General features: G+C 68.1%; 120 protein-coding genes, 1 tRNA gene, 1 pseudogene and 2 riboswitches (1 of these 124 cut by a window edge). Of the genes and pseudogenes, 58 read left to right on the forward strand and 64 right to left on the reverse strand.

The genetic code is table 11. The features are described from left to right. The 10 genes from DFQ14_RS06855 to DFQ14_RS21815 all read left to right on the forward strand — a co-directional run. A protein-coding gene (locus DFQ14_RS06855; RefSeq protein WP_114452265.1) for a hypothetical protein crosses the window boundary here: on the forward strand, nt 1-176 show its 3' portion. The gene continues 13 nt to the left of window position 1, outside the view; the window shows 176 of its 189 coding nt (coding positions 14-189); its start codon lies off the left edge, out of view; its stop codon occupies nt 174-176. A gap of 95 nt (nt 177-271) precedes the next feature. Further along, the gene (locus DFQ14_RS06860; RefSeq protein ID WP_114452266.1) at nt 272-796 is read left to right on the forward strand and encodes a hypothetical protein; all 525 of its coding nucleotides are present in this window, start codon (nt 272-274) and stop codon (nt 794-796) included. Further along, nucleotides 796-1,161, forward strand: a complete 366-nt coding sequence (locus DFQ14_RS06865; RefSeq protein WP_114452267.1) for a WhiB family transcriptional regulator — start codon at nt 796-798, stop codon at nt 1,159-1,161. The genes DFQ14_RS06860 and DFQ14_RS06865 overlap by 1 nt, the downstream gene beginning before the upstream one ends. After that, nucleotides 1,158-2,150 (forward strand): hypothetical protein, encoded by a 993-nt coding sequence (locus DFQ14_RS06870; RefSeq protein ID WP_114452268.1) that lies wholly within the window; start codon nt 1,158-1,160, stop codon nt 2,148-2,150. The genes DFQ14_RS06865 and DFQ14_RS06870 overlap by 4 nt, the downstream gene beginning before the upstream one ends. After that, complete coding sequence (locus DFQ14_RS21810; protein ID WP_158546666.1) at nt 2,147-2,317, forward strand: hypothetical protein; 171 nt, start codon at nt 2,147-2,149, stop codon at nt 2,315-2,317. The genes DFQ14_RS06870 and DFQ14_RS21810 overlap by 4 nt, the downstream gene beginning before the upstream one ends. Then, complete coding sequence (locus DFQ14_RS06875; RefSeq protein WP_114452269.1) at nt 2,298-2,726, forward strand: hypothetical protein; 429 nt, start codon at nt 2,298-2,300, stop codon at nt 2,724-2,726. The genes DFQ14_RS21810 and DFQ14_RS06875 overlap by 20 nt, the downstream gene beginning before the upstream one ends. Then, nucleotides 2,726-3,244: a hypothetical protein gene (locus DFQ14_RS06880; RefSeq protein ID WP_141921354.1), complete on the forward strand. Its 519-nt coding sequence runs from the start codon at nt 2,726-2,728 to the stop codon at nt 3,242-3,244. The genes DFQ14_RS06875 and DFQ14_RS06880 overlap by 1 nt, the downstream gene beginning before the upstream one ends. Before the next feature lie 18 nt (nt 3,245-3,262). Beyond that, a complete protein-coding gene (locus DFQ14_RS06885) occupies nt 3,263-3,670 on the forward strand; it encodes a hypothetical protein (protein ID WP_114452271.1) in 408 nt (135 codons plus the stop codon). A gap of 1 nt (nt 3,671) precedes the next feature. Continuing rightward, nucleotides 3,672-4,904, forward strand: a complete 1,233-nt coding sequence (locus DFQ14_RS06890) for a hypothetical protein (RefSeq protein WP_114452272.1) — start codon at nt 3,672-3,674, stop codon at nt 4,902-4,904. Nucleotides 4,905-4,980: 76 nt separating this feature from the next. After that, nucleotides 4,981-6,783, forward strand: coding sequence for a hypothetical protein (locus DFQ14_RS21815; protein ID WP_158546667.1), 1,803 nt, complete (start codon nt 4,981-4,983; stop codon nt 6,781-6,783). A 5-nt stretch (nt 6,784-6,788) separates the two neighbouring features. On the opposite strand, the gene DFQ14_RS06900 is transcribed toward DFQ14_RS21815, so the two are convergent. Continuing rightward, nucleotides 6,789-7,082: a hypothetical protein gene (locus tag DFQ14_RS06900; RefSeq protein ID WP_114452273.1), complete on the reverse strand. Its 294-nt coding sequence runs from the start codon at nt 7,080-7,082 to the stop codon at nt 6,789-6,791. A 188-nt stretch (nt 7,083-7,270) separates the two neighbouring features. Here DFQ14_RS06900 and DFQ14_RS21820 point away from each other — a divergent pair, with 188 nt between their 5' ends. From DFQ14_RS21820 to DFQ14_RS21830, 3 genes are read left to right on the forward strand one after another with little or no spacing between them, the layout of a single operon-like run. Continuing rightward, nucleotides 7,271-7,465: a hypothetical protein gene (locus tag DFQ14_RS21820; protein ID WP_158546668.1), complete on the forward strand. Its 195-nt coding sequence runs from the start codon at nt 7,271-7,273 to the stop codon at nt 7,463-7,465. Continuing rightward, the gene (locus DFQ14_RS21825) at nt 7,462-7,671 is read left to right on the forward strand and encodes a hypothetical protein (RefSeq protein WP_218956397.1); all 210 of its coding nucleotides are present in this window, start codon (nt 7,462-7,464) and stop codon (nt 7,669-7,671) included. Before DFQ14_RS21820 ends, DFQ14_RS21825 begins: the two co-directional genes overlap by 4 nt. Next, nucleotides 7,671-8,252, forward strand: coding sequence for a GGDEF domain-containing protein (locus DFQ14_RS21830; protein WP_158546670.1), 582 nt, complete (start codon nt 7,671-7,673; stop codon nt 8,250-8,252). Before DFQ14_RS21825 ends, DFQ14_RS21830 begins: the two co-directional genes overlap by 1 nt. On the opposite strand, the gene DFQ14_RS22620 is transcribed toward DFQ14_RS21830, so the two are convergent. Continuing rightward, nucleotides 8,155-8,979: an MFS transporter gene (locus DFQ14_RS22620; RefSeq protein ID WP_114452275.1), complete on the reverse strand. Its 825-nt coding sequence runs from the start codon at nt 8,977-8,979 to the stop codon at nt 8,155-8,157. The genes DFQ14_RS21830 and DFQ14_RS22620 overlap by 98 nt on opposite strands. 404 nt (nt 8,980-9,383) lie before the next feature. Between DFQ14_RS22620 and DFQ14_RS06915 the strand changes: the two genes are divergently transcribed. After that, nucleotides 9,384-9,803 carry a hypothetical protein gene (locus tag DFQ14_RS06915; protein WP_141921353.1) on the forward strand — a complete coding sequence of 140 codons (420 nt, stop codon included), beginning with the start codon at nt 9,384-9,386 and terminating at the stop codon, nt 9,801-9,803. Between the two features lie 223 nt (nt 9,804-10,026). Here DFQ14_RS06915 and DFQ14_RS22005 read toward each other — a convergent pair whose 3' ends face one another. The 6 genes from DFQ14_RS22005 to DFQ14_RS21835 form a co-directional block, all read right to left on the reverse strand. Then, on the reverse strand, nt 10,027-10,197 hold the full coding sequence (locus tag DFQ14_RS22005; protein WP_170206359.1) for a glycoside hydrolase family 18 protein: 171 nt from the start codon (nt 10,195-10,197) through the stop codon (nt 10,027-10,029). 244 nt (nt 10,198-10,441) lie between these two features. Further along, complete coding sequence (locus tag DFQ14_RS06925; protein WP_114452278.1) at nt 10,442-11,023, reverse strand: hypothetical protein; 582 nt, start codon at nt 11,021-11,023, stop codon at nt 10,442-10,444. 1 nt (nt 11,024) lies between these two features. Continuing rightward, nucleotides 11,025-11,663 carry a hypothetical protein gene (locus tag DFQ14_RS06930; RefSeq protein WP_141921351.1) on the reverse strand — a complete coding sequence of 213 codons (639 nt, stop codon included), beginning with the start codon at nt 11,661-11,663 and terminating at the stop codon, nt 11,025-11,027. A 5-nt stretch (nt 11,664-11,668) separates the two neighbouring features. Continuing rightward, entirely contained in the window at nt 11,669-13,015 is a 1,347-nt protein-coding gene (locus DFQ14_RS06935) for a putative T7SS-secreted protein (RefSeq protein ID WP_114452280.1), read from the reverse strand. 97 nt (nt 13,016-13,112) lie between these two features. After that, the gene (locus DFQ14_RS06940) at nt 13,113-13,493 is read right to left on the reverse strand and encodes a hypothetical protein (RefSeq protein ID WP_141921350.1); all 381 of its coding nucleotides are present in this window, start codon (nt 13,491-13,493) and stop codon (nt 13,113-13,115) included. 122 nt (nt 13,494-13,615) lie between these two features. After that, a complete protein-coding gene (locus DFQ14_RS21835) occupies nt 13,616-13,759 on the reverse strand; it encodes a hypothetical protein (protein WP_158546671.1) in 144 nt (47 codons plus the stop codon). A 664-nt stretch (nt 13,760-14,423) separates the two neighbouring features. On the opposite strand from DFQ14_RS21835, the gene DFQ14_RS06950 reads away from it, so the two are divergent. Both DFQ14_RS06950 and DFQ14_RS06955 read left to right on the forward strand, forming a co-directional pair. After that, entirely contained in the window at nt 14,424-14,759 is a 336-nt protein-coding gene (locus tag DFQ14_RS06950) for a hypothetical protein (protein ID WP_141921349.1), read from the forward strand. Beyond that, on the forward strand, nt 14,743-15,009 hold the full coding sequence (locus tag DFQ14_RS06955; protein WP_114452284.1) for a hypothetical protein: 267 nt from the start codon (nt 14,743-14,745) through the stop codon (nt 15,007-15,009). Before DFQ14_RS06950 ends, DFQ14_RS06955 begins: the two co-directional genes overlap by 17 nt. Before the next feature lie 113 nt (nt 15,010-15,122). Here DFQ14_RS06955 and DFQ14_RS22240 read toward each other — a convergent pair. Further along, a pseudogene (locus DFQ14_RS22240) lies at nt 15,123-15,230 on the reverse strand (IS5/IS1182 family transposase); the annotation flags it as partial. A gap of 428 nt (nt 15,231-15,658) precedes the next feature. On the opposite strand from DFQ14_RS22240, the gene DFQ14_RS06965 reads away from it, so the two are divergent. Genes DFQ14_RS06965 through DFQ14_RS06980 form a run of 4 tightly spaced genes read left to right on the forward strand, consistent with a single transcriptional unit; the run spans nt 15,659 to nt 19,294 of the window. Continuing rightward, a complete protein-coding gene (locus tag DFQ14_RS06965) occupies nt 15,659-16,024 on the forward strand; it encodes a hypothetical protein (RefSeq protein ID WP_114452286.1) in 366 nt (121 codons plus the stop codon). Beyond that, nucleotides 16,021-17,328 (forward strand): WXG100 family type VII secretion target, encoded by a 1,308-nt coding sequence (locus DFQ14_RS06970; protein WP_114452287.1) that lies wholly within the window; start codon nt 16,021-16,023, stop codon nt 17,326-17,328. The genes DFQ14_RS06965 and DFQ14_RS06970 overlap by 4 nt, the downstream gene beginning before the upstream one ends. 12 nt (nt 17,329-17,340) lie before the next feature. Continuing rightward, complete coding sequence (locus DFQ14_RS06975; RefSeq protein ID WP_114452288.1) at nt 17,341-18,012, forward strand: hypothetical protein; 672 nt, start codon at nt 17,341-17,343, stop codon at nt 18,010-18,012. A 28-nt stretch (nt 18,013-18,040) separates the two neighbouring features. Further along, the gene (locus DFQ14_RS06980; RefSeq protein ID WP_147275566.1) at nt 18,041-19,294 is read left to right on the forward strand and encodes a hypothetical protein; all 1,254 of its coding nucleotides are present in this window, start codon (nt 18,041-18,043) and stop codon (nt 19,292-19,294) included. 76 nt (nt 19,295-19,370) lie between these two features. On the opposite strand, the gene DFQ14_RS06985 is transcribed toward DFQ14_RS06980, so the two are convergent. Further along, nucleotides 19,371-20,456 carry an L-dopachrome tautomerase-related protein gene (locus DFQ14_RS06985; protein ID WP_114452290.1) on the reverse strand — a complete coding sequence of 362 codons (1,086 nt, stop codon included), beginning with the start codon at nt 20,454-20,456 and terminating at the stop codon, nt 19,371-19,373. 244 nt (nt 20,457-20,700) lie between these two features. Between DFQ14_RS06985 and DFQ14_RS21840 the strand changes: the two genes are divergently transcribed. Next, a complete protein-coding gene (locus DFQ14_RS21840; RefSeq protein WP_158546672.1) occupies nt 20,701-20,847 on the forward strand; it encodes a hypothetical protein in 147 nt (48 codons plus the stop codon). A gap of 102 nt (nt 20,848-20,949) precedes the next feature. Here DFQ14_RS21840 and DFQ14_RS06990 read toward each other — a convergent pair whose 3' ends face one another. Beyond that, the gene (locus tag DFQ14_RS06990; RefSeq protein WP_158546673.1) at nt 20,950-22,182 is read right to left on the reverse strand and encodes an FUSC family protein; all 1,233 of its coding nucleotides are present in this window, start codon (nt 22,180-22,182) and stop codon (nt 20,950-20,952) included. A 370-nt stretch (nt 22,183-22,552) separates the two neighbouring features. On the opposite strand from DFQ14_RS06990, the gene DFQ14_RS06995 reads away from it, so the two are divergent. Next, entirely contained in the window at nt 22,553-22,801 is a 249-nt protein-coding gene (locus DFQ14_RS06995) for a hypothetical protein (protein WP_114452292.1), read from the forward strand. Between the two features lie 419 nt (nt 22,802-23,220). Next, nucleotides 23,221-24,558: an MFS transporter gene (locus DFQ14_RS07000; protein ID WP_114452293.1), complete on the forward strand. Its 1,338-nt coding sequence runs from the start codon at nt 23,221-23,223 to the stop codon at nt 24,556-24,558. 455 nt (nt 24,559-25,013) lie between these two features. On the opposite strand, the gene DFQ14_RS07010 is transcribed toward DFQ14_RS07000, so the two are convergent. From DFQ14_RS07010 to DFQ14_RS07025, 4 genes are all read right to left on the reverse strand, one after another. Continuing rightward, entirely contained in the window at nt 25,014-25,937 is a 924-nt protein-coding gene (locus DFQ14_RS07010; RefSeq protein ID WP_246195687.1) for a heme o synthase, read from the reverse strand. A gap of 8 nt (nt 25,938-25,945) precedes the next feature. After that, nucleotides 25,946-26,353: a DUF3817 domain-containing protein gene (locus DFQ14_RS07015; RefSeq protein WP_114452295.1), complete on the reverse strand. Its 408-nt coding sequence runs from the start codon at nt 26,351-26,353 to the stop codon at nt 25,946-25,948. 293 nt (nt 26,354-26,646) lie between these two features. Further along, entirely contained in the window at nt 26,647-27,795 is a 1,149-nt protein-coding gene (locus DFQ14_RS07020) for an LLM class flavin-dependent oxidoreductase (protein WP_246195686.1), read from the reverse strand. 15 nt (nt 27,796-27,810) lie between these two features. Continuing rightward, nucleotides 27,811-29,205, reverse strand: coding sequence for a GNAT family N-acetyltransferase (locus tag DFQ14_RS07025; RefSeq protein WP_246195685.1), 1,395 nt, complete (start codon nt 29,203-29,205; stop codon nt 27,811-27,813). Between the two features lie 320 nt (nt 29,206-29,525). Here DFQ14_RS07025 and DFQ14_RS07030 point away from each other — a divergent pair, with 320 nt between their 5' ends. The 5 genes from DFQ14_RS07030 (at nt 29,526) to DFQ14_RS07050 (ending at nt 34,722) form a co-directional block, all read left to right on the forward strand. After that, nucleotides 29,526-30,557: a hypothetical protein gene (locus DFQ14_RS07030; RefSeq protein WP_114452297.1), complete on the forward strand. Its 1,032-nt coding sequence runs from the start codon at nt 29,526-29,528 to the stop codon at nt 30,555-30,557. A gap of 40 nt (nt 30,558-30,597) precedes the next feature. After that, a complete protein-coding gene (locus DFQ14_RS07035; protein ID WP_114452298.1) occupies nt 30,598-31,458 on the forward strand; it encodes a hypothetical protein in 861 nt (286 codons plus the stop codon). Between the two features lie 176 nt (nt 31,459-31,634). Next, nucleotides 31,635-32,582, forward strand: coding sequence for a coiled-coil domain-containing protein (locus DFQ14_RS07040; protein ID WP_114452299.1), 948 nt, complete (start codon nt 31,635-31,637; stop codon nt 32,580-32,582). A 248-nt stretch (nt 32,583-32,830) separates the two neighbouring features. Further along, nucleotides 32,831-33,316: a hypothetical protein gene (locus DFQ14_RS07045; RefSeq protein WP_141921347.1), complete on the forward strand. Its 486-nt coding sequence runs from the start codon at nt 32,831-32,833 to the stop codon at nt 33,314-33,316. A gap of 290 nt (nt 33,317-33,606) precedes the next feature. Next, the gene (locus DFQ14_RS07050) at nt 33,607-34,722 is read left to right on the forward strand and encodes a polysaccharide pyruvyl transferase family protein (protein WP_114452471.1); all 1,116 of its coding nucleotides are present in this window, start codon (nt 33,607-33,609) and stop codon (nt 34,720-34,722) included. Between the two features lie 36 nt (nt 34,723-34,758). On the opposite strand, the gene thiD is transcribed toward DFQ14_RS07050, so the two are convergent. Continuing rightward, entirely contained in the window at nt 34,759-35,664 is a 906-nt protein-coding gene (gene thiD, locus DFQ14_RS07055; RefSeq protein ID WP_114452472.1) for a bifunctional hydroxymethylpyrimidine kinase/phosphomethylpyrimidine kinase, read from the reverse strand. Nucleotides 35,665-35,669: 5 nt separating this feature from the next. Beyond that, nucleotides 35,670-35,783, reverse strand: a riboswitch (TPP riboswitch). Between the two features lie 215 nt (nt 35,784-35,998). Here thiD and DFQ14_RS07060 point away from each other — a divergent pair. Beyond that, nucleotides 35,999-36,268 (forward strand): hypothetical protein, encoded by a 270-nt coding sequence (locus DFQ14_RS07060; protein WP_114452301.1) that lies wholly within the window; start codon nt 35,999-36,001, stop codon nt 36,266-36,268. Nucleotides 36,269-36,434: 166 nt separating this feature from the next. Beyond that, on the forward strand, nt 36,435-37,184 hold the full coding sequence (locus DFQ14_RS07065) for a hypothetical protein (RefSeq protein WP_114452302.1): 750 nt from the start codon (nt 36,435-36,437) through the stop codon (nt 37,182-37,184). A 51-nt stretch (nt 37,185-37,235) separates the two neighbouring features. Here the strand turns inward: DFQ14_RS07065 and DFQ14_RS07070 are convergent, their stop codons facing one another. After that, complete coding sequence (locus DFQ14_RS07070) at nt 37,236-37,634, reverse strand: hypothetical protein (RefSeq protein ID WP_114452303.1); 399 nt, start codon at nt 37,632-37,634, stop codon at nt 37,236-37,238. A 255-nt stretch (nt 37,635-37,889) separates the two neighbouring features. Between DFQ14_RS07070 and DFQ14_RS07075 the strand changes: the two genes are divergently transcribed. The 3 genes from DFQ14_RS07075 (at nt 37,890) to DFQ14_RS07085 (ending at nt 40,509) form a co-directional block, all read left to right on the forward strand. Next, entirely contained in the window at nt 37,890-39,440 is a 1,551-nt protein-coding gene (locus tag DFQ14_RS07075) for an AMP-binding protein (protein ID WP_246195684.1), read from the forward strand. Between the two features lie 192 nt (nt 39,441-39,632). Next, nucleotides 39,633-40,283: an oligoribonuclease gene (orn, locus tag DFQ14_RS07080; protein ID WP_114452305.1), complete on the forward strand. Its 651-nt coding sequence runs from the start codon at nt 39,633-39,635 to the stop codon at nt 40,281-40,283. A gap of 153 nt (nt 40,284-40,436) precedes the next feature. Next, nucleotides 40,437-40,509, forward strand: a tRNA-His gene (locus DFQ14_RS07085). 64 nt (nt 40,510-40,573) lie between these two features. On the opposite strand, the gene DFQ14_RS07090 is transcribed toward DFQ14_RS07085, so the two are convergent. The 6 genes from DFQ14_RS07090 to hrpA all read right to left on the reverse strand — a co-directional run bounded on the left by DFQ14_RS07090 (nt 40,574) and on the right by hrpA (nt 50,178). After that, nucleotides 40,574-41,605, reverse strand: coding sequence for a uroporphyrinogen decarboxylase/cobalamine-independent methonine synthase family protein (locus tag DFQ14_RS07090; RefSeq protein WP_114452306.1), 1,032 nt, complete (start codon nt 41,603-41,605; stop codon nt 40,574-40,576). 25 nt (nt 41,606-41,630) lie between these two features. Then, nucleotides 41,631-42,719, reverse strand: a complete 1,089-nt coding sequence (gene mnmA, locus DFQ14_RS07095; RefSeq protein WP_114452307.1) for a tRNA 2-thiouridine(34) synthase MnmA — start codon at nt 42,717-42,719, stop codon at nt 41,631-41,633. Nucleotides 42,720-42,722: 3 nt separating this feature from the next. Beyond that, on the reverse strand, nt 42,723-43,958 hold the full coding sequence (locus tag DFQ14_RS07100; protein ID WP_114452308.1) for a cysteine desulfurase family protein: 1,236 nt from the start codon (nt 43,956-43,958) through the stop codon (nt 42,723-42,725). A 229-nt stretch (nt 43,959-44,187) separates the two neighbouring features. Continuing rightward, complete coding sequence (locus DFQ14_RS07105; protein WP_114452309.1) at nt 44,188-45,147, reverse strand: electron transfer flavoprotein subunit alpha/FixB family protein; 960 nt, start codon at nt 45,145-45,147, stop codon at nt 44,188-44,190. 41 nt (nt 45,148-45,188) lie between these two features. Then, nucleotides 45,189-45,971 (reverse strand): electron transfer flavoprotein subunit beta/FixA family protein, encoded by a 783-nt coding sequence (locus tag DFQ14_RS07110; RefSeq protein ID WP_114452310.1) that lies wholly within the window; start codon nt 45,969-45,971, stop codon nt 45,189-45,191. Nucleotides 45,972-46,203: 232 nt separating this feature from the next. After that, complete coding sequence (gene hrpA, locus DFQ14_RS07115) at nt 46,204-50,178, reverse strand: ATP-dependent RNA helicase HrpA (protein ID WP_114452311.1); 3,975 nt, start codon at nt 50,176-50,178, stop codon at nt 46,204-46,206. A gap of 267 nt (nt 50,179-50,445) precedes the next feature. Here hrpA and DFQ14_RS07120 point away from each other — a divergent pair, with 267 nt between their 5' ends. Beyond that, a complete protein-coding gene (locus DFQ14_RS07120) occupies nt 50,446-51,879 on the forward strand; it encodes an ATP-binding protein (RefSeq protein WP_114452312.1) in 1,434 nt (477 codons plus the stop codon). 37 nt (nt 51,880-51,916) lie between these two features. Here the strand turns inward: DFQ14_RS07120 and DFQ14_RS07125 are convergent, their stop codons facing one another. The 4 genes from DFQ14_RS07125 to glgP all read right to left on the reverse strand — a co-directional run bounded on the left by DFQ14_RS07125 (nt 51,917) and on the right by glgP (nt 57,524). Next, entirely contained in the window at nt 51,917-53,095 is a 1,179-nt protein-coding gene (locus tag DFQ14_RS07125; protein WP_114452313.1) for a THUMP-like domain-containing protein, read from the reverse strand. Between the two features lie 42 nt (nt 53,096-53,137). Continuing rightward, the gene (locus tag DFQ14_RS07130) at nt 53,138-53,920 is read right to left on the reverse strand and encodes an enoyl-CoA hydratase/isomerase family protein (protein WP_114452314.1); all 783 of its coding nucleotides are present in this window, start codon (nt 53,918-53,920) and stop codon (nt 53,138-53,140) included. A gap of 97 nt (nt 53,921-54,017) precedes the next feature. Next, nucleotides 54,018-54,806 (reverse strand): ABC transporter ATP-binding protein, encoded by a 789-nt coding sequence (locus DFQ14_RS07135; RefSeq protein WP_246195683.1) that lies wholly within the window; start codon nt 54,804-54,806, stop codon nt 54,018-54,020. A 165-nt stretch (nt 54,807-54,971) separates the two neighbouring features. After that, a complete protein-coding gene (gene glgP, locus DFQ14_RS07140; protein WP_114452315.1) occupies nt 54,972-57,524 on the reverse strand; it encodes an alpha-glucan family phosphorylase in 2,553 nt (850 codons plus the stop codon). A 100-nt stretch (nt 57,525-57,624) separates the two neighbouring features. Here glgP and DFQ14_RS07145 point away from each other — a divergent pair, with 100 nt between their 5' ends. Both DFQ14_RS07145 and DFQ14_RS07150 read left to right on the forward strand, forming a co-directional pair. Then, nucleotides 57,625-58,986 carry a neutral zinc metallopeptidase gene (locus DFQ14_RS07145; RefSeq protein ID WP_141921346.1) on the forward strand — a complete coding sequence of 454 codons (1,362 nt, stop codon included), beginning with the start codon at nt 57,625-57,627 and terminating at the stop codon, nt 58,984-58,986. A gap of 116 nt (nt 58,987-59,102) precedes the next feature. Next, nucleotides 59,103-60,563, forward strand: a complete 1,461-nt coding sequence (locus tag DFQ14_RS07150) for a neutral zinc metallopeptidase (RefSeq protein ID WP_246195682.1) — start codon at nt 59,103-59,105, stop codon at nt 60,561-60,563. Between the two features lie 64 nt (nt 60,564-60,627). On the opposite strand, the gene DFQ14_RS07155 is transcribed toward DFQ14_RS07150, so the two are convergent. Further along, nucleotides 60,628-61,542, reverse strand: a complete 915-nt coding sequence (locus tag DFQ14_RS07155) for a tetratricopeptide repeat protein (protein WP_114452475.1) — start codon at nt 61,540-61,542, stop codon at nt 60,628-60,630. A gap of 356 nt (nt 61,543-61,898) precedes the next feature. On the opposite strand from DFQ14_RS07155, the gene DFQ14_RS07160 reads away from it, so the two are divergent. After that, nucleotides 61,899-62,156 (forward strand): hypothetical protein, encoded by a 258-nt coding sequence (locus DFQ14_RS07160; RefSeq protein WP_246195681.1) that lies wholly within the window; start codon nt 61,899-61,901, stop codon nt 62,154-62,156. A gap of 124 nt (nt 62,157-62,280) precedes the next feature. Here DFQ14_RS07160 and DFQ14_RS07165 read toward each other — a convergent pair whose 3' ends face one another. Next, nucleotides 62,281-62,583, reverse strand: coding sequence for an MTH1187 family thiamine-binding protein (locus DFQ14_RS07165; RefSeq protein ID WP_114452477.1), 303 nt, complete (start codon nt 62,581-62,583; stop codon nt 62,281-62,283). 154 nt (nt 62,584-62,737) lie between these two features. Between DFQ14_RS07165 and DFQ14_RS07170 the strand changes: the two genes are divergently transcribed. Then, complete coding sequence (locus DFQ14_RS07170; protein WP_114452317.1) at nt 62,738-63,238, forward strand: MarR family winged helix-turn-helix transcriptional regulator; 501 nt, start codon at nt 62,738-62,740, stop codon at nt 63,236-63,238. 54 nt (nt 63,239-63,292) lie between these two features. Here DFQ14_RS07170 and DFQ14_RS07175 read toward each other — a convergent pair whose 3' ends face one another. Further along, entirely contained in the window at nt 63,293-63,652 is a 360-nt protein-coding gene (locus tag DFQ14_RS07175; RefSeq protein ID WP_114452318.1) for a DUF3817 domain-containing protein, read from the reverse strand. Between the two features lie 89 nt (nt 63,653-63,741). On the opposite strand from DFQ14_RS07175, the gene DFQ14_RS07180 reads away from it, so the two are divergent. From DFQ14_RS07180 to DFQ14_RS07190, 3 genes are all read left to right on the forward strand, one after another. Then, entirely contained in the window at nt 63,742-64,797 is a 1,056-nt protein-coding gene (locus DFQ14_RS07180) for a class I mannose-6-phosphate isomerase (protein WP_114452319.1), read from the forward strand. A gap of 116 nt (nt 64,798-64,913) precedes the next feature. Then, nucleotides 64,914-65,348 (forward strand): TipAS antibiotic-recognition domain-containing protein, encoded by a 435-nt coding sequence (locus DFQ14_RS07185; protein ID WP_114452320.1) that lies wholly within the window; start codon nt 64,914-64,916, stop codon nt 65,346-65,348. Between the two features lie 217 nt (nt 65,349-65,565). Further along, nucleotides 65,566-66,879, forward strand: a complete 1,314-nt coding sequence (locus DFQ14_RS07190) for a DNA polymerase IV (protein WP_246195711.1) — start codon at nt 65,566-65,568, stop codon at nt 66,877-66,879. Nucleotides 66,880-66,963: 84 nt separating this feature from the next. Here the strand turns inward: DFQ14_RS07190 and DFQ14_RS07195 are convergent, their stop codons facing one another. Further along, entirely contained in the window at nt 66,964-67,767 is an 804-nt protein-coding gene (locus tag DFQ14_RS07195) for a hypothetical protein (protein ID WP_114452321.1), read from the reverse strand. Nucleotides 67,768-67,908: 141 nt separating this feature from the next. Here DFQ14_RS07195 and DFQ14_RS07200 point away from each other — a divergent pair, with 141 nt between their 5' ends. Together DFQ14_RS07200 and DFQ14_RS07205 are read left to right on the forward strand one after the other, a co-directional pair. Continuing rightward, a complete protein-coding gene (locus DFQ14_RS07200; protein ID WP_114452322.1) occupies nt 67,909-68,163 on the forward strand; it encodes a type II toxin-antitoxin system Phd/YefM family antitoxin in 255 nt (84 codons plus the stop codon). Next, complete coding sequence (locus tag DFQ14_RS07205) at nt 68,156-68,557, forward strand: type II toxin-antitoxin system VapC family toxin (RefSeq protein WP_114452323.1); 402 nt, start codon at nt 68,156-68,158, stop codon at nt 68,555-68,557. The genes DFQ14_RS07200 and DFQ14_RS07205 overlap by 8 nt, the downstream gene beginning before the upstream one ends. A gap of 27 nt (nt 68,558-68,584) precedes the next feature. Here the strand turns inward: DFQ14_RS07205 and DFQ14_RS07210 are convergent, their stop codons facing one another. Continuing rightward, on the reverse strand, nt 68,585-69,772 hold the full coding sequence (locus tag DFQ14_RS07210) for an acetyl-CoA C-acetyltransferase (protein WP_114452324.1): 1,188 nt from the start codon (nt 69,770-69,772) through the stop codon (nt 68,585-68,587). Between the two features lie 215 nt (nt 69,773-69,987). Between DFQ14_RS07210 and mce the strand changes: the two genes are divergently transcribed. Both mce and DFQ14_RS07220 read left to right on the forward strand, forming a co-directional pair. Next, complete coding sequence (gene mce, locus DFQ14_RS07215) at nt 69,988-70,428, forward strand: methylmalonyl-CoA epimerase (protein WP_114452325.1); 441 nt, start codon at nt 69,988-69,990, stop codon at nt 70,426-70,428. A 259-nt stretch (nt 70,429-70,687) separates the two neighbouring features. Beyond that, complete coding sequence (locus DFQ14_RS07220) at nt 70,688-72,088, forward strand: M protein (protein WP_114452326.1); 1,401 nt, start codon at nt 70,688-70,690, stop codon at nt 72,086-72,088. Nucleotides 72,089-72,130: 42 nt separating this feature from the next. On the opposite strand, the gene DFQ14_RS07225 is transcribed toward DFQ14_RS07220, so the two are convergent. The 13 genes from DFQ14_RS07225 to nucS all read right to left on the reverse strand — a co-directional run bounded on the left by DFQ14_RS07225 (nt 72,131) and on the right by nucS (nt 83,213). Beyond that, nucleotides 72,131-72,949 carry an alpha/beta fold hydrolase gene (locus tag DFQ14_RS07225; RefSeq protein WP_114452327.1) on the reverse strand — a complete coding sequence of 273 codons (819 nt, stop codon included), beginning with the start codon at nt 72,947-72,949 and terminating at the stop codon, nt 72,131-72,133. Nucleotides 72,950-73,063: 114 nt separating this feature from the next. Beyond that, nucleotides 73,064-73,813 (reverse strand): alpha/beta hydrolase, encoded by a 750-nt coding sequence (locus DFQ14_RS07230; RefSeq protein WP_114452328.1) that lies wholly within the window; start codon nt 73,811-73,813, stop codon nt 73,064-73,066. Then, on the reverse strand, nt 73,813-74,130 hold the full coding sequence (locus DFQ14_RS07235; RefSeq protein ID WP_179951514.1) for a hypothetical protein: 318 nt from the start codon (nt 74,128-74,130) through the stop codon (nt 73,813-73,815). The genes DFQ14_RS07230 and DFQ14_RS07235 overlap by 1 nt, the downstream gene beginning before the upstream one ends. 46 nt (nt 74,131-74,176) lie before the next feature. Continuing rightward, nucleotides 74,177-75,172: a DUF3558 domain-containing protein gene (locus DFQ14_RS07240; protein ID WP_114452329.1), complete on the reverse strand. Its 996-nt coding sequence runs from the start codon at nt 75,170-75,172 to the stop codon at nt 74,177-74,179. A gap of 78 nt (nt 75,173-75,250) precedes the next feature. Beyond that, the gene (dhaM, locus tag DFQ14_RS07245) at nt 75,251-75,982 is read right to left on the reverse strand and encodes a dihydroxyacetone kinase phosphoryl donor subunit DhaM (RefSeq protein WP_114452330.1); all 732 of its coding nucleotides are present in this window, start codon (nt 75,980-75,982) and stop codon (nt 75,251-75,253) included. Further along, a complete protein-coding gene (gene dhaL, locus DFQ14_RS07250; RefSeq protein WP_114452331.1) occupies nt 75,979-76,617 on the reverse strand; it encodes a dihydroxyacetone kinase subunit DhaL in 639 nt (212 codons plus the stop codon). The genes dhaM and dhaL overlap by 4 nt, the downstream gene beginning before the upstream one ends. Nucleotides 76,618-76,665: 48 nt before the next feature. Then, nucleotides 76,666-77,661 carry a dihydroxyacetone kinase subunit DhaK gene (gene dhaK, locus DFQ14_RS07255; protein ID WP_114452332.1) on the reverse strand — a complete coding sequence of 332 codons (996 nt, stop codon included), beginning with the start codon at nt 77,659-77,661 and terminating at the stop codon, nt 76,666-76,668. Between the two features lie 225 nt (nt 77,662-77,886). Continuing rightward, entirely contained in the window at nt 77,887-79,419 is a 1,533-nt protein-coding gene (locus tag DFQ14_RS07260) for an aldehyde dehydrogenase family protein (RefSeq protein WP_114452333.1), read from the reverse strand. Nucleotides 79,420-79,604: 185 nt separating this feature from the next. Further along, the gene (locus tag DFQ14_RS07265; RefSeq protein ID WP_179951515.1) at nt 79,605-79,904 is read right to left on the reverse strand and encodes a hypothetical protein; all 300 of its coding nucleotides are present in this window, start codon (nt 79,902-79,904) and stop codon (nt 79,605-79,607) included. Between the two features lie 28 nt (nt 79,905-79,932). After that, the gene (locus DFQ14_RS07270) at nt 79,933-81,612 is read right to left on the reverse strand and encodes a sodium:solute symporter family protein (protein ID WP_114452334.1); all 1,680 of its coding nucleotides are present in this window, start codon (nt 81,610-81,612) and stop codon (nt 79,933-79,935) included. A 452-nt stretch (nt 81,613-82,064) separates the two neighbouring features. After that, entirely contained in the window at nt 82,065-82,244 is a 180-nt protein-coding gene (locus DFQ14_RS22625; protein WP_114452335.1) for a type II toxin-antitoxin system PemK/MazF family toxin, read from the reverse strand. Further along, the gene (locus DFQ14_RS07280) at nt 82,174-82,380 is read right to left on the reverse strand and encodes a hypothetical protein (protein ID WP_246195680.1); all 207 of its coding nucleotides are present in this window, start codon (nt 82,378-82,380) and stop codon (nt 82,174-82,176) included. Before DFQ14_RS07280 ends, DFQ14_RS22625 begins: the two co-directional genes overlap by 71 nt. A gap of 173 nt (nt 82,381-82,553) precedes the next feature. Next, nucleotides 82,554-83,213 carry an endonuclease NucS gene (nucS, locus tag DFQ14_RS07285; protein ID WP_114452482.1) on the reverse strand — a complete coding sequence of 220 codons (660 nt, stop codon included), beginning with the start codon at nt 83,211-83,213 and terminating at the stop codon, nt 82,554-82,556. 149 nt (nt 83,214-83,362) lie between these two features. On the opposite strand from nucS, the gene DFQ14_RS07290 reads away from it, so the two are divergent. The 4 genes from DFQ14_RS07290 (at nt 83,363) to metX (ending at nt 88,174) form a co-directional block, all read left to right on the forward strand. Further along, nucleotides 83,363-84,778, forward strand: a complete 1,416-nt coding sequence (locus tag DFQ14_RS07290) for an amino acid permease (RefSeq protein WP_114452336.1) — start codon at nt 83,363-83,365, stop codon at nt 84,776-84,778. Between the two features lie 46 nt (nt 84,779-84,824). Beyond that, on the forward strand, nt 84,825-85,358 hold the full coding sequence (locus tag DFQ14_RS07295) for an NUDIX domain-containing protein (RefSeq protein WP_114452337.1): 534 nt from the start codon (nt 84,825-84,827) through the stop codon (nt 85,356-85,358). Between the two features lie 347 nt (nt 85,359-85,705). Beyond that, on the forward strand, nt 85,706-87,034 hold the full coding sequence (locus DFQ14_RS07300; RefSeq protein WP_114452338.1) for a bifunctional o-acetylhomoserine/o-acetylserine sulfhydrylase: 1,329 nt from the start codon (nt 85,706-85,708) through the stop codon (nt 87,032-87,034). Nucleotides 87,035-87,037: 3 nt separating this feature from the next. Next, nucleotides 87,038-88,174 (forward strand): homoserine O-acetyltransferase MetX, encoded by a 1,137-nt coding sequence (metX, locus tag DFQ14_RS07305; RefSeq protein WP_114452339.1) that lies wholly within the window; start codon nt 87,038-87,040, stop codon nt 88,172-88,174. Between the two features lie 146 nt (nt 88,175-88,320). On the opposite strand, the gene DFQ14_RS07310 is transcribed toward metX, so the two are convergent. Next, a complete protein-coding gene (locus tag DFQ14_RS07310; RefSeq protein WP_246195679.1) occupies nt 88,321-89,469 on the reverse strand; it encodes an FAD-dependent monooxygenase in 1,149 nt (382 codons plus the stop codon). 112 nt (nt 89,470-89,581) lie between these two features. Here DFQ14_RS07310 and DFQ14_RS07315 point away from each other — a divergent pair, with 112 nt between their 5' ends. Continuing rightward, on the forward strand, nt 89,582-90,142 hold the full coding sequence (locus DFQ14_RS07315; protein WP_114452483.1) for a TetR/AcrR family transcriptional regulator: 561 nt from the start codon (nt 89,582-89,584) through the stop codon (nt 90,140-90,142). Between the two features lie 134 nt (nt 90,143-90,276). Here the strand turns inward: DFQ14_RS07315 and DFQ14_RS07320 are convergent, their stop codons facing one another. Then, complete coding sequence (locus DFQ14_RS07320; protein WP_114452341.1) at nt 90,277-90,603, reverse strand: hypothetical protein; 327 nt, start codon at nt 90,601-90,603, stop codon at nt 90,277-90,279. Between the two features lie 343 nt (nt 90,604-90,946). Here DFQ14_RS07320 and DFQ14_RS07325 point away from each other — a divergent pair, with 343 nt between their 5' ends. Together DFQ14_RS07325 and DFQ14_RS07330 are read left to right on the forward strand one after the other, a co-directional pair. Further along, complete coding sequence (locus DFQ14_RS07325; protein WP_114452342.1) at nt 90,947-91,423, forward strand: nitroreductase family deazaflavin-dependent oxidoreductase; 477 nt, start codon at nt 90,947-90,949, stop codon at nt 91,421-91,423. Nucleotides 91,424-91,565: 142 nt separating this feature from the next. Continuing rightward, a complete protein-coding gene (locus DFQ14_RS07330; RefSeq protein ID WP_114452343.1) occupies nt 91,566-91,931 on the forward strand; it encodes a nuclear transport factor 2 family protein in 366 nt (121 codons plus the stop codon). 167 nt (nt 91,932-92,098) lie between these two features. On the opposite strand, the gene DFQ14_RS07335 is transcribed toward DFQ14_RS07330, so the two are convergent. From DFQ14_RS07335 to DFQ14_RS07345, 3 genes are all read right to left on the reverse strand, one after another. Continuing rightward, entirely contained in the window at nt 92,099-92,788 is a 690-nt protein-coding gene (locus DFQ14_RS07335) for a pentapeptide repeat-containing protein (RefSeq protein ID WP_114452344.1), read from the reverse strand. A gap of 48 nt (nt 92,789-92,836) precedes the next feature. Further along, complete coding sequence (locus DFQ14_RS07340; protein WP_114452345.1) at nt 92,837-93,121, reverse strand: type II toxin-antitoxin system Phd/YefM family antitoxin; 285 nt, start codon at nt 93,119-93,121, stop codon at nt 92,837-92,839. Nucleotides 93,122-93,230: 109 nt separating this feature from the next. Next, a complete protein-coding gene (locus DFQ14_RS07345) occupies nt 93,231-94,100 on the reverse strand; it encodes an LLM class F420-dependent oxidoreductase (protein ID WP_114452346.1) in 870 nt (289 codons plus the stop codon). 159 nt (nt 94,101-94,259) lie between these two features. Then, a riboswitch (cobalamin riboswitch) is annotated at nt 94,260-94,438 on the forward strand. A 66-nt stretch (nt 94,439-94,504) separates the two neighbouring features. Here DFQ14_RS07345 and DFQ14_RS07350 point away from each other — a divergent pair. From DFQ14_RS07350 to DFQ14_RS07360, 3 genes are read left to right on the forward strand one after another with little or no spacing between them, the layout of a single operon-like run. Continuing rightward, entirely contained in the window at nt 94,505-95,533 is a 1,029-nt protein-coding gene (locus DFQ14_RS07350; protein WP_114452347.1) for an ABC transporter substrate-binding protein, read from the forward strand. An 8-nt stretch (nt 95,534-95,541) separates the two neighbouring features. Continuing rightward, nucleotides 95,542-96,567 carry a FecCD family ABC transporter permease gene (locus DFQ14_RS07355; protein ID WP_114452348.1) on the forward strand — a complete coding sequence of 342 codons (1,026 nt, stop codon included), beginning with the start codon at nt 95,542-95,544 and terminating at the stop codon, nt 96,565-96,567. Between the two features lie 22 nt (nt 96,568-96,589). Further along, a complete protein-coding gene (locus DFQ14_RS07360) occupies nt 96,590-97,390 on the forward strand; it encodes an ABC transporter ATP-binding protein (RefSeq protein WP_114452349.1) in 801 nt (266 codons plus the stop codon). 21 nt (nt 97,391-97,411) lie between these two features. Here DFQ14_RS07360 and DFQ14_RS07365 read toward each other — a convergent pair whose 3' ends face one another. After that, nucleotides 97,412-98,029, reverse strand: coding sequence for a DUF5701 family protein (locus DFQ14_RS07365; protein ID WP_246195678.1), 618 nt, complete (start codon nt 98,027-98,029; stop codon nt 97,412-97,414). A 202-nt stretch (nt 98,030-98,231) separates the two neighbouring features. On the opposite strand from DFQ14_RS07365, the gene DFQ14_RS07370 reads away from it, so the two are divergent. Beyond that, a complete protein-coding gene (locus DFQ14_RS07370) occupies nt 98,232-98,885 on the forward strand; it encodes a LysE family translocator (protein WP_114452350.1) in 654 nt (217 codons plus the stop codon). A 49-nt stretch (nt 98,886-98,934) separates the two neighbouring features. Here the strand turns inward: DFQ14_RS07370 and DFQ14_RS07375 are convergent, their stop codons facing one another. Further along, nucleotides 98,935-99,354: a hypothetical protein gene (locus DFQ14_RS07375; protein WP_114452351.1), complete on the reverse strand. Its 420-nt coding sequence runs from the start codon at nt 99,352-99,354 to the stop codon at nt 98,935-98,937. Nucleotides 99,355-99,532: 178 nt separating this feature from the next. Here DFQ14_RS07375 and DFQ14_RS07380 point away from each other — a divergent pair, with 178 nt between their 5' ends. Then, nucleotides 99,533-100,003, forward strand: a complete 471-nt coding sequence (locus tag DFQ14_RS07380) for a QcrA and Rieske domain-containing protein (protein WP_114452352.1) — start codon at nt 99,533-99,535, stop codon at nt 100,001-100,003. A 105-nt stretch (nt 100,004-100,108) separates the two neighbouring features. On the opposite strand, the gene murA is transcribed toward DFQ14_RS07380, so the two are convergent. Next, the gene (gene murA, locus DFQ14_RS07385; RefSeq protein ID WP_114452485.1) at nt 100,109-101,365 is read right to left on the reverse strand and encodes a UDP-N-acetylglucosamine 1-carboxyvinyltransferase; all 1,257 of its coding nucleotides are present in this window, start codon (nt 101,363-101,365) and stop codon (nt 100,109-100,111) included. A 120-nt stretch (nt 101,366-101,485) separates the two neighbouring features. Between murA and DFQ14_RS07390 the strand changes: the two genes are divergently transcribed. Then, nucleotides 101,486-102,058 carry a cob(I)yrinic acid a,c-diamide adenosyltransferase gene (locus DFQ14_RS07390; protein ID WP_114452353.1) on the forward strand — a complete coding sequence of 191 codons (573 nt, stop codon included), beginning with the start codon at nt 101,486-101,488 and terminating at the stop codon, nt 102,056-102,058. A 74-nt stretch (nt 102,059-102,132) separates the two neighbouring features. On the opposite strand, the gene DFQ14_RS07395 is transcribed toward DFQ14_RS07390, so the two are convergent. The 11 genes from DFQ14_RS07395 to atpB all read right to left on the reverse strand — a co-directional run bounded on the left by DFQ14_RS07395 (nt 102,133) and on the right by atpB (nt 110,931). Next, nucleotides 102,133-102,603 carry a GNAT family N-acetyltransferase gene (locus DFQ14_RS07395; protein WP_114452486.1) on the reverse strand — a complete coding sequence of 157 codons (471 nt, stop codon included), beginning with the start codon at nt 102,601-102,603 and terminating at the stop codon, nt 102,133-102,135. A gap of 9 nt (nt 102,604-102,612) precedes the next feature. After that, a complete protein-coding gene (locus DFQ14_RS07400; RefSeq protein WP_246195677.1) occupies nt 102,613-103,125 on the reverse strand; it encodes a GNAT family N-acetyltransferase in 513 nt (170 codons plus the stop codon). An 88-nt stretch (nt 103,126-103,213) separates the two neighbouring features. Beyond that, complete coding sequence (locus DFQ14_RS07405; RefSeq protein WP_114452354.1) at nt 103,214-103,666, reverse strand: DUF2550 domain-containing protein; 453 nt, start codon at nt 103,664-103,666, stop codon at nt 103,214-103,216. Between the two features lie 12 nt (nt 103,667-103,678). After that, nucleotides 103,679-104,044: a F0F1 ATP synthase subunit epsilon gene (locus DFQ14_RS07410; RefSeq protein ID WP_114452355.1), complete on the reverse strand. Its 366-nt coding sequence runs from the start codon at nt 104,042-104,044 to the stop codon at nt 103,679-103,681. A gap of 226 nt (nt 104,045-104,270) precedes the next feature. After that, complete coding sequence (gene atpD / locus DFQ14_RS07415; RefSeq protein ID WP_114452356.1) at nt 104,271-105,704, reverse strand: F0F1 ATP synthase subunit beta; 1,434 nt, start codon at nt 105,702-105,704, stop codon at nt 104,271-104,273. A gap of 1 nt (nt 105,705) precedes the next feature. Beyond that, nucleotides 105,706-106,629 (reverse strand): F0F1 ATP synthase subunit gamma, encoded by a 924-nt coding sequence (locus DFQ14_RS07420; RefSeq protein ID WP_114452357.1) that lies wholly within the window; start codon nt 106,627-106,629, stop codon nt 105,706-105,708. A 10-nt stretch (nt 106,630-106,639) separates the two neighbouring features. Next, nucleotides 106,640-108,292 (reverse strand): F0F1 ATP synthase subunit alpha, encoded by a 1,653-nt coding sequence (gene atpA / locus DFQ14_RS07425; protein WP_114452358.1) that lies wholly within the window; start codon nt 108,290-108,292, stop codon nt 106,640-106,642. A gap of 61 nt (nt 108,293-108,353) precedes the next feature. Beyond that, nucleotides 108,354-109,184 (reverse strand): F0F1 ATP synthase subunit delta, encoded by an 831-nt coding sequence (locus tag DFQ14_RS07430; protein ID WP_114452359.1) that lies wholly within the window; start codon nt 109,182-109,184, stop codon nt 108,354-108,356. Nucleotides 109,185-109,303: 119 nt separating this feature from the next. Further along, a complete protein-coding gene (locus DFQ14_RS07435) occupies nt 109,304-109,861 on the reverse strand; it encodes a F0F1 ATP synthase subunit B (protein WP_114452488.1) in 558 nt (185 codons plus the stop codon). Between the two features lie 30 nt (nt 109,862-109,891). Then, nucleotides 109,892-110,098 carry an ATP synthase F0 subunit C gene (atpE, locus tag DFQ14_RS07440; RefSeq protein ID WP_114452360.1) on the reverse strand — a complete coding sequence of 69 codons (207 nt, stop codon included), beginning with the start codon at nt 110,096-110,098 and terminating at the stop codon, nt 109,892-109,894. A 50-nt stretch (nt 110,099-110,148) separates the two neighbouring features. After that, nucleotides 110,149-110,931, reverse strand: coding sequence for a F0F1 ATP synthase subunit A (gene atpB, locus DFQ14_RS07445; protein WP_114452361.1), 783 nt, complete (start codon nt 110,929-110,931; stop codon nt 110,149-110,151). Nucleotides 110,932-110,995: the final 64 nt, after the last annotated feature.

Here is a 110,995-nt window from a genome sequence, read left to right on the forward strand (position 1 = left end):
AAAAGTGGATCTGCCCGCAGTGCGGCGAGGAAGCGCTGAACAAGCGCCCGACCTCGGTCACGCCGTATCAGCGCTCGCTGGGCATGCCGGAGTGGAGTCACCACGACGGTGAGGCCCTGTGCCCGGTCATGGGGTCTGAGGGCTATCTGCCCGCCGAGCCCGTCCGTGAACGCTGACCTCTTCCGGTTCGGGGTGGTGCGAAGCCGCCACACACCCGCCACCCCGAGCACCTCCACCCCCTGATTCACCACACCCCCTTTGGGAGATTCCTGTGCACACCGATGCCGCTTTCACTCCTGGCGAGCGCTACGACCGCGACCACGCCAGCGACGGCGAGTCCCGCTACGGCGCCTACCTGCGCCGCACCCTCGCCGCCGACGGCAAGCCCACCAGCAACCCGTTGGAGTTCGCCGCCGCCGCGTGGCGCACCGCCCGGCCGCCGGTGATGAGCCCGGGCTACGTCACCGCGCACCCCGACGTGTCCGCCACCGAGGCTTCTTGGGACTACGACGGCCGTCTGTCGATCCGGGCCGAGGTCATCACCGAGGTTCCCCGCGAGCTCGCCCGGTCCCTGCGGGGCAGCTGGTCCGGCTGGGGCCAGTACCGGCCGGCCGCCGGCGCCGTGCTGCGGTTCTGGATCCCCATCCCGGCCGACGTGCTGCCCGAACCGGTCTACACCGCCACGGCCGCACCGGACACCACCGCAGCCAAACACGCCGTCGACAGCGTCTGCACCCGTCTCAATGCCGCTTTGTCCGATGTGTTCGCCCACCTCGCCCGGAAGGAGGTCGCCTGATGCCGCGCCGGATCACCCACTTTCAGCAGGACCAGCTCGACCGCGTGGCCCGCTTCGCCGATGCCGACGGAGACCGGCTGCAGCTGCGGGTCGCCGACACGGCCGAGCGCAACTGCCGCGACGTGCCCACCGAGGTGTTCTTCCCGGCCACGGACGAATACAGCGACCAGCAGGCCCGGTTGACCGAGCGCCTCCGGATCCAGCAGCAGTGCCGCGGCTGCCCGGTCGCTGATGAGTGCCTGGCCGGCGCGCTGCTGCGCGGCGAGCGCTTCGGCGGCTGGGGCGGAGTCGCCCAACCGGACTTCCAAGCCATCGGCCGCCTCTTCCGCACCCGGCACAAGCGCAGGCAGGAGGAGGCGGCATGAGCGAGATCGCCCACATGGCCGACTACCGCCGCCTGGACTCCGGCCTCTACGCCCCCTGCGAGACCACACCACCGGCCGAGGCCGAGCCGATTCGGAACCCGCCCGAACAGCCCGAACAGGCCGGTGTGGCCGACCCGGTTCCCGAGGTCGATGGGCGTACCGAGCGGGTGCGGGCACTCGAGATCGAGGTGGCCGAGCGCGAGGAGATCGCCGCGCTGCAGGCCCAGCGCGCCGAAACCCACGTGGAATCGGCGACCACGCAGGTGCTGCGGCAGCAGTCGGCCGATGCCGAGGACAAACGCCGCGAACTGGCCAACCCGGCCCGCATCGCCCTGCGGGACGGGCGAGCCCAGTTCTGGATCACCGTGTCGGCCTTCCTCGCGGCGCTGATCGCGCTGGGCTGGTCGACGGCCAACGTGCAGGCCACCGCCGCGATGGGCGCGCCTGCCGGCTCGCCGGGCTGGTGGCTGGCCTGGGGCGTGGAACCACTGATCAGCGCCGCGCTGCTGACGGTGATGGGCGCCAAGGCCTACCTGGCCACCCGCCAGGTCACCATCACCGACCGCTGGGTCGATCTCGCCCAATGGGTGCCGCTGGGCTACACCATCGCGCTGAACTGCTGGATGAGCCTGCCCGCCCCGGTGCTGACCCACCCGGCCACCGAACTCGTGCGCGGGTTGCTCGTGCACAGCGTCGGCCCGGCCGTGGTGGTGCTGCTCGTGCACGCGCTGCCGGTGCTGTGGCAGGCCTTCATCAGGCTGCACAGCCGCTCGGCAGCAGGCTTTCAGAACCCTTCCGAACAGCCACGACCGGACATCGACCACCAGCGCGCCCAGCAGCTGCTCGACATCGTGCGCCCCGCCTACCAAGCAGGCGAAATCACCGGCGGTGTCTCGACGATCAGCCGATACCTGCGAGCCCGCGGCCACCGGGTCGGCACCCCGATGTCGATGTGGTTGCGCGACGCCCTCAAACAGGAGGCCGCATGAGCGGCAAACCGATCGCGGCCGGTGCCTGGCGCTGCGAAGGCCACTGGCAAGCCGACAACCAAATGGACATCTGGCAGTGCCTCGACGAGGTCGTCCTCGATGCGCTGCGTGAGCCCGGCGAGCTCGATGATGAGGAGGGATCCGGCGATGGCCACGACCAGACGTGAGCCCCAGCGGGTGCGGCGTGCTCGACGCCGAGCGGCGTATCACGCCGACCGCGCCCGCAAGGCCACCACACCGGCGCAGCGCTACCGGGTTGCCGAGGACGCCTTGGTCAGCGCGGTGGCCCACGCGCCGCAGCCGGCCGGCACGGCCCGCACGGTGCACGGCGAGGTGGCCGAGCACGCCCGCAAGGTCCTCGAGCGCCTTGAACTCGGCTCGGCCAGCGCGGCCCTGGCCGAGCATCACCTGTCCCGATCGGGCACCGAGCGGCAGCGGCTGGCGGCCGCGTTGATGTGTCTGCGCGGTCTGATCGCCCGCTTGCCGGATACCGAGCGTGATCGCTTGTACGAGCACTACGCGCGCCATCTCGACGAGGAGGCGCACCGCATCAGCACACAGAGAGGTGATTGGTGATGCCCATCCCGGATCCCTGGGCCGATCCGGACTCGACGCGGGCACCCGCGCACGAGCACGCGCACGCCCACGCGCGCGAGGCAGTCCCCCAACCCACGGAATCCGCCGACACTGCCGGTGAGGTCGTGCCGTTTCCCGGCATCACGACCTCGCAGGACACGGACAGTGACTCCACCGGGCAGATGGCGCCGACAGAACAGGTCCCGCTTGCGAAACGGTCTGGGTGGAACTCGGCCGCAGCGGTGTGGGCCGTCGAGGCCCGTGAGACCGCTGCCGCTGCCATGGACGGCTCGGTGTGGCGGGCACGGCCGCCGTCGCTGCGTGATCTCCACGCCCGTGTCCAGCGCGCCGAGTGGGCCGGCGACATTCCCGCACTGCGCGCCGTCGGCCAGTGGTTCGGTTATCTGTCACTGGCGATCACCGCCATCGGCTACGCGCTGCTGTGGATCGCGCGGAGGCCGTTCCGGCTCGTGTTGACCGTCTTGATCACCGTCCTGGTCGTCGTCCTGGCGATCTGAGCACAAAGGAGGGAAGTCATGTCCTGGGCCATCATGATCGTCGCGTTCGGCCTGCTGTGGGTGATCTGGAAGCGCAAGAAAGCCAGCCCTTGGTGGCTGAAGGCATCGCTGGTGTTCATCGGCGGCGCCAGCCTCGCCGAAACCTCGCTCGGCGCGTGGCTGGCGGCGCGGCTGACCGACATTGCCGGTCTAATTCCCGCCCCCAACGCGTATGTGATCGGCGGAGCCACGCTGATCCTGCTGGTGCTGACCATCTACGACATCGGCGTGGACCGGAAGGCGGACAAGACCTCGCTGATCTGTCTGACGATTCTGCCGGTGCTGTTCCTCGCCGGAATCGGCCCGCTCGCCGAGGCCGGCTCCGGCCTGTCCGAGGCCATCGCCCAGGTCGGTGCGAACAGCATCGGCCGGTTGATCGGGGGCTGACATGGGTGCCGACCTGATCATCGCGATGGTCCTGGCGGCGGGAGCCACGCACGCCTGGGAACAGGGCAAGCGCCGCTCCGCTGCCGCGTGGGCCGAGGCTCGCCGCCGAGCTGAACAGCGGGGCGCTGCTCGGGAACGTGCTCGTCAGGAGCGAGCCCGAGCTCGCAGCCGACGCTTCGACCACGCTCGCACCGCCGGGCCTCGGGATCCACTGTGGTGGGCCTACGCCACCGGGTGGCTGGTGGTCGGCTCGGTCGCAGCCGTTGGTGCGGGCCTGGCCGGTGCCTATTCGGGCGCTGTCACCGGTGCTCGTGGTGGCTACAGGGCAGGCCGCGAGAGCGCGAAGAAGGGCCGGTCCTACCGGGAGACGTGGCGACAGTGGCGCACCCGCGACTGGATCGACACCGAGCGGTGCGCTCGCTGCGGCGGCTACGTGTCGGTCGATGACCTCGTCGCCGCTTCGGAGTTCGGCTGGGTGTGCCCGGACTGCGTGCCCGGCTCAGCTGCCGAGCAGCCCTCGGCTTCGGTCGAGGACGAGCCCACCGTGCGGGCCGAGACCAACGGGCACAAACGGCGATCCCGCGAACGAACCCGAGAGTGGACGGCCGGACAGTCGCCGCGCTGCATGCAGTGCGGCAGCCCCGCCAAAGACGACTGGGTGCTGTGCGTCCTGTGCGCGCGGCTGCGCTACGAGCAGCGGCGGGCACAGAACAAGCCCCGGATGCGGTGCTGCCAATGGTGCGCCCGCGAAGTCGAGGCGGACCTGCTGGACGCCGACGGATGGTGCCGGCGATGCGCCGAACTGCACGAGGCCGGCGCCATGGACGACACGAACGAGCACCCTCACCGGATCCACGTCGATGCCGAACGGCTCGACGACCAGGAAGAAACCACGAAGGAGGACCCCATGCCCGAACTGCCCGCTGCTGCTCCGGTCGCTGCCACCGGTGAGGGCTACACCGACACCGTCCAGTCCCTGTCGTCGCTGGCGAAGCTGCTGGCCAAAGCGCACGAGGAAGTCGCCAACCTCGGCGACATGCTCACCGCCAACAGCCTCGATGCGGAAACACTGGGTCAGATCAACGAGCTGGCCGACCTGCTCGACACCGCCGCACCGATGGCCGACACGTTGCACAAGCACGTCGAGTCTCGCCATGCCCCGGTTGCCGACGCCATGGCCGGCGCTGGCGGATCAAGCAACGTCGCCACGAAGTCCTGGTACGACCAGTACTGATCTGCCTGGTGCGTGTCCCGCCCCAGCATCTGTTGGGGCGGGGTGCGGACCAGGGCAGCTCACCAAGGGAGTTCTGATGGTCGCGAAGACCCCACCGAAGCCGGACACCGAAGCATCTCCCGCCACCATCGAGGAGTCGACCGGCACCGAAGCGTTGCGCCAGGTGCGGACCGAAACCGTGCGGCTCGGCAAGCGCTGGCGTCGGCAGGTTCTGCCGCTGGCCGTACTCGGAGGCACCCACGGCATCGGCGCCGCCTCGGCATCTCTGGCCGGGTCTGCCGCGCTGGTGCCGGTCGCTGCCGGCTGGGCCGGTGCCGCCGGGGCCTACGGCTACGCGCACCGGAACGCCTCCCGCTGGGACCGGGCGTATGCCGGGCTGGCCGCGGTGGGCTCGGCCGGATGGCAGGCAGCGCTCGCCTTGACCGGTGCCGACGGCATCACCGCGAGCCTGCTGTGGGCCTGCGGCTGCGCCCTGTCGGTGCCCTACTGGGTGCGCCACGCCGAGCCGGACCCGGACGTGACTGCCGAGCTCGCCACCCCCGCACCGCGTACGGCGCTGCCGGTCGCTCCGGGAACCGCCGACATGCGGGTCCGGCTGTGGGACGAGCACATGGCCGCCCACGGCAAATCCCTGCCCGGTTCGACGATCAGCGACATCGCCGCATTCGACTACGGCTGGAAAGCCGCCATCACCCTGGCGATCGGCGAGCACTGGCACACCATCATGAGCGCCCGCAAAGCGATCCTGTCGGTCTACAACCTCCCCGACGGGCGCGTGTTCGTCGAACCCATCCCGGGCGCCTCGGTGCGCACAGCCCGGATCACCGTGCTCACCAGCGACCCACTGCAGTCGGTGCGGCGCTGGCAAGCTCCGAGCCTGGATCCCGCCACCGGAACGTTTCCCATCATGACCACCGCCGACGGGGAGCTGCTGCACTTCCGGTTCTTCTGGCCCGGTGGGGGCGGCACCCACGCTCTGGTGTCCGGCGTGAACGGCTCCGGCAAAACCAAGGTGCTCGATCTGATCCTCGGCGAGGCCGTCGCCTCGGACCGGATCGTGCCGATGGTCGTCGACGGCGGCGAGGGCGCCTCGCTGCCGCAGTGGAAAGACCGTTCCGAGCTGTTCGCCGAAACTCCGCAGGATGCCCGCACGGTGCTGCGCTATGCGCTACGGCTGATGGACCGGCGCCGTCCGGTGCTGAAACGCCAGGGCGGTGGCTCCATCGAACCGAGCCCGCACCTGCCGCTGATCTGCATCGTCATCGACGAGGCCCACAAGCTGCTGATGGACGACGAGGACGAGGGCGTCAACAACAAGGACATCAAGCGCATGTGCGAGAAGTTGACGCAGGAAGGCCGCAAGTTCGGGATCTCCCTGGTGCTGGCCACACAGGTACCGTCGGCCACCCAGCTCGGCGGGTCGACGGTGCTGCGCGACCAGCTCAAGGGAGGCACCGTCATCGGCCTGCGCGTCGCCGAGCGCACCTCGGGCAACATGATCTCCTCCGGCGCCCCGATGCCGGAAGGGCTGCACGAGCTACCCGCGGAATTCGCCGACGGCACCCCGACCCGCGGACTGGGATATGTGCTGACCTCACGGATGATCCGCGCCCGATCGCTGCTGCTGGAAGACCCCAGCTCGGTGCAGGCGACCGAAACCCGACTGGACCCGGACAGCGCGGCCGAATCGGTGCCCACACTGGACGGACGCAGCGACCTCGGCAACGAGGAATCCACAACTCCCGCGTCCGATGCAGACGAGGCCGGCGACCTCATCCAGAAGGCACTCGCCGACGGCATTGCCTCCACCGACATCGCGGGATTGATGAACGCCACCGGGCTCACCCTCGGCCAGATCCGGCGGGCGGTGAAGCAGTGAGGACCTCAAATCTTGCGGTAGATGTCGTCGACCGTCTTGCGCAGCTTGGCTGCGTCCCGGTCGGCGACTCCGGAGCGCCCGCTGATGACCAGCAGCAGTACGTAGCGCCGGTACAGCTTGTCGGCATCCCCGGTCGACTGGTTGAGCCAGTCGCGGAACTCGTGGACGAACAAATCCACCGCGGCGAACTCGCTGGGCGGGCCGACGATCTGGCAAGCAGCACGCAGCGCGATCAGCCGGTCCATGTCCCTGTCGGTCACACCGGGCAGATTGGTCACCGAGTTGGTGTCGAGATCCATGCCGCTGACCCTACCCAGCACCGAAAGCCGCTGGGCCGTCCAGAACTACCCGACGACTGTCGCCACACCCCCGCACTGACCCCGATTTTCCGGCCGCACGCCGGTCGGATGGCAAGACGACCTGAGTCCTCTCGAAGCCGCCAAGCACCCGAGGGCGCAGGTCTCCACCCCGAACCGAAAGGAAACCCATGTCCCGCAGGACATCCCACCGCACAGACCCACCGGCACTGCACTTTCCGAACCCGCCGTGCTCGCTGTGCCGCCGCGAGACCGTCGAGCTCGCCGGCCGGTTCCGCTGCCGCGACTGCGGCTGCTCCTGGGACGCCGACACCGCCCACCTGTTCCGCGGCCAGTGGGACACCACCGAAGGAGAGGTGGCGTGATGCGGCTCCGACTCACCGGCGGCTGCGCCGAGACCGCCCGGCTCGCCGAGGACCTGCAGGCGCTGCTGGCCACCGGCACTGCCCGGGCTCGCTACGCGGTGTGCGAGGTCAGCGGCTTCTACCCCAACCGCGGCAACACCGACCAGGGCCGCGTGTACCTCGAGCTCGACGTCGAACCCACCGACGAGGGTGGAGGTGCGCGATGATGCTGGATGCCAGCGCTGTGCTCACCGCCGCGGCCATGGCCGGCTCCGGCGGTTTCCTCGCCGCCGGACTCCGGGTGCGGCAACTGAGCCGTCACCTGCGCACGGATGCGTTGACCGGGTTGGCCAACCGCACCGGGCTGCAGCGGGCCTTCACCCGCACCCGTGCTCGTCCTGGAGAGTGCCTGGCCGCGCTGATGATCGACCTCGACGACTTCAAGACTGTCAACGACACCCACGGGCACCGCATCGGCGACCAGGTGCTCGTCGAAGTCGCCCGCAGGCTGCGCCGCCACCAACAGCGGGGGCGGCCGGCGGTGCGGATCTCCGGCGACGAGTTCGTGCTCTACCTCGGGCGCCGGCCCAACACCCCGCAGTCGTGGATCCATGCCCACCACACCGCCCGGCAGGTGGCCGCGGATCTCGCCGCACCCATGCCGCTCGACGGTCCGGTGTTGACGGTCACCGCCAGCGTCGGGGTCGGTATCACCACCAGCAGCCGGCTTGAAGACCTGCTCGAACCGGCCGATCAGGCCATGTACCGGCAGAAGACCCCGAGCCGCCCGGGCACGGAGGTGGCGTGATGGCCCGCGAGTACGGCATCCACCCCTCCACCGTGTGCCAGATCGCCCGCGGGCGACGTCGCAAGCGCGCCACCTGAGCAGCCGCGATCACCACGGCCGGCCGGTGCCTCGGCCCTCGCGTGCGGCACCGGCCGACCGGTTCTACCGAGCCCCGTTGACGTTGGCACGTACGTGTCAACGATTCCGCCATCCAATTCCTGGGGAGGTGAGCAGTCTGTCCACGCAGCACACCAGCATCACGCTGCCGTTGATCAGCGCGCTGGAAGCCATCTGGCGGGCTATTCAGCAGCGGCATCCCGAAGTGCCCGAGGTGGTGCTCACCCTCGGCACACCGAAAGGCGCCGTCACGCTCGGACACTTCGCCGCCCGACGGTGGCAGCAGGCCACCGGCACTCAACTGCCGGAGTCGTTCATCGGCGGCGAAGGTGGCCGCGTCCACCAGCAGCGCCCAGCCCGAACCGAGGGTGGCCACCAGCACGCCGGCGGCGCTGATGGAGACCACCTTGTTCACGTTCGTCGTCAACCCCAGCAGCGCGTTGGCCTGCCGCAGCACGCCGGCGGGCACCAGGCTCGGCACCAGCCCCGTGGCCGCCGGCGTGAACACCGCCGTCCCCACCCCGGCAGTGGCCTGCAGAACCACCAGCATCCCGATCCCGGCCGTACCGGTCACCAGCAGCACCCCACTGGCGACCTGAGCCGCACACCGCAGGAGATCGGCGGCCACCATCACCCACCGCCGGTCCCAACGATCCCCCGCAGCGCGCGCCAACGAGTACCAACACAGCCACCGGCACCCGGTTGGCCAGCAACACCAGCCCGAGATCCGCCGCCGAGCCGGTCACCTCCAGCACCGCGAACGCGATCGTCAACGGCACCAGACTGTCCCCGAACGTCGACAGCGCCTGACCAGCGAAATACCGCCGAAACCCCTGGTGAAGCAAGGGTGTCGACCAATCATCATCCGGCGTCCACCCTGGACGTCGGTGAGGATCTCTCGCCGCAATCACCTTGACCATCAAACGGGGCAATGGCGGGCAGTGGAAGAGCTCCCAATCCCATAGTCACCACAAAGATATAGCAAACTCAGCTATTAGTAGCGAAATCCGCTAGTAATGTTCTAGAGTGCTGACCATGGCACTACGAAACCTCATCGACGACCTGAGCTGGCTGGCCTACCCCAAGGCAACACCGGACAACGTCAACCCGCCCGAGCTTGCCGACGACGCCGAAAGCGATTTCGCCGACAGGCGAGAGAGGCTTGCTCAACAGATACAAGCTGCCTGGGAAGGCGGGGACATCGATCCGCTGATTGGACAGCTCAGCGAAGCTCGAGCACGCCGCGACGCAGCGGACCGCGAGATCCGTCTGCTGATGGCCTACGGGCGAGAGTTCACCGGCACTCGTCCCGACTACACGTGGGAGAGCCTGGCGGCTGCTGCCGGGCTGCCCTACTCCACAGCCCGCAACGCTTTCGATGAAGACGACATCGCCACGGTCTCCGAGATCCTCGGTACTGAACCTCGTCGCCGCACCCCTCGGAAGCAATCATGAGCCACACGCACGCAGAACTACGCCTACTGCACCAGATGCGGCGTCCGATACACCGCCCCATGGCGTCTGCCACCGCGAGAACCAAAACAACGCCAGCGCCCCTGGAGGCCTTGCAAGGGACGTTGAATGGGTGAGCCTGTGCAGCCACGCACAAGCTTACCTACTGCGAGCCCCACCTGTCCTTGTCGCGACAGGGGATCTCCATACTTACGGCAGATCACACTCATTCGGAAGTGGCAGGCGTGAATCCCCGCTCGCACAGAGTATCGATGTCAGTACCACCATCGCCGTACACCACGGTGTCGGACTCCCAGTACAGCTCCACACCATCGAGCCCACGGTTGCGGACCATCCAGTCATAGTTGCGTAGCGCTATACGAGTCTCGTCGTTCATAGCACCGAAGATAGCGTGTAAGGATTCTGCAGCGAGCAGAAACGACATTCGCTTGATGGGATCGATCACCACAACCTGCGCCCCGCTCGGTCAACACTCCGGCAAGGAACGCTCAGCCGCCTCTCGGGCATGGCCGTAGGCATGAGCCTGGTTAAGTCAGCGGCGACAGCAGTGCATAGAACAATCGAAGAAGCAGGTCACAGCGCTGCGTACAGTGTCGACAATCCTCCTCAGAGGCCTTTCCTCAGGGGTTGCCCTGTTGTTCGCTGAGGCGGGTTCGTTCGGCCGGGGCGAGGTCGAAGTCGACGCGGGATTCATCCGGCCAATGCAACGTTGTCTTGGCGATCTTCAGCTTGGGACGTTGATGCCCGGTCGCTCGCCACAGCACCTCGGGCCGGTGGTCGCCGTTGGTGCCCAGCAATACGGCCTGGGAGCGTGACCATGCCAGCCACAGCAGGTCGTGTTCGGCGTCGCGCACCGCGTCGGCGAACGACAGTGCCACGCACGAGGGAGATTTGCCGTGGACGGTGGTCTTGGCCTTGTTGCGGGGTAGGATCTGGATGCCGATGTCGTCCAGCATGCCGAGGACGACGATGACGGGGAAGGCGAGGATCGCCAGCGGTGCCAGCGCCACCGCACGCAGGGCCCGCTTCGCCTTGTTGCTGCCGCGTGGGGTGCCGTCCCGTCTCCGGTCGGGCACTCGGTAGATCACGGAACGAGCGGAGAAGTGCACCACCGAGGTGGTCTCGCCGGCAAGTTGGGCCGCCACGCCGCGGGCCTGCTCGCGATGCTGTTCGGAAACCGGAGTATTCGTGGCACGTCCCATATCAACCGCTGAGCGGCTCCCATCCGAAAGAGTCGAAGATGTCCAGCGCCAACGTGCAGACGTGCTCCCAGTCCTGGAACGAGTTGGTCATGACGGAGACGACAGCGATCGTGGTTCCGTCCGGGTCCGGAATCCAGGCTGAGAGTTGCCGCGTGAGCACGGGGATAGGTTCATCGCCCATGACCAGCGCGTTCTGCTCCTCGGTCACCGTCGCGGCTGCAGGACCTACCGGGAGCCGGATCTCCTCGACGGTACTGTCACTGGACGACCCGTGGAGTTCGAGCAGGTTGGCGACGGCTTCGCTCTTGCGGTGGTGGTCTGACGGCATCGCAATCCCGGTCAGGGTCACCATGATGGGCCGCATCGGATCATCCGGTGACTTGTAGAAGGCGATCGCGGAGTAGTCGACGCCGGAGTCGCCGATCACCGAGCCCAACTGGGCGAACGATGCCGCCGCCGCAATCGAGCTCTCGTCCGTCGCCGACAACCCGAACCGCTCGGCCACGAACGAGACCAGGGATTCGAACTCGTCGGACTCGACGTCGAGGTCGACATCGTCGAGTGGCAGCGGGATGAACCCGTCCGGCAGACCAAGACGGAAGCCGCGCTGTGCGACCGGCGCTTCGTACGATCTCGTCACGACCATCACCGCGCGGCCAGTGCGTTCTGGAAACCGCGGGCCGCGTTGCCGACCGCGTCCTTGACGGCGTTCTCGCCCTTTTCGATGTAGGGCTGAGCTTCCCACTTGGCGACCATGATGGCGCTCTTCTCGGCCGTAAGCACACCCGTTCCGGTGGCTACCGCCGCGCCGCTCTGCGCAGTGTGCGCCATCTTCTCCACGCCCAGCAGAGAACTTCCGCCGGTCTTCCAGGAGTTCACGGCGACGCCCTCCCCACCGAACGCGTTGATCGCCTTGTTCACCATGTTCGCCCGAGACCCAACAGCCTGCGCACCAGCACGGTTGATCGTCTTACTGGCCGCCTGTGCCCCGGCCGCAGCCTTGCCGCTATCGGCGAACTTGGCGGCCGTCTTCCCCGATTTGACCGCCTTCGGCAGGATCTTGGTTGCAGCGAGACCGCCTTTCGCCGCGCCCCCACCAGGGATCATGCCAACCGCATCGAACGCCATCTTCGACCAGGACACGTCGGCGCCGGCGGCTTTCGCCAACGCGTGCGTGCCCATCGCGGCGGCACTCACGCCAACAGCCGCACACGCGGTGACGGCGTTGACCCCGGGGATCCAACTCGTGGCTGCGGCAACGACGCTGAGCACCGTGCCGACGGTGCTGAGAACGTCACCGACCTTGGCGATGATGTCGGCGTGGTCCTGGATCCACTGCCATGCCTGCCCTGCGGCGTCGCTGATGCTCTGGCCGAGCTGCTCGAGCGCGTCACCGAGACGTTCCAGCAGTCCGGGCTTCTTCGGCGCCTCGTCGGCGGCCCGCCGCAGCGCGAGCTCTACGTCTTTGGCCAGGTCGTCGTGCTGCTGCAACAGGCGTTGGGCCTGCCTGCGAATCGCTTCCAGGTCACCGTGGGCATCGTTGAGCGCAGCCTGGGCTGCATCCAATTTGCGCTGTGCCTCCTGCAAGGACGCCTGGTCGGGGAAGTACTGATTGGCCAGGCCCAAGGCCGGGTTCGACTCCGCCTCGCGGACCCGTTGCTGCGCGGCAGCAGCATCGGCCTCGTAGTGACGTGCCTTCTGCTGCATGGAGCTCAAATCACCGGACCATTGGGTCAGAGTCCGCGCGGCACCACCGAGCGAGCGGTGCGCCTGGTCCAAGTACTTCGGCAGTTCATCCACGGTACCCAGAAACGCTTCGGCGGCTTTGCCCTCCCACAGCCCGTCCTGGCGGCCAATTTTGGCCAGGGCCTCGTGTGCGTTGCCCATCTTGGTCGCAACCTGCTGAAGATCGGTGGCCACCGATTCGACCGTGGTCACCGTGCCGGGAGCGGGATCGAAACCCAACGCCGGGTACTCGGAGGTTCCTGTCATCCTCGTTGTCCTTGCCTGATCTCGAATGCCGATGGTCCTCGTAGGACACGGACCGCGCGTGCTTCCCTGAAGCAGTTTGCCGGGATGCTGCGTGTCTCTACGCCCCCGTCAGACGTTGCTCGATCCGGGATGGCTGTCCCTCCGAGATGCGTCCGCCGCCTCCATCCGAGGACGGATGTTGGCCCTCGGCCGCAGAAGCGATCAAAGCAGAGGCCTCGTTCTCGAGCCTGGCGTAGGTGGCCCGGGCGGCATCCAGAACATCACTGGTCACCTTGGCCCCCTTGGAAATCTTGCTGATTCCGTGCGACCAGCTTTCCCGGAACTCCTCGCTGGCGTCGTCGATACCGGGGGTTCCCAGGTCACGGCCTCTGGCGTTGCTCAACGCTCTGTTCGCGGCGGTGATGTCGTCGGCCGCATGATCCAGATCGTTGACCAACTGTGTCAGCTTGTCCATGCTGACGCGATAGCCACCGCTCATGAACCCTCCCCCGTCGGGCGATCGCTGCTTGATCACAGTAGCAAGCGCCAAGCTCGTGCGGTGGCGAACGACAACAGAGGCCAGTGAGCCGACGCCAAAGCCTCCGACAAAATGGGGAAACCTCACAGCGCCGACCAGTCCACGGGCATCCACGCCAGCACCCCTGCAGCCAGCAGCAGTGCCGAGGCAGTCATGCCCCACGCCGAGCCAGCAAGTCGCCCCAGCCGCCGTGTACCTCGCCGCAGTGCTGATTGATCACCGAGCACGGGGGTATTGTGCCCGACTGGACCCGCATCGTGGGCGGCTTTTGTCGAACCGCTGTTGCAGCCCCAAAAGCCTCCGATGCAGCGAGCCGACCGTGACCCACTCCGTGACCCGAAACAGGGTCAACACGGGTGGATACAGCTACCCCGCGAGAGACACGATGTGGCCGTCGTCGCTGGTCGTGGGCACTGTTGCTGCTGGTCAGGCGCCTTCTAATCTCTAGGTCGCAGGTTCGAATCCTGCCGGGGGCGCATCATCCCAGGGTGCAGCAGTGGGGAGCGATCTCGAGCAAGATCAACCCCCGCTTTACCCCCATGATTGGCCTCAGGTCAGTGGTTCCATGCCCACCAAGGGCCCGAGCCGCCGAGACGCCCACGGTCCTGTGGCTCATGTACGCGTCCCGAGCGTGCTTACCTCTCATGTCCGAGATGCTCGGCGACCTCGTCTTCCGCTGTCGCGCAACAGGCCTCTCCGCCTGTCCCACCCCACCACTCCTCGGCGGCGCCACACTCCGCCGACGACACACCTGCACCGAGACCAATCGCTTACACCGCTTGGGATCAAGCCGCATTTGTCGAACGCCTGCCAATTCAGAGGGCCACCATCGTGATCAACATATCTCGTGAGCGGGGATCGACTTGCGATCACTATGTGTATCGTAAGACAATGACTTACGATGGTGGTGTGGAGCTGTGGTGGGCTGAGGAAGATGCCGACTACATCCGCAACCGGCCCACTCGCTATCGGGACGCGCTGGACCTTGAGCCGGAGTGGACCCGGGAGATGATGGTCGATGAGCACCTGGTGGAACTGTCGCCGTACCCGGCATCGCGGGTTCGTGCGTCCGGGTTCATCGGCCACTCTCCAACGGCAGGTCGAGTGCTGGTGGTGATCGCCTATCGCGATCTGGACGGCGAGCTACACGGCATGAACGCGTGGCCCGCCAGCGGGCGCGATCTAGTCACGTACCGGAGGGCGGTGCCTGATGACGAAGCGACTTGACGAGGCGACCGAACGCGCTGCTCGGGCGGATGCCCGCGCACTGGAAGCCGAAGCCGAAGCCACCGGGCCGTATCCCCCGGATACACGTGTCACCCGGCCGAACCGGCCCAGCCGGATGTTCAACCTCCGACTGACCGAGGAACAGTTCACCGAGTTGCAGGAGTTGGCACGCGAGCACCACTTGCCCATGTCGACCATGGCACGCTCGTGGCTGCTTGAGCGCCTCGACCAAGAACGACGTGCAAGCTAGCGATGCGCTCTCGCTGCCGCCGCAACGTAGCCGTTGAAGACCACGTCCACACTTCGGCAGGCCGGGGCACAGCCGTGGGGACCGAGCTCAGCCAGGATCGAGCGGCTCGGCGGTGGGAGTCGCGAGCAGGCCATGCGGCGAGAGCAGACCTTCGGAATGGCCTTGACCACGGGCTTCAACCCGTGGCTGTCGTGGGTATTGGCTGCCGAGACCGCCACCGCCCCGTCGGCGGTACGGACGGAGCCGCGACACACTTCCACTGTGCCGGCACGACCACCCATCTCTTGCCGGACACGTCGTAGCTGGGCACCGGAGAGACTGCTGGACAGCTACCACACCGAACGGCACCCGGCGGCCGCCGACGTGCTGGACAACACCCGCGCGCAGACACAGCTGCTATCCACCGAGCCGGTCCCCTGGTCAGTGCGCCGACCAGCAGGATCTTCCGTGCACGGCCACCTCTCGGGCAAGCGCATGTCCACAGTGGCCAACCAGCGCATCGGGCGCAACGTGCCTCGATGAGGCGGATACCTCGGGCTGCGAACGCAGCATCCGCGTGATTCTCCCGAATCGGGTACCAGCCGTGATCATGGCTGCTACCGTGCTCGCTCGGGCGGTTGGTCGGTTTTTTCGAGCTGCGGGAGGGGACTTGTCCGACTTCACAGTCGACATCGGCGGACTGGAGGCGATGGAGAAAAACCTCGATCGCGCCAAGGACAACCTCGGCAGCGCACTCAAGGCCATGGAGGACATCGGACCCGATTCGATCGGACCGGACTCCCTCGACGAGGCGTGCGCGCAGTTCCGTGAGGACTGGCAGCGGGGTATCGGTGAGATCGGCGAGTGCGTCGACAAGATCACCACCGGCCTCGGTCAGGCCAAGAACCAGTACCAGCAGCTGGAAAGCGCGCTGCAGGACGGGTTCGCGAAGATGCACGAGGCTGTGGAGTCCGGCCGGGCAGGAATGGCCGAACCTCCCGTGGCAAAGCCGGCACCCGCCGGAGGTGTCCAGTGAGCAAGCCCCAGGACTGGCACGCACTGGGCTTCAACCCCGCTCGGGGCAATCCGCAAACCGTGGGCGCGCTCGCACGCCAGATGACCGACACCGGCAACTGGCTCGCGGAATCCTACGAGGTGCTCGACAGCGTCCGGAAGCAGCAGGATGTCTGGACCGGCGAGGCCTCCAAAGCCTTCGCGGAAAAACTGGGGGAACTGCCGGGGCTGCTCGACGACGCGCATCAGTCACTGACCGCTGCGGGCAAGGCTCTCGGCGGCTGGCAGGACACACTGACCGAACACCAGCGCAAAGCCGTCGATCTCGAAAACCGGGCACGGGAGGCCATCGCCGCCGCCGAGCGCGCCGATGCCGCGGCGCAGCAGGCCAGGCAGAAGGCCGACACCTCGATCGCCTACGACGCCGACGACCCGGAGGCCGCGCAAGCGGCCCGCCGCCAGGTGCAGGCCAACGCCGACGCGGCCGCCCAAGCCAACCGGAACGCCGAAGAGGCCTGGGCGCATGTCGACGACATCCGACGCAAGGCACACGACCTGCAAGACCGGTGGGAGGACGATGCCCGGTCGGTCGCCGACAAACTCCGTGACGCGACCGCCGTCGCACCGGGTTTCTGGGACGCCATCGGCGACGCGTTCGCCGACCTCGGAAACTACGTTGCCGATCACCTCGGCGAGATCGGCGACTTCGCGGGTATCGCCGCCGCGGTCGCGGGGACCCTGGCGCTTATTCCCGGAGTCAACGTCGCCGTGGGGGCAGTCGCCCTTATCGCGGGCGGGATTGCTCTGGCGGCCCACGGCGGCGAGATGGCCGTCGAGGGCAAGTGGGACGAACCGACCGCCTGGGTCGGTCTCGGCACCGACGCGCTGGGCATGCTCCCGGTTGTGGGCCCGGCCGCCAAGGGAGGGGCTGCGGCCACGGATGCGCTGCACATGGCCGACGGCCTGACCACCGCCGTGGGTTCCGGAGCGAAAATATTCGGCGACGAGATGTCGACGGCGTTGACCAGGATGAAGGAACCTGCCGAATTTTCCAAATACGTCGGCGACAAAGTTGTCAATGCAGTAGGTGGCAATGTCGATACCATCGCGAGAGCCGGCCAAGGAGCCTTCAATGTAATCACTCAAGGACCGGTCGTTGCCGACCATGTCGTGGGCAACGACACCACGGGCACACTCAAGGACGGGACCGGATATGCCTCGCTGGCCGGAGCCGGAGCACAGAGCTACGGCGAGTGGAAGAATACAGGATCCGCATTCGGCGACCTGGGCGGTTCCATCGCGGACTTCACGAAGGCACTGAAGTAGGAGAGGCCGTCGATGAGTTCCACGGAAGCGACGGACACGTCCAGCGGCTTCCCGCTCACTTTTTCACTGCAGCCGGGATTCGAGCCTATTGACTTCACCGAGACCCCGCAACAGCGAGCCGAGAAGCTGCTGGACTCGTTGCAAAACACCCTGCCGGGGCAAAGCGGGGAGCAGTACTTACGCGTCATCCTGGCCTACGAATACTCGATACAACGGATGCTCGAAGAGGGAGCTCTCTACGCGGCCAACTTCGTCGGTCGCTCGGCACGGGATCCCTCAGCGGCCACCACGGCTCAGCTCACCGTGCTCACACGGGATACGGCGCTGAAGGCTTCCCAACCTCTCACTGTCCTGGCCCGCCAGCTCCGCGAGGAGCGATCAGGGCGTGAAGTGGACTTCGTCGACCTGTCCGTCGGTCGTTGCCTCGCGGTGGTCCAGGAGGACCTGATCATCCCCGAGGTCAACCTCACCGACAACCCACCGCAGAACCCTCGCCGTACCCGTCAGTTCCAGGTCGTCATGCCCTTGGCCAGTCGCGGTCAACTCGTTTTCTTCACCCTGGCGACCGAGTGCCTGCGAGACTGGGACGAGTACGTCGCCATGATGGCCGAGATCTGCAAGACCATCACCTGGAACGAACCACAGCAGAGCTCGATCGCCTCCAGGCTGGAAGGACGACTGTGACAATATCGAGCAGCACGAAGGAACAAGAATGATCTTCTACTACATCTTTCTGGTTGTGTTCGGAATATTTGCTGCCGTATTCCTTATCGGTGGCACACTTGCAATAATCCAGCATCGACGCCAACCGCTGCAGCAGCGTCTGGAGCAGGCTCGAAAGGAATTGCTGAACAAGGAATCGACGACAGGCGCATCGGAACTCAATGCCGACATGCACCCGAAGATCTCCAACGAGATACTGCGAGACGTGGCAGAGGCAGAGGGATTCCGCTTCACCGACGAATCAAATCGTTTCCTCAGCTTCCAACGAGTATTTTCCCATCCCGATGAGACACGAACATCGCCAAATTCCGCCAGTGCAGTCGGAGGCGACTTCGGTGAAAAACGACAACGGGAAAGCCTGCGTCAGACGCTGAGTACAGCCGACGATGCTGCCGAGTTGACTCTTCGCCGTGATCAACTGGGGGCGCTGCCGAAGGCGGAAATCCTGCGCACGGCGTCCGAGCACGGTTGGGTATATCAGACCGAAGAGGTCTCGGGCAACGAGTGGCGGCTGCTCTTCCAGCGGGAGAACCGCACAGCCGCGAGTTCGCCGAGCGCACCCGAAACCGCCGAGACACCCGAGCTGGTCCGCTCGGAGGAACAGGAGTTCCTGGCCCGGCTCGATGGTGTGGCCCCGGGCATCTCCGGTGTGGCCAAAGTAGAGCTCGGTGATGTCTCCCACCGGCTTTCCATGGCCCGGTATCGCGAGCTCGCCGCCGGCCGGGGGTGGGAAGTGGAAGGCACCGAGCGCTCCGGAAGGAATCTCTTCCTGCAGGTCAAACGCATCGGGACCGTGACGACGAATCGACGCCTCGACCTCGGATTCCTCAGCGGCCCCAGCCTCACCGAGCTGCGCGACAGTGCGGCCGCCCGGGAGGAAGCCGAGCGAGTACTCCGGGAAACCGGGGTGGATGTCCTGTCCGAGAAGGTCCTCGACGACGCCCGCCGTCGCCATCTCGCGCTGCGCCGCACGGTCACGCGGTTGACGTGGCTGAGTGCGCTGCCCGGCACGTTCGCGCTGTCCGGCCTGCTGTTCTGCCTCGTGCTGCTGGGGGACGGCAGCACGCATGCGGCCGGCGTCCTCGCGATCGTGTCGCTGGTGGCGGCCGTGATCTGCGCCGCTCTGATCCCTCTGGGCATGAGAGCCGAGAGGGCCAGGAAGGCGGCCGTGGCCGACTACACGACCGCCTACGAACGCGTCGTCGCCGCCGCGCTGACGACGCAGGACCCATCGGTGAGCTGACCGAGCGCGATGGCCGGGATGCCCACGTGGTGCCGAGCTGCGGTGACGCGCCTCGATACACCGGCACCCTCGTGGATCAGCGCAGGAGCACGGGTGAGGCATCCACCGGAACCCGGCACACCGCATAGGGTGTCCGGCGCCAATCGTGCCCGCGCCAGTACGCCGCTTGCCGATGGAGCTGGTTGACCGTCATGTACAGATACCCGTCGGTGGCCAGGGACAGCGTGTCGGGAAACAGCAGCCGCGGGTCGGTGACCAGAGTGCTGTAGGAACCGTCCGGGTCACGGCGCAGGACGGCGTTGTGCTCGTAGCTGGTGACGTACAGCCGTCCCTCGGTGTCGCATTCCAGACCGTCGGTGCCGCCGCCCTTGTCACCTTCGTCGACGACGGTGGCTGCTTCGTCGGCAGACCGGTCGATCAGCGCGTCGGTGCCGGCGCTGTAGAGCTCGCGACCGAGAAACGGGCAGTAGTACAGCCGGGAACCGTCGGCGGAAAGGGCGATGCCGTCCGAACCCAGTGCCGGCGGCGCCACAGGCCCGTCGGGTGGGCGCTGCAGGAACGGCCGACCCTCGATCATGGGCAGATAGGAGGTGTCGGGCTTGGTGCTGGGGTGATCGTCGAGGCCGCGCCAGGATTCTCCGCTGGCCAGGTCGACGACGATGATGCCGTTGCGGGCCTGCATGGCCGAGTCGGTGATGAAGGCGAAACCCTCCTCACCGCGGCGCAAATCGAAGCGGACGTCGTTGAGGTAGGTGGTCGGCAGCGCGACGTCGGGATCGAACAGGATGGTGCGCTCGATCCGGTCACCGGCCAGATCGACGCAGATCAGCTTGGGACCGCCGTAGCTGGTCCGCCCGAATTCCACGCTGCCGGTGTCGAGCAGCCACAGCCGGTCGGCCGGGTCGACCACGACACTTTGCACCGAGATCACATGGTTCTGCTGATCACTGCTGTCGGGCCGGAACAGTTCGGGATCCGGGTACGGTTCGACCCGGCCGTTGCGGACCTCGGCGACCGTGGCGGGCACCTCATCGCCCCACAGCGGGAAACACACGAACATGCGGCCGGTGTGCGAGACGGTCACGCCGGTCGGCATGTTCGTCTCGAAGGTCGCGACCCACTCGGGTTCACCGGTCGACTCCCATGACGCCTGCGCTGCCATCCCGGTCTCCCCTCACGCTCAAGCCAGCGGCGCGGTTCCCGCCTTGTCCGACTGGCCAGTGACTTACCGCCACCCGGCCGTCCCAAACTCGCCGCTCGACGCGACGGGCCACCACAGGCGTATCGCGGCAGGGCGACAGCGAAATCCCGCGGCTTGCGCTGCGCCCGTTGCCCGACGGAGGCACACTGGCCACAAGCGGACCGTCTTCGGCGGTCATGGCATCGGCACACGTGGGGGAGCTGCCATGAGCGTGTTCATTCTGGTCATCGTTGCGGTGCTGCTGCTGTGGATCTGCTGGACGCGCGAGCGCTACATCGACCCCACCATCCGGTGTCGCGGCAGCGATGAGGGTGAGCCCGCAGGTGATGGCAAGCACGGCACTCGCCCGTAACACAGCGCCCGCTGCCGCGCCGAGGCCGAAGTGGCGGACTCGCCGAGCCGCCGAGTCCGCCACCGCCGAAAACAGGTCCTTCGCGGCGGATCCGGCCGCTCGCTATCGCGACCGTCCCGACGGGTTCGAATCCTGACCGAACTCGTCTCGACCGTTCTCGAGCTCGCTCACCATGCGTTGGAGATCGGCGAGCAGGTATCCGTAGATCGGGGACTTGCCGGATATGTCCAACCCGCTGCGGTCGGCCTGCTCGGCCAGGATTCGGCACCGCTTCTCGCTCATCGCCACATCGCGTTCGAACTGCTCCCGTTCCCGGGCGTCGTGATCGTGCATCCACCCGGCATGGCGCAACCCCTGCGCACACCGGACGAATACTTTCGCGTAGCCGTCGAGGAACTCCCTCTGGTCCCGGTCGTAGATCTCGGACTCCTGCCCCACGTAGTTCAATCCCCGGGTGATGGACAGCAACTGGTCGTGGCAGCGCTGGAACATGTCGAACAGGGTCCGGCCACCGGAATAGGTTTCCGGCTGCCGCGTGAGCAGTCGTCGCGGATTGAACCGGCTGCTTTCGACGGCGTTCTCCAGAGCCTGAGAGGTCTGCTCGACCTGCCCGGACAGGTCCTGCGCCCGGCGGGTCCAGTCCTGCGTGCTTTCCGGCTCGGGCGCGCCCTGCCAGAGACGGCAGCCGATGTCGCCGATCAGATACCCCAGGGAATCGCCGAGGCTGTCCACCGCACGTTGGGCACTCCGGTACCGCGTCGGCGGGAACAGCACCATATTGACCACGACCCCCACCGTGGCACCCAGCACCACCAGGCCGGCGATGATGAACACATCGATCGCCGCGTTTATCCCGGGACCGACTTGAGCGTAGGTCGCATAGGCGAACACGGCCGCCACCGACACCTGCGTTCCCTGACTGCCCAGGCGCCGCCAGAAACCGAGCAGCAGTGTGAACAGCACGAGCACCAGGAAGGTCAGCGGGTGGATGCCCAGCAGCGGTCCCAGCACAGCCGTGGCGGAGACGCCGATGCTCACGGCCAGCACGTAGTACCAGGACTGCTGCATCGAGAGCTGGATCGTCGACTGGACCATCAACAGGGCGGTGAAGGGGGCAAACGTCGCCGAGGGCGCCCCCAGCAGGTTGTTGGCCACGAACCACGCGATGGTCGCGGCGAGCGCGCTCTTGCCGATGAGCAGCAGGCGCTCACGCTCCGCACCCGGGAAGCGTGCCGCGCGCCGCACGTCGTCGACGAGGTTGCGCCCGCGACGGCGAAGGCGTTGCCGAAGACTCGCTTTGTCCGAGGAGCCGGTCCCGTCCCGAGTGGCCAACATCTTCCCTTCCCGACTCGCACTCACCCCGCCGACGTGTCCGGAACTCGTTTCCGGGGCGTGGTGCGTGGGCTGCATCGACGTGGCATGGTTTCCGGCGCTTTCCGGCCACGGGCGAACCGGCGGACAGCGGCTTGCGAAACCGACCCACCGGTGGTTCACCCCGTCGCTGCGGTGCATCACTTCGATGGTGGCGAGCCGATCGCGATCCCGCAGCCCGCGAGGGGCACAGTGCGATCCCTTTCACGATCCGACGCGGAGATGCTCGAAACACTTCCCCGGCATCGGCACGTGGATGGTTAGCGCAAGCCCGACGCGGGCATTCCTGGGCCTGCGAAGTCGATGGTGCAGCCGTGCGAGATGGGGAGCGTCCATGAGGATCGATGCCGAGGACTTGCGGGCGCTGCACTCGGCCGAGGCCGGCTCCGAGCTCGTCGTGTACGAGGGCAAGGTGGCCGTACGAGCGACCGCCGACCTCCAGGCCGGCGAGTATCCGGGAGCGCTGACGGTCGTGTCCCGCGACGACCTTCTCGACGAGATGAGCAGGCACAACCTGACCGAGAACGACTTCGACAGCATCGCGGGCAGGCTCAACACCGCGATGACGAACCGCGGCGGGTGAGCGAGTCCCCGGCCGGTTCCGGATGAGCGTCCCCGTCCTGTGCTCGACGGGGTATCGAAGCCCGGCGCCCCACAGGCGTCCGGGGACACGCTGGTGCTGAAAGGTCGGCCTCGTCGGCTGCGAATTCAACCGACGAGGCCTTGATGGATCCGGTACCCGGGCACCGAAACCACCCACACCAGGGTTCCCTTCCTGCTGCGATGCACACCTGCGGATGTTCCGCGAAGCTTTGCGCGTCGAAGATCCGGGGTGCTGCCATGGCCTCCCGCTGCACGCCGACAGCGGACGCCCTCTTGTCGCCTCGCGGGCGAGCCACTACCGTGCTGGAAAACTTACAGCGTTAGTTACTTGCGCCACAGCACAGGATCTCCTGCACGCGCAATCCGTCCCCGCTTCCCCGACCCGAAGGGTGCGTCGAGATGGCCAGCACTACGGCGTCCAGCTCACGGCGCGTGGCATTCGCCAGCCTCATCGGCACGACCATCGAGTGGTACGACTTCTTCATCTACGGCACCGCCGCCGCACTGCTGTTCGATCAGCTCTTCTTTCCCACCTTCGACCCCGTCGTCGGCACCCTGGCCGCGTTCGCCTCGTTCGCCATCGGTTTCATCGCGCGCCCGCTCGGCGGTGTCGTGTTCTCGCACTTCGGGGACAAGGTCGGCCGCAAACCCATGCTGATCTGGTCACTGACCCTGATGGGTACGGCAACACTGCTCATGGGTTTCCTGCCCACGTACGACACCATTGGGGCATGGGCGCCGTTGCTGCTCATCGCCCTGCGGTTCGCTCAGGGCATCGGCGTCGGCGGCGAATGGGGCGGTGCCGCGCTGATGGCCGTCGAACACGCCCCCGGTAACCGGCGTGGCTTCTACGGGGCGTGGCCGCAGGTCGGCGTACCCGCGGGTCTGCTGCTGGGCAACGTGACCTTCTCGATCATCTCCGCAAGCGTCACCGACGATCAGTTCGCGGCATGGGGATGGCGGATCCCGTTCCTGCTCAGTGCGCTTCTGATCATGCTCGGCTTCGTCATCCGGCTCAAGATCAGCGAGAGCCCGGTGTTCGAGAAGACCATGCAGGACAAGAAGAAGGCCCGCATGCCGGTCCTGGAAGCCCTGCGCACGCACCCGAAGACCATCGCGCTGGCCACCGGGACCTTCCTCGGAACCCACGCGACCTTCTACATCGGCAGCACCTGGATCGTCGCCTACACCACCGAGTCGCTGAACTACGACCGCACCACCATCCTCAACGCCAACTCGTTTCTGAGCTTCGTCGACATACCGCTGATGCTCGCGTTCGGCCTGCTGTCGGACCACATCGGACGGCGCAGGATGTTCCTCACCGGGATGGGCGTGCTCGGCCTGTTCGCCGTACCCTACTTCCTGCTGGTGGACACCGGCTCCATCATGCTGTTCCTGCTCGGGGGCATGGTGGTCCAGGCCTGCCGGACCTCGGTATACGGGCCCCAGTCGGCGTACTTCTCCGAGTTGTTCAGCACCCGGCTGCGCTACAGCGGGATCTCGGTGAGCTACCAGCTCGCCTCGATTCTCGGCGGTGGCATCGCCCCCATGATCTGCACCGCGCTGTACGCCTGGACGGGCTCGTCCCTGTCGATCGCCGCCTATGTCATCGCACTGGCCGTGATCTCGTTCACCTCCAGCTACCTGCTGAGCGAGACCTACCGCAAGGACCTCGTCGACGAACAACCGGGCGCATCGGCAACGCTGACGGAAGGGTCAGGGGCGGCACGCACGTAGCTGCGTGGTCTCAACGTTCCTCCAGTGTCTGCGGCCGGGGTGCGCACCCCGGCCGCAGACACGTGGCCTCCCGCATCGCTTTCCATGCCGGCCGTGGTGCTACTCCTGACAGCATTCATGGCATGAGATTGAGTGTGAGCCTGGCCGACGAGGACGTCGTCTTCGTCGACGACTACGCCTCCCGGACCGGCGCCCCTCGAGGTCGGCGGTCCGGGAGGCGATCAAGCTGCTGCGCAATGCCGAACTGGAACAGGACTGCACCGCCGCATGGGCGGAGTGGGAGGAGAGCACGGACGCCGACCTCTGGGACACGGCCACTTCCGACGGAATCACCGATGCACCGCGGTGACCTCTACTGGGCAGTCGACCGACTCCACCGGCGGATTGGAGCACTGCCTCAGGACATCATCGACACACTCGACAGCGCCCTACACCTGCACCTGGACCTTGAGCGGTTACCCCAGCACGGGAAGGCCGACGGCGGCGTCCACGGCGATCGCCACGAACAGCACCGTGAGATAGCTGTTCGACAGGTGGAACAGCTTCATCGGATTGATGCCCTCACCACGACGCACAGCCGCGTGCAGCCGCTGCGCCACGATCAGGAACACCGCTCCCGTCGCGACCGCGCAGGCGACGTAGATCCAGCTCGTCACGGGAACGAGCAGCAGTGTGCAGGCCACGGTCGCCCACGAGTAGGCGAGGATGCGGGCGGAGACCTGGCGGGCCGTGGCGACCACGGGCAGCATCGGTACCCCGGCGCGCTCGTAGTCGTCGCGGTACTTCATCGCCAGCGACCAGAAGTGCGGCGGCGTCCACAGGAACACCACGCCGAACATCACCAGAGCGGGCCATTCGACCGTGCCCGTAACAGCCGCCCAGCCGACCACGACGGGCATGCAGCCCGCGGCTCCGCCCCACACGATGTTCTGCGAGGTGCGGCGCTTGAGCACCAGGGTGTAGACGAACACGTAGAACAGGGTCGCCGCCAGTGCCAGCACGGCCGCGAGCAGGTTCGCACCGAGGGTGAGCACGGCGAAGGACAGGACGCTCAGCGCGATCCCGAAGATCAGCGCATTGCGACGCGGTACCCGGTACCTGACCAGCGGGCGCGATTTCGTGCGGTCCATCACCGAATCGATGTCGGAATCGGCGACGCAGTTCAGCGCGTTGGAGCTGCCCGCCGCCATCGCGCCGCCGAGCAGCGTCAACAGCACCACGACCGGTGACGGGATACCGCGTTCGGCGAGGAACATCGCGGGGATCGTGGTCACGAGCAAGAGCTCGATCACGCGCGGTTTGGTCAGCGCCAGGTACGCGCCGAGCACGTCGCGCAGCCCGCTGTTGCGCCCGGGGGCCGTGGAATTCGTCTCGTGCATGGCCGCCGTCATGATTGTGCCGACCGAGCACCGTCGGTGGCGGTATCGCCCCCGGTGTTCCTCTCCCCGGAGTTGCCGCGCCCGTCCCCCGGCGGCCGGGCGTGGAACCACTGCACCACCTTGCGCTCGGCGAAGAAAGCACCGAAGGGAACGGTGCCCGCGAGCAGGACCAGCAGCATGCTCACGGCCGATATCCCCAGCATCCTGGTGATCAACAGAGCCACCACGAGATAGAGCATGTAGAGCCAACCGTGCGCGATGCCGATCGCGGTGGTCCAGGCCTCCCCGGATTGCTGGATGGCGCTGCCGTCCGGCCAGCCGTACTTGAGTATCACAGCCACGCACAGCCCGATCAGCAGGATCGCTGTCACGTAGGCCATGACCCGGTAGAAGGTCAGCAGAACACTCGGCTTCACGACAACTCCCTCAATCCCGCCTCGTGTCTCCCAACACCCTCGGCGCGTCGGCGACGGCGGACCGGTCGCAGGATCGCGGCGGCCTCGTGGGCGGGAGGGCCACCGCGAGTGCCCATTCCACCAAACCGTACGCCACCCGTCGCGCGCGCTTGCGCCGACCTGAGCCGGTAGTGATGCCGCCCACGTCACGAGCCGGACGCATCCGGCAGCGGGCGCTCCACCCGTACGGGCGGGGCCGGTCGCCCGAACCGGGGCGGCACCGGGATCACCGGACCACCCGTCCCGCTGCTGCGCTACTTCGCCACGGGAGCGCCGGGGAGTCGGTAAGCCTGGGCGATCAACTCGTAGGAACGCAGCTTGGCCTGCCGGTCGTGGAGATTGGCCGTGATCATCAGTTCGTCCACGCCGGTACGGTCGCGCAATTCGTCGAGCTCGGTCCGCACCGTCGCCGCCGAGCCGTACACGACATCGGACAGCCAGTTGTCGATGAAGGCCTGTTCACGCTCGGTGTAGGGGTACTCGGCGGCTTCCTCCGGGCTGGGCATCCGGCCCGGATTGCCCATCCGCAACCGCAGCATGCTCAGCGCGATGGGGCGGGCGAGCTCCAGTGCCTCTTCGTCGGTGTCGGCCGCGATGACCTGGACTCCGATCTTCGCGTACGGCTCGTCGAGCACCGAGGACGGCTGGAACGAATCGCGGTACAGCTTCAGTGCGGGCATCGTGTTGGCGGAGCTGAAGTGGTGGGCGAAGGAGAACGGCAGCCCCAGTGCTCCCGCGACCTGAGCACTGAATCCGCTGGAGCCGAGCAGCCACACCGGCGGGGCGGGGCCGTTCGGAATCGCATGCACATCGGCGTAGGGGTGATCGGCCGGAAACCCGTTGCCGAGAAAGGCGATCAGTTCACCGAGCTGCTGCGGGAAGTCGTCGGCCGACAGCGGCCCTGTGGTGCGGCGCAGCGCGCGTGCCGTGCCCTGGTCGGTTCCGGGGGCACGGCCGAGTCCCAGGTCGATGCGGTCCGGATACAACGACTGCAGGGTCCCGAACTGTTCGGCCACCGCCAGCGGAGCATGGTTGGGCAGCATCACCCCGCCCGAACCGAGCCTCAGGGTATTGGTGGCACTGGCGAGATGGGCGATCAGCACGGCCGGCGAAGAACTGGCGATACCGGGCATGCCGTGGTGTTCGGCCACCCAGAAGCGGTGGTATCCCCAGCGTTCGGCGCTGCGAGCCAGTTCGGTGGTCGTGCTCAGCGCATGCCCCGGCGTGGTTTCCGTGCCCACCGGAGCGAGATCCAGCACCGACAGGGGCACCGGCGAGTCCCCTCGGGCAATCCCCCGGATCGGATGCGGTTCCGGTTCGGGCGGCTGCACGTGGCTCAGTTCGGTGCGCTCCGGGTTGGCAACGGTGTCCTCCATCGGTGGGTACAACCCGTTGACCGGCACGGTTGTTCCCCCTCGTCAGCGCGAGTACACCATCAGCGCCGAGTTCTTCGTGGGCAGCCCGACATCGCGCTCGCGGATGTAACCGGCTTTGCCGAACGCGCCGATCGAGGCCGGATTGTGGAGGTTCGGCTCGGCGACCACTCTGCGGCATTCGGGATCGGCGGCCAGCAGTCCCCGGGCGAGAGCCCGCAGCAGCGAGGAACCCAGTCCCCGCCCGGCCTGGTCGGGATCGCCGATCGCGATATGCACGCCGAGGTCGTGGGGGTGGAACGGGTAGCAACCGGCGAGGGTGTCCCGCACGACCCGGTAAAGCTCCACATAGGCCACCGGACGTCCCCCTCTGCTGACGAGGCAGGGCAGCGAGTGCTCACCGCCGAGCTGGGTGGCCAGCTCCCGGTGCCACTGCGCATGCGACCACGCCTGCTGCCAGTGGGTCGCGACATGCTCGGTGTTCATCCACGCATGCACCAGCGCCACGTCCGGCCCGCCGTCGTCACCGGTCACTTCGACCGCGCGCAGCGACCAGTCCTCTCCCGGCGCCGGCACCGGCACGCCCGGCACTCGTGGCCCGGTGGCTTCTCGCGCACAGAGGGGGTTGGGGATTTCGTGGAACACGGGGACGACCCGCACCGCGCCCGAGGCATCGCGATAGCGCAGCCCGGCCCCGTTCAAGCCTCCGAGATCGGTCACCGTCGGCCTGTTCAGCCAGCGCCGTGCCAGTCGGCTCGTCTCCGGATGCTCCAGCTGCTGCAGCCGGCGGGACAGCAACCGGAGCAGGTCCGTCTCGTCGGCCACGCCGTACCTGCCGAGCAGCCCTACCACCGCCAGGGGACCTCTCGTCAGCAGCGACGCCGTGGCTGCCTCCTCCGAGAGGTGGGCACCGCCCGATGCCGGGAGCAGTTCAGCGGCCACATACCCGTCCAGCCAGTTCTCGAACTCGGTGAGACCGGTGATCGTGTCGAGAAGTCGCGGTGGGTGCTCCGCGCGTTCCTTGAGCAGTTCGTGGAACGCGGCGCTGCGGGCGCAAGGGCCGACCGGGTCGAGGTCCCGGTCGGGTTCGACCAGGGCATGTCGCATCCACTCCGCCAGCGATCCGGCGCCCGCAGCGTTGATCGCGGCGTCCTCGCCCTCACGCGCCCGCGCATCCGCCGAGATCGCCGCCGACAGCGCACTCGGGTCGGCAGGCATGCCCGCAGCGTCGTCTTCGCTCTCGGCCGTGTGAATCGGCCCGAAGCGATGCGCACCGGTCGGCGAGTGCGAACGGATCTCGGTACGCACCTCCAGTGGGCCGATGCGCACCCGCAGCGGTCCGGGCGATGTCGGGGTGTGCGTCTCGCTCAACCATCGCCGCAGCAGCGCCGAGCAGCGCCGGTGCTCCACCGTCGCATCGCCGGTTCCGTCGGCTGTCACGCCGTTCACTCCCACAGGCATATCACGACCGAAAAGCCAAGGCTAACCTAACCCGCGGAGCGATTGCTCGCCCTCCGGGCACCGCGGCGAGGCGCGCTGCCACGCGCGGCGAGCACGGTGCGGTGCGCCCGCAGCGGGAAAGGCGGTCGACCGGCAGCCGAATTCTTTTCACTTCGCAAGAATCCGACGCCGGCGGTGATCATACGTTGGAGTGATTTCTGCCGACCCGCCCCGCGATCGGCACAGATTCGAATCGCGGCCTTCCCCGGCGGTGCATACGATCTCCGGCAACATCGTGCCGAAGAGAAATGCGGTGGGCTATGAACGACGAAACCGTCGTACCCCTGCGTCCGGGGTTCGACAACGAGTTCCGGGGATTCAACCGCAAACAGGTCCTCGAGCACATCGAATTGCTCGAAGATCAGGTCAAGATGTTGACCACCGACCGCGACGAGGCGATGCGGCTCAACGAGGACCAGCGTCGCATCACCGACGAAACGCGACATCGCCTCGAAACGACCATGACCGAACTGAGGCGGATCGAGACCTCCGAAACCGGCCTGCCCCACGCCACCCGGCGTATGCAGAACATGCTCATGATGGCCGACGAGGAAGCCAATGCGATCCGCGAGAACGCCCGGCGGGACGCCGAGACCATCCGGGGCACGGCCAGCACCGAAGCCGAACAGACCCGCAATGAGGCCGAAGCCAGAGCCGAAGCGCTCCGGCAGGAGTGCGCCGAATTGATCAACGATCTCGAGCAACAGCGCGCCCATTTGGCGGAACAGCGCTCCCAGCAGATGTCCGAGATCGATTCACAGCGCGAGGAAATGCACCGCGCGTCCCGCGAAAAGTACGAAGAAGCCATGACGGCGGCGCATCGCGATGCCACCGAACTCCTGCACCAGACCCAACAGCGGTGTCAGGAAATGGAGGCCGCCTCCGAGGCGTATCACGCGAGCGTGGTGGAGGACATCGAGGCGCGGGCGACCAAACTGGACGAATTCCGCCGGCGCATCCTCGAGACCCTCGGCGCGATGCACGAATTCGCCGGGACCAACCACGCGGTGGTCGTGCAACTGGCCGTGCCCGGCCTCTCCGCGGCTTCCGATCAGCAATCCTCCGGGGACCGGTCCCACGACTCCACCGCGGAATCCGCCGACAGGAGCGGGGGGCGTGTGCACATCCCGGTCCAGGCCGGTTACGACGGTGCACAGGGCGGCCACGGGCAATTGCCGGTGAGCGCAGTGGTCGACGACGACATCGTCGGCGAGGACATCCCCGTGAGTACCACGTCCCGGACACACTCCGGTATGGGGCACTCCGTACGCCCCGCAGAGCAGAGAAGCTGATCCGATGCCATTCGATCTCTCCGTCTTGGAGCTCATACGAATGCTGATCACATTCCTACTCGGGATTCTGGTCACCGCCCTCGCTGCCGGTTTCCTGCTGGCACGCGCGCGACGTGGCAACGAACGACTGCGTCAGGAGATTGTGCAGCTCACGACCTCCACGGCGGCATCCGAGGACTCGGCCAAGCCGGCCGAGCCGTACCGCATCGAGCCCGGGCAGCGCCAGTGGGCCGCGCCCCAGGCGCCACCGGAGAGTGCCGGAGCGCACCCGCCCTCGCTTCCGGGGTCGCACAGCCTTGCGGGCACCGCCGCAGAGGAGTCGCAGCCCGGCAGGCTCAGGGCAGCGGACGACGAGCCGGCCAAGGACCACTCCGCAGAAAGCCGATCTCCCGTGGAACATCGCTCCGTGGAAAGCCGGGAGGACGGTGTTCGCCGGGGCCGTTCGGGGGAGCAATCGAGCGCTCCGGCGACCACCACCGGCTCGGAGCAACCGACACAGCCGGTTTCCGTCGACCCGCCCCTGTCGGCGAATGCGGGTGCGGCAGGCAATGGCTTCTCTCCTCTGGGCAACGGCTCCCACCACGGGGGCAACGGTTCCTCTCCCCTGGGCAACGGCTCCCCCCATCCGGGGAATGGCTCTCAACCCTCGAAGCCGCAGCAGGCCACCGCGTGGCCCCAGCAGAGCGGCCGGTTGCCCCAACAGGCCGCCGGAGCAGCCGGGCAGCCCGACCAGGACCGCAGCGAGCACGCCCGCTCTCCGTATGCCGCGGACGGTGCGGCAGCGCCGGTGCAGGAAGGCGACGAGGAACCCATGGAAGTGGCCCGCCGGCGCATCGCCGAACTGCGGGCGCGGCTGGGCGAAGTCAAGCCCGGCCACACCTCGCGGCAGCCCGAGCAGTGACTTTCGAGCAGGGACCCGGCGCCACGGTCACGGACCGGAAGGTCGCCGGGATACCCCGGGCGGTGTGAGCACCTCCCCGCCCACCGAGCGAGAGTCGCCGAACTCGCTTACTCTTCGTACAAGCCGACCCACCCAGGCCCATTCCCGGTAGGTTCGTCCGGAAGGGAGTGTCCAGTATGGATGACGCCGACGAAGCCGTAATCCCCCTTCGTCCGGGATTCGACGTCCAGTTCCGGGGCTTTCATCGCAACCAGGTCATCGAGCATCTCGAGGTCCTGGAAGACCAGCTCAAGATCGTCACGATCGACCGCAACGAAGCGGTCCGGCTCAACTCGGACCTGCGCAAGCTCTATGACAGCACGCGGCAGGACCTGCACGAGACCCGGCAGCAACTCAAGCGCATCGAGTCCTCCGACACCGGATTGCCCGCGGCATCCCAGCGCGTGCAGAACATGCTCGCCAATGCCGAGGAAGAGGTCCAGACGCTTCGGGAGCAGGCCCAGCACCAGGCCGAGAACATCCGTGGGGCCGCCGAGAGCGAGGCGGATCAGCTCGTGGAGGAGGCCGAGAACGCCACCCGTGAATTCCGCGCCGAGTGCTCGAGCCTGCTCGCCGAAGTCGAGAAGCGGCGCGACCAGATGCGGCGTGAGCATGCCGCCCAGGTCCGCGATATCCGGGAACGGGAGCACCGGATGCGCAAGACCGTCCGTGACGAGTACAAGGCGATGGTGGCCGCAGCACAGCAGGAGGCCGACGAACTGATCACCCGTGCTCAGCAGGAATGCGGGCAGCGTGACGCCGCGTCGGAACAGTTCCGCCTCGATGTGCAGGAAGAGGCCTCCCGCAAGCGCACCGAACTGGAACAACTCCGGCAGGCGGTTCTTTCCTGCATGGACAAGGCCGCGGATGCCATCAGCGAGTCCACCACGGTGCTGCATGCCCAGGCGCCCAGTACCGCCCTGGAACCCGAGCCGTTGCCGGAGCCACCGCAGATCCAGGTGCGTCTGCCCGAGCAGCGAGACGATGTCCAGACGTACACGGTCCCGCTGAACACCAACGGCGCAGGCTTGACCTCGGTGACACCGGTGGCCACCGACGGGCACGATGCTTCCCGGCAGGGCTGACAAGCGCTGCACAACACGCGATGCGGTGCCCGGCTGCGAGACGGCTTTTTCGCACGAGCGATCAGCTCGGGCACGATGACCCGCTTTTCGGCATTTCGACCCGCAAGGCAGCAACAAGGCGGCAGGCCACGGAACGGAGAGTTCCTCCCCGATGTGGCCTGCAACGCCGGCACCCTCCTTCCTCGGCAGGACCGCCCACCAGGCGGCGGTTCCCGGGCGGCGGTTCACGGACCACCTACGCAAACCCTGTGAAACACTCCTCAGGCGACAAGGGGACGGCCATGCAGCTCGCGTATTCTCCCGCGCCGACCACGAGCATGCTGCTCCTGACATTCCTCGGCGGCCTCACACTGGTGGCGCTCGTTTTCTGGTCGGTCCTGCACCGTGTGAAACGCGGCGATGGCAGCGACCGCGGTGCCGCGCGGTCCGGCGGCGCGGGAAAGCATGCACTGAACAGGCGACGCGTCTCCCAGCCCACCCGAGTGACGAACACGGCGCCGAAGCACGCCGCCACAGCGGCACACACCACCCTGCGTACAGCGGAACCCGCGGAGACCACCGCAGAGCAATCGCAGGCAGCCGCTGCACGGACACACCCCCCGGCGCAGCACAGCGAGGAACCGGTCGATATCCAGCGCCCTCCGAGCGACCTCTTCCGGCAGCACCACGCCGAGCATTTCCGGCGCGCGCACCAGCGCCTCGACAGCATCCGAGCCCAGCTCGCCGAGCTGTGAGCCCCCTTTTCGGGCACTCTTGACCCCGCCGACCCCCCACGCGGCCGGAGCGGAACCGGAGGTCGAGCGTGTCACCGCCATGGTGGGTTCGGTCCCGGTGACCACCTCGCGGTCCCGCACCTGCGAGAGTGGTTCGCGAAGGCTTGTCCGAGTGATCGGTTCCACCACCGCTTCGATCACTCCCGCCGGCTCCGCGTTGCTACATTCGGTGGCGAATCGCCGATACTCTCGGGTGACATCGCACCGCACAGGAGCCGCCAGTGAGCAGCCACGACTTCCCCGCGCCCGCGATGGTCTACCTGGTCGCCACGACCGGGCATCCGAACTACGGTGACGAGCTCATCGCCGCCACGTGGCTGAAGCACCTGGCTCGCATCGCCCCGGACAGTGAAGTCTGGCTGGACTGCCCGAACCCCGGACCCAGCGAAGTTCTGCTGGGTCATCTGCATCCGAATCTGCGGGTCACCGACACCTTCTGGCGGCTGTGCTGGGAGTCCCCCTCCGACGAGCCCTGGGAAACCGCCTCGTTCGTGCAGCATGCGATCAACAACCCCGGGATGGCCCCGCGCTGGGTCGCCGGGATCGAGATGGCCGCCCGGGCCGATCTCGTGCATCTCATCGGCGGTGGTTTCGTCAACGGCATCTGGCCACGCCACATCGGACTGCTTGCCGCCGCCGCGGCGGCGGTGCGCCGTTCCGGCGGACGCGCGGTCATGACCGGCCAGGGTCTGTGCCCGATGAGCGACGAGACACAGCCGCTGCTGCGCAGTCTCGCCGCACACTTCGAGATCGTCGACGTCCGTGACGAGCCTTCCGGCAGTCTGCTGCACTCTTCGCGCCAGGTCGAGTACACCGGCGACGACCTGTTCTTCGGGATCGAACCCGGACTGTTCCGCACTGACGACCTGCGGAAGGTCATGGTCTGCCTGCAGAGCGACCTGCTCGACATGAGCAAGCCCGCGCTGGCCGGTTTCCTGCTCGACACGCTGCACAGTTGGGACACCCCGCCCGAGCAGGTGGGCTTCGTCGAGGGCATCCCGTGGGTCGATCGTGCAGTGTTCACGCTCGTCGAGCACCACCTGCCCGGTGCCCGCTTCTACCCGTTCTCCGAGATCATCGACAACGGCCTGCCCGCGGCCGCGGGCCAGCTGTGGCTGTCCACCCGGTTCCACATGCACCTGATGGCTGCCGCGGCCGGTGCTCAGGGGGTCGCGGTCTCGATCAATTCCGGCTACTACACCAACAAGCACCGGTCACTGCTCGAGCGGGGATCGGGCTGGGAGCTCAGCGAGGGGCTTCGGATCCCGACCCCGGCACCACCGGACAACGGTGGCTTCTCCCCGAGCGCACTGCAGGACCTGCAGGAAGGGAAGATCGCACTCGCACGCAGGATCTACGGCAGCTGACCGCACCGTTACGCGAACCAATCCCGCAGACCCTCTTCACCCCCACCAGTGATGGAAGTGGTGCACGGGTCCGTGCCCGTGACCGACATCGAGCCGGTCGGCCGCCCGCAAGGCCTCACCGAGGTATGTCTTGGCTTCCCGGACGGCACTCGACCAGTCCGGGCGCTGGGGCCGCAACGCGGCGATCGACGCGGAGAGCGTGCATCCCGTGCCGTGGTCGTTGGTGGTTGCGACGCGCTCGGAGTGCAGCAACTCGGTCGATCCGTCACCACAGAAAACGTCCACACTGGAGTCGCCGGCCAGGTGTCCGCCCTTGAGCAGAACCCGCTTGGCTCCCAGCCCGGTCAACCGCTCGGCCTGCGCGGGCATTTCCCCGGGGTCGTGGAGTTCCTCCGCACCCAGCAGGTCGGCGGCCTCCGGCAGGTTGGGAGTGATCAGGTCCACCCGAGGCAGCAGTTGCTCACGCAGGGTGCGCACGGCCTCGGTGGCCAGCAGCCGATCGCCGCTCTTGGCCACCATGACGGGGTCCAGGACGACGTGGGGCGGTGCGTAGTCGTCCAGGATCCGTACCACCGCCCGGATCACCTCGGCGTTGGCCAGCATGCCGATCTTGACGGCGTCGACGCGAACGTCGTCGAGCAGGGTGACCAGCTGCGCGGTGACGAACTCCGGGGGTACCTCGTGCACCTGCGACACCCCGGTGGTGGTCTGCGCCACCAGGGCCGTGATCACCGACATCCCGTAGGCGCCGTGCGCGGAAAACGCCTTGTGATCGGCCTGGATGCCGGCACCGCCGCTGGGATCGGTCCCGGCGATGGTCACCACGTTGGGAATCCACCCCTCGTCCGATCGAGAAGGTGGTCCGGTCCGTGCCTGCTCGGTCCGCCCGGAATCGCTCCCGGAGAACCCGGTTCCCGAAGTTGCCGTCTGGTTCGACCGCATCGAACGCATCCTGTTCACGACGTCCCTTCGCTAGTGCGAGCTAGTTCAGGTTCGACGGGTCTCTTCTCAGCCCGGCCGACCGTGCGATTCGGGCGGATCGGGCACCCCGCGTCACTGGACTCAACGTAGCAAGCTCGGTCAAGTACCGGGCGCGTTGCTCGATCGGTCCGACCGCTCGAAACGCCGGTGCCTGTTGCGGCGGTTCTTCTTCCGGAATCGCTCGAACGGACCATGTACAGGTCTGCCCTCGCAGCCGAAACTGTGCAGGATCGGATTTCGTGACCGCCCGAGCCCGCCCGAGCCCGGTGGTCGCGCAGACCAGGAGGTACGGGGGATGTTTCTCGGTCGTGAGCAGGTGTGGTGGATCGTTCCAGCCGGTCAGCAGATCAGGCATGCCATCACCGACCACCCGGGATCCCGCCCCGCGGGTGACCTCGTCACCGCCCTGTGCTCGGCGGGGGTGAAGCTGCCCTACGAAACCTGGCCCACCTCCCGGGAACCCGCGAGCCGCCGCATCACGGCCCGTTGCCCGGTGTGCGAGACCCGGGTCGCCGACCGGCAGGAAAAGGTCGAAGGACTCACCGTCAGCACTTGGGACAGTTAAAGGGTCCGCGGATTGGTTCGCGTAGGAGTGCGGGTGGCGGAACCTCCGGCTGCGCCTCGCTGCGGTAGCGCCGACATCAGGGAGCGACGTGCCGGCGAGCGATGTCACATCCGGACGCGGGGACGCGTGGTGAGGGAACCCTCACCACCGGATTAGAGTGGGGGTGATGAACAGTACGACCGACACTCCCCTCTCCGTGCGTTCCGGGCGGACCACCCGGCCCGATCCGACGTCGGTGTGGCCCCCGTTGGCCGAGCTCACCGAGGCGGCTGCGAACGCCTCGACGGGATCCGACACCGTCGCCATCACCCGCGGGTTCGACCGGAAGGGCAGGCAGCGAGCAAAGGCACTGAGCGAGCTGCTCGATGACCGGGGTGTCGCAGCCGTCGAGGTGACACCGGCTCCGGACAGCGAGCAACTCCTCGCGGGCAGCGAAGTCGCTGCGGTGGCCAACCTGGTCGGCGCAGGGTCGTGGCAGCCCTACCGGCTCGCGGCCAAGACCGGATCCCCGGTTCTGACACCCCGACCCAACGGCGATGCCCCTGCCGACGAGGTCGCGCGTGACGTCATCGGTATGGCCGGCACCGAGGGTGCGCGCGATGTCGCGCTCACCCGCGTTGCGGTGCTTCCCGAGAGCTCCGAGAACGCCGACGAGAGCAGCATCACGATCACCCGCGACGGTGAGCCGCTGTCGATCCCCGGTGGCCAGGTGACGGTCACGCTGCACGAGCAGCGCCTGCACGTCCAGCTGCAGGGCCCCGACTTCGCCGCGCAGGAGTTCGCCGCGCAGGAGATCACCATCGACACGTCCGGGACGCCGCATCGCCTCATCCGGGACGAGTTGCCCATCGCCGAGTTCGAAGGAACTCTGACCTTCACGAGCGAACCGCGGGGGCTGGTCGTCCGCCCGGTGTGAGGCCGCAGCATGCTTTGACGGCACGGCACGGTGGCCGGCTTCCACCGTGCCCTACCGCAACCGTGTGAGCCGATTGATTCCGGCCACGATGCCCGCCACGGCGGTGGCCGCGAACGCCAGTGCCAGCGGGGAGAGCGTGCCGGGGAACAGTGCGTTGACCAGTGCCCACCACCCGACCAGCACCGTCACGCAGGCGAGCAGCACGGCGGTCACGGTGAGCAGTGGCCGGTGACGCGGGAGTCCGCGCAGGGCCCGGCGCGCACGGGGCGGCAGCCGCCACACCGCGACGGCTACCGGGACCACCACGATCAGCACCGCCAGGAGACCGAGCAGTGAGTCCGATCGCTCGGGGCGGGGGCCGAGCCCCAACAGCAGCGCCGGGACGGCCACGGCCAGCACCAGCAGTATTCGGTGGAGCAAGCGCCACAGACGTGTGTCGAACTCGATCACGCACTCCAGTCTGCCAACCGGGAGCGACGGTGAGATCCTCGCCGACCCCTTTTCCTCGGAAGTGACGCCAGGCATTATCTACTCACGAGTAGCAACGACGGACGGGAACGCATGGCGATCGACTTTTCGAAGCGGCCAGCACGGCCATCCGGCCTCTCGGACGGGGTCGAAGGCAGGCTCTCGTCCTGGTGCCGGCGCAGGGCTCCAGGACTGCTCAACGTAGTGACGTTGGCCCGGCAGGGAGTCGTGCGGCCGATGCTGCCGGACAAGCTGCTGCGAATCCTGCTCGCGTGGCGACGCTGGGGGATCACGCCACCGCTGGGCTATGCCGTCGGAGCCGTCCGGCATCCCGACCGCCCGGCCATCATCGACGAGCGGGGGGCACTCAGCTACGCCGAGGTGGAGCAGCGCACCACCCGGCTGGCACACAGCCTGCGTGAGCGGGGTCTCGATCGCGACACGCGCGTGGGAATCCTGTGCCGCAACCACCACGGGATGGTCGAAACGATCGTCGCGTGCGCCAAGGTCGGTGTCGACGTCGCCCTACTCAACACCGGTCTCAGCCCGCACCAGGTGGCCACCGTGGTCGCCGAGCAGAACGTCGGGCTCCTGATCGTCGACAGCGAGTTCACCGAGCACATCACCGCCGTCGGCGAAACCGAGGTGGTGCTGGCGTGGACCGAGGGCACCACCGGGCACGCCACCCTGGAACACCTCATCGGCAGCGCCCCGGCACGGCCGCTTCCCCGCCCCCCGCGACACCATCGCGTGATCGTGCTCACCTCGGGCACGACCGGGTCACCGAAGGGGGCCCGGCGGCCGGACCCGGGGGGGTTGTCCCCGGCCGCGACGGTGTTGTCCCGCATGCCGCTGCGCAGCGCCGAACGGATGCTGATCTGTGCTCCGCTGTTTCACACGTGGGGTTTCGCGGGTTTCCAGCTCGGCATCGTCCTCGGCGCCACCCTCGTACTGCGCCGCAAGTTCGACCCGCAGCAGGCACTGGCCGCGATTCAGCGGCACCGCTGCACCTCCGTGTTCGCCGTGCCCGTCATGCTGCGGCGGATCACCGAGCTTCCGGCCAGCGTGCGTTCTCCCTACGACTGCGGATCGCTCCGGGTGATCGCCTGCAGCGGGTCGGCCCTGCCTGCGGACCTCGCGAAGGACATCCAGCAGGAATTCGGTCCGGTCCTGTACAACTTCTACGGATCGACCGAGGTCTCGTGGGCGAGCATCGCCACCCCGAAGGATCTGCGGCAGGCTCCGGGAACCGTGGGCACCCCACCACCGGGGACGGTGCTGCGTCTCCTCGGCAGCGACGGCCGACCCGTGCGCACCGGTGAAACCGGGCGCATCTTCGTCGCCAACGAGATGCTCTTCGAGGGATACACCAACGGATCCGGCAAGGATCTCCACGACGGGCTCATGCCCACCGGCGATCTCGGTCGCTTCGATTCGGCCGGACGCCTGTTCGTCGTCGGCCGCGAGGACGACATGATCGTCTCGGGGGGCGAGAACGTGTATCCGAAGGAAACCGAGGACGTCATCGCTTCCCTGCCCGAAGTCGCCGACGTGATCGTGACCGGGGTGGACGACGAGGACTTCGGCCAGCGCCTGGCCGCGTACGTCGTCACCCGTGAGGGCAGCACCCTCGATGCGGACACGCTGCGGGAACGCGTGAGTTCGAGGCTGTCGAAATTCGCTCGTCCCCGTGATGTCGTATTCCTCGATCAGCTCCCTCGCAACGCCACGGGCAAGGTCGTGCCGCGGGAACTTCCCGACAGCACCGGCTCGGGTGGTGTCTCCTGATACCGCAGGCAGCGGATTCGAAAGGAGACGGACGACACACATCGGCCGCCGAGCACGGCCTCACAGACCCGCGCAGGTGGCTGTGGAACCGGTGTGAGCGGCCCGCTCGGCCCGACCCGCTCGAGCGGGAAGGGCCGGTTCACCGAACGGGCTCTTGGCGATCACCAGCCGTGACACGTTAGGCTCGTGCGAGTGAACGACCGTCTAGTGTGGATCGACTGCGAAATGACCGGCCTGGATCTCGGCTCCGACGCCCTGATCGAGATCGCCGCCCTGGTCACCGATGCCGATCTGAATATCCTCGGGGAAGGCGTGGACATCGTCATCCACGCCGACGACGACGTCCTGGCCGGTATGCCCCAGGTGGTGCAGGAAATGCACGAAAGCTCCGGGCTCACCGACGAGGTCCGCAACTCGACGGTGAGCCTCGCGGAGGCGCAGCAGCAGGTACTCGACTACCTGCGTCGCTATCTGCCCGAGGGGCGTTCCGCTCCCCTGGCCGGGAATTCCATCGCCACCGACCGGGGGTTCATCGCCCGCGACATGCCCGAGCTCGATGCCTACCTGCACTACCGCATGGTCGACGTCTCCTCCATCAAGGAGCTGTGCCGGCGGTGGTATCCCCGGATCTACTACGCGCAGCCGGAGAAGGGGCTGGCACATCGGGCGCTGGCCGACGTCCGCGAGTCCATCCGCGAGCTCGCCTACTACCGGCGCACCGCGTTCGTGCCTCAGCCCGGCCCGAACAGTGAGGAGGCGCAAGCGATCGCCACCGAACTCCTCGAAGGCGCTGCCGAGGTCAGCGGCACGGAGAAGGCCAGGGAAGCCTCCGAGGACCAGTAGGGCTTCACCGGCCTGCGGCGCCGGCGGTACGCTCCTCCGGCCGACCATCGGACCTGCGGCGGGAAACAACCACCGCCCCCCGTCAAAGCGCTCGACGGGGCGCGCTAGGATGGTCGGCGTTGTCCGGGAACGGAAACGTTCCGGGCAGCCCTGGTGGGTGTAGCTCAGTCGGTAGAGCACTGGGTTGTGGTCCCAGGAGTCGCGGGTTCGAATCCCGTCACTCACCCGACGAGAAGCGGCCCTGTTCCGATATCGGAGCAGGGCCGCTTTTCCGTGCGATTTCCCGGTGTCTACTCCTCGATCCCGTCGCGGAAGAGCTTGCCGAGGTCGGCCGCCATCCGCAGCGCACGCCACGCCCAGGCTGCCGAGGCCGAACCCAGACCGCACGACGGTGTCGGCACGCTGCGCTCTGCCAGGATCCGCCGGTGAAAGCCCAGCCGCGCGGCCAGCTCCCATGCCGGCCGTGCGAGCTCGCGCAGCGCGGGTTCCGAGGCGGGCGTCGTGCTCGGCACCAGGCCGAGGAAGAGGGTGACCCCCTCCTCCCATGCCTCACCCAACTCGTCGGCCAGTTCCCCCGGGATGGCATCGAGGCCGGTGGCATCCAGTGCGACCGCACCGGCGCCGGCACGGCGCAGCAGACCCACCGGAGGCCGCGAGGCACAGCAGTGCACCACGACCGGATGGCCGGTGGCCGCGGCGAGCCGGTCGATCACCTCGGACAGCAGACGCTGCACCTCGGGCTCGGGAACGGCAGCCACGTGGCCGTATCCGGACGGGGTGGGCAGGCCTCCGGTCAGCACCGCCGGGAGAGTCGGCTCGTCGAGCTGAACGAGCACGCGCGCACCGGTCCGCTCCGCGACCTGCTTCACGTGTTCGACGAGACCCTCGACCAGTGATTCGGTGAAATCCCGCAGCGCCCCGTGGTCGGTCAGAACCCGGTGCCCGCGCTGCAGCTCGATCCCTCCGGACAGCGTCCACGGCCCCGCGGCCTGCACCTTGACGGTGTGCAGCGGCCCCTCGGTCTCGGAGAGCGTTTGCAGCGCATCGAGGTCCCAGCGCAGCAGGTCGACAGCCCGCCGCTGGTCACGCCCCGTGCGCGCGGCGACCCGGTACCCCGAGGGAACGACTTCGACGGGCAGGTCCAGCAGCAGACCCGCCGTACGCCCCAGCAGGTCCGCACCGACGCCCCGGGCGGGCAGTTCCGGCAGCGGCGTCAGTTCGGGAAGTTCGCCGGCGACGACACGGGTTGCCTCGTACGGGTCGGTTCCGGGCATCGAACCGATCGCGGTCGCGGTACCGGGTGTCCAGGGTGCTTCGGTCACGTGGTCATTGTCGCAGGCACCGCCCTCAGCGAGTGGCGGAGATCTTGGCACTGCCGAGAACGAGGTCCCCCTCGGCCTCGGGGTGGTACAGCACCACGGACTGGCCGGGCGCAACCCCCTTCATCTCCTCCCGCAGCCGTACCCGCACGGTGTCACCGGTGACCTCGGCGACGGCCTCGGCGGTCTCGCCGTGGGCGCGGATCTGCACGGAGCACTCGGTCGGCCCCTCCAGGGGCTGCTCGGACGGCCAGATCGGGCGGGTCGCGTCGATCTCCGTGACGCCCAGGTGATCGGCGTTGCCGACCTTGACATTCCCAGAAACCGGCTCCAGGGACAGGACGTAGCGGGGGCGGCCGTCCGCGGCGGGGGCGTCGATGCCCAATCCCTTGCGCTGGCCGACCGTGAACCCGTGCACCCCGCTGTGCTCGCCGAGCACCTCCCCGCTCTCGGCATCGACGAGATTGCCCGGCCGCTCGCCCAGCTTGGCATCCAGGAACTTCTTGGTGTCGCCGTCGGGGATGAAGCAGATGTCGTGACTGTCGGGCTTCTGGGCCACCGCCAGGTCCCGCTCGGCCGCCTCGGCGCGCACCTCGGTCTTCAGGGAGTCCCCCAGGGGGAACATCGCGTGCCGCAACTGCTCGGGAGTCAACGAGGCCAGCACGTAGGACTGGTCCTTGCTCTCGTCCCGGCTGCGCCGCAGCACCGGCGCCCCCTCGTCGAGCGACAGCCGCGCGTAGTGGCCGGTGCACACCGCGTCGAAGCCCAGCGCCATCGCCTTGTCCAGCAATGCCTCGAACTTGATCTTCTCGTTGCAGGTCATGCACGGGTTCGGGGTGCGCCCGGCAGCGTACTCACCGACGAAGGAATCGATGACCTCCTCGGTGAAGCGCTCGGCGAAGTCCCACACGTAGAAGGGGATGCCCAGGATATCGGCCGCGCGGCGGGCATCCCGGGAGTCCTCGATGGTGCAGCAACCACGCGCACCGGTACGCAAGGTCCCCGGCTGCGCCGACAGCGCCAGGTGCACCCCCGTCACGTCATGTCCGGCCTCCACTGCCCGGGCCGCTGCCACGGCGGAATCCACTCCACCGCTCATCGCTGCGAGCACTCGCACGCTTCACACCTCCGTCGGGGCTGTCGTCGAATCCACCGAAGCCTGGCGCAGACCGGGCAGACCGGCACTGCGCGCCCGTTGCACCGCCGGCCCGATCGCCTCGGTGAGCGCCTGCACGTCCGCGGCGGTCGAACTGTGCCCCAGCGAAAACCGCAACGATCCTCGCGCGGCCTGCGCATCGGCTCCCATCGCCAGGAGCACGTGACTGGGCTCGGCCACCCCTGCGGTACAGGCGGAACCGGTCGAACACTCGATCCCGTTGGCGTCCAGCAGCATCAGCAGGCTGTCGCCCTCGCAACCGGGGAACGTGAAATGCGCATTCCCCGCCAGCCGCACGTCCCCACTCGCTGCGGTGTCGGTTCCGGGATCGCCGTTGAGAATCGCGTCCGGGACCGCCGCACGCACCCCGTCGATCAGCTCGTCCCGCAGCCGGCGCAGCTCGTCGGTGTGCCGCGGCCGGTCCTCGACCGCCTCGCGCACGGCACTGGCCAGTCCGAGCACGCCGGGAGTGTCGAGTGTCCCGGAACGCACATCGCGTTCCTGGCCACCACCGTGCAGGACCGGCGTGCACTCCACGTCCCGGGACAGCACCAGCACACCCGCACCGTAGGGACCACCGATCTTGTGACCGGTCATCGTCAGCGCGGACACGCCCGCCGCCGTGAAGTCCACCGGAACCGTCTCGACCGCCTGTACGGCATCGGTGTGCAGGGGAACACCGTAGGAGTTGGCGACCTCGGCGAGTTCGGAGACCGGGTTGATCGTGCCGACCTCGTTGTTCGCCCACATCACCGTGGCCAGCGTCACCTGATCCGGTGCCGCCCGCAAGGCCTCGTCGAGGACCTCGGGACGCACTCGGCCGTGACCGTCGACCTCCAGCCAGGTGACTTCGGCGCCTTCGTGCTCGACCAGCCACTCCACGGCGTCCAGCACGGCATGGTGCTCCACGGCCGAGGCCAGGATGCGGCGGCGGCGCGGATCCGCGGCTCGCCGGGCCCAGAAGATTCCCTTGACCGCCAGGTTGTCGCTCTCGGTGCCGCCCGCGGTGAACACGACCTCCGACGGCCTCGCACCCAGCGCGGCGGCGATGCCCTCGCGGGATTCCTCCACCGCACGGCGTGCGCGCCTGCCCGAGGAGTGCAGCGACGAGGCGTTGCCCACCATGGCCAGCGCCTCGCTCATCACCGCGGCCGCGTCCGAGCGCATCGGAGTGGTGGCCGCATGGTCCAGGTACGTCATCGCCCTTCCAGGGTAGACGGCCCCGCGTGGGTAATCGGGCTCGCACCCGTCACGGCCACGGCATCGACAGCAATGGCCGGGGATGCGGTATCACTGCAGACACCGACCGCAGGCCGGTCATCGGGTGACAGCCGCGGAGGTTGTCGACGAAGGCTCGATGCCGACTCGTCCGCGCACATGCGTCGGGGGCGGGCCGCCTGCCGTGCGGCCCGCCCCCGAGATGCGACGGTCAGCTCTTGCGCTTTTCGACCTCGTCGGTGAGCTGGGGGGCCACCTTGAACAGGTCGCCGACCATGCCGTAGTCGGCGATGTCGAAGATCGGGGCCTCGGGGTCCTTGTTGACGGCCACGATGGTCTTCGAGGTCTGCATCCCGGCCCGGTGCTGGATGGCCCCGGAGATGCCCAGGGCCACGTACAGCTGCGGCGAGACGGTCTTGCCGGTCTGGCCGACCTGGAACTGCGGCGGGTAGTAGCCGGAGTCCACCGCCGCCCGCGAGGCACCCACCGCGGCGCCGAGCGAGTCGGCCAGTTTTTCGATGACGGCGAAGTTCTCCGCGCTGCCCACGCCGCGGCCACCGGAGACGACCACGCCGGCCTCGGTGAGCTCGGGACGGTCACCGGCCTCGGCAGGCTGATGCCCGGTCACCGTTGCGGCCCGGCCCGCATCCTGGGCGGGCACCTCGGCGGTGACCTGCTCGCCGGCACCGCTGGCGGCCTCGGCCTCCACACTGCCCGGCAGCACCGTGACCACCGTCGTGGCCGTGGTGGCCTTCGCACTGGCCTGATACGCCCCGCCGAACAGCGAATGCGCCGCCACACCCTCGGCGTCGAGGTCGACGGCCTCCGACAGCAGCCCGGATCCGGTGCGCACCGCCAGCCGCCCGGCGATTTCCTTGCCGTCGATCGAGGCAGGCACCAGCACCGCCGCCGGCTGCGCACTGGACACCAGCGACGCCAGCACATCCACCTGCGGCGTGATCAGGTACTGGCCGGCCTCGGCCGACTCGGCAACATAGATCTTGCTCGCCCCGTAGGCCGTCAGGCTGTCGGCCAGCTTGCCGGCCGTGCCCGACTCGCCGACGACCACCGCGGCCGGTTCACCCAACCGGCGCGCCGCGGTCAACAGCTCCAACGTGACCTTCCTGACCTCGCCGGCGGCGTGGTCGACGAGGACCAAAACCTCGGACATAGATGAAAGCCTCTTCCCTTGCGAACCCGGATGCTTCAGCGTCAGACGAGCTTCTGACCGGACAAGAACTCCACGATCTGAACGCCACCCTCGCCTTCGTCGGTGACCTTGACCCCGGCCTCCTTCGGCGGTGCCGGCGCCGACGAGACCACCTGCGTGGGCGCACTGCCCAACCCGACCTCATCGGCGCTCAAGCCCACATCGGCCACCGACAACGTCGACACCGGCTTCTTCTTGGCCGCCATGATCCCCTTGAACGACGGATACCGCGGCTCGTTGATCTTCTCCGTCACCGACACCAGGGCGGGCAGGTTCGCCTCGACCGTGGCCACGCCCGCATCGCTCTCCCGCTCGATCGACACCGACTGCCCGTCGGTGTCGAGCTTGCGCGCATAGGTCAGCTGCGGCCACCCCAGCAGCTCGGCCACCATCGCAGGCACCGCACCGGCACGGCCATCGGTGGACTCGTTACCCGCGATGACCAGATCCACCGACTCCAGCGTGCCGATCGCCGCAGCCAGCGTCCGAGCGGTCTGCACCGCATCCGAACCGTGCAGCGCCTCATCCGACACATGCACCGCCGAATCGGCCCCCATCGACAGCGCCTTGCGGATCGCCTCGTTGGCGCGCTCCGGGCCCATGCACACGACGGTCACCTCGCCGCCCTGGGCCTCCTTGGCCAGCAGCGCCTCCTCCACGGCGCGCTCGTTGATCTCATCCAACACCGCATCCGCCGACGCACGATCCAGCGTGTGATCCGCATCCGACAACTTGCGCTCGGACCACGTGTCGGGAACCTGCTTCACCAGGACGACAATATTCATGGGCCCTCTCCGACCTCCCGCGGACTGACGACGGCTTCGCCGGCTTCGCTCGTTCTCACTGGCACATGGCCATGTGGCTGACCCTGCCATGGGGCCACCCGAAAAGCACAGTGACACCCACCACTCTGGATGTTACTAGCCGGTAGCCCCAGTGTAGCCAGCAGGGTGAAGTGGCGAACCTCACGCTGCGGATACCACGGGTTCCGCGGGTGCCGTCCCGGGGCGGAGCGGGCTATGCCGCGAGCTTGTCCATCGCCCGAAAGATCCGCTTGTCCGAGACCGAATGCGGCGTCTTCAGCTCCTGGGCGAAGTAACTGACCCGCAGCTCCTCGATCATCCACCCGATCGCCGGCAACGAATCACCGACGGGCTGCTCCTGCGGCACCGCGTCGAGCATCTCCTGGTAACGCTGCTCGACGTCGTGGACCCGGTACATCCACTCCCGGTCGCGCCCGGGGTTCTGCGGCAGCTTGTCCAGCCGGTACTCGATGGCGCGCAGGTAGCGCACGACATCCGGCAGCCGTTGCCGCCCCGTGGCCGTGACGAATCCCGGATACACCAGGTTCGACAACTGGGTCCGGATGTCCTCGAGAGATTCCGCGGGCACGGCTCGGGACGGGCTCGCCAGGCGTGCTTCGATGCTCTGCACGGCGGTGAGCACTTGCTCCACTTTGGACATCACGTCGGCCGCGGTCTCGTTCAGGCCCGCGCGCACCCTGTCGGCGAGGCGGGCGAAGCCGTCCTCGTCCGTAGCCGGACCCCCGGCGTCGGCGATCAACGTGTCCGCCGCGCAGGCGATGCAGTCGGAGAACAGGGCCGTCGCATCCCCGTGCGGACTTCGGCTGAACACCAGCTTGGCCGTGTTCGTCACACTCCGCTGGAGAAACTTCATCGGCGAGGGGGTGTTGAGCAGCACCAGTCGGCGCGTGCCCTGCCACAGGGCACGGCGCTGCTCGGCCTCGGTGCCGAACACGCGGATGCCGACCGTCTCCCCCTCGTCCACCAGTGCCGGGTAGGCCTTGACCACCTGACCGTTGCGCTGCTGTTCGAAGGTCGTCGGCAGCTTGCCGAAGTCCCAGTTCCGCAGCCCCTGCCGCTCGACGTCCTCGGCCGCGGCCGAGATCTCGGCTCGCAGTTCCGGATTCAGCCGCTGCCTCAGCGACTCCAGGTCCTTGCCCTCGTCCAGCTTGCGGTTCCGGCCGTTCGCATCCTGGCCGTCGAAGATTCGGAAGGTGATCTTGAGGTGCTCCGGCACCCGCTCGTAGTCCCAGGCATCGTGCGGCACGATCACCCCGGTCATCCGCCGCAGCTCCCGCTCCAACGCCTCCAGCAGGGGTTCGGAGTACGGCGTCACTCGCTGCAGGACGGCTCTGGCATGATCCGGCACCGGAACGAGGTCGCGCCGCACCTGCTTGGGCAGGGATTTCAACAGCGCTGTCACGAGCTCTTCGCGCAAGCCGGGAATCTGCCAGTCGAAGCCGGCAGAGCTGAGCTGATTGAGCACCGACAGTGGGACGTGCACCGTCACGCCGTCGGCGTCGGAGCCCGGCTCGAACTGGTAGGTCAACGGCAGTTCGTGGCGCCCCTGCCACCACACATCCGGGTAGTCACGCTCGCTGACCTCGTCGGACTCCTCATTGATCAGCATCGACCGAGGGAAGGTCAGCAGGTCGGGCTGCGAGCGGCGCGTCTTCTTCCACCAGGAGTCGAAATGTCGGGCGGAGACGACCTCGCTGCCGACGCGCCGGTCGTAGAAGTCGAACAACGTGTCGTCGTCGACGAGGATGTCGCGCCGCCGCGCGCGCTGCTCCAGCTCCTCGACCTCGGCGAGCAACGCGCGGTTGTCGTGGAAGAACTGATGGTCGGTTTCCCAGTCACCCTCCACCAGGGCGTGCCGGATGAACAGTTCCCGGCACAGCTCGGGTTCGATTCGGCCGTAGTTGACCTTGCGTGAGGCCACGAGGGGCACACCGTAGAGGGTGACCTTCTCGTAGGCCATCACCGCGCCCCGGTTCTTTTCCCAGTGCGGCTCGCTGTAACTGCGTTTGACCAGATGTCCGGCGAGTTTTTCCACCCACTCGGGTTCGACGCGGGCCACCGTGCGCGCCCACAGCCGGGACGTCTCCACCAGTTCGGCCGCCACGACCCACTGCGGGGGCTTCTTGGCCAGCGCCGAACCGGGGAAGATCGCGAATTTCGCGCCGCGTGCGCCCAGGTACTCGTTGGGGCCTTTGCGCTGTGCGTTGCGGCCCTTCGCCGAGGAGCCCGCGTTGCGTTCGGTGTCCTTGAGCCCGATGTGCGACAGCAGCCCCGCCAGCAGCGACTGGTGGATCCGGGACGAGTCGGCGGGCTCGTCGTTGACCGACATGCCCAGCGACTTGACCATCTGCCGCAGCTGCCCGTAGAGGTCCTGCCACTCCCGCACACGCAGGTAGTTCAGGAACTCGGACTTGCACAGCTTGCGGAACTGGTTCGACGACAGCGCCTTCTGCTGTTCGCGCAGATAGCGCCACAGGTTGATGTAGGCGAGAAAATCCGAGTCCTTGTCGGTGAAGCGCGCGTGCTGCTCGTCGGCGGCCTGCTGCTTGTCCGCCGGCCGCTCCCGGGGCTCCTGGATCGACAGCGCCGCGGCGATGACCATCGTCTCCCGCGCGCACCCGTTGCGCTCGGCTTCCAGCACCATGCGCCCCAGCCGGGGGTCGATCGGCAGCTGCGCGAGCTTGCTGCCCACCGGGGTCAGCCGCCGGTTCGCGTCCTTCTTCTGCTGTTCGAGCGCGCCCAGCTCGTGCAGCAGGTTCACCCCGTCGGTGATCTGGCGCCGGTCCGGCGGCTCGATGAACGGGAACGAGCCCACGTCGCCCAACCCCAGGGAGGTCATCTGCAGGATGACCGAGGCGAGGTTCGTGCGCAGGATCTCCGGGTCGGTGAACGCGGGACGCGCCAGGAAGTCCGCTTCCGAGTACAGCCGGATGCAGATACCTTCCGAGACGCGGCCGCAGCGCCCCTTGCGCTGGTTCGCCGACGCCTGCGAGACGGGTTCGATCGGCAGGCGCTGCACCCTCGTGCGATAGCTGTAGCGGGAGATCCGCGCGGTACCGGGGTCGATCACGTACTTGATCCCCGGCACCGTCAGCGAGGTTTCCGCGACATTGGTGGCCAGTACGATACGGCGGCCGGTGTGCCGCTGGAACGCGCGGTTCTGCTCGGCGGCCGACAGCCGCGCGTACAGCGGCAGGATCTCGGTGTTGCGCAGGTTGCGCCGGCGCAGCACATCGGCCGTGTCCCGGATCTCGCGTTCCCCGCTGAGGAACACCAGGATGTCGCCCGGCCCCTCGGCGGCGAGCTCGTCGACGGCCTCGCAGATCGCCTGCTGCTGATCCCGCTCGACGTCCTCCCACTCATCGGAGTCGTCGACCAGCGGCCGGTAGCGAACCTCGACCGGGTAGGTCCGTCCGGACACCTCGATCACCGGGGCGTCACCGAAGTGCCGGGAGAAACGGTCGGGGTCGATGGTCGCCGAGGTGATGACGACCTTCAGGTCCGGGCGCCGCGGCAGGATCTGCTTGAGGTAGCCGAGGATGAAGTCGATGTTGAGGCTGCGCTCGTGCGCCTCGTCGATGATGAGCGTGTCGTACTGGCGCAGCAGGCGATCACGCTGGATCTCGGCCAGCAGGATCCCGTCGGTCATCTGCTTGACCAGCGTCTCCTCGCCCGCCTTCTCGGTGAAGCGCACCTGGTATCCGACGGTGCTTCCGAGTTCGGTGCCCAGCTCCTCGGCCACCCGTTCGGCCACCGTGCGCGCGGCCAGCCTGCGGGGCTGGGTGTGCCCGATCACGCCCTGCACGCCGCGCCCCAGCTCCAGGCACATCTTCGGCAACTGGGTGGTCTTGCCGGATCCGGTCTCCCCGGCGACGATCACCACCTGGTGGTCACGGATGGCCTCCAGGAGATCATCCCGGCGCCGGCTGACCGGAAGCTCCTCGGGATAGCGCACCTCCGGCACACCGGCGCGGCGGCGTGCGATGCGCGCCTCGGCCGCGTCCACATCGGTGCCGATCTCGTCGACGACCGCCCGCAGCGCCTCGACATCCCGGATCTTGCGGGCGCCGTCGATCCGGCGACGCAGCCGCCGCTGATCGTGCAGCATCAACTCGGGCAGGCGTTCCCGCAGGTCGGCGAGCGGAGAGGTCACAGGCGGCTTTCCCATACGGTGTCCAGGATAGGCAATCGGGGATGAGGGCACGTGGCCATCGTCGACCAACGTCGCTGATCGGCGTTTCCATCCTGCCCACACCCCGCGTGACACCCGGCAGTGAGCAAGGACACACGCGCACAGCCGGCCCGCCGTCCCGGGGCGCTACGCGTGTTCGGCGCGGCAGAGGTAGGCGGTGGGGGTGTCGCCGATGCGGGTCAGCACCTTCATTGTTTGATACATTAGTGTTACTAACAAGCATGTTAGTAACTTGGAGGAGCAATGGCTCGTTTCGTCGGGCGTACCCGGGAGTTGAGGATCCTCGACGAGGAGCTCGCACGAGTCTCGAGGACCCCGGACGACGATCGCCCCGGACGCTGCCTTCTCGTCCGAGGTCGCCGCCGTGTCGGGAAGTCCCGCCTGATAGAGACCTTTGTGGACCGTTCCGGTGCGGCAGCCTTGTACTTCACCGCGAGCGGGGTACCCACCGAAGCCGAGCTGGCCGGTCTCCGCCGGGACGCGCAGGAGTCCTCGCTTCCCGCACGGGATCTTCTCGGAGCAGGTCAACCGAGCAACTGGGATGACGCACTTCGACTACTCGCGGCATCGCTGCCCGAGGACACACCGAGCGTGGTCGTCATCGACGAGCTGCCCTACCTGATGGATGACGACCACGCTTTCGAAGGCACCCTGCAACGAGCCTGGGATCGTCACCTCTCGCGCAAACCGGTGCTGTTGATCCTGGTCGGTTCGGACCTGTCGATGATGGAGGCACTCGACGACTACCGACGGCCGTTCCATCAGCGTGGCAGGGAAATGGTGATCGGTCCGCTGACTCCGCTCGATTTGGCCTCCATGCTGGATCTCGAAGCCGCCGACGCCTTCGATGCGTACCTGGTCACCGGTGGACTCCCGCTGATCTGCACCGACTGGGAAGCGGGGCAGGACCTGTGGGGATTCCTCGAGCGATCCCTGGCCAATCCCACCTCGCCACTGCTCGTCTCGGCGGAACGCTCGCTGGCAGCGGAATTTCCCGAGCATGTCCAGGCTCGGACCGTCCTGAGTGCGATCGGTTCGGGAGAACGCACGTTCACCAACATCGCCAAGGCAGCGGGAGGCATCGCCTCCGCACCACTGCAGCGATCGCTGACGAGCTTGACCCGAAAACGGGTCGTGGCCGGAGAGCTCCCACTGTCAACCAGGCCTTCGAAGGAGCGGCGCTACCACATCACCGATCCCTACCTCCGGTTCTGGCTGCGTTTCCTCGCCCCCTCGATGGCCGAGATCGAACGCGGCCGTGGAGACCTGACCCTTGAGCGCATCCGGCGCGACTGGACCACGTGGCGCGGACGTGCTGTCGAACCGGTGATCAAAGAGGCACTCGCACGAAAACTTCCCGACGAGCACCTTCCCGCCGCACCCGCCATCGGCGGCTACTGGACCCGGACGAACGATGTCGAGCTCGACATCGTCGGCGCTGATCGTTCTCCCGTGGCAGGCCGCCTTCTTTTCGTCGGTTCGGTCAAATGGCTCGAACGCTGCCCCTTCGACGAACACGATCTCGTGGAACTCCAGCGTCACCGTGCCGCCCTCACGAGCGAGCCGGTACCCACCATCGCCGTGTCCCGAAGCGGGGTCTCCTGCCGGGGACTGCACACGAGCTACGAACCTCACGATCTTCTCGAGGCATGGGCCGACAGCGCCCGAGTACCATGAGCACGATCGAACCGCGAGCGATGTAGCTCGTCGGGCGCTACGTGCGTTCGGCGCGGCAGAGGTAGGCGGTGGGGGTGTCGCCGATGCGGGTCAGCACCACGGTCGCTTCCGCGGTGCCTGCGAGTTTGAGTCTGCGGCGCAGCGCGTCCGGATCCACGTCCAGGCCTCGCACGAGGATCTCCAGACGACCGACCTCATGTCGCCGCAGCATCGTGCGCAGGGATTTCTCGGTGTAGCGGCCGTGTTCGAGCACCCGGAACGCGCGCACACCCGGGGGTGGCGCGTCCCCGGTCAGGTAGGCGATCCGCGGATCGAGCTGTCCGAGTCCGTGCCGGGCCGCGTAATGGCGGACCAGGCCCGCGCGCACCACGGCACCGTCCGGGTCCACCAGCCACTGCCCCACCTCGCGCACGGGGCACTCGTCCGGTTCGGCGTCCGTGATCTCCCGTGCGGAACCATCGGAGCCCAGCACCGTGGCACGCCGGTGCACACCCGCCGCGGCAAGCCCGCCGAGCCACAACGACGCCTCACGCACCTGCCCGTCCAGGGACACGAGCTCGATCTCGGCCTCGGGCGGGATCCGGTCGAAGTCCAACCCGGGGGCGCACTTGATCACCAGCTCACGGCCCGCGTAGACGTCGAGCAGCTCGTCCAGCGGAGGCTCGAGGTCGGCCGGGTCCCACCGGCGACGTCCGCCGGTGTCCCTGCGTCCCGGATCGGCGAGCACCGCCGTATCCACGGTCACCGGCCGCAACGCATCCGCCCGGGCCAGCGGGACGGCATGTCCGTCCACGGCGAGGTTGTGCTGTGCCATCGCCAGCCGTACCGGGTCCAGATCCGAACCGGCACAGCGTGCGGCCACCGCGGCGACCGCACGCAGGTCCGCACCGATCGAACACGTCACGTCGTGCACAGCACGGCCTGCCAGCCGACGGGCCCGGTGCCGGGCCACCGGGCCCGGGGTGGCCTGCTGCAGGGCGTCGTCGGTGAACAGCCATCCGTCCGCGGAATCCAGTTTCGCCCGGGAGCGGCGCCGGAGAACCGCGGTTTCCAGCACCGCCGCAGCGAAACGCGGACCCACCTGCTTGCGCGCCTCGGCGGTATCGGCGAGCCGGGATGACGCGGTCAGCGGCAGCTGGGACACCGCCGCAACCGCCGCGTCACCCTCCGGCGATCGCAGGAAGGCGACATCATCGGTGTCGAACGTGTAGGCCACGGCCGCCCGGTCCCTTCCACCGCGAGTACTGGTCCGACCCGCTCACTCGCCGGTGAACTGGGCCTTGCCGGGACCGTTTTCGAGGAACGAGCGCATCCCGATCGTCTGGTCCTCGGTGGCGAACATCGCGGCGAACAGGTTGGTCTCGATCTTCAGCCCGCTGTCGAGATCGACGTCGAGGCCGTCGTCGATGGCGGACTTGGCCGCCGCGAGGGCCTGGGCGGCACCACCCACGAACTGCTCGGCCCAACGGCGGGCCGCCGCGTAGACGTCGTCGGCGGCCACGAGCTCGTCGACCATGCCCAGCGAGAGTGCCTCCTCGGCCTTGACGAACCGGCCGGTGTAGATGATGTCCTTGGCCTTGCTCGGTCCGATCAGCCTGGCCAGGCGCTGCGTACCGCCCGCACCGGGAATGACGCCGAGCAGGATTTCCGGCTGACCGACCCGAGCGTTGTCGGCGGCGATACGCCGATCGCAGGTCAGGGCCAGCTCGAAACCGCCTCCCAGCGCGTATCCGGTGAGCGCGGCCACCGTCGGCTTCGGGATCGCCGCCACGGCGTTCATCGCCGCGGACAGCCCGCTGCGTTCCTTGGCGGCCATGTCCCCATAGGACATCTCGGCCATCTCCTTGATGTCCGCCCCGGCCGCGAAGACCTTCTCGCCGCCGTAGACGATCACCGCGCGCACATCGGAGCGCTCGGCGGCCTCGACGGCCACCTCGTGAAGCTCCTGCTCGATCCGGCGGTTCAGGGCATTCATCGGAGGGCGGTCCAACCGGATGGTTCCGATGCCACCGTCGACCTCGAGCCTGACCAACTCACCCACGCCGTAACCTCCTCGTCGTACTGGCCGTGCGCGCCGAAGGCTACCCCGCGGGCGCACACCCCGTCAGGGTCCGCGGTCCTTCGTCGCGCACACTCCCTCAACCGCGGCGCCGCGCGAAGTACCGATCCCCACTGCGCTGCAGTTCCAGGTCCTGACCGAAGGTCTTCGCCAGGTTGTCCTCGGTGAGCACGTCGTCGAGCAGACCCTGGGCGACCACACCACCGTCGGCCAGCAGCAGGGCGTGGGTGAATCCGGGCGGGATCTCCTCCACGTGATGCGTCACCAGGGTCATCGCCGGGGCGTCGGGATCCATCGCCAGTCCCGACAGCCGCGCGACCAGGTCCTCCCGCCCCCCCAGGTCCAGACCTGCGGCCGGTTCGTCGAGCAGCAGGAGCTCGGGGTCGGTCATCAGCGCCCGGGCGATGATCGTGCGCTTGCGCTCCCCCTCGGACAGGGTGGCGAAGGCCCGGTCGGCCAGGTGCGCGATACCGAGCGTGTCCAGCAGTTCCGCCGCCCGGTCGGTGTCCATCCGGTCGTACTCCTCGCGCCAGCGCCCGAGCACCGCGTATCCGGCGCTGACCACCACGTCGCGGACGAGTTCGTCCCCGGGCACGCGGGCGGCCACGGCCGCCGAGCACAGCCCGATCCGGGGGCGCAGCTCGAAGACGTTGGTGCGGCCCAGTTGCTCGTCGAGGATCTCGACGGTGCCGGTCGTGGGGTGCATCTCGGCACCGGCAAGCTTGAGCAGGGTCGTCTTGCCCGCGCCGTTCGGGCCGAGCACCACCCAGCGCTCATCCAGCTCGACCGACCAGTCCACGCCGCCCACCAGCAGGTTCTCACCCCGCCGGACACTGACGCCGCCCATCCGGATGACCTGGTCGTCCACGTCTACCTCCCAGCCGTGCCTGGCCCTGTGCCGCCCGCCGATCAGCGCGCGGTTCGTCTCCGTCGGACCGCCTGTCGGCTCCGGCGGCTCCCCTCACCGCTCCATTGTCGCGGTCGCTTCGCAGGTGTCTGCGCCCGGGAGCACTCACCCGTTGCATCCGCACGTTCACCCCGCGAGGACGACCTTGCCCAGTTCCGCCGGGGTGGACAGCAGCGGGTGCCGGGGCAGCACCCGGACGGTGTATCCGGCCGGGCCGGTGTGGGGCAGCGTCACGGTGGCCTGGTATCCGCCGTCGGCGACGAGGCTCATCGACCGGGTGACGAAGTCGCACAGCTCGTCGTCGTCATCGACCCGTCCGACGACCACCTCGACATCCACATCGGACGGATCCAGCCCGGCCAGCTCGACCAGAGCCCGCACCGTCACCTGCCCCCCCAGAAACGGCGTGGCGCCGTCCTCGACGGACATGTGCGTGTCACTGACCCGTACCCGTGCCCACGCCTCGTCCAGCCGCGCCCGGTAATCGGCGAGTTCCTTGGCGCCCCGATACCCGTCGCCGGCGACGTCCTGCACCGAACGAGCCGCGGGCGAGTAATAGTGATCGACGTACTCGCGCACCATGCGCGAGGACTGCACGCGCGGTCCCAACGTGGCCAGCGTGTGCCGCACCATCGACATCCACTTGCCCGGCACGCCGTCGGCGTTGCGGTCGTAGAACATCGGCGCCACGTGATCGGAGATCAATTCGTAGAGCGCGCCGGCTTCCAGATCGTCGCGGCGGTTGATGTCGGTGACGCCGTCGGCGGTGGGGATGGCCCAGCCGTTGTACCCGTCGTAGGCCTCGTCCCACCAGCCGTCGCGGATCGACATGTTCAGTCCGCCGTTGAGTGCGGCCTTCATCCCCGAGGTGCCGCAGGCCTCCAGCGGGCGCAACGGGTTGTTCAGCCACACATCACAACCCGAGTACAGGTAGCGGGCCAGCGACATGTCGTAGTCCGGCAGAAAGACGATCCGGTGCCGCACCTCGGGATCGTCGGCGAACCGGACGATCCGCTGGATCATCGCCTTCCCGCCCTCGTCGGCCGGATGCGACTTGCCCGCCACGACGATCTGAACGGGGCGCTCCGGATCCAGCAGCAGGGACCGCAACCGCTCGGGGTCCCGCAGCATCATCGTGAGCCGCTTGTAGGTGGGCACGCGGCGGGCGAAGCCGATGGTCAGCACGTCCGGGTCGAACACGGAGTCGCACCAGCCGAGCTCCAGTTCGGAAGCTCCCCGCTGCAGCCAGGACAGGCGCAGCCTGCGGCGCACCTCGTCGACCAGGCGCTGGCGCAGGGAACTGCGAATCTCCCACAGCAGCGAGTCGCTGATCGGCTGTATCCCCCGCAGGCCGGCCCCGTGGTCCATTTCGGATTCGCCGATGAGCTTGCCGAGTTCGCGTGCCGCCCAGGTGGGACCGTGCACCCCGTTGGTCACCGAGGAGATCGGGATTTCCGCACTGCCGAATCCCGGCCACAGCCCGCTGAACATCGTGCGGCTGACCTCGCCGTGCAAGGCGGAAACCCCGTTGGCCCGCTGAGCCAGCCGCAGCCCCATGTTGGCCATGTTGAACTTGCCGGGATCGTCCTCGGCTCCCAAGGCCATGATCCGTTCGGTCGGCACCCCCGGCAGCAGCGTCTGCGATGTCCCCTCCCCGAAGTAGTGACGCACCAGGTCGTTCGGGAACCGGTCGATCCCGGCGGACACGGGCGTATGTGTGGTGAACACCGTTCCCGCTCGTACCGCCGCCACGGCCTCGTCGAACTGCAGCCCCGGGTCGTCCAGCAGTTCGCGGATCCGCTCCAGGCCGAGGTAGCCCGCATAACCCTCGTTCATGTGGAAGATGTCGGGCTGCGAGGTTCCGGTGAGCAGGCAGTAGGCACGCACGGCACGGACACCACCGACTCCGGCGAGAATCTCCTGCCGGATCCGGTGATCGGCATCTCCGCCGTAGAGGCGGTCGGTGACTCCCCGCAGATCCTCGTCGTTGTCGTCGACATCGCTGTCGAGCAGCAGCAGCGGCACCCGGCCCACCTGGGCCTTCCAGATCCGCGCGTGCAGGGTGCGTTCCCCGGGCATCGCCACCCGCACCACGATCGGCTCCCCCGCCGGGTCGGTGAGCAGCTCCAGCGGCAACCCGCGCGGATCGAGCACCGGGTAGCTCTCCACCTGCCAGCCCTCGGGCGACAGCGCCTGGCGGAAATACCCCGAACGGTAGAGCAGACCGACACCGATCAGCGGCAGCCCGAGGTCGGAAGCCGACTTCAGGTGATCGCCCGCGAGGACACCGAGCCCCCCGGAGTAGTTCGGCAGCGCCTCGGTCAGTCCGAACTCCATCGAGAAGTAGGCGATCGAGTCCGGCAGCACGCTGCCCTCGTCCCGGCGTTGCTGATACCAGCGCGGCACGGTCAGGTAGCGGCGCAGGTCCTCGTCCACGGCTCTGGTGCGCGCGAGGAAGTCCTCGTCGCGGGCCAGCCGCTCCAGCGTTTCGGCGGGAACCCGAGCCAGCAGCCGCAGCGGGTCGCCGCCCACCGCCGACCACACGTCGGCGTCCACCGAGGCGAACAGGTCCTGGGTCGGCGGATGCCAGGTCCAGCGCAGGTTGGTCGCCAGCCTGTCCAGTGCGAGCAGCGACTCCGGGAGGTGTGCGCGGACGGTGAAGCGGTGGACGGCTCTCACGGGTGCGAACCTTATCTCGCGGGCGGGCATGAACGCCGAAGACCGCATCCACACCGAGGCATCGTCCCCAGTTCCTGCGGCCGGGTGGGAGGCTGGGCTCGTGCATGCACCACGGGGCGGTCCGGTCGCGGCGGCGGTACTGCTGCTCGCTTTCGTCGTGGCGCTTTCCGGTTGCTCGAACATCGCGGGCACCGCACGACCGACCGAGGACATCCTCGTCCGGCCGGTCGATCCGTCGTTCGTGTACGGCACCGACGGCAGCGTTGTCGACACGCTGGCGGCCACCGTGGTCACCGATGTGCAGACCTACTGGTCCCGGGCTTTCCCGGAACACTTCGGCAGCCCGTGGCGCGACATCGACGGCGGTTTCTTCTCCGTGGACACCACCGCCGAGAACAGTGCTCCTCCTCCGTGTACCGCCGAGGTCGCCGATCTCGAAGGCAACGCCTTCTACTGTGCCTCGGTGGACGCCATCGCCTGGGACCGCGCGGCCCTGCTTCCCGTCCTGGTCGAGCACTACGGCCAGGCGGCCGTGCTCACGGTACTCGCCCACGAGATGGGCCACGCGGTGCACCGGCGACACGACCCCGCCTCCGGCGATGCGGACACGTCCACCCGTTCCGCACTGACCGAAGCGATCGCCGACTGCTACGCAGGGACCTACACGCGTTGGGTCGTCGACGGTCACTCCGCGCGCCTGCACGTCCGGAAGGCCCAACTGGACGGTGCGATGCGGGCGCTGACGAGTTTTCGGGCCCCGGCAGGCACTGCGCAGTCCGATGCCGATCCCCACGGCACCGCGTTCGACCGTGTCTCGGCCTTCCAGGACGGCTACCGCGGTGGACCGGAGGTGTGCGCGGGGATGACGGTGCACAACCGGCGATTCACCAGTGCGCCGGTGACCTCGGCGCCGGAGCCGCGGAACCGGCCGTTGGAGCAGGTCCTGCGTTCCCGCACGACCGTCATACGGGACTACTTCACCGCGCTCGTCGACCGCAGGGGCGGGCACTGGGCCACCCCGCCCGTGCGCGGCTCACCTCCGGCGGGATGCGCCACGGACCACCGCGCGCCGGTCTCCTACTGCCCGCGGCCACCCGCGGTGGTCGTCGATCACCGCGGGCTGGCGCGCGTGCACCACGACATCGGTGATCAGGCGAGCGAGACAGCACTGGCCTCGCGCTATGCACGGGCCGCTCTGCACGCCCTCGGCACGTCGACAACCGCTGCCGGGACCGCTGGACGGGCGAGCTGCCTCACCGGCGCCTACACCGGTTCGTTGCTGGACGACTCCCGCGGGCATCCTCCGCTGTCCGCGAGTGATCTGGACGAGGCCGTCACCCTGCTGCTGTCGAACGAGCAGACCGACCGCGCTGCTTCCGCCACGAACGCCCCGACCGGATTCGACCGGATCGCGGCTTTCCGCGCGGGCATGCGCGGCGGTCCGGACGCCTGCCGGGGGTGAAGGCCGGTGGTGCGGAGGTGATCGGCCGCATGATCCGCGCCCGTTAGGCTTCCGGGGGCACTCGCCGCCCGGGGCGGCGAAGCGACGGACTCCCGAGCGCAGGATGGGACTCGCCAGTGACAGCCGGAACACGCCACCTGAAGCGGTTCGTCGGCGCGACCATCGCGATGGTGACGTGCCTGGTCGCCGCCGGCTGCACGCAGCCGATCAGCGGAACACCGACCACGGCCGGGAGCGTGTCCCCGGCCTCCGTCGCGGGGCTGCCCGCGACGCACGGACCCAGCGGCCCGCGGCCGGGAGCCGACGATGCGAACATTCCGGTGGAGAACTCCGCGGGCGGCCGGACGGACAGGCTCGCCGCCAATGCGATCGCCGACATCCAGGCCTACTGGAAAGACGCCTTCCCGGATGCGTTCGGCGGCCGGGCATTCACTCCGGTCGAGCGGCTGGTCTCGTATGACTCCACCGGGCCCGGCATCGATCTGTGCAGGCAGTCCACGGCCGGCCTGCCCAATGCCTTCTACTGCCCGATCGACGATGCCATCGCCTGGGACCGGGGCAGGATGCTGCCCCGGCTCGAAAACAGCTTCGGGCCGATGGCGGTGGTCACCGTACTCGCCCACGAGATGGGTCACGCCGTGCAGCAACGGGCGGGTGTTCTCGACAGCAGCACTCCCGCCCTCGTGCTCGAACAGCAGGCCGACTGCTTCACCGGGGCGTTTTTCCGCCATGTCGCCGAGGGGGCGGCGTCACACTTCCGGGTTTCCACCGGCGAGGGGCTCAACAACGTCATGGGCGTGCTCAACTACATCCGCGATGCACCGGGCGAGACGGGATTCGCAGGACCCCGCGCGCACGGCAGCGCTTTCGACCGGATCTCGGCGTTTCAACACGGATTCGGTGACGGCCCGAAGCGCTGCGTCGAGATGAGCGCCGATTCCGTCAAGCAGCGCACCACCCAGTTCAAGTCCTGGAAGGACCTCCAGGAAACCGACCTGCCCGTCGACCGTGGCAGCGTGGACGTGATCGAGAAGAGCCTGCGGCAGGTCTTCGACGACACCGGCGCCGCCCCTCCCCGCATCATCACGCGGAAGAGCCCCTGCCCCGGCAGGGAACCGACGTCACCGGCGTTCTACTGCCCGGAGACGAACACGGTGTCGCTGGACATCCCGGGACTCCGCGACATCGCCGGCCCACCGGCCACGGACGAGCGGAAATCCGGGTACGGCGACTTCGCCGCCTACGCCCAGGTGGCTTCGCGATACGCCCTGTCGGTGCAGAAGGCGGCCGGACTGTCCCTGAACGGCGCGACCGCCGGTCTGCGCACGGCGTGCTTCACCGGTTTCTGGGGCGGTTCGCTGCTGGAGGATCCCATCGGCAGGCGCAATCCCGTCGGCAGGGTGCGGATCGCTCCCGGCGACGTGGACGAGGGGGTGGCCGCGCTCCTGAGCGAGGACGGTCTGATCGCGGCCGATCTCGACGGTGATCGAGTCGTCGCCGGATTCGCGCGGGTGGAGGCCTTCCGGATCGGCTTCCAGCGGGGTCTGGGGGCCTGTATCGCCGAGTACCGGCGCTGAGGATCCGTCTTGGACCCTCGGGGTGGGCGCGTCTCCCGGCGAGCAGCGCCCACCCGCCACAGGGTCAGAACAGGGCGCTGGCCAGGTTGCGCCGAGCGGTGGCCACGCGCTGGTCCCCCTCCGGGAAGAGCTCGAACATCTCGATGAGGTGCTCGCGCACCCGGTTGCGCTCGTCGCCCGAAGTACGTTTGACCGTGCGCACCAACCGGTCGAACGCCGACTCCACCTGTTGCGCGGCCAGCTCGGCCTCGGAAGCCGCCAGCTGCGCGTCCACGTCGTCCGGCGCGGTATCGGCCCGCTCGATCGCGGAAGGGTCGGCATTTTCCGCCCGCGCGGTGAACTGCACCTGCGCCAGCGCGGCCTTGGCCTGCTCGTTGTTGGGCTCGGCGTCGAGAATCTTCCGGTAGGCGGCTTCGGCCGTGGAGTAGTCACCGCGTTCGAGGGCCTCTTCGGCGGCGGTGAACCGCGGATCCTCGGCTTCCTCCTGCTCTCCGGCCGCCTGTTCGGCAGCACGGATGCCGGGAAGCTGATCGCGCTGGGCGTCCAGGACCGAGTCGAGCCACTGCCGGATCTGGGCCTCCGGCTGGGCACCGGCGAAGGCCTCCACGGGCTGGCCGCCTGCCACCGCGATCACGGTGGGCAGCGACTGCACCCCGAACAGCTGCGGGATGCGCTGGTTGGCGTCCACGTCGATCTTGGCGAGCACCCAGCGCCCACCATCCTGCTGCGCCAGGCGCTCCAGAATCGGCGAAAGCTGCTTGCACGGCTGGCACCAGTCCGCCCACAGATCCACCACCACGGGCACCTGCATCGAGCGTTCGACGACCTCGGACTGGAAAGTCGCCTCGGTGACGTCGACAACCCAGGAATTCGCCCCGCCGGACGACCGGTCACCCCCGCCCGAGGCCGGCGGGCCCGTGCCCGAGCGGGAGGCCTCCGCCCTGTTCTTGAGCGCCGACAGGTCTACCGCACCCGCCATCGCGGCGGACGCGTCTGCGTTCTGGCGTGGATCTGGACGTGTCACGGTTCCATCGTGACACGGGGTGTGGCGCCGATGACGCCCGGGAGCTGGATAAGCGACCGGAGCGCGGCATCCGGTGCGTGGTTCGGTTCCGCGCCACCGAGGGCCGCCACCGCCCAGAACACGAAAAAGATCATTCAACCAGGTGATCCAGAGCCACTCGATCAGGTGGTGTCGGCGAAAAAGACTCAATTCTTCGGGCGCTGGGAGTCGAAGATCCGACAGAGTCTGCGCGGGAAGACGTCTTGCGCAGGCCTGGGAGAGCTCCCGATGGAGCACCTCCCCGTCCGAAGTTCGATGAGAGGTACGAAACAGTGCGTATTGCTACCCGCATTGCCGGCGCGACCGGTGCCGCCGCCCTCGGCATGGTGACCATGGGCTCCGTCGCTTTTGCCGACAGCTCCGACAACGACGGCATCAACGTGTTGAACGACAACAACATCAGTGCGGTGCCGGTGCAGCTGTGCGGCAACAACGTCGCCGCGGTGGGCGTGGTGCTTCCGCTCCTGTCGCCGCAGAACAGCCAGTGCGTCAACGCTCCGATCGTGGACCACCCCTCCGCGCGGGGCTGAGCTCGACGTGCGGTGATTCGAGCCGGAGCGGCCCGGGACATTTCCGTCGGGGCCGCTCCGGCTTTTTCACACACCGTCCGCTGCGAGGTCCACACCGCGAGAACCCGGCGTGCCACGCGACGGATCACTCACCCGAGAGGTGCTCCTCGACGCGCTGCACCTTCTCCTGGAGCTGATTGGTGTGGCCGGGCCGGATATCGGCTTTGACGACCAGACTGGTGCGCGGCGACCGAGCCGAGACGACTTCGGTCGCTCGCTTGACCACGTCCATGACCTCGTCCCACTCGCCTTCCACCGTGGTGAACATGGCGGTCGTCTCGTACGGCAGACCGGACTCCCGAACCACGCGCACCGCCTCGGCCACGGCCTCACTGACACTGTCCGACTCCCCGGCGCCCGACGGCGCCACGCTGAATGCCACCAGCACGTCATCCTCCTGGTTCCACGGGTCGAGACCCGTCGCGATCTCCGTCGAATCGCAGTGTGGCTGATCTCCCCGCGACACACAGCACATCCGGCACCGTGCCGAACAGGACCACGCTCACCGGTTCGGGGCCCGGCCGCTGCTAGCGTCGAGTGCCATGAGCACCCGTCAACCGCTGCCCTTCGATCCCATCGCGCGCGCGGCCGAGACCTGGTCCGAGCGGATCGGCCCGTCCACATCGATGGCCGCGGTAACGAGCGTGATGCGAGTGCAGCAGATCCTGCAGTCCGCGGTCGATGCGGCACTGCGCCCGCACAACCTGACTTTCGCCCGCTACGAAGCTCTGGTCCTGCTGACGTTCTCGCGGCGCGGCAGCCTGCCGATGCGGGTCATGGGTGATCGTCTGCAGTTGCACCCGACCAGTGTCACCAACATCGTCGACCGTCTGGAGCAGGACGGCCTGGTGCAGCGCCTCTCGCATCCCACCGACCGTCGGACCACACTGGTCGAAATCACCGATAGCGGCCGCGATCTGATGAAACGCGCGACCGAATCCGTCACCGAGATCGATTTCGGGCTCGGCGGGGTGACCGAACGGCAGACACAACAACTCACCGAACTGCTCGGCAGGGTCCGGCATGCGGCAGGTGACTTCTGATCGTCTCGGCGCGGGCGGGAACAACCACACCATCACACCTTCGCGGCCATGTGCTCAGTTGAGTGCGCGTAACGCCCCGGTCAGGCGCGACCACGAGGTCGGGCCCAACGTGTCGGGCATGTTCAGCAACTCACGACGAGTGGCCCAGCGTTCGAAGACGACCGTGCCGAAGGGGGGAACGGAGGCGATCAGTGCCAGCACCAGCACACGGAACTTCCAGCGCAGCGGACCGTACACGAGCAGGCCGACCACCACGTACGCGGTGAACACCATGCCGTGGATCCATCCGAAGATCGTGACTCCCATCGGCTGACCGAACCCGTACTTGAACACCATGCCGATCAGCAAGCCCGCCCAGGACAATGCTTCGGCGAATGCGACCAGACGGAACCAGCCAACATACGTTCTCAGCACGCACTCACCGTACCGTGCGGGGCGCCGATCACGGCGGCGGCGTTCGCCGCAGCACCGCCTCGCCTTCCGGATCGAGCGAAAGGAGCACCGTGCCAGCCGCAGCCGCCGGGCAGTCCGAAGCAGCCGCACCACAGGTCATCGCACTACCGGCCAACCAGCCCCACCAGTTCTACCGAGGCGGAAGGCATATCGCCGAGCTGCGCGGCAGCAGCGATGACCGCGAGTTCGGCCCCGAGGACTGGGTGGCCTCCACGACGGCACGGTTCGGCCACTCCGAGTCGGGACTGACCCGACTGCCGGACGGCCGCCTCCTGCGCGATGCCGTGGCCGCCGATGCCGAAGCATGGCTGGGGCACGAGCACATCGCGGCCTTCGGCGACGACACCGCTCTGCTGGTCAAGCTGCTCGATGCGGGGCAACGCCTGCCCGTGCACTGCCATCCCACCGACGGCTTCGCCCGGCAGCATCTCGGATCGAGGTTCGGCAAGACCGAGGCGTGGATCGTGGTGGGCACCAGCGGACCGCAACCGGTCGTGTACCTGGGTTTCCGCAGTGATGTCGCGCCGGAGACCGTGGAGCACTGGGTGCGCACGCAGGACTCCTCGGCAATGCTGGGCTCTCTCAACGAGATCCCGGTTCGGCCGGGCGACACCGTGCACGTACCCGCCGGTACGCCGCACGCGATCGGAGCCGGGGTCTTCGTCGTGGAGCTGCAGCAACCCACGGACTTCTCGATCACCCTGGAATGGGAGGGCTTTCTCGCCGATGCCGAAAGCGCTTTCCTCGGGTTGGAGCACCGGGCCGCGCTGCGTACCGTGAACCGGGCGGGTTTCGGCACGGAGGCGCTGTCCGGTCTGATCAAGCACACCGCGCAGCACGGCGGTCCTCGCGTGCCGCTGCTGGTCGAGCAGGCTTCGGAGTTCTTTCTCGCCGAGCGGCTGCATCCGCGCGGCGCGCTGGAACTGGCACCGTCCTTCGGTGTCCTGATCGTTCTGGAAGGCTCCGGAACACTGCGGGCCGAAAACGGCGACCTCGAGTTGCAGCGCGGCCACACCGCCGTTCTCCCCCACTCGGCGGGAGCCGTCCGGCTGGAGGGTGAGCTCGTGGCGGTGCACTGCCGCCCGCCCGTGTTCTCCTCCGAGTAGTCACCACATCCGGGCTCTCTCGGCTATTGTCACCCGAGCAGGTGACAACCGCGGCCGGGAGCGGGCACACTTCTGCGGCCGCACACTGTCGTACGCCGTCAGCAGAGGAGGGCGCCGTGCAGCCGGTGGAGAGCAACGCCGATCTCGATCGGGCCGAGGCCGGGCAGGACGGCACCGCCCTGATCGGTGACATCGACCCCGAGAGAACCGACCGCGTCGAGACCGGGAACCTGCCGGTCCAGGGGAATCCCGACATCGAGGAGGTCGGGCAGGACTGGCATCGGATCAGCAACCGCATCACCGAACTGTTCACCGCCGGTGTGGCCGAGAACGACCCGCGCACCCTGGAGGCGATCGGCGAGCACTACCGCTGGATCTGCCACTTCTGGACGCCGGACCACGAATCCTACATCCGGCTTGCCCGGATGTATGTGAGTCAACCGAAGTTCCGCAAGCGCATCGAGCGCCGCAAGCCCGCGGGACTGGCCGTGTATCTGCGCGATGCGATGACCGCCTACGCCTGGGCGTATCTACAGCCCTCCCATCGGTAAGAGGGTGTTTTCACGATCGACCTGGCGCGGTGGTCGGTGAACCGTCTCCTCAGGTGCAGTCCTTCCGGGCGAAGGGGTTGCCCAGCGTTGGAGGCCACATCGGGTGGCCACGCGGGTTGGCTTGCGCAGCGGTGCCGACACGCTGGACCCGAGCTTGGTCGATGTCGGTCGCATCTCGTTCAATGACGGTGTGAAGCGATGGGTGTTGCACGTCGACATGGACGCGTTCTTCGCATCCGTGGAGCAGTTCACCCGGCCGACGGTTCGTGATCGTGCCGTGCTCGTGGGCGGCCTGGGGCCGCGGGGCACTGTCGCGGGCGCCAGCTATCAGGCCCGCGAGTACGGTGCTCGCTCGGCGATGCCGATGTCGGAAGCACGGCGCCGTTGCCCGGTCGCCGTGATCCTGCCGCCCCGGTTCCGCCTGTATCAAGCGGTCAGCAGACAGATCTTCGAGATCGTGCGTGCGGCCTCGCAACACGTCGAACAGGTCTCGATCGACGAGGCGTTTCTGGAACCGGAAGAGCTGACCGGGGCACCGACCGAGGTGGTGCGGGATTTCGCCTCCCGGCTGCGCGCGCAGGTTCACCACACGGTCGGGGTGACCGCGTCGATCGGCGCGGGTTCCGGCAAACAGCTCGCCAAGATCGCCTCGGGGCTGGCCAAACCGAACGGCGCACTGATCGTCCCACCGGAGCAGGAAGGGGAGCTGCTGGCGAGCCTGCCGGTACGCAAGCTCTGGGGCATCGGCCCCATCACCGAGTCGAAACTGCACCGCATCGGCGTGCGCACGATCGGAGAGTTCGCCGCGCTGCAGCCCGGGGACGTGATCTCGCTGCTGGGGCAGGCACACGGCATCGAGCTGCACCGGCTGGCGCAGGGCGTCGACGAGCATCCGGTCGCCGAACGCGGCGAGGCCAAGCAGGTCAGCGCGGAGACCACCTTCGACACCGACATCACCGACTCCGGGAAACTGACCTCGGAGGTCACCGGGATGGCCCAGGCAGCTCACCGCCGCCTGGTGGCATCCGGCCGTGCCGCGCGCACGGTGACGGTCAAGGCCCGCGACTCCTCGTTCACCACGATCAGCCGGGCGGAGACCCTTCCGTCGGCGACGAGCGACTTCTCCGCGCTGGCTGCCGCGGCCCGGCGGCTCACCCCGGTGGCGGCACCACCGGGGACACCGGTGCGGCTGGTGGGCGTGTCGTATTCGGGCCTGGCCACCGCGGAACAGGAATCCCTGTTCGGCAACCCGGCCGATGAGCCGGCTGCCGACTCGCTGCGCTCCCACGCTCCGGTCGAGACACCGCCGGCCATGGCTGCCCCGGGGACCGAGGAGATGCCAGCCCCGGCATGGCGGGCGGGTGATGACATCCACCATCCCGAGTGGGGGCACGGCTGGGTGCAGGGCGCCGGGATCGGACGGGTCACCGTCCGGTTCGAGACGGCCCGCACCGGGAGCGGCCCCACTCGCACCTTCACGATCGGTGATCCCGCGCTGTCACCGGCGGATCCCCTCGCCAGCCTCGGGTAGCGCCTGTTTCCTCGGTGCCGGGCGTGGCGTCGAGATGCGTTTTCGGCAACCACTCGAGCAGGCCACCACAGCACTCCCCACCCCCTACTGCGGGGGGAATTGGCGCCGGTAGTGGCCGACCCATTTGTGCGGGGCGAGCTCCTGCACGGCATGTTCCAGCCGGCGGGGCAGGCGGCTCAACGGGGGCAGGTGGAAGCGGTAGCGCACGCCGGGCAGTCCCGGCATCGGGGCGGGCTCGTCGATCCGCCAGCGTTCGAGTTCGGGATGGCGGTGGACGAACTCGGGATCGGCCGGATAGAACTCGAAAGCCCGGCGACGCTCCGGCGGGACCGGGCGTTTCCGCTGGATCGGAGGCAGTGAGCCGATCCCGGCCGCACCGATCTCGGACCAGGGGATTCCGAAGACCTCTCCCCTGGTGCGCGCGTGGAGCGCATGGCGGTCCAGCAGAAAGCCTCTGCTGCTCAACGATCCCTTCGCCGAAGCCACGAACCACAGAAAGATCGCACCGAACACGATCTGCCAGAACCACAACCACACGCTGCCACCGTCGTCGGTCAGCGCTGCCGCGCACAGGATGGTGAGGAATCCGCTGACACCGCCACCGACGAGCAGGTTGCGGAAAGCGGCGGCGCTGACGTCGACGTCACGTACCTCGCTGCCCAGAACCGGGGCGGGCGCGGCGGGTACGGCTTCCTCCCTGCCGTAGGCCTTCGTCTCCGGTCCGGGGGAGGCGGGATCGGGCTGCTGCGGATACTGCGCCGTGGCCTGCCGGGGCGGTTGACCGCGATGAGCCACGGTGGGCTGTTCGGCCGTCGCCCGCCGTGGGACGGTCGCCCGCTGCGTATCCACCCGATCGGCTCGCTGCCATCCACCCGGAAGCCACTTCATACCTGCCAGGATAGCCCGGCAGCACGCTGTTGATCTCGCTCGGTGTCACCCGTTGCGGGACATCTCCGGGGGATTTCGGGGTCTTCAGGCACCCCAAGAATGGCGTAGCACATTGTAGCCACCCCGGTTTAGACTGTTGCCATGAACCATCCGATCACCCAACGCGAACTACGCAATGACAGCGGAGCAGTTCTGGAAGCAGTGGAAGAGGGCGAGAGCTTCATCGTCACCCGCAACGGCACGCCGGTGGCACAACTCAATCCTCTGAAGCCTCGCGCGTTCGTCACCCGCGACGAACTCGCGGAGATCGCGGCCGAGGAACCCGCCCTGGATTCCGCCGAATTCTTCGCCGATCTGGATCGGATCGTGGATCAGGACGGGCTGCTCGGTGAGTAAAGCGCAAGCACTGCTGGACACCTGTGTTGTGATCGATCTTCCCGAGATCGACACACAAGCGCTGACAGCGGACCAGTACTACATCAGCGTGGTCACCATCGCCGAACTCGCGGCAGGAACCCATGCCTCCGCCAAACCCTCGGTGCGGGCCACGCGCTTACGGCGTTTGCAGTCGGTGGAATCCCGCTTCGACCCACTCCTGTTCGATGCTGCTGCGGCCCGCTCCTACGGGCAGGTCTTCGCCGCAGTCCAGCAGGCAGGACGCCAACCACGAAGTCGGCTTGCCGATCTCCTGATCGCCTCGATCGCACTCGCACGGGGAATGACGCTGATCACACGCAACCCGGACGACTTCACCGGGCTCGACTCCCTGCTGACCGTCGAAGCGATTTGACTTTCGCGCTCAGCTGCGCACCCACCGTCAGCTCTGCGGCACGCGCAGGATCAGGGCGTCGCCCTGGCCGCCACCACCGCACAGTGCCGCGGCACCGCTGCCACCACCGCGCCGCTTCAGCTCCAGCGCCAGGTGCAGCGCCAGACGCGCGCCCGACATGCCGATCGGGTGCCCCAGCGCGATCGCTCCGCCGTTGACGTTGACCCGCTCCTCGTCGAGGCCGAGAGCGCGGGCGGAGACGATTCCGACCGCGGCGAAGGCCTCGTTGATCTCGACCAGGTCCAACTCGCCGGCCTCACGGCTCTCCCGCGCGCAGGCGGCCTTGATCGCGTTGGAAGGCTGCTCGTGCAGGCTTGCGTCCGGCCCGGCGACGACTCCGTGCGCACCGATCTCGGCCAGCCACGGCAGGCCGAGTTCCTGCGCCTTGGCCTTGCTCATCACCACGACCGCGGCCGCACCGTCGGAGATCTGCGAGGCCGACCCGGCGGTGATCGTGCCGTCCGCGGCGAATGCCGGACGGAGCTTGCCCAAGCCCTCGGCCGTGGTGTCGGGGCGCACGCCCTCGTCGGTGTCGACCACCACCGGCTCGCCCTTGCGCTGCGGCACGGTGACCGGGGCGATCTCCTCGGCGAAGACGCCGCCGGAGGCCGCCGCGCCCGCACGCTGGTGCGAGCGTGCAGCGAATTCGTCCTGCTCGGCGCGGGTCAGGCCGTGCCGGGAGTTGTACTTCTCGGTGGAAGCCCCCATCGCGACCTGATCGAAGGCGCAGAACAGCCCGTCGTGAGCCATGTGGTCGAGCATCTGCACGTCGCCGTACTTGAAGCCTTCACGCGAGGAGCCGAGCAGGTGCGGCGCCTGGGTCATCGACTCCTGGCCACCTGCGACCACGATGTCGAACTCACCGGCCCGGATCTGCTGGTCGGCCAGCGCGATCGCGTCCAACCCGGACAGGCACACCTTGTTGACGGTCAGCGCGGGAACGTCCATCGGGATACCGGCGGCGACCGCGGCCTGCCGGGCGGGGATCTGGCCCGCACCCGCGGTCAGCACCTGCCCCATGATCGTGTACTGCACCTGATCGGGCCGCACTCCCGCACGCTCCAGCGCGGCGGCGATCGCAACCCCGCCGAGCTGGGCACCCGAGAAGTCCTTCAGCGATCCGAGCAGCCGTCCCATGGGCGTACGCGCTCCGGCCACGATCACGGAACTTCCCACGGCTTCCTCCCGGTGCTGTCACTGCTGCGTCGACGATGCCCGGCCGCGGCCGCCGACCGTGCCGGTCGCGGACTCGCTTCCCGCCGGGCTCTCACCATGCTGCCCGGTCCGGCTCGTGCGGGCCATACCCGCGGCCGGAGAAACACGGGATGTGTGAGGCGGCGCACAGGCGCGGCTTCTCTCGTCACGGCCCGGCAGGCGCTACGCTCCGCGGCATGCAGCAGGCACTCGGCGAACTCCTCAGCGGCATCGACCACGTCGGCATCGCGGTCGCCGACCTCGACACCGCGATCGACTTCCAGCACGAGACCTTCGGGCTCGTACTCACCCACAGCGAGGTCAACGAGGACCAGGGAGTGCGCGAGGCGATGCTGGCCGCGCCGGGGGACACCACCGGCGCCACCCGGGTCCAACTGCTCGCGCCGATGCGCGAGGACTCGGCCATCGCCAAGTTCCTGGACCGCAACGGCCCCGGCTTGCAGCAACTGGCTTACCGCGTCACCGACGTCGACGCGGCCTGCGAGGCGCTGCGCACCAAGGGTGTCCGGCTGCTCTACGAGGCACCACGCAGGGGAACCGCGAACAGCCGGATCAACTTCGTCCACCCCAAGGACGCCGGGGGTGTTCTCGTGGAACTGGTGGAGCCCGCCCGCTGAAAGGCTTTCCGCGCAGCATCGGCCACCGCCCGGCCCGTCCGGAACCACACAGTCGTCGTGAACGACCTGGTGGTCAAGTGCCCTTTTCGCTGCTCATGCCGGGTACTCGGCGAGTGGTCACCGATACCCGCCGGGGCGGCCACCGGAAAGCGGACCTCGTGGGACCGCAGTAGCTCATCACCCACCGCGCGGACGTGAGAAATCGGTTCGCCGTCCACACCGGCCACCGGCAACGACGGCGGGCAGGTAGCGTTGAGGTATGGGCCAAGCCGACGATCGTGATCTGCTGCCACTGGGATCGGGCTTCGACGTCGTCCGAAGGGGTGGCTACGACCGCGCCCAGGTCGACGAGTATCTGGAACGCGTCGACGCCGACATCAGCATCCTCACCTCCGATCGGGATGCTGCCGTTTCGCAGGCCGATGACCTGTCCAAACAGCTGGAGTCGGTCCGCTCGGAGGTCGAGAACCTGCGCGGCCAGGTCGAGCGGCTGGCCAAGCCGCCGACCACCCTGGAAGGGCTCAGCGAGCGTCTGCAGCACATGCTGCGCCTGGCCCAGGAGGAAGCCGCCGAAATCCGCAGCCGGGCCGAAAGCGATGCGGCCGAGGTCCGTTCCGCGGCCGAGTCCGAGGCGAGCGAGCTGCGGAATCGCTACGAGCAGCTGATCACCGAGACGGACGAGCGGCGCGCCGAGATGGAGACCGAGCATCGTTCGGTTCTGGACGCGGCCAAAGCCGAAGCCGAGCGGATCACCCGTGAGGCGGAGGAGAACCGCAAACGAGCCGACGAGGAGTCGCAGGCCCGCCGCGAGCAGGTCGAAGAGGACTTCGAGATCGCGATGACCGCCCGGCGCACCGAATCCATGCGGACCCTCGCCGAGCAGGAGGCCGCCAGCAAGGCCGAGGCCGAACGGCGGGTGGAAGAGGCCACCGAGGAAGCCAACCGGCGTCTGCGGGAAGGCACCAACGAAGCACATCGGCGAGTGCGGGAAGCCACCGACGAGTCGAACCGGCTCGTTCGCGAGGCCACCGAGAAAGCCGAGCGGTTGCATCGCGAGAGCACCGAAGCCGCCGAGCAACGCGAACGCGAGAGCAAGCAGGAGGCCGAACGGCTGGTCACCGAGGCCACCGAGGAGAGCAACCGGATGCTCCGCGAGTCCCGCGCGGACGCCGAACGGCGCATCGGCGAGACCACGCAGGAGTGCCTGCGGCGCGTGGAGAAGGCCGACGAGCAGGTGGCCTCGCTGGTCGAGCTTCGGGACGCGGTGGCCGCGAAACTGCGCGAGGCCACCGAACTGTTCGGGCAGACCGCACCGATCCTGGAGCGCCTCGACGACGAGGACTCGGAGGAAACCAGGCTGCGGGAGGTGGCCGCCAAAGCTCGCGAACAGGTACGTCAGGAGACGCAAGCAGCGCTGGACACCCCGCGCCCGTCATCGGAGGCCACGCAGGACGAGGACGAGTCCGCACCCGAATCGCCGAACTCCGAGGAGGCGACCGAGCGGATCCGGCGTGGCGCGAGCGCGGAAACCGATCCGTACGACCCGCCGACGCAGCGGATCAAGGTGCCCATCTCCGAAAGCGAGTCGACCACGGGAACCTCCCAGCCGGGTGGTACGGCCAGGGTGGACACCAACGAACCGAGCAACAGTTCCCAGTAGCGAGTCCCGGTGGCGAGCACTGGACGGTCCAGCCGGGACGGTTCAGCTGCCGAACCGGTTCAGCCAGGGCAGCACGGCATTCGCGAATGCCTCGGGAGTCTCCATCGCGGACAGATGCCCCGCCCCTGGCAGGGTGACCAGCTCCGCGTCCGGCAGCACCGCCGTGACATCCCTGGCGATCTCCGGCGGGGTGATCGTGTCCTCTTCCCCCACGACGACCAGGGCGGGGCCGGTGAAGCCGCGAAGCGTGTCCGTACCGTCCGGGCGGGCCGCCATCGCACGCTGTGCCCAGGCCACTCCCTCGGCGGGCTGACTGTCGATCAGAGCACCGATCTCGTCGACGACCTCGGGGCGCTCGTTGCGAGTGGTCCGACCGACCAGACCGGGCAGGCTGTTCTCGGCGAGCCAGCCCGACGTGCCCTCGCGTTCGGCACGATCGGCGACCGAGAGGCGGTTGTCGCGCTGCTCCGCGTTGTCGGCGACCGCCTTGGTGTCGGCGAGCAGGAGGCCGGAGACGCGTTCCGGCGCCGCCTGCAGCACGGCCGTCGCGACGTACCCGCCCATCGAGCACCCGCCCAGGACGACTTCCGACAGGCCGAGACTGTCCAGCAGCGCGAGCACATCGGCGGCCACCGTTCCGAGGCCGGGCTGCTCCGCAGCACGCCGGGTGGCGCCCTCGTCGGCCAGGTCCGGTGCCGACGAGCCGTCCAGCGCGCTCTGCCCGAGACCCCGCTGGTCCGGGGCGATGACTCTGACCTGTTCTTCGAGCAACGTCCGCGCGCCGTGCCACATCCGTGCGTCCACCGGGAACGCGTGCAGCAGTACCAGCGGCGGTCCCGCTCCCGACTCGATGTAATGCACGGCCCCATGGTGCCGCACTCGATCACCCTTCGCGCACCCGCCGCTGTCGGCCCGGCCGGTCGGCCTTTCCCGCATGCACGAGCCGGAGTCGACAAGACGAGGAGGCGATGGTGATCAGGACTCGACGATGGTGACCTGGCGGGTTTCGGCGGGACCGTCCCAGGTGGTCGGCAGGGGCGTCGGCACCTCCGGGACCACGGCTTGCACGATCGCGTCCAGGGCCTGCTTGTCCTTGCCGACCCACAGGTGCTTGGTCTCCGGGAAGCCGACCACCTTGGCCTGCGGGATCGTGGCGAACCTGCGTCGCGCCTCCTCCGGCTGGAGGTAGTCGTCGTGCTCGGGGATGAAGGCGTGCACCGGCTTGCCGGACTCGCCCCAGGCACGCAGGTGTTCTTCGGTGCTCCATCGAAGCGGCGGGGAGATCAGCACGGCACCCTGCACCAGCGGGTCGAGGCCGTGTACCAGTGTCAGGTCGGTGCCGAACGACCACCCGAGGAGCCACACGTCGGGCAGGTCGTGGAACTCCGCGTACTCCAGGGCGGCGGCGACGTCGAACCGCTCGGAGTCACCGCCGTCGAAGCTGCCCTCACTGCGCCCGGCCTCGCTGACCGTGCCGCGCGTGTTGAACCGCAGCACCGCGAGATCGGCCAGGGCGGGCAGGCGCCAGGCCGCCTTGCGGATCAGGTGCGAGTCCATCATCCCGCCGTGCGTGGGCAAGGGGTGCAGGCACACGAGCGTGGCTCGCGGAGCACGGTCCTGCGGCAGGGACAGCTCACCGACCAGGTTCAGCTCGTCGGCGGTGTGCAGGGTGATCGGCTCCCGCCGTCCCGGCAGCACGGTGTTGGCACGGATGTCGGTACTCATCACCGACGATCCTGCCACGACCGTTTCGGACCGCGGCGCCGGTGCCCTCTCCAGCAACCGGTGTGCCAGTGACGCCGATCCTCGACACTGCCGTACTCGTCGGCGGGCCAGGCCACGATGTGCCCCACCCCGGGACGGATCTCGTGGTCGCATCCGGGGCAGCGGTACATCTTCGTCGCCTGTGCCGCGGGCACCGTGCGCACCAACCAGTCCCCGTCCGGCCCCGGCTCCACCTGTGAGAAGCCGAAACCGGAGCCCAGTGGGCGGGCGTCGGGCCGCGCCCGTTTCGGGCGGCCGGGGCGGTTTCGGCGTGGCACGGACACCACGTTAACCGCAGGCCGCACGCCCCGACCCGACCGGTTGTCACGCAGGCGGCAACCTCGGCCAGATCCGCTCGGCAAGGCCTCGAGCGAACTCGCAGGCGCGAATACCGTCACTGCCCGGAATCGCGACCACCAGCATGGCCACCTCGACCTGTCCCGTCCCGGCAGCCTCGAACGGGATGTGCGCGGTTTCGGCCATGCACAGCGGCGTTCGGGGGTTGCCGCCGACGATGCCGACCACCGTGCGGCGCCCGGCGATCCGCTCGGCGACCGCAGCACCGCGGGAGACCCGGGGAGGATCTCCCGCGGTGTGCACCATCCGGACCCGCGGATGCCCGGCTTTGTTCGGACCCCACTGGCACTGGTGCCGCCCCGGACTGGAGCGGGGGCGAGCCCCCTTCAGCCCGGGCACCCGCTGCACGACCGCGGTGTCCACCACCGTGCACGGGTCGATCAGGGCCAGCGAGTCCGGCGGAAACCAGCGGTGCCCGACCCGTTCCGCCGCGATGGTGTCGACGGCCGTTCTCGCTCCCGCCTCGGCCACCCGGCACAGCCCCGACGTGGGGTCCCCTGCCAGCAGGTCGGCGCTGACCTGCATCGCGATTCCGTCGGAGAACAGAATCTGCCGGGTGCAATGACCGGGCAGCGGTGCGCTGTGCACGATCCGCAACGCCCCTCGGCGGGTCACCGGCACTCCCCGCGTGACCTCGGCCGGGTCGACCTTCCGCAGCTCGCCCACGGCAAGCTGCAGCAGTGTTCTCCCCGACATGCGAACGTGCAGCAGGCAGTAGTCGAGCGAGACGGTTCCCGCGTTGCGGACCTGCCCGAACCGCTGCAGCGTTGCCGGGTCGGTCAGCGTGCACGGGTCCACCGTGCGCACATCCCCCAGCACCGCACTCGACAGATGAGGCTCCGGTGCACTGCCGCGCCCCGGACCCGGCACGCTGCGGACCCCTCCTGCGCAGCCGACCGCCAGCACCACGAACAGCAGCGCGAGGGTCACCGGCGTACTTCGGAGACGACGACGCGGCGGCATTGCGTCACCCTAACTCGCAGGATCGTGCGTGGGCAGACCACAGGGACCGGCCGGCACGGCGAGAAGCAAGAAGACCCGTCACTCGTCGAAGTCGCGAGCGGCGAGATCCAGGATTCGCTGCACCGCCTGCTGCGCGTCCCGGCCGCTCGCGCGGATGGTGATCCGATCGCCCTGGCGGGCCCCGAGTCCCATCAGACCCAGCACACTGGCCGCATCGGCCTCCTTGTCTCCGAACACGATCGTCACGGTGGCGTCCAAGCCGGTCAGCGTCCGGGTCAGCATCGCCGCGGGCCGCGCGTGCAGACCGATCTCGTTGTCCAGGACGAGCTCTTCGCGGATCTCGGCCGCAGCGGTGGCGCTCTCCCCGGCAGCGGCCGGTTGCCCGGGCGCGGGCTCCGCACCGGCCGCACTCCCCGGCTCGGCCCCGGCCATTTCCATGCTCGCCGCGCCGGCGGCCGCGCGTGCGACCGCTTCCACATCGCTGTCGCCCTGCGCGGCGACGGCAGCGGCGACCGCCCCCTCGACCAGGGGCGCGTCGGCCACGATCGCGGTACTCGGATCTCCCAGCGACTCCACGGCGAGCTCCGCGGTCATCTGCGCACTTCCCAGGTCGTACAGCAGCACCGCACCGGAACCGCTGTCGGCATCCGACAACGCCGCCGAGACCGTCTCGAAGTCCGTACCGGTCGCACCGTCGGGAAGTCCCCCGGCGGGCACCACCCGCACCTCGGGGGCCATCTGTGCGGCCAGCTCGACGACTCCCTCGGCCAACCGCCCGCTGTGCGCGACGATCACCAGTCCCACACTCATCGGTCCGTCCTCACCGTGTCGGCGAACGCCGCGAGCAGCAACGCCGTCGACCGGGCTCCCGGGTCGAGGTGCCCGGCGCTGCGCTCTCCCAGGTAGGAGGCACGGCCCTTGCGTGCCACCATCGGTTCGGTCGCTTCGGCGCCCGTACGCGCGGCATCAGCGGCCACCGCCAGCACGGTGGCCGCCGTCGCATCGCTGTCGGCGGAGGCCTTCGCGGCTTCCACCGCAGGCGCCAACGCGTCGATCATGGTCTTGTCGCCGGTGACGGCCTTGCCGCGTGCCGTGACGCCCTCCATTCCGGCCCGCAGGGCGTCCGCGACCGCACGTCCGTCGAGCTCGGTGACATCCCCGGCCGCGGAGGCGGCCCGCAGGAATGCGGTGCCGTACAGCGGGCCGGAGGCACCACCGACGGACGAGATCAGCGTGGTGGCCGCCAGTTTCAGCACCGCCGAGGGAGTCCGCGGGGATGCGGAGTCCAGCTGTGCGACGACCGCACGGAATCCCCGGTCCATGTTCTCCCCGTGGTCGGCGTCGCCGATCGCACGGTCCAGCCGTATCAGCTCATCGCGATGTTCGGTGACGGTCTCCGCGCCCGCGCGCAGCGCCGCGATCACATCCTGTGCCGTACAAGGCATCGGCCCCACCAATCTCCGAAAACTGCCACCGCTGACCTGCTGTGATGGTCACCATTGCAACGCCGGTGTCTGCACGGGTGCATCCCAGTAGGCGGTGAGTTCGGCGTCGAGTTCGAGCAGCGTCAGGCTCAGTCCCTGCATTTCGAGGCTGGTCGTGTACGGGCCGACCAGCCGCCTGCGCACCCGAATACCACGCTCGTCCAGCAGGCGCTCGGCAACACCGTGCGCCACGTAGAGCTCCATCAGCGGCGTGCCGCCCATCGAGTTCGTGAACAGCAGGACCTCGTCGCCTTCGGTGAACGGCAGGTCCTCCAGTATCGGATCGAGCAGTCTGCGAACGATGCCGTCGGCACTGTCCATCGGCACCCGCTCCCGGCCGGGTTCACCGTGGATGCCGATACCGATCTCCATCTCGTCCTCGCCGAGGGCGAAGCTCGGTTCACCCACATGCGGGACCGTCGGGGCGGTGAGTGCCATCCCCATCGAACGCGTCCGCGCGCTCACCCGCTCGGCCAGCTCGTGGCACCCGTTCAGGTCCGTGCCCTGCCGGGCGGCCGCGCCCACGATCTTCTCCAGCAGCACCGTACCGCCGACCCCGCGCCGACCGGCCGTGTGCGTGGAGTCCCGCACCGCCACATCGTCCTGCACGACAACCGTGCGCACGTCCGTGCCCTCGGCTGTCGCCAGTTCCGCTGCGGTTTCGAAGTTGAGCACGTCACCGGTGTAGTTCTTCACCACCAGCAGCGTTCCCGCACCGCCTTCGGCCTGCGCGATGGCCGCCTGCACCGCATCCGGTGTCGGCGAGGTGAACACCGGCCCGGGGACCGCGGCGGAGAGCATGCCCGGACCGACGAAGCCGGCGTGCAGTGGCTCGTGCCCGGATCCGCCACCGGAGATCACCGCCACGGTGTCCGGCACCGGCGCATCGGCACGAACGACGATCGCCGGATCCGTCCGGACGTGGAGCAGGTCGGGATGTGCCAGCGCCATGCCCCGGAGCGCATCACCGACCACATTCGCGGGATCATTGATGATCTTCTTCACTGCCGGCCTCCTCGATGCTCGATGGGAAAAGCATGACGGCATCGCGCGTGGCGTGCAGATGTGACACGCACACCGTCGTAGGCCCGGAAGGTGGCCTCGCGCAACCGGCAGGACCCGACTCGGTGGTGCTTGCGGTCCCGCGCGAAACCGCAAGCACCACCGGCTCGGGATGTCCGCGGGTGCCGTCGGCTCCCATGATCGATTCCCGAACGGAGAAGCGCCGTGTCAGCGCCCGCGCACCAGCTGCACCAGCCGCACCAGCTGCCGCACCGTGCGCGACGAGCGGCTGAACGTCATCGGATTGAGCGGGATCCGGAACTTGGTGCGGGTGACCGACTGGGGGCGGGCGAACTCGCGCAGACCGTCGGCACCGTGGATGCGTCCGAAGCCGGAGTCGCCGACACCGCCGAAGGGCAGCGCGGGAACGGCGGCGAACGAGATCACGGAGTTGACCGCGACCATCCCCGTTCGCAACCGCCGTGCCAGTTCGGCACCGCGCGAGCGGGAGAACACCGTGGCTCCCAACCCGTAGCGGCTGCTGTTGGCGCGTTCGACACCCTCGTCCACGTCGGCCACCCGGTCGACCACGATGGTCGGCCCGAAGGTTTCCTCCGCGGCGGCCTCGGCATCGGCGGGAACGTCGGTGAGCACCACGGGCTCCACGAAAGGCGACCGCACCGAGTGGCTGCCGCCGACGACCGCACGCCCACCGAGCCGCACCGCATCGTCGACATGGTGGCGGATCACGTCCACCTGGGACGGCATGGTGATCGGTCCGAGGTCAGCACCGGGCTCACCACCGGGGCGCAGCTCCGCGGCACGCTCGGCGACCAGTTCCAGGAATCGGTCGGCCACGGCTTCCACGACATAGACCCGCTCCACACCGATGCAGGTCTGCCCGGCGTTGGACATCGCGCCCCACACGGCGGCCTCGGCCGCGGCACGCAGATCGGCGTCGGCGTCGACGATCAGTGCGTCCTTGCCGCCGCACTCCACGAGCACCGGGGTCAGGGTTTCCGCGCAGGTGGCCATGACCCGCTTGCCGGTTTCGGTGGAGCCGGTGAAGGCGAGTTTGTCCACGCCCGACCGGCACAGCGCCGCACCGGTCTCGCCGAAGCCGGTGACCACCTCGAACACCGGCTGCTCCGGCACGACCTCGGCGAAGGTCTTCGCCAGCCATTCCCCGACCGCCGGGGTGAGTTCGCTGGGTTTGAACACGACCGTGTTACCCGCCGCCAGGGCGTAGGCGATCGAGCCCATCGGGGTGAACGCCGGGTAGTTCCAGGGGCCGATGACGCCGACCACGCCGAACGGCAGATACTCCACGGTCGCCGCCTGGTTGGCCATCAGCACCCCGGGCGATACCTTGCGCTTGCGCAGGACGCCGTCCGCCTTGTTCGCGGCCCAGTGCAGGTGGTCGATGACCAGCACCAGTTCCAGCCTGGCGTCGTCGAGGGGCTTGCCGGTCTCGGAGCAGATCACACCGGCCGCCTCGTCGATCCTGCGCGTCAGCAGCTTGCGCCACGCGTCCAGTCGCTGCTTGCGGCCCGAGAACCCCAATCCTTCCCACCAGCGCTGTGCCCCGCGAGCGCTGCGGACCGCCTCGGTGACGTGAGCCGCGTCGTGGATCGGATGGTTCCCGACCACCTCGCCGGTGCGGGGGTCGAGCGATTCGAAGGTCGCTTGTTCCGGCTGCTCCCCCGGATCCACGCCCGACTCGGACGGCGCCTCGATGTGGTCATGGGCGGTCTGGGTCATCACTGTCCTCCCAGCGGTCCTGCCGACGATTTCCGGAACTGTCAGCCTACGGAATAGGACGGCGAAAAGGCAGCCCTTCGCACGGCCCGGTCCGCAGGTGCGGACTCGGACCGTGCCCGGCTCTCGGTCTTTGGACTGTTTTCGCTGGGGGGATCAGCCCGAGCAGGGTGACCCGCTCCGGCGCTTCATCGGGATGAGGACTCGCCCTGCGACTCGTCGGGGACGACGAGCGGCCGCAGACGCACCCACAGGCCGAACAGCGCGGCGAAGACGAGCATGCCGATGCCGCTCCACAGGTTGATGTTGACTCCTGCGGCCTGCTCGATCTCCTCCGGACTGGTTGCGACCAGGCCCATGATCGTGACGATCACACCGTAGATACCGAACAGCGCTGCGATGACCATGCGCACGTCGAAGGCCCGCGCGACCTGCCTGCGCCCTTTCGAAGGGCCGAGCCTTTCCGAACCGCTCTCCGGGATGTTCATGGGTTTGCCTCCCTTCTCGGCCGGGCTGTCAGCCGAACACGATGTTGAGCGCGATGGTCAGAGCGAGTGCGATCCCGGCGAGCACGCCCGGGCGGCGATACCACCCGGCATCCTCTCCCGTGGTCGATGCCTTCAGCCTCTCCTTCGGGGTCAGCGAGTACACCAGTCCGACCAGTTCCCCGGCGGGCTTCGGACGGGTCACCAGGCTGACGACGACGCTGACGGCGATGTCGACGACGAACGCCGCACCGGCACCGACGAAACTCGCGCCCTGGCCCGGCAGGTCCAACACGCCGGTCTCGGCCAGCAGGAAGACCGTGAGCGAGGCGAGGGTACCCAGCACCAAGCCGAGCCATCCGGCGGTCGGCGTCATCCGCTTCCAGAACATACCGAGGATGAACGTGGCGAACAGTGGGGCATTGAACAGCGAGAACAGGGTCTGCAGGTAGTTCATCAGGTTGGAGTAACCGGAGGCGATGAACGCCGTGCCGATGGCGGCGGCCGTGGCACCCACGGTCACCCAGCGCCCCATGTTCAGGTAGTACTCGTCCGGCCTGTCCTTGACGATGTAGGCCTGCCAGATGTCGTAGGTGAACACCGTGTTGAACGAGCTCAGGTTCGCGGCCATCCCGGCCATGAACGAGGCGAGCAGGCCCGCCAGGGCGATGCCGAGGATGCCGTTGGGCAGCAGGTCGCGCATCAACAGCAGGATCGCGTCGTTGTAGTCGACGTTGCCCTGCCCCGTCTGCTTGAACGCCACCATCTCCTGCACGGAGACCGCCGCGATCATGCCGGGGATGACGACGATGAACGGGATCAGCAGCTTCGGGAACGCGCCGATGATGGGAGTGCGCTGCGCGGCCGACATGCTCTTGGAGGCCATCGCGCGCTGGACCTCGACGAAGTTGGTCGTCCAGTAGCCGAAGGCCAGCACGAAGCCCAGCCCGAAGACGATGCCGAACACGCTGAGGATGTTGCTGGTGAAGCCGGTCAGTTCGCTGCCCGGCCAGGCCGAGAGTTGCTGGGCCCCTGCCTGGGCGGTGACCTTGTCCACCAGGCCGTCCCAGCCCCCGACCGTGATCAGGCCGACGATGGTCAGCGGCAGCAGGGCGGCCACGATGACGAAGAACTGCAGGACCTCGTTGTAGATGGCCGCGGACAGACCACCGAGGCCGGTGTAGGTGAGCACGATGAGGGCGGCGATGATCACCGAGGCCCACAGCGGCCAGCCGAGCAGCACGTTGACGATGCTGGCCAGCAGGAACAGGTTCACGCCCGCGATCAGCAGCTGGGCCAGCGCGAAGCTGATGCCGTTGACCAGGTGGGCCGCCTTGCCGAAGCGGCGCAGCATGAACTCGGGAACGCTGCGGACCTTGGAGCCGTAGTAGAACGGCATCATCACGATGCCGAGGAACAGCATCGCGGGGATGGCACCGACCCAGAAGTAGTGCATGGTCGGCATGCCGTACTGCGCGCCGTTGGCGGACATGCCGATGATCTCGATGGCGCCGAGATTGGCGGCGATGAAGGCCAGACCGGTCACCCACGCGGGCAGCGAACGACCGGACAGGAAGAAGTCCAGGCTGGTCGACACCGAGCGGCGCGCGAGGTAGCCGATGCCGAGCACGAACGCGAAGTAGAGCGCGAGTAGCACGTAGTCGACGGCAGCGGCATCGAGCCGTAGCTCGTCCTGGGCCAGCACAGCCACGCTACTTCACCTCCAAAGTCAACAAGTTCAAACGGTAATCACCACTCGGGTGCAAAGCAGCCGAACAGTACCGCACAGCAGGCCCGCCGTGGCAGTCCTATACCGTTTTGTTGGTTTTGGAGGCTCAATCGATCCGGAACGTCTCGTCCCGGAGCCGGAACACCGGGACAGGACACGCCGCTGCGGGCGATCGCCCCGGAAGACGAACCCGGCCCCCTGCGCGTGATGCCGGAGCCGGCCACGACTCAACACAGTCGCACGAAAAAAGACGCGAGAGCAGCGCGGACGACCCCTCGAACGGCTACGACACCGCAGGCAGGCAGTAGCGGTCCAGCAGCGAATTGATCACGGGGCGAACGTGGGTTGGTTCAGGCTGGCGAGTCGGGGCTGGTACGGCAGTCCCCGGTCAGTGGTGGTGCAGGCACGACAATGGTGAGCCCGTTCGGAAGGGCTCACTCGAATGCGGTGGAGAGGACGACGGCGGGGCGGAGCACGGCCTGCTCGTGCCCGACCTGCGGGTTGAAGTCCACCCACCAGACCTGCCAGGACGGATTTGACCGGTCATTCGGCGATGTCGACGTCGGTGTCGGCCAAGGCGCGCTGCTCCTCCTGGTAATCGCGGAGTTCGTCATCGGACAAACGAGCGAGGGCAGCGAGGGACTCGTGCTCGAAGGCGAGCCGAGCCACGGTCTCGTCCAGACTCGCCCCGCCGAAGTCGCGCTCGGCAATCCGCGCCAGTGCGTCCCGGTTACTCGAATCAATCCGCATACTCGTCCGCATACAGCGAGCATGCATCGACGTCAGAGAGGTGCCCACCCGATATCCCCAGTGGTGTGGGTCTCTCGGTGAAGGCGCGGAATCACCGGCGAAGGAACAGCGGAGGCCTCTCGACACCCGGTTCCGTTCGGCGAAACCGCGCGCACGTCGCTCCCGTCCGCACGTCAGAACAGGCGAAGTTCGTCGGATTCGGTACCGCGGAGGGCTTCGTAGTCCAGGGTCACGCAGCGGATGCCCCGGTCCTCGGCTAGTGTTCGGGCCTGCTGCTTGATCTGTTGTGCGGCGAAGACACCGGTGACCGGAGCCAGCAGGGGATCCCGGTTGAGCAGTTCGAGGTAGCGGGTCAGCTGTTCGACACCGTCGATCTCGCCACGGCGCTTGATCTCCACCGCCACACTCGTGCCCTCGGAATCGCGGCACATGAGATCGACCGGGCCGATCGGTGTCGGGTATTCCCGGCGCACGAGCGACCAGCCCTCGCCGAGGGTGGTCACGTGCTCGGCGAGCAGCTCCTGCAGATGCGCCTCGACACCGTCCTTGACCAGCCCCGGCTCGGCCCCCAGTTCGTGCTTCGAGTCGTGCAGGATCTCGTCGATGCTGATGACCAGCTTCTCCCCGGCCTTGTTCTGCACCGTCCACACCCCGTGGTCCTCGATCAGCCAGCAGGGCGGGCTCATCCAGTTCAGCGGCTTGTAGGCCCGGTCGTCGGAGTGCACCGACACCGACCCGTCGGCCTTGACCAGCAACAGGCGCTGCGCGAGGGGCAGGTGCGCGATGAGGCGGCCGATGTAGTCGACCTTGCAGCGAGCGATGACGAGACGCACCCGGCACAGGGTACGGGTGCCCGGCACGTCGGTGGAGCTCCCCTGATGCGGAAGCGTCCCGGTCGACGTGGCCGGCCGGGGTGACTGCGACCGCATGACCGGGTGGCCTTTTCGGAACTCGTCCGAATGGAGTAGTACGGTGCCACGGCGTGTCGTCGGCCCGCACTCTGCTCCGCGTCAAACCCGCTGAGCAGCTCACCGAAGAGAGCTCGCACACTCCACTGCGCCGGACTCTGGGGCTGGTCCCTCTGGTGGCGCTGTCGGTCGGCGCGACACTGGGTACCGGCATCTTCGTGGTCCTGGCCGACGCCGCCCCTTCGGCGGGTCCGGCCGTGGTCGTCTCCTTCGTGCTGGCCGGGCTGGCGGCGCTGTGCTCGGCGCTGTCCTACGCCGAACTCGCGGGCAGCGTGCCCATGTCGGGATCGGCCTACTCCTACACCTACGCCACGATGGGTGAGCTCGTCGCCTGGGTCTGCGGGTGGTGTCTGCTGCTGGAGTACGGCGTGTCGGTCGCGGCGGTCGCGGTCGGCTGGGGCGGCTACCTCAACGAGTTCCTGCAGGGCACCATCGGCATGACCATCCCGGAGGCGCTGTCGGCACCGCCGGGCGAGGGCGGGCTGGTCAATATCCCGGCCGCGGTCGTCGTGCTGCTGGCCACCGGTGTGCTGCTGTTGGGAGTGCGGGAAAGCGCGCGGGCAACGACGGTCGTGACCCTGCTCAAGATCGGCATCCTGGTGTTCTTCGTGGCCGTGGCGGTCACCGGGTTCCGCTCGGTCAACATGAGCCCGTTCGCCCCCATGGGTTTCGCGGGCATCTCCGCAGGGGCCTCGGCGGTGTTCTTCTCGTTCATCGGGTTCGACGCCGCCTCCACGGCGGGCGAGGAGGCTCGCGACCCCAAACGCGACCTGCCCCGGGCGATCATGCTGTCGCTGAGCATCGTCACCGCTCTCTACGTACTCGTGGCGCTGGCCGCCGTCGGCGCGGTCGGCGCCGGGGCATTGGGCGGTTCGGACGCCTCGCTGGCGATGGTGCTGCAGACGGTCACCCGGCAGGGCTGGCCCTCGGTCGTACTCGCCTTCGGCGCGGTGCTGGCCATCGCCTCGGTCGTGCTCACCGTGCTCTACGGGCAGACGCGGATCCTGGTGTCGATGTCGCGCGACGGGCTCATGCCGCAGATGTTCTCCCGGGTGAATCGTCGGGCCGTGCCCGCGCGCAACACGGCGCTCGTCGGTGTCCTCGTGGCCGTGCTCGCCTCCGTGGTGCCGCTGAGCCGGCTCGCGGAAGCGACGAGCATCGGCACGCTGGTCGCATTCGGCCTGGTCAACATCGGAGTGCTCATCCTGCGCCGCAACCGTCCCGATCTGAACCGCAGCTTCCGCACACCGCTGATGCCCTGGACGCCACTGCTGGGAGTGGCGCTGTGCGGCTACCTCATCACCGGCCTCGACGCCGTCACCTGGTTGGCTTTCGCGCTCTGGTCGGCGGCCGGTCTGGCGGTGTACTTCCTCTACGGGATGCGCCGGTCGAAGCTCGCTCGGCAGGATGCCGAGCAGGTGCGAGGCTGAGCGGGAAAGCGCGGATGTGCGGCAGACGGAGGAGAGTGTCCACCCCATGAGACGAGAAACCAGCCGCGAGGTGTACGCGAATCCCTGGATGACCGTGCGGGAGGACGCCGTCCGCCGCGTGGACGGCTCCGCGGGAATCTACGGCGTGGTGGACAAGCCGGACTACGCACTGGTGATCCCGTCCGATGGCGAACGACTGCACCTGGTCGAGCAGTACCGGTACCCACTGGGGCTGCGACGCTGGGAGTTCCCCCAGGGCACGGCGCCCGGGCTCGCCGAGTCCGACCCGGCCGAGCTGGCGGCCCGCGAGCTGCGGGAGGAAACCGGGCTGCACGCCGCCGAACTGACCGATCTCGGTGTGATCGACGTGGCACCGGGGCTGTCCAGCCAGCGTGGCCGCGCGTTCCTGGCCACCGGCCTGACCGCCGGGGACCACGCGCGCGAGCACGAAGAGCAGGACATGCGCTCGGCCTGGTTCTCGCGCGCCGAGTTCGAGCGCATGATCGTCGAGGGTGAGATCACCGACGCTCAATCACTGGCCGCCTACACCCGGCTGCTGCTGCACGAGCGCGCGGAATGAACGCAAGCACCCGGACGTTCCCGTCACCGCAATGACCTGCTCATCCGATCCGTTCGCCCGGTCGATCGCCGATCATCGGTGACACCGAGCTCGGTACCGCACGTCCGACGGCAACCTTTGATTCTCATCATTCGGCCGCTATGCTCACAATATGGTCAGATTGGTCATCCGCAGGCACGTCGACTATCGACGCGTGACCAGTTCAGCCTGTTAGCCCTCACGGAGCCCGCGACACCGCGCGCCGACCCGGACGCACGGGTCCTTCCTCGCGCGCCTGCGCTTTCGTGTCCTCGTAAGCCCGCGCGGCATGTCATCGCCGATGCCGCGCCCTTTACCCTGGAGAATTCATGAGCTCTGACGCATCCGACGACCAGCAGGCCGGTTGGTCCTTCGACACCCTGCAGATCCACGCCGGAACCCAGCCCGACCCCGAAACCGGAGCACGCGCGGTACCGATCTACCAGACCACCTCGTACGTGTTCCGCGACACCGAGCACGCGGCGAACCTGTTCAACCTCTCCGAGCTGGGCAACATCTACACCCGGATCACCAACCCCACCAGCGAGGCGTTCGAGCAGCGTGTCGCCGCACTGGAGGGTGGCGTCGCCGCGGTCGCGGTCGCTTCCGGCCAGGCCGCCACGACGATGACCGTCCTGACTCTCGCGGGTGCCGGGGACCACATCGTCGCCAGCTCCTCGCTCTACGGCGGGACCTACAACCTGCTGCGCCACAGCCTGCCCAAGATCGGTATCGACGTCACCTTCGTGGAGAACACCGACGATCCGGAGGAGTGGCGCGCGGCGGTGCGCCCCAACACGAAGCTGTTCTTCGGAGAGGTGCTGGGCAACCCGCGCAGCAATGTGCTCGACGTGCGGACCGTCGCCGATCTCGCGCACGAGGCCGGTGTCCCGCTGGCCGTGGACAACACGGTCACCAGCCCGTATCTGATCAAGCCCATCGAGCACGGCGCGGACATCGTGCTGCACTCGGCGACCAAGTACCTCGGCGGGCACGGCAACTCCATCGGCGGTGTCGTCGTCGACGGCGGAACCTTCGACTTCGGTGCGCACGGCGAGACGTTCCCCGGTCTCGTCGAGCCGGACCCGAGCTACAACGGTCTGCAGTACTGGCCGGCGCTGGGGCCGGGAGCCTTCGCCGTCAAGCTGCGGGTGCAGGGCCTGCGCGACATGGGTCCGGCGCTCTCGCCGTTCAACGCCTTCCTGCTCATGCAGGGCCTGGAGACGCTGTCGTTGCGCATGGAGCGGCACACCCGCAACGCGCAGGAACTCGCCGAGTGGCTGAGCGAGCGTGACGAGGTGGAGAAGGTTCACTACGCCGGTCTGCCCTCCAGCCAGTGGTACGAGGCGGGCCGGAAGTACCTGCCCAAGGGCGTCGGCGCCATCGTCTCCTTCGAACTGCGCGGCGGCGCCGAAGCGGGCCGCAAGTTCGTCGAGGGCGTGTCGCTGTTCAGCCACCTGGTCAACATCGGTGACGTCCGCAGCCTGATCGCGCACCCGGCCAGCACCACCCACGGCCAGCTCACCGAGGACGAGCAGCGAGCAGCCGGTGTCAGCCCCGGCCTGGTCCGGCTGTCGGTGGGCATCGAGGCCATCGAGGACCTCAAGGCCGACCTCGAGTCGGGTTTCCGGGCCGCGAAGGCCGAGCTGGAAAGCTGACGGATGAGCTCGGTGCTGTACTCCCTTCCCGCCACCGGTGCGTGGCGGGAAGGGGATCCCCCCGGGCGACGCCAGTGGATCCCGCTGTCGAGCCCCTTGCCGTTGGAAGCCGGCGGTGAACTTCCCGGCGCCCAGCTGTCTTACGAGACCTGGGGAGAGCTCAACGCGGACGCCTCCAATGCCGTTCTCGTCCTGCACGCGCTGACGGGGGACGCCCACGTGGCCGGCCCGGCCGAGCCGGGCCATCCGAACGTCGGCTGGTGGGACGATCTGGTCGGTCCCGGGCGGGCACTGGACACCGACCGCTGGTTCGTCGTCGCGCCCAACGCACTGGGCGGGTGCCAGGGCAGTACCGGCCCGGCCGATGACCACGAGGACGGCAAGCCGTGGGGCAGCCGGTTCCCGAAGATCATGGTGCGCGACCTGGTGCGGGCCGAGACCGAACTCGCCGACGCGCTCGGCGTTCGGCGCTGGGCGGCGGTAATCGGTGGATCGCTCGGTGGCATGCGCGCTCTGGAGTGGGCGGTCGACCAGCCGGACCGGGTGGCCGCGGCGCTGGTCCTGTGCTCCGGTGCCACGGCCTCGGCCGAGCAGATCGCCTGGTCGTCGGCGCAGTTGCATGCGATCCGGTCCGATCCGGACTGGCTGGGCGGCGACTACCACAATCTTCCCGACGGGCGGGGCCCGCACGCCGGGTTGGGGCTGGCTCGGCGGATCGCCCACATCACGTACCGGAGCCCCACCGAGCTCGAAACACGGTTCGCCGCGCAGCACCAGGAAGGCGAGCATCCGTGGCGCGGTGGCCGGTACGCTGTCGAGTCCTATCTGGACCACCATGCGCACAAGCTCACCCAGCGGTTCGACGCGGCGAGCTATGTCGTGCTCACCGAGGCGATGTCGGCCTACGACGTCGGGCGGGGCCGGGGCGGTGTCGCCGCGGCGCTGCACCGGATCACGGCGCGGACCCTGGTCGGCGGGGTGGACACCGACCGGCTGTTCCCGCTGCACGAGCAGCGGACCCTGGCCGACGGCATTCCCGGTGACGACGGGTTGCGCGTCATCACCTCGCAGTGCGGCCACGACGGTTTCCTGATCGAGACCGACCAGGTCGGGGACATGATCCGGGAGCTGCTCGCCTGAAGGTGAACGCGTCGCTGCGGCCACGTGCACAGCGACGCGTTCACCGCGGGCACCTCGGCCCGGCACTGCCTCTTCCCGACTCCACCCGTGTCGGTTTCCCCGGACGATCCACGACGTCCCCGCGCAGCGGCTTGTGATGCCACCGGTCAGGCGACGGTGGCGTCGTGGCCGTGGATCCAGTCGAGGGTTTCGTCGATGGTGGCGAGGTTCCGGTCCCGCTGTTCGGCCTCGGGACCGTCGGGCAGGTGCAGCAGGTCGGAGGCGACCCGGGAACTGCGCTGGACCTGCCGGGTACGGGTCCGCCGCAGCCGTTCGTAGCGGTCCAGGGCTGCTGACGGATCCTCGGCCTCGGCCAGGCATGCGGCCAGCACCGCGGCGTCCTCGATGCTCTGGTTGGCGCCCTGGCCGTGGTGCGGCAGCATCGCGTGCACCGCATCTCCGAGCAGCACGACCCTGCCGCGATGCCAGCGGTTCGACGGGTCCTGCGTGAACAGCGCCCAACGCCGGTGAATCGATGTCGCCGTCACCATGTCCACCACCGCCGGGTGCCAGCCGTCGAAGGCCGCGGCGATCTCCTCCGGCGGTGCCGGCCGCATCCAGGCGGAGTCCGGCCAGGTCTCCGGCTCGTGCCGGACGGCCAGGAAATTGATCATCTCCCCGCTGCCGATCGGGTAGTGCAACAGGTGCCCACCGGGACCCATCCAGAACTGGATCGCGCCGGGATCGGGCAGGTTCGGCAGTTGCTCGGCCGGAATCAGCCCCCGGAAACCGCTGGTCCCCGAGTACCTCAAGGTGTCGGTGTCGGTGATGTGCGAGCGCACCGTGGAGTGCACTCCGTCGGCGCCGACGACGACATCGGCCGTGGCCTCGCGACCGTCGGCGAAGGTCAGGCGTACTCCGTCGGCCGTCTCGGTCAGGTCCACGATGCGGTGGTCGAGATGCACCCGTTCCGGATCGCACGCGCCGACCAGGATCTGCTGCAGGTCCGCGCGGTGCACCCCGTAATAGGGGGCGCCGAAGCGCTTCTCGTAGCTCTCGCCCGCCTCGAAGGCCCGGATGCGGCGGGCATCGCGCCAATGCCGGTAGATCAGCTCGGTCGGCACGGCCGAGCAGGCATCGAGCCGATCACCGACACCGAGATCCCGCAGCACCCGCGTCCCGTTGGCCGACAGGGCGACCGCGGCCCCGACCTCGCGGAACTCCGATGCCTGCTCGTAGACGTCCGCGACGATGCCCCGCGATCGCAACGACAGCGCGAGCGTGAGCCCACCGATTCCGCCACCGACGATGGCCACGCGTGTTGTCCTGTCCGGCATTGCGCTACCCCGTTCCACGCAGATCCAGAATGTACCGATCGGTACAAATGTTGCGATGGAACGTATCCGTACCGATCGGTACGGTCAATGCGTGATTCGATCCAGCAACAAACGGGACGAGCTGCTGCGCCGTATCGTGGTCTACCTCGAAACACACGGAATCGCGGACCTCTCGCTCAGCCCGATGGCCACCGAGCTGGGGACCAGCAAGCGGATGCTGCTGTACTACTTCGGCAGCCGCGAAAACCTGACCCACGAAGCGATCGCCGTCAGTCGACCCCACGTCGCCGATCTCTTCGGTTCCGCCGAGGACATCGCCGCGCTGCGCGAAGCTGCCACACGGCTGTGGCAGGCGATCACCGTTGGCGCGCAGCAGCGGCCGATCCGGATCCTGTTCCAGCTGCTGAGTCTCGCCCCGACCCAGCCGGAGCAGTACCACGCCCTCGCCGACGAAGCGGTGCACGCCATGGTCGACCCCCTCGCGAAGGTCTACCGGAACCTGGGAGTCGCCGAGCTCGACGCGCAGGCCAAGGCCACCCTGCTGATATCCGGCCTCCGCGGACTGTGTCAGGACCGGATGATCACCGGCGACATCGAACGCACCGACACCGCAGCACACCTGCTGATCCGCACTGCCACCACCCTGCCCTGACCGATACGGCACTCAAGAACCGAGGCCGAAGACAGCCAGGGCACTTCCCGCACTCTCGCTCGGCCGAGGCACCGGCACCATGTAAACGACCGCGCGGGCCGAGCTGCTATCCGCCCCTGCACCAAGACAGGCGGTCAGAAGTCCGTGCGGGAACCGCCCGACACGGATGCCACTGCCAGTCGAGCTGCCAGCTGCTCCAGTTCCTGCACCGGCGCCGTCGTGAGAAGCCGGCTCTCGTTACCGAACCAGTGCGCCCAGACCTCGGCCACCAGCTCGGTCGTGATTGTGTGATTCTCCCCCGTCAATCGCGCGAAGTGGGTGGCTTCGGGCGTGTATTCGTCGGCCGGTGCACCGACATCGAGCAGCCCTTCCGGATCGTGCTCATTGAGAACCCGGAGTACAGCACGCAGCTGGTGATCACCCTCGGTGTGTGAAGGTCCGTCTCTCTCCGCTCCGCCCATGTACCTCAACATAGTGGTCTGCCGGCTGAGCCGGCCGCACTTGCGCCCGAGCATCAGGTGGTAATGCGCCGTGCAACTTGGCCGCCCTCGAGAGTGACAAGCAAGATCACAACGGCGCTTCGGAGTACAGCCGAATGCGGCAGGAGCTCGATTCACGTTCGTTTGTTCAAAAGTCATCCGATCAGCCCGAAACACACCGAATCGGCTCCTTCCTCATGAGGCAATCTGCGCATATGTTTACCCGCGCGTATCACCCCGCTACGGGACCGCACGCCACACATCGCATTCGTGACCACTGAGGTCGCGGTTCGCCCCGAGTGCATGGATCACCAGAGGAGCGAGTATGGAGATCCTGAACCGCCCGGAGCTGCCCACGGGTTTCCGCCGTCTGCTGTTCCGGCTGCCCGTCCACCTGTACCGGTGGCGGCTCGGTTGGCTCCTGGGCCGCCGGTTCCTGCTGGTGAACCACATCGGCCGGGTCTCCGGGCAGCCACGCCAGGTCGTGCTCGAAATCGTCGAGCACGACCCCGCCACGGGCAGCTGCACGGTCGCCTCCGGCTTCGGAGCGGGAGCCGACTGGTACAAGAACGTTCGCACCACCCCCGAGGTCACCATCCGGGTCGGCCGGCACGAGCTGCCGGTGACCGCCACCCCACTGCCCGCCGCCGACGGTGAGCAGGTGATGGTCCGCTACGCCCTTCGCCATCCGGGCACCGCGAAGAGGCTCGCCCGATTCATGGGTTTCGCCGTCAACGGCAGCGAGGCGGACTTTCGGGCAGTGGGAGCTCGGATTCCCTTCGTCCGCTTCGCCCCGCGCTGATTCCCCGGCGACCGCTCCCCTCCCCGAGAGGCGGTGATGCGCTGCTTCGTCGCGCCCGGCGTGTCGGTGACGTGCTCCGTCCTCCACTGAGGAGGGTGGGCGGTGTCCACGCACCCGAACAGCCCGACCGAGAAGGAACACCATGGATTCCATCGAGGACCTGAGCGCCCTGGAAGAGCGTGGCTGGCGAGCACTGTCGACCAGCGGCGAGGCAGCCACGGACTTCTACCGGCACGTACTGGACCGCGAGCCCGTCATGCTGTTTCCCGGCGGCATGGTCCTGACCGATCGCGATGCGATCCTGGAATCCATGGGCGGCCAACCGTGGACGACGTTCCGGTTCGACGGTCTCCGCGTCTCGCGTCCCACGGACGACACGGGACTCGTCACCTACGGCGCCGTCGCCCACCGGGAAGGATCACCGGAGTACTCCGCCCTGGTCAGCAGCATGTACGTGCGGCGCCACGACGGGTGGAAACTCGCTTTCCACCAGCACACGCCCCGCTGACAGCGCTCGGCGCACATCGGCGCTCGCCGGGTATTTTTCGAGCGCCGCGGCGTGCGGGCTGGCGGCCTGCACGTACCGGTCCTGCAGCTCGGACAGGTTCGCGAGTGCAACCGCACCACCGCGAAGCACCAGGACTTCGTCTTCCGAACAGCCTTGCGGTGTGCCGGTCAACGCTGCTCGTCGACGGTGATGCCCGAATCGTTGAACAGGGCCATCGACATGTCCATCAGCTGATCGGGACCGATCACCACATCGCCGAGGGCGGAAGCTCCCTTGAGCTCGTGCAAGTGGGAACCGTGCAGTCGCAGGTGGCGCGGTGTGGCACGGGAGAAGTCGGCGGAGGAAAGATCGCTGTCGTGGATTCCGGTGGCAGCGAGCCGGGCCGCATGGAAATCGGCCTCCCGAAGATCGCTGTCGAGGAACTCCACCCGGAGGCCGTCGAGCATGCGCAGATTGGCCATGTCGAGCTTGCACCGGGAGAACAGGACATCTTCCATCCGCGCACCGGCCAGCACGATGCCGCTCATGCGGCACTCGTGGAACTCCACCCTCCTCAACGTGCTGTCTTCGGTGATGACGCCGGACAGGTCGCAGTTGTCGACGACGACATCGACGCATCGCAGCCGCCGGAAGTGCCGCCCCGTGACTCGCCCGGCGCTCCACCGGCTCGCACTCAGCCTCGCATCGGTGATGGACCGGTCACCGGGTTGTGCAACGAGGTCGCCGGTGATTCGGACACCGTCCAGGCCGGTATCGTCGGCAAGACCTTCCTCTCCGGGCTCGAGGTGCTCCGGCGGACTCGCCGGTCGACGCTGCTGCGCTGCTGTCTTGGTGCGGCTGCTGCGTTGCCTGGGCATGGGCGGCAGCGTAGAGGCGAGGTCCGACAGTGCGGTTGAACCGCTCCGTCACCGACGACCGCGGCCGGATGACCTCTCGCCCTTCGCTTTCTGCTGAAGCCGGGCCTCAGCGTCGGTGGCGGCGATGGTGGCGGCGAATGCCTCGTCGAAGGCAGCGTGGCCCCGCCAGCGACCCAGCACCTCGCGCAGGGCGCAGCCGTTGCCGCGTGGGGCCGGCGCGATGGTCGCCACCCGGCGACCGCTACGGGTGACCACGATCGTTTCGCCGTGTTCGGCCTCATCGAGCACGGCCGAGAAGTTCCGGCTCACCTCGGAGACAGACAGTTCACGCATGGACTCAGAATGTCTGAATCAGCAGATCAAATCCACCTTGTCCGGTGCTGTTCGACCGGTAAGTCATCGGCTGTCCGCATTTGCCGAAGGCGACTCTTCGGAGAGTCCCTCAGGCCTCCCGGACCGCCGGGGCCAGCTCGCGCCACTGCTCGCGCGGGAGTTCGTCCGAACCCGTGAGCACCTGCAGGGCGACGTGATCGGCCCCGGCCTCGTGGTGCTCCCGCACCCGGCGCAGCACCGTGTCCACATCCCCCCAGGCCACCAGCGCGTCGATGAGCCGATCACTGCCGCCGCCGGTGAAGTCGTCCTCGGCGAAGCCGAGACGGCGCAGGTTGTTCACGTAGTTCGGCAGGCCGAGGTAGACCGCCACACCCTCCCGTGCGATCTCCCGAGCCCTGGCCGGGTCGGACTCCACCACGACCTTCTGCTCCGGAGCCAGCAGCGGCTCCTCGCCCAGGATCTCCCGCGCCCGCGCGGTGTGCTCCGGGGTGACCAGGTAGGGATGCGCCCCGGCCGTGCGCTGCCCCGCCAACGCCAGGGTCCGCGGGCCGAGAGCGGCCAGCACCTGCGCGTGCGGAGGAAGCGGCGACTCCGCCCGGTCGAGCTCGTCGAGGAACGAGCGCAACTTGCTGTAGGGCTTGGTGTAGGCCTGCCCGGTCCGCTCCACGAGAGGCGCATGGCTACTGCCGAGGCCGATCAGCACCCGGCCGGGGTGGGCCCGGTCGACACGCTGGTAGGCGGCCGCGAGCCCGGCGGCATCATGCGTCCACACGTTGACGATGCCGGTGGCCACCACGAGCTTTTTGCCTGCACCCAGCAGCTCGGAGAGCACACGCAGGTCGCCGGTGGCGTTGCCCAGCCAGAGTGTGCCGTAGCCGAGGTCGTCCAGCTCGGCGACAGCCTCGCGGCGTTCGCCGTTGATCGGGTCCCACGCCCATTCACCGGTCCAGAGACCGACCTTGCCGAGTCGGACCGCCATTCCCCGTCTCCCATCGTCGAATCCCGACACCGCCCGCCGACCGCGGCGGCGAACCGCTCCCCACAGTGTGTGGTGGCAGGCCACCGATCCAATCACTCATGACGCGGCGGCGCCGGAGTCGGATCGGGCAATGGGTTCGGAGCGGGCCTTCGCGATCTTTGATAGCTTGCCCCTGCCAGTCCATCCCCGTGTGGGGTCAGGGAATCCGGTGCGAATCCGGAACTGACGCGCAGCGGTGAGGGTGACGGGCGCGGCATCGGCCACTGGATGCTCATCCGGGAAGGCGCCTCGTCCGCATGATCCCGAGTCCGAAAACCTGCTGGCACCTCCGGTCGCCGTTGCGGTGACCGAGAGCAACACGACCACCAGGCTCCGCGACTGAGCCTCGATGGAAAGGAAGCCCCATGGCGCCTTCGCGCCGTATGGTGCCGATCGTCGGCCTGCTCCTCCTCATCGCGGGACTGCTCACCGCGTGCGGAGGAAGCTCCTCCTCCGGACGGGCGCAGGAGAGTCCCGCGGGCTTTCCGAGAACGATCGACAACTGTGGCAAGCGGATCACGATCGAGGCCCCGCCCGAGCGGGCGGCCTCGCTCGATCAGGGATCGACCGAGATTCTGCTGTCCCTCGGTCTCGCCGACAGGATGGTCGGTACCGCGAAGTGGACCGATCCGGTGCTGAAGGAGCTCGAGGCGGCCAACGCCACGGTCCCCCGGCTGGCGGACAACGCGCCCTCCTTCGAACGGGTCCTCGCCGAGGAACCGGATTTCGTGTCCGCCTCGTTCGTGTCCACCATGGACAAGGTGTCCTCGCGTGCCGACTTCGACAAGCTCGGCGTGCCGACGTACGTGTCCCCGGCGGACTGCATCAAGAACAACCAGGGTGACGGCGACGGCTCCCGCGCCGAACCGTTGCGGATGCGCAGCATCTACGGCGAGATCCGCGACCTCGCGCGGATCTTCGGGGTCGCCGAGCGCGGCGAGGAACTGATCGCCGAACTGCGGGGGCGCCTCGACGCGGCCACGAAGGACATCGATGCCAGCGGCGTGTCCATGCTCTACTGGTTCGCCAACTCCGAGTCGCCGTACATGGCGGGCTGCTGTGGCGCGCCGGGCATCATCACCGAGGCCATCGGGGCGAAGAACGTCTTCGACGACACCAGCAAGGAGTGGCCCCAGATCAACTGGGAAACCGTCGCCGGCCGCAACCCCGACGTCCTCGTCCTCGGCGACCTCACCCGCAAGAGCCAGACCGCCGAAACAGCCGCGAACAAGATCGAGTTCCTCGAGTCCCATCCGGTCACCCGGCACATGGACGCGGTCCGGAACCGGCGCTACATCCTGCTGAGCGGCGCCGCCATGAACCCGTCGATCCGCACGGTCGACGGGGTCGAGAAGGTCGTCGAGGCCCTGCGCGAGTTCGGGCTCGTCGATTGAGTGCGCTCATGGCCCGCGCCGGGGTGCGGGGAGCCGCGGTCCTGTGGACCGGTGGTCCGGCGCTCCTGCTCCTGTCGACAGCGGTGGCGATCACCATCGGTCCCGCCGACATCGCCGTCGGCAACGTCGTCGCGGTCGTCGCCGAACACATCGGCCTGGGCGAATCGGGACTTTCCCCGATTCGCGACGGCATCGTCTGGGATCTGCGCCTTCCGCGCACGTTGCTCGCCGCCGTGTGCGGCGCGGGCCTCGGGATGTGCGGGGTGATCATGCAGTCGCTGCTGCGCAACCCGCTCGCCGACCCGTTCGTGCTCGGCATCTCCTCGGGCGCGTCCACGGGGGCGGTGCTGGTGGTGATCCTGGGCATCGGCAGCGGTGCGGTGTCGCTGTCCGCAGGCGCTTTCCTCGGAGCGCTGTGCTCATTCGCCCTCGTGCTGCTGCTTTCCCACGCCGTGGGCGGGACGACGGACCGCGTGATCCTCGCCGGTGTCGCGGCAATGCAACTGTTCTCGTCGCTGACCTCGTTCATCGTGATGTCCTCGGCCAACGCCGAGCAGACACGCGGCGTGCTGTTCTGGCTGCTGGGGTCGCTGAGCGGCACGAGTTGGTTCCACGTGGGGCTGTGCGCCTCCGTCCTGGGCGCCGTGTTGCTGGTGTGCGCCGCCAAGGCCACGGCACTCGATGCGTTCACCTTCGGGCACGACGCTGCGGCTTCACTCGGTGTCTCCGTCGCCCGAACCCGACTGCTCCTGCTCGTCGTGACCGCGCTGTTGACGGCGACGCTGGTGAGTGCCGCCGGGGCGATCGGATTCGTCGGTCTCGTACTGCCGCACATCGCACGTGCCATCGTCGGTCCCGGTCACCGACGGCTGCTGCCGTCCACAGCGCTGGCCGGAGCGGTCTTCCTGGTGTGGGTCGATACGGCCGCGCGCACCGTCCTCACCCCGCAAGAGCTCCCGGTCGGAGTGGTGACCTCGCTGATCGGGGTGCCCGTGTTCGTGTTCATCCTCTACCGAAGCCGGAAGGTGCGATAACCGTGCAAGGAGGAGTCGCGACATGAGCCTGCGTGCCGAGAACGTCTCGTGGCGGGCCGGCGGCAGGATGATCGTCGACGGCATCAGCCTCGAACCCCGCCCCGGATCGACGATCGGGCTGCTCGGCCCGAACGGTTCGGGGAAATCGACGCTGCTGCGGTTGCTGGCGGGCGTGTGTGCCACGTCGTCGGGCGTGGTGAGTCTCGACGGCACCCCGCTGGAAAAGCTGTCCCGCACAGCGATCGCGCGGAGGGTCGCCGTCGTCGAGCAGCACGCGACCACCGAGATCGACATGAGCGTGCTCGACGTCGTCCGGCTGGGCCGCATCCCGCACCGCAGGGCGTGGTCCGCCCCTTCGGCCGCGGACGACTCCGCGGTGCGCGCGGCCATCGAGTACACCAGGCTGGAGGACAAGGTCGCGCAATCGTGGCACACCTTGTCCGGAGGAGAACGGCAGCGGGTGCAGATCGCCCGTGCCCTCGCCCAGGAACCGCGAGAACTGCTGCTGGACGAGCCGACTAACCACCTCGACATTCAGCACCAGCTCGAACTGCTCGCCCTCGTCACCCGCATCCCGGTCACCAGCGTGATCGCGCTGCACGACCTCAACCTGGCCGCGATGTTCTGCGATCACCTCGTGGTCCTCGAGGAAGGCCGGGCCGTCGCGGCAGGCACCCCGGCACGGATCCTCACCGAGGAACTCATCGCCGAGGTCTACAACGTTCGCGCCATCGTGACCCCGGACGGACCGGACGGCCGGCCCTCCGTGCGTTTCCTGCCCCACGAACATTCCCCCGGACACACAGCGGCTCTTCGATCCTGACCGAGCCGGGGCTTCGACCTGTCAGCCGATGCGCCGGGCGGCCGAGGCCATGCCCAGCCAGGTGTGCGGGTTGCCGCCCCAGCACCACCCGAGCCGGGGCGATCCCTTGCTCACCCAGATTCCGGTGACGCGTTTGTCCCCGGCCCGTGAGCCCAGCATCTCGAAGCAGTTGCGCTCGCGCAGCCACTCGGGATGCTGCAGCACGAGCCCGAGGCCCTCGTCGAGGGTGAGCGGGGTCCGACCGGCCGCGTGCATCCGCGGCAGCGCGTCGTCCGGTCGGACGTTCAGCGTCTCCCCGCCGGTGTCGACGTCGGCGATCAGATACACCGGCGACTCGGGCAGCGTCAGGTCGGAGGTCGGGGCGAAGCGGGCTATGTCCTCGGCCTCCATCGTGGTGAAGCCGCGTTTGCCCTTGAGGCTCGCCAGTTCGGCGAGTCGGCCGAGCGGCACGATCGCCCCGGAGGTGACCAGCACGAACGGCTCCTCCGGCAGCCGCGCCTCGAGCGGTGCGACGAGGGCGCGAAACGCCGCCTCGGTCATCCCCGCCAGCGCGGGAAGCCCCTTGTCGATGAGGATCTCGGTCTGGCGGTGCAGTTCGACCACCTGCTCGGCGGCAGGGTTCTCGGCAGCGACGGTCACGCAGCACTCCTCGTGTCGAGACGTCCGGAAGTGAAGGTGTGCTGTCAACGCATCGGCGACACGAATCGTTCCGTGCGGGCGGAAATACGGCAATCGCCGGCGACAGGCGAACGAGAAACCGAGTGAACGGAACTTTCGTGAGCTCTATGCGGGCGAAAGTTCCGTTCACTCCCTACGTCCCCGCGTGACTACCCTGGCAGCGATGCCCGATCAACTGCTTCCCTTCCTGCTGCTGGCCGTCCTGATCACGGTCGCCCCCGGCCCGGATACCGCGCTGGGGCTGCGCAACAGCCTGCGAGGCGGCACGTCGGCGATGTGGTGGACCGGTCTGGGATGTTGCTCCGGGCTGCTCGTGCATGCCGCGGCCTCGGTGGCCGGCCTGTCCGCGCTGCTGGCGGCCTCGGCGGCCGCCTACACCGTGGTCAAGATCGCCGGTGCCGCCTACCTGGTGTGGCTCGGTGCGAGCACCCTGTGGAAGAGCTGGCGCCATCGCAACAATCCGCTCGGCGCGGCCGTGGAGCCGACCGGCGCGGCGCAGGACCCCGCACGTTCCGGGATCACCAAACGAGCCGCCTTCCGGCAGGGACTGATCAGCAACCTGCTCAACCCGAAGATCATCATCCTGTTCCTGACGCTGATCCCGCAGTTCGTCTCCCCCGAGGAACCGCAGGCGATGACCTCGATCGTGCTCGCCCTGTCCTTCCTGGCGGTCGGTCTCACCTGGTGGCGCCTGGCGTCGTGGCTGGTCGGCAGCCTGCAGCGATTCGTGACCCGACACCGGGTCCGCCTGACTCTGGAACGCCTGACCGGCACCGCCATGGTCGCCCTCGGTCTGCGTGTCGCCGCAGGTCCGTAAGGAGCGCTTTCAGCACGATCCGGCGCGGTGGTGGCTTCAACCGCCGTCGTCACCGCACGCGGGAGCGGGTGCCGACGACGAGAAGCGCCACCGCGCACACCAGCGCGACGAGTTCGGCGATACCGGCCAGCGCCTGGGGCACCCCCGCGGCGACCTCCTGGGACCCGAACAGTCCGACCGTGACGGCCAGCGCGAACGCGACGAGGGTCAGCACGTTGAAACCGATCGAGGCCAGCACCGGCAGCCAGTGCTTCCAGGTCAGCACGGCCAACGCGATCACCAGCCCACCAATCGCGTTGAGCAGGAACAGCGGGCCGATCACCGGCACTTCGTCGACGCCCTGCGCCCAGAGCTCGAAATGCACCACCGCCGACATGAGAAGTCCGGCCGCGGTCAGTCCTCTGAGCAACTCCGCTCCGACCTGCCGGGCAGAAGCGCTCGCCGTACCGGTGGCTCGGTCAGTACTCATCTCACACCTTCACCTGTCGGAACACGCAGTCACGACACGGCGACCGCCCGCGGGGATATTCTGGCAACAACGGTCGGATTCGCACCATATGCCATGATCGCACGGTGCGATGCGGTGACGGGTGGGCCTCCCGCCTCCCCGCATCGCGACCGGGCCCGCATTCACGGCAAGGACGATCATGACTTCCGAACATCTCACATCACGTCGTCACCTGCTGGCGGCCGGAGGAGCCGGTATCGGTGCCGCCGCGCTCTCCGCGTGCGCCGACGGTTCCTACCAGGGGTCGAAGCTGACCGGGGAGCCCAGTCCCTCGAACACACCCGGTGGTACGCAGGCACCGTCGCAGTCCGGCGCCGCACTCGTCGATCTCGCCGACGTCCCCGTCGGCGGGGCGGTATCCGCGACCGCCCCCGACGGCAAACCCGTCATCGTGGCGCAACCCCGGCAGGGCGAGGTGGCTGCCTTCAGCGCCGTGTGCACGCACATGGGATGCACCGTCAATCCCAACGGCAACCGGCTGCACTGCCCCTGCCACGGTTCGGTCTTCGAGTCGAGCACCGGCGACGTCGTCAACGGCCCGGCCGAGCGGCCGCTCGGCACGGTTCCCGTGCACGTCGAGGCGGGCAAGGTCGTGACCGACGGGCAGTGACCGGCGCAGGGCCACGAGCGGTGGTCGGGGTGACCACGGTGCCAGGCCTCTCCGAAGGTTCCGCCACCCGCACCGTCACCCAAGCCAAGCCGCACACCCTCTTCGTCAATCCGTCACGCGCTCGACATGTGCACCGAGCCCGCGGATGTTGTCCACGAAGTGCGGGTAGCCGCGGTCGATGTGGAAGATGTCGCCCACTTCCGTGACCCCGTCCGCGCACAGGCCGGCCAGCACCAGCCCCACTCCCGCCCGGATGTCCGAGGCCCACACCGGGGCACTCGAGAGACGCTCCAGGCCGCGCACCACGGCATGATGTCCGTCGGTGCGCGCGTCCGCCCCCATCCGGACCATCTCCTCGATGAACCGGAAACGCGACTCGAACAGGTTCTCGGTGATCATCGACGTGCCGTCGGCCACGGCGGACAGCGCCAGCGCCATCGGCTGCAGATCGGTCGGAAACCCGGGAAACGGCAGGGTCACGTAGTCCACGGCATACGGCCGGGACTTCATCACGACACGGAAGCTCTCGTCGCCGGTACTGACCTCCGCGCCCGCACTGCGCAGCTTCTCCAGCACCAGATTCACATGCTGGGGTTCCACCCCGCGGACGGTGACATCGCCGCGCGTCGCCGCGGCGGCGAACGCCCAGGTGGCCCCGACGATCCGGTCGCCGATCACGCGGTGCTCGACCGCCTTCAGCGAGGACACACCGTGCACGGTCAGCGTCGAGGTCCCCGCTCCCTCGATCCGGGCGCCCATCTGCTGCAGCATGACGCACAGGTCGACGATCTCCGGTTCGCGCGCGGCATTGTCGATCACCGTGGTTCCCTCGGCCAGCACCGAGGCCATCAGAATGTTCTCCGTCGCCCCCACGCTGGGAAAGTCCAACCAGATCTGCGCGCCGCGCAGGTTCTGCGCCTCCGCGACCACCGCGCCGTGCTCGATATGACTGGTCGCGCCCAACTGGCGCAGGCCGTTCTGATGCATGTCCAGCGGTCGGACCCCGATCGCATCGCCTCCCGGCAGAGTCACCACCGCGCGGCGGCACCGGGCGACCAGCGGGCCGAGCACGCACACCGAAGCGCGAAGCCTGGTCATGTGTACCGATACGGCTTCGTGACTGATCTCGGGCGGGACCGTGATGGTAGTGGTGGCGCCGTCGGTCTCGACCTCGCAACCGAGGCTGCGCAGCACGTCTCCCATCAGGGGGACGTCCAGGATCTCCGGGCAATTGGTGATCGTGGTCGTGCCCTCGGCCAGCAGTGCTGCGGCCATCAACTTCAGCACGCTGTTCTTCGCGCCGACCACGCCGACCTCGCCGGCAAGCCGCGTGCCGCCGTGTACCCGGAAGTACTCACTCACGGACAACCAGGTTACGGCCGAGGCACGGTCACAGCTGAACGCGGGTTGGGCTGCACAGCGTGACCCGAAGTACGCCCGGATGATCGCCACTCCGGTACCGCGACCGCTTAGGCTGGGTCCATGAGTGTCCACCTGACCAAGATCTACACGCGGGCCGGTGACGCGGGCCAGACGCGCCTGTCGGACAACTCCCGGGTCCACAAGACCGACCCGAGACTGATCGCCTACGCCGACGTGGACGAAACGAACTCCGTACTCGGGGTGGCCCTGGCCACAGCCACATTCGACGCCGAGATCATCCGTGTTCTCGGTGCCGTCCAAAACGACCTGTTCGACGTGGGCGCCGACCTGGCCACTCCGGTCGTCGAAGCACCGGAATACCCACCGCTGCGCGTCACCCAGGCCTACATCGACCGCCTCGAGAACTGGTGCGACGAGTACAACGCACAGCTGAGCAAGCTCGACTCGTTCATCCTTCCGGGCGGAACCCCCGGCGGTGCGCTGCTGCACCAGGCGCGGTGTGTCGCCCGGCGCGCCGAGCGTGGCGCCTGGGCCCTGCTCGCCGACGACCCCGAGCGCACCGGTGATCTGCCCGCCAAATACCTCAACCGGCTGTCGGACCTGCTGTTCATCCTGGCCCGCATCGCCAATCCCGGTGGGGACGTGCTGTGGCGCCCCGGAGGAAACGCCTGACAAAAACCGAGTGAACGGAACTTTCGCCCGTATAGAAGTAACGAAAGTTCCGTTCACTCCGCTCACTCGGCGGGCTACAGGTTCTTCGCGAAGCAGCGGCTGTCGGGTTCACACCGATACACGCCGAACTTCTCGATCTCGTGGTAACCGGAGGACCGGTACAGCCCGATCGCCTCCGGCTGACGCAGGCCGGTCTCCAGCAACACCCGGCGGCGGCCCGCCCGCGCCGCAGTGCGCTCCAACTCTGCCAGCATGGCCCGCGCGAGGCCGAGCCCGCGCGCACGGGGCACGACATACATCCGCTTGAGCTCGGCATCCCCGTCCCGGAAACCCGGCTCGTCGCTCTCGTGAGCCCGCCAGCCACCGGACACCATCGGCTGCTCGTGGCGGTAGCCGATCAGGAACAACCCACGAGGTGCCGTGAACTCGTCGATGTCGACCGGAGTGGTGTCCTGCTCCCCGTAGCGCACGACGTACTCCTGCTGAACTTCCTCGATCAGACGCTGAGCGTCCGGGTGGTCGTAAGGAACGGTCTCGATCCGCACGAGCACAGCCTACGAGACCGAGGATCGTCGACCGACGTCTTTTTCGAACCAGTGCCGGGCATAGGAATTCTCGTTGTACGCGTCGATCTCCACGTATCCGGCCGAGGCGTAGAGGGCTCTGGCTTCCTCCAGCTCGGCGGCGGTGTCCAGCCGAACCCTGCTGCAGCCGTACTCGCGGGCGTGCGTCTCCAGCGCCGCCAGCAGCCTCCGGCCCGCTCCCCTGCCGCGCAGCCTCGGTGAGATCCACATCCGCCGGATCTCGGCGATCCCGCCGCTCTCGGTCCGCAGCGCACCGCAGCCCGCGGTTTCGCCCTCGGCACGTACCAGCAGGAAGACTCCGTTGGGTGGCACGAAGTCACCGGGGTCCGGTGGCGCAGCCCGGCTCGTGTCGAACCCGCCGGGGAAGCGCTCGTTCAGATCCGCGACGTAGCGATCCAGCGCCCAGCGTGCCTCGGGGCTGTCGATCGGCTCGGGTTCGATGGTGATGTCCGGAACCGGCTGTCCAGTCAATGAATCGACCACACACACAGTCTGCAGCAACTCCCTGCCGAGCCGGAGGAGCCACCCGCACTCGACACGCCCCATCCCCAAGCCAAGCCACACACCCTGTTCAGCAGGCCCACGGGGCGGAGGAACCGGGAGGGGCGGATTCGAGCCACGACAGGAATCCGGTCAGCGCGTCCGGGCCCATGGCCACCTCGATGTCGTCCCCGGGGCGGGACAGATGCAACACGACCGCCCCGACGGGCATCGTGTACGCCTCGGCCATCGCCGGTTCCCGTCGAGTGACGATCTCCATGTCGCCGCGATTGAACACCCGATTGGGGCCGGATCGCACACTCAACGCGCGATACCAGGCGAATTCCTCACCCCGGTAGCGTGCGACCCCCAGATGCCAGCCACGTCCGGGCTCCTCCCGGTAGGCTCGCAGAGCGACGTCGATCCCGCCCGTCCGCAATTGCCGCAACCGCCGCCACGCGAGCAGCAATGTGCCGAGTCCGAGCAGGAGCGCAGCGATCAGCAGCGTGGCGATCACTGCGTACCACACGACCGGCGCCCCCATCCGTGCGGGCCGTCAGACCGACTGGCCGGCCACCCGAAGTCGGGTCCTCGCCCGCGTTCGGGCTTGCTCGTCTGCACCCTCGGCTTCCTGGCGCGCCCGAGCGATGTCGATCTCGTGCGCCAGCTCCGCCGACTCGGCCAGAATGCTGACCACTTCGTCGGTGACCGACAGAAAGCCGCCGTGCACCGCAGCGGTCACGGTCTCGTGGTCGGGAGTGGTGATCGTGACGACCCCGCCCTCGACCAATTGGCCGAGCAACGGCTCGTGCCCGGGCAGGATACCGATCTCACCCTCGGTCGTCTGAGCCACAACGGTGGTCGCTTCACCAGACCACAGCCGGCGCTCCACAGCGACCAGTTGCACGGACATGTTGGCCACGCGCGTCTCCTTCGTCGGGTGTGTGGGTCAGTCTATCCAATGCTTTCCGGAGCGGCCGTGGCCCCTTACAGCGGCAAGTGGGCCACTTCCACGCGGAAACCACCCACCGCCGCATATGACGAGGGCCGGGATCACATCGGATCCCGGCTCCCGTCGAACCCGTCAGAAGCGGGCACCTGCTCCGACTCCTGTTCCGTGCCCCGCCTTGCGGCAGGGCACGAACGGGTCACTGCTCGGTGTACTTCTTGTACGCCTGCTCCAGGTCGTCGAGGCCACCGATGGACAGGAACGCCTGCTCCGGGTAGTGGTCGAAGTCGCCACGGCAGAGCTTGTCGAACGCCTCGACGGTCTCCTTCAGCGGCACGAAGGAGCCCTCCTGACCGGTGAACTGCTTGGCCACGAAGAAGTTCTGCGACAGGTAGCGCTCGATGCGACGCGCACGCGAGACCGTCACCTTGTCCTCTTCGGACAACTCGTCCATACCCAGAATGGCGATGATGTCCTGCAGCTCCTTGTACTTCTGCAGGATCCGCTTGACCTCCTGAGCGACCCGGTAGTGCTCGTCACCGACGATGCCCGGCTCCAGGATGTTGGAGGTGGAGGTCAGCGGGTCCACAGCCGGGTAAATACCCTTCTGGGAGATCCCACGCGAGAGCTCCGTGGTCGCGTCCAGGTGGGCGAACGTCGTCGCCGGTGCCGGGTCGGTGTAGTCGTCGGCGGGCACGTAGATCGCCTGCATCGAGGTGATCGAACGACCCCGCGTGGAGGTGATCCGCTCCTGCAGATCGCCCATCTCGTCGGCCAGCGTCGGCTGGTACCCCACGGCCGAGGGCATCCGGCCGAGCAGCGTGGAGACCTCCTGACCCGCCTGGGTGAAGCGGAAGATGTTGTCGATGAACAGCAGCACGTCCTGCTGGTCGACGTCGCGGAAGTACTCCGCCATCGTCAGCCCGGACAGCGCCACGCGCATACGGGTGCCGGGCGGCTCGTCCATCTGGCCGAACACCAGAGCGGTGTCGGCGAGCACGCCGGACTCCGACATCTCGACCCACAGGTCGTTGCCCTCACGAGTCCGCTCACCGACACCGGCGAACACCGAGGTACCGCCGAAGTTCTTGGCAACACGGCGGATCATCTCCTGGATGAGCACCGTCTTGCCCACACCGGCACCACCGAACAGACCGATCTTGCCGCCCTGCACGTAGGGGGTCAGCAGGTCGATCACCTTGATGCCGGTCTCCAGCAGCTCGGTCTTGCCCTCGAGCTGGTCGAACGCCGGCGGATTGCGGTGGATGCTCCAGCGCTCGGCGTCACCGGCGTAACCCGGCTCGTCGAGGCAGTGGCCGAGGGCGTTGAAGACGTGTCCCTTGACCACCTCACCGACCGGCACGGAAATGGGCCCCCCGGAGTCGGACACCGAGACGCCCCGCACCAGCCCCTGGGTCGGCTGCATGGCGATGGTCCGCACGACGTTGTCACCGAGGTGCTGAGCCACCTCCAGCGTGACGGTGTTGGCCATCCCGCCGGCGGTGATCTCGACGGTCAGTGCGTTGTTGAGGTCGGGCACCTGGTCGCGCGGGAACTCGACATCCACGACCGGGCCGAGAACCCGGACGACGCGGCCGGTGCCAGTAGCGGTGCTAATGGCAGTAGCAGTCATGTCACTCACTTCCTGCAGACGAGAGCGCCTCGACACCACCGACGATCTCGCTGATTTCCTGGGTGATCTGGGCCTGGCGGGCCTGGTTGGCCTCACGGCTGAGGTTGCGCACGATTTCGTCCGCATTGTCCGTGGCCGACTTCATGGCGCTCCGACGGGCCGCGTGCTCCGACGCCGCCGAATCCAGCAACCCGGCGAACAGGCGGGTGTTGATGTACTTGGGGAGCAGTTCCCCGAACAGGGTCTGTGCTTCCGGCTCGAAGTCGTAGGCCGGGCGCAGAGTCTCCGGGGACTCCGAGTACTCCACCTCCAGCGGAGCGATCCGCCGGACGGTGGGTTTCTGGTTGAGCATGGAGACGAACTCGGTGTGCACGAGGTGAAGCTCGTCCACTCCGAGGGTCGCGTCCGGGTCGGCCTCGTCGACGTAGTCGTCGGCACCCGCCATGAAGGCCTTGACCATCGTCTCGCCGACATCCGCCGCGTTGGCGTAGTCCGGCCGATCGGTGAAGCCGGTCCAGCTCCGCGCGATCTCCCGGTTGCGGAACCGGTAGTAGTCCTGGCCCTTGCGACCGATCACGTACAGCACGGGAGTCTTGCCCTGCTCGCGCAGCAGAGTCATGAGCTCCTCCGTCGCCCGCAGCACGTTGGCGTTGTAGGCACCACAGAACCCGCGGTCACTGGTGACCACCAGCACTCCGGCGCGCTTGGGGTTGTCCCGCTCCTGCAACAACGGGTGGTCGAGCGGGCTCGCATCGGCCAGTGCCGACAGCACGCGCGTGATCTCGTCGGCGTACGGGCGCGATGCCTCCACCCTGGCCTGCGCCTTCATGATGCGCGAGGTGGCGATGAGCTCCTGCGCCTTGGTGATCTTCCTGGTCGACTGAACCGACCGGATCCGGTCGCGTAGTTCCCGAAGCTGTGCCATGACTACCCGGTCACTTCTTGTCGTCCTGGGCGGGGCGGTTGACCTTCACGGTCTCCTGGCCCACCTCGCCCGCGTTCAGGGCCTGCGCCTGGTGCTCCTCCGAACCGGCCTCGGAGCTGTGGGAAGCGGTGAACTGCTTCTTGAACTCCTCCACCGACTCGACGATCGTCTTCTCGGCGTCGTCGGAGAGCTTCTTGCTCTCCACGATGTCCTTGAGCACCGTCTCGTGATTGCGACGCAGGTAAGCACGGAACTCGGTCTCGAAGCGACGCACATCGTCGACGTCCAGCGTGTCCAGGTACCCCTTGGTGCCCAAGTACAGCGAGACGACCTCCTCCTCGACGGGGAGCGGTTCACCCTCGCCCTGCTTGAGGACCTCCATGATCCGGGCACCCCGGTCGAGCTGGGCCTTCGACGCGGCATCCAGGTCGGAGGCGAACGCCGAGAACGCCTCCAGTTCGCGGAACTGCGCCAGGTCGATCTTCAGCGAGCCGGTGACAGTCTTCATGGCCTTGATCTGCGCCGAACCACCGACACGGGACACCGAGGTACCGACGTCGATCGCCGGGCGCTGGCCCGCGTTGAACAGGTCGGACTGCAGGAAGCACTGCCCGTCGGTGATGGAGATGACGTTGGTCGGGATGTAGGCCGACACGTCGTTGGCCTTGGTCTCGATGATCGGCAGGCCGGTCATCGATCCTCCGCCGATGTCGTCGGAGAGCTTCGCGCAGCGCTCCAGCAGGCGGGAGTGCAGGTAGAACACGTCACCGGGGTAGGCCTCACGGCCCGGCGGGCGCCGCAGCAGCAGCGAGATCGCACGGTAGGCATCGGCCTGCTTGGTCAGGTCGTCGAAGACGACCAGGACGTGCTTGCCGTCGTACATCCAGTGCTGCCCCAGGGCGGACCCGGCGTAGGGGGCCAGCCACTTCAGGCCGGGCGAGTCCGCGGCAGGGGCGGCGACGATGGTGGTGTACTCCATCGCACCCGCGTCCTCCAGGCGGCGCTTGACACCGGCGATCGTCGAACCCTTCTGGCCGACCGCGACGTAGACGCAGCGCACCTGCTTCTCGGGGTCGCCGCTGTCCCAGTTGCCCTTCTGGTTGATGATCGTGTCGACCGCGACCGTGGTCTTCCCGGTCTTGCGGTCACCGATGATCAACTGACGCTGACCGCGGCCGATGGGGGTCATCGAGTCGATGGCCTTGATCCCGGTCTGCAGCGGCTCGTTGACCTCCTGGCGCTGGACCACCGAGGCGGCCTGCAGCTCCAGCTCACGCTGGCCGTCGGCGGCCACGTCGCCGAGGCCGTCCATGGGCTCGCCCAGCGGGTTGACCACGCGGCCCAGGAAGCCGTCGCCCACCGGCACCGAACTCACCCGGCCGGTGCGCCGGACTTCCTGGCCCTCCTCGATGGAGTCGGACTCACCGAGGATGACCGCACCGATGGACTGGGCGTCGAGGTTCATCGCGACGCCGTAGACGCCACCCGGGAATTCGAGCAGCTCCTCCGTCATGACCGAAGGCAAGCCCTCGACATGGGCGATGCCGTCACCGGTATCGGTGACGACGCCGACCTCCTCGCGGCTGACCTCCGGGGAGTAGCTGGAGACGTATTTCTCGATCGCACTGCGGATCTCGTCCGACGAGATCGTCAGCTCCGCCATGTCTCGTTCCTGCTCTCGGTTCGTTGTTCGCTAAGGGAGTGGGGCAGTTCGGTCTGCGACGTCAGTGTCCGAGATTGCTCCGCAGAGCTTGCAGACGTCCTGCCGTGCTGCCGTCGATGACCTCGTCACCGATCCGGATCACCAGCCCACCTCCGAGCTCGGGATCCACCTCCAGGTGGATTGTGATGGGCCGCGAGTAGATCCGCTGCAGCGTGGCCGCGAGCCGCTCCTGCTGGGCATCGGTGAGCGCCATCGCCGAGCGGACGTGGGCCACCGACCGTTCCCGCCGCCGCGCCGACAGCTCGGCCAGCTCTTCCAAGCCCTCACTGACATGTTGCCCGTGCGAGCGGGACACGAGCTGGCGAACCAGGCTCTGTGTGACCGATTCAACTTTGCCGTCGATGAGCTGGTCCGCAACCGCGGCCTTGCCGTCGGAGTCCGCCGTCGGATCCGACAGCAGACGCTCCAACTCCGGCTGCGCACCGATGATCCGACCCAGCCGGAACAGCTCGTCCTCGACCGCATCGAGCCGGCCGGCCCGCTCGGCCTGCACCAGCAGGGCGGTCCGAGCCAGTCGCTCCAGTCCGCGGACCAGGTCGCCGGGATTCGACCAGCGGGATCCCACGGCCTCGACCACGACCGGCAGAGCCCGTGCGCCGAGCCGTTCCGCCAGCAGCTCCCGGGCCAGGTCCTGCCTGGATCCCGGGGCCGTGGAGGTGTCGGCGAGCGCACGCCGCAGCGTGGACTCGCCGGACAGCAGCGCGGCCACGTTGAACAGCTCGTCGGCGAGCCCGGTGATCTCCGCGGGACTTGCTCCATCAGTGGCCTGGAGCAACTGCAGCTCGGTGGCTGCCAGCGCGTCGCGACTCGCGGCGTTCACGAGAGTGCTCAACTCTCAGCCTTCCTCTCCGGGCCCTTCCTTCGCAAGGCCCAACCCAATGGGCAACAGCTCTGCCGGCCCCGGCTTTGCTCGGACCATCGGTCTGCGGAGCCCTTGTAGACCCTGTTCGATTACGACGAGGTCGATCCGGACGGGGCGGAAGTGGCTTCCAGCTCGTCGAGGAACCGGTCCACGGTTCCGCGACGACGAGTCTCGTCCTCGAGGGACTCCCCGACCACGCGACTCGCCAGGTCCACGGCTTGACGCCCCAGGTCCGCGCGCAGCTCCGCCACGATCTGGGATCGCTGAGCGGCGAGCTGAGCCTGACCCTGGTTGACGATCCGGTCGGACTCGGCCTGCGCCTGGGCCCGCATCTCCTCGACGATCTGCTGACCTTCGGCACGGGCGTCGTCACGGATCCGAGCAGCCTCGGAGCGGGCCTCTGCCAACTGCTCCTTGTACTGCTCCAAGGTGCGCTGAGCCTCGGCCTGGGCCTCTTCCGCTCGCGCGATCCCGCCTTCGATCCGCTGGCTGCGCTCCTGGTAGATCTTCTCGAAGCGCGGCACAACGTACTTGTGGACGAAGAAGTACAGGATCGCGAACGAGATCAGACCGATGATGGTCTCGGGAATGTGCGGGAACAGGGGGTTGGGTCCTCCCTGGGCCAGCACCGTGGTGTTCTCGTTCAACACGATCTCTCCTCGCTCAACCGGACTGGATCACTGGAAGACGAATGCCAGCACCAGACCGAAGATCGCCAGCGCCTCGGCCAGCGCGAAGCCCAGGATCGCGATGCCCTGGAGCACGCCGCGAGCCTCCGGCTGGCGGGCGGTGCCGTTGATGAAGGCGGCGAAGATCAGGCCGATACCGATACCGGGGCCGATGGCCGAGAGACCGTAGCCAAGAATGGCAATGTTGCCTTCCACCGTGAATGCTTCCTTTCACTCGGTCCGCACAGGTTGCGGATCGGGTCGTGTCAGTGCTCCTCCGCCACGGCACCGCCGATGTAGCTGGCGGTGAGCATGGTGAAGATGTAGGCCTGCAGGAACTGGATCACCAACTCGAAGAACATCAGGACGATGCTCAGAATCAGGGCAAGTGGCCCGGCCACCATGCCCAGAACACCGCCGTGCAGCAGCAAGTACTCGCCGCCCAAGATGAACACCAGCAGGACGAGGTGACCCGCGAACATGTTGGCGAACAGTCGCAGGGACAGCGTCAACGGCCGCACCAGGATGTTCGAAATGAACTCGAGAGGGGTCACCAGCGGCCGAATCCAACCGGGAACGCCGGGCGGCCAGGTCTGGTGCTTGAGGTAACCGACCGCACCGTGCCGCGCGAAGCCCGCACCGTTGTAAACCAGCCAGACGATGAGCGCGATCCCGTAGGGAACACCGGGATTCGACATGGTCGGAAGCTGCAAGAACGGCACGAACCCGAAGACGTTGTTCACCAGGATGAAGGTGAACACGGTGACCAGCAGCGGCAGGTAAGGACGGAGATCCTTACCCCCGATCATGTCGCGACCGATGCTGTTGCGGACGAAGTCGTACGTGCTCTCCGCGGCGAACTGCATCTTGCCGGGCACGAGCGAGGACTTGCGCAGGGCTGCCCAGAAGAAGACGCCGACGATGATGATCGACAGAACCAGCAGCACCATCGGTTTGGTGATCCCGGCCACGATCGGCGGGAAGTCGAAACTGCCGACTCCGGGGGGTTGGAATTCCCCTCCGTCAGCAGCCAGCACCGGTGTGCTCACCTGGGCTCCTTCCGGTTCTCCCGAAGTGCTGCCCCGGACTGACCCGGAGCCACACCTTCGAGGG

Origin of the sequence: Halopolyspora algeriensis, from assembly GCF_003337235.1 — a bacterium.
GTDB classification, from domain to species: domain Bacteria; phylum Actinomycetota; class Actinomycetes; order Mycobacteriales; family Pseudonocardiaceae; genus Haloactinomyces; species Haloactinomyces algeriensis.

What these genes read in the sequence shown, in the direction of transcription:
- DFQ14_RS07325 (WP_114452342.1), top strand. Translation starts at nt 90,947, where the DNA reads ATGGAGATCCTGAACCGCCCGGAGCTGCCCACGGGTTTCCGCCGTCTG.
- DFQ14_RS07155 (WP_114452475.1), bottom strand. Translation starts at nt 61,542, where the DNA reads ATGGCGGGTGCGGTAGACCTGTCGGCGCTCAAGAACAGGGCGGAGGCC.
- DFQ14_RS07035 (WP_114452298.1), top strand. Translation starts at nt 30,598, where the DNA reads ATGCTGATCACATTCCTACTCGGGATTCTGGTCACCGCCCTCGCTGCC.
- DFQ14_RS21815 (WP_158546667.1), top strand. Translation starts at nt 4,981, where the DNA reads ATGGTCGCGAAGACCCCACCGAAGCCGGACACCGAAGCATCTCCCGCC.
- DFQ14_RS22625 (WP_114452335.1), bottom strand. Translation starts at nt 82,244, where the DNA reads ATGACGAACTCCGCGATTACCAGGAGGAGCAGCGCGCCTTGGCCGACA.
- DFQ14_RS07320 (WP_114452341.1), bottom strand. Translation starts at nt 90,603, where the DNA reads ATGGGCGGAGCGGAGAGAGACGGACCTTCACACACCGAGGGTGATCAC.
- DFQ14_RS07370 (WP_114452350.1), top strand. Translation starts at nt 98,232, where the DNA reads ATGCCCGATCAACTGCTTCCCTTCCTGCTGCTGGCCGTCCTGATCACG.
- atpD (WP_114452356.1), bottom strand. Translation starts at nt 105,704, where the DNA reads ATGACTGCTACTGCCATTAGCACCGCTACTGGCACCGGCCGCGTCGTC.
- mce (WP_114452325.1), top strand. Translation starts at nt 69,988, where the DNA reads ATGCAGCAGGCACTCGGCGAACTCCTCAGCGGCATCGACCACGTCGGC.
- DFQ14_RS07105 (WP_114452309.1), bottom strand. Translation starts at nt 45,147, where the DNA reads ATGTCCGAGGTTTTGGTCCTCGTCGACCACGCCGCCGGCGAGGTCAGG.
- DFQ14_RS07295 (WP_114452337.1), top strand. Translation starts at nt 84,825, where the DNA reads ATGAGACGAGAAACCAGCCGCGAGGTGTACGCGAATCCCTGGATGACC.
- DFQ14_RS07230 (WP_114452328.1), bottom strand. Translation starts at nt 73,813, where the DNA reads ATGAGTACCGACATCCGTGCCAACACCGTGCTGCCGGGACGGCGGGAG.
- DFQ14_RS21830 (WP_158546670.1), top strand. Translation starts at nt 7,671, where the DNA reads ATGCTGGATGCCAGCGCTGTGCTCACCGCCGCGGCCATGGCCGGCTCC.
- DFQ14_RS07265 (WP_179951515.1), bottom strand. Translation starts at nt 79,904, where the DNA reads ATGAACATCCCGGAGAGCGGTTCGGAAAGGCTCGGCCCTTCGAAAGGG.
- DFQ14_RS06870 (WP_114452268.1), top strand. Translation starts at nt 1,158, where the DNA reads ATGAGCGAGATCGCCCACATGGCCGACTACCGCCGCCTGGACTCCGGC.
- hrpA (WP_114452311.1), bottom strand. Translation starts at nt 50,178, where the DNA reads ATGGGAAAGCCGCCTGTGACCTCTCCGCTCGCCGACCTGCGGGAACGC.
- DFQ14_RS07120 (WP_114452312.1), top strand. Translation starts at nt 50,446, where the DNA reads ATGGCTCGTTTCGTCGGGCGTACCCGGGAGTTGAGGATCCTCGACGAG.
- DFQ14_RS06935 (WP_114452280.1), bottom strand. Translation starts at nt 13,015, where the DNA reads ATGACAGGAACCTCCGAGTACCCGGCGTTGGGTTTCGATCCCGCTCCC.
- DFQ14_RS06885 (WP_114452271.1), top strand. Translation starts at nt 3,263, where the DNA reads ATGTCCTGGGCCATCATGATCGTCGCGTTCGGCCTGCTGTGGGTGATC.
- DFQ14_RS06875 (WP_114452269.1), top strand. Translation starts at nt 2,298, where the DNA reads ATGGCCACGACCAGACGTGAGCCCCAGCGGGTGCGGCGTGCTCGACGC.
- DFQ14_RS07300 (WP_114452338.1), top strand. Translation starts at nt 85,706, where the DNA reads ATGAGCTCTGACGCATCCGACGACCAGCAGGCCGGTTGGTCCTTCGAC.
- DFQ14_RS07390 (WP_114452353.1), top strand. Translation starts at nt 101,486, where the DNA reads ATGAGTGTCCACCTGACCAAGATCTACACGCGGGCCGGTGACGCGGGC.
- DFQ14_RS07375 (WP_114452351.1), bottom strand. Translation starts at nt 99,354, where the DNA reads ATGAGTACTGACCGAGCCACCGGTACGGCGAGCGCTTCTGCCCGGCAG.
- DFQ14_RS07405 (WP_114452354.1), bottom strand. Translation starts at nt 103,666, where the DNA reads ATGGGGGCGCCGGTCGTGTGGTACGCAGTGATCGCCACGCTGCTGATC.
- DFQ14_RS07330 (WP_114452343.1), top strand. Translation starts at nt 91,566, where the DNA reads ATGGATTCCATCGAGGACCTGAGCGCCCTGGAAGAGCGTGGCTGGCGA.
- thiD (WP_114452472.1), bottom strand. Translation starts at nt 35,664, where the DNA reads ATGCGGTCGAACCAGACGGCAACTTCGGGAACCGGGTTCTCCGGGAGC.
- DFQ14_RS07420 (WP_114452357.1), bottom strand. Translation starts at nt 106,629, where the DNA reads ATGGCACAGCTTCGGGAACTACGCGACCGGATCCGGTCGGTTCAGTCG.
- DFQ14_RS07010 (WP_246195687.1), bottom strand. Translation starts at nt 25,937, where the DNA reads ATGCACGAGACGAATTCCACGGCCCCCGGGCGCAACAGCGGGCTGCGC.
- DFQ14_RS22620 (WP_114452275.1), bottom strand. Translation starts at nt 8,979, where the DNA reads ATGGTGGCCGCCGATCTCCTGCGGTGTGCGGCTCAGGTCGCCAGTGGG.
- DFQ14_RS07280 (WP_246195680.1), bottom strand. Translation starts at nt 82,380, where the DNA reads ATGCGGATTGATTCGAGTAACCGGGACGCACTGGCGCGGATTGCCGAG.
- DFQ14_RS07040 (WP_114452299.1), top strand. Translation starts at nt 31,635, where the DNA reads ATGGATGACGCCGACGAAGCCGTAATCCCCCTTCGTCCGGGATTCGAC.
- DFQ14_RS07065 (WP_114452302.1), top strand. Translation starts at nt 36,435, where the DNA reads ATGAACAGTACGACCGACACTCCCCTCTCCGTGCGTTCCGGGCGGACC.
- DFQ14_RS07060 (WP_114452301.1), top strand. Translation starts at nt 35,999, where the DNA reads ATGTTTCTCGGTCGTGAGCAGGTGTGGTGGATCGTTCCAGCCGGTCAG.
- DFQ14_RS21810 (WP_158546666.1), top strand. Translation starts at nt 2,147, where the DNA reads ATGAGCGGCAAACCGATCGCGGCCGGTGCCTGGCGCTGCGAAGGCCAC.
- DFQ14_RS06995 (WP_114452292.1), top strand. Translation starts at nt 22,553, where the DNA reads ATGAGGATCGATGCCGAGGACTTGCGGGCGCTGCACTCGGCCGAGGCC.
- DFQ14_RS07195 (WP_114452321.1), bottom strand. Translation starts at nt 67,767, where the DNA reads ATGAAGTGGCTTCCGGGTGGATGGCAGCGAGCCGATCGGGTGGATACG.
- DFQ14_RS07030 (WP_114452297.1), top strand. Translation starts at nt 29,526, where the DNA reads ATGAACGACGAAACCGTCGTACCCCTGCGTCCGGGGTTCGACAACGAG.
- DFQ14_RS06980 (WP_147275566.1), top strand. Translation starts at nt 18,041, where the DNA reads ATGATCTTCTACTACATCTTTCTGGTTGTGTTCGGAATATTTGCTGCC.
- DFQ14_RS07340 (WP_114452345.1), bottom strand. Translation starts at nt 93,121, where the DNA reads ATGCGTGAACTGTCTGTCTCCGAGGTGAGCCGGAACTTCTCGGCCGTG.
- DFQ14_RS07380 (WP_114452352.1), top strand. Translation starts at nt 99,533, where the DNA reads ATGACTTCCGAACATCTCACATCACGTCGTCACCTGCTGGCGGCCGGA.
- DFQ14_RS06890 (WP_114452272.1), top strand. Translation starts at nt 3,672, where the DNA reads ATGGGTGCCGACCTGATCATCGCGATGGTCCTGGCGGCGGGAGCCACG.
- DFQ14_RS06880 (WP_141921354.1), top strand. Translation starts at nt 2,726, where the DNA reads ATGCCCATCCCGGATCCCTGGGCCGATCCGGACTCGACGCGGGCACCC.
- DFQ14_RS07220 (WP_114452326.1), top strand. Translation starts at nt 70,688, where the DNA reads ATGGGCCAAGCCGACGATCGTGATCTGCTGCCACTGGGATCGGGCTTC.
- DFQ14_RS07200 (WP_114452322.1), top strand. Translation starts at nt 67,909, where the DNA reads ATGAACCATCCGATCACCCAACGCGAACTACGCAATGACAGCGGAGCA.
- DFQ14_RS07240 (WP_114452329.1), bottom strand. Translation starts at nt 75,172, where the DNA reads ATGCCGCCGCGTCGTCGTCTCCGAAGTACGCCGGTGACCCTCGCGCTG.
- DFQ14_RS21820 (WP_158546668.1), top strand. Translation starts at nt 7,271, where the DNA reads ATGTCCCGCAGGACATCCCACCGCACAGACCCACCGGCACTGCACTTT.
- DFQ14_RS06900 (WP_114452273.1), bottom strand. Translation starts at nt 7,082, where the DNA reads ATGGATCTCGACACCAACTCGGTGACCAATCTGCCCGGTGTGACCGAC.
- DFQ14_RS07170 (WP_114452317.1), top strand. Translation starts at nt 62,738, where the DNA reads ATGAGCACCCGTCAACCGCTGCCCTTCGATCCCATCGCGCGCGCGGCC.
- DFQ14_RS06975 (WP_114452288.1), top strand. Translation starts at nt 17,341, where the DNA reads ATGAGTTCCACGGAAGCGACGGACACGTCCAGCGGCTTCCCGCTCACT.
- DFQ14_RS07100 (WP_114452308.1), bottom strand. Translation starts at nt 43,958, where the DNA reads ATGACGTACCTGGACCATGCGGCCACCACTCCGATGCGCTCGGACGCG.
- DFQ14_RS22005 (WP_170206359.1), bottom strand. Translation starts at nt 10,197, where the DNA reads ATGAACGACGAGACTCGTATAGCGCTACGCAACTATGACTGGATGGTC.
- DFQ14_RS07000 (WP_114452293.1), top strand. Translation starts at nt 23,221, where the DNA reads ATGGCCAGCACTACGGCGTCCAGCTCACGGCGCGTGGCATTCGCCAGC.
- DFQ14_RS21840 (WP_158546672.1), top strand. Translation starts at nt 20,701, where the DNA reads ATGAGCGTGTTCATTCTGGTCATCGTTGCGGTGCTGCTGCTGTGGATC.
- DFQ14_RS06940 (WP_141921350.1), bottom strand. Translation starts at nt 13,493, where the DNA reads ATGAGCGGTGGCTATCGCGTCAGCATGGACAAGCTGACACAGTTGGTC.
- DFQ14_RS06985 (WP_114452290.1), bottom strand. Translation starts at nt 20,456, where the DNA reads ATGGCAGCGCAGGCGTCATGGGAGTCGACCGGTGAACCCGAGTGGGTC.
- DFQ14_RS07050 (WP_114452471.1), top strand. Translation starts at nt 33,607, where the DNA reads ATGGTCTACCTGGTCGCCACGACCGGGCATCCGAACTACGGTGACGAG.
- DFQ14_RS06915 (WP_141921353.1), top strand. Translation starts at nt 9,384, where the DNA reads ATGGCACTACGAAACCTCATCGACGACCTGAGCTGGCTGGCCTACCCC.
- DFQ14_RS07345 (WP_114452346.1), bottom strand. Translation starts at nt 94,100, where the DNA reads ATGGCGGTCCGACTCGGCAAGGTCGGTCTCTGGACCGGTGAATGGGCG.
- dhaL (WP_114452331.1), bottom strand. Translation starts at nt 76,617, where the DNA reads ATGCCTTGTACGGCACAGGATGTGATCGCGGCGCTGCGCGCGGGCGCG.
- atpA (WP_114452358.1), bottom strand. Translation starts at nt 108,292, where the DNA reads ATGGCGGAGCTGACGATCTCGTCGGACGAGATCCGCAGTGCGATCGAG.
- DFQ14_RS06955 (WP_114452284.1), top strand. Translation starts at nt 14,743, where the DNA reads ATGACGAAGCGACTTGACGAGGCGACCGAACGCGCTGCTCGGGCGGAT.
- DFQ14_RS07190 (WP_246195711.1), top strand. Translation starts at nt 65,566, where the DNA reads ATGGACGCGTTCTTCGCATCCGTGGAGCAGTTCACCCGGCCGACGGTT.
- DFQ14_RS07110 (WP_114452310.1), bottom strand. Translation starts at nt 45,971, where the DNA reads ATGAATATTGTCGTCCTGGTGAAGCAGGTTCCCGACACGTGGTCCGAG.
- DFQ14_RS07355 (WP_114452348.1), top strand. Translation starts at nt 95,542, where the DNA reads ATGGCCCGCGCCGGGGTGCGGGGAGCCGCGGTCCTGTGGACCGGTGGT.
- metX (WP_114452339.1), top strand. Translation starts at nt 87,038, where the DNA reads ATGAGCTCGGTGCTGTACTCCCTTCCCGCCACCGGTGCGTGGCGGGAA.
- DFQ14_RS06925 (WP_114452278.1), bottom strand. Translation starts at nt 11,023, where the DNA reads ATGGGACGTGCCACGAATACTCCGGTTTCCGAACAGCATCGCGAGCAG.
- DFQ14_RS06990 (WP_158546673.1), bottom strand. Translation starts at nt 22,182, where the DNA reads ATGTTGGCCACTCGGGACGGGACCGGCTCCTCGGACAAAGCGAGTCTT.
- DFQ14_RS07350 (WP_114452347.1), top strand. Translation starts at nt 94,505, where the DNA reads ATGGCGCCTTCGCGCCGTATGGTGCCGATCGTCGGCCTGCTCCTCCTC.
- DFQ14_RS07075 (WP_246195684.1), top strand. Translation starts at nt 37,890, where the DNA reads ATGCTGCCGGACAAGCTGCTGCGAATCCTGCTCGCGTGGCGACGCTGG.
- DFQ14_RS07360 (WP_114452349.1), top strand. Translation starts at nt 96,590, where the DNA reads ATGAGCCTGCGTGCCGAGAACGTCTCGTGGCGGGCCGGCGGCAGGATG.
- DFQ14_RS07260 (WP_114452333.1), bottom strand. Translation starts at nt 79,419, where the DNA reads ATGACCCAGACCGCCCATGACCACATCGAGGCGCCGTCCGAGTCGGGC.
- DFQ14_RS07335 (WP_114452344.1), bottom strand. Translation starts at nt 92,788, where the DNA reads ATGCCCAGGCAACGCAGCAGCCGCACCAAGACAGCAGCGCAGCAGCGT.
- DFQ14_RS06950 (WP_141921349.1), top strand. Translation starts at nt 14,424, where the DNA reads ATGACTTACGATGGTGGTGTGGAGCTGTGGTGGGCTGAGGAAGATGCC.
- dhaM (WP_114452330.1), bottom strand. Translation starts at nt 75,982, where the DNA reads ATGAGTGTGGGACTGGTGATCGTCGCGCACAGCGGGCGGTTGGCCGAG.
- DFQ14_RS06865 (WP_114452267.1), top strand. Translation starts at nt 796, where the DNA reads ATGCCGCGCCGGATCACCCACTTTCAGCAGGACCAGCTCGACCGCGTG.